Raw genomic sequence first — 115,343 nt, forward strand, 5'->3', positions numbered from 1 at the left:
TCTTTTCAAGCCCCAGGCTAAAAATCCCTGAATGTAAAGCTTTCAGCCCTCATTCTTAACTTTTGTCAGTCAACCAGATATTTTACTCAAGATCGGCTATGGTATTTCCCGCCTCCAGAAATGATGGCTTGTCTGGTAACTTATGCCAATCAGTATGGTAAACCGACAAACTGGCCCTATTTTTCAATCGATGGAAAGTCGCCGGTTACCGCCGCCCAATGGTCACGAATGCGGGCCAAGTGGAATCATAGTCATGGGGTGACCAATGTTTGGTCAGAACCCGCAGTTCGCGGGGCAGAACGGCTCAAAAATAAACAAGCTAGGTGCATTCATGCTAATCAAAAGCCACTGCGTTTAATTGAGAGAATTATCTTAGCTTCTAGTGATTCTAATGATGTAGTCTGGGAGCCGTTTGGTGGCTTATGTTCAGCAGCCGTTGCTGCGATGCGGAAAGGGCGTCGCTGTTACAGTGCTGAAATTAATTCCGATTATTATGAACTGGCAAAAAATAGACTAGAACAGGAATATGATATTCGGAGTTCGGCTTTATTTCCTGAGTTGGTTTAAGACTGAATCCATTCAAAGCTAGATTTTAGCTTTAGGAAAGCAGGGTTTTGCTGATTTGAACCTTTGTCTTGTTACGATTAAACCCCCGTAAACACAGATCAGCAAAACCGACAATGGCTGCTGCAAGACGCACTATATATCAGATAACTCCACGACTTCATCGGGGTAAGCTTCCATTAAAGCAGGCAAGACGGGACAGGGTGGGATGTTTTGTAAATTGGCGGGTTTACTCCAGGTAAAGGGGGCTTGTTTGGCTGAAGAAATCCATAACAATCGTTTAGCGCGAGTCATGGCAACATAGAGTAAGCGGTACTCTTCGGCGATTTTTAGGTCTTCGGCTTGTTTCCAGGAATCGGCGATGGAGGGGAACTGGAAGGGTTCGCTGTCCCATTGATTGGGTGCGCTTTGGTGGTGGAGATGGGCGCGAATTTGGGCGCGGGCGACTTCGGCTAGGGTGTATTCTCCGAGGAATTGGGCGGGTGGGGGAACCCAGAAACTGCCTGGAATCATGTTTTCATGGAGGAAGGGGATGAAGACATAATCCCAATCGAGTCCTTTGGCTTTGTGCATGGTGACAATGGTGAGTTGTCGCGGGCGAGTATATAGTTTCTCGGCGTTATCTTCTGTATCGACGGGTTCAAAGCGTTCTGAGGTGACGATTTCGTTGAGGACGGTGAGAATGCCGCTCATGGAGGGATTTCCGGCGGTTTGTTGGGCCAAGCGATCGCCTAATTTATCGGCGGTGGCGAGTTCGGAGGCGTCGTAATGTAAGGCTAAGGCGAGGAAGGAAATCAGTTGATACAAGGGGAGTTCTATGCGGGCGGTGAGCAAGCTGGCACAGAAGCGTCTGGCTTGCAATACTGCCGGGGGTTGAGGCGGTTCTAATGGACCGGGGTAGAGAAATTGTTCTGGTAAGCTGGTGAGGGCGTTTAAGTCTTGGGAGGGGATTAAGTTACGATCGACTAAGACGCGCAAAACGGTTTTTAAATAGTCGGGAGAATGGGGGCGATCAAGGAATTGCAGCAATGCCAGCATTTCTGCGGGCACTTGAGACCGGCGATCGCTGGCCGATACATCAAATACTTCTATCCCATGTTTGCCTAACTCACATTCAATCCCATACAGTTTGGGATTACTCATCACCTCTTGGATAAATCGCCCTTGGCGGTTTTCCCGGACCAAAATCGCTGCCGATCGCTCCTCAGTCGTCTCACTAAATAACTGCACCGCCCTCCGGGCAATCAGTTCAATCGTGTGATAAATATCCCGAGGTTGATACATCTCCAACCCTCCCCCGGTGTGAGGTGGGTTCGCATCGGGTTGGGGGTCGTCGCTTTCTACTGTGCGAATATTTTGCAGGCGAAAGGGTAATTTGGCCGAAGGGCGACTGTATTCTACCTCCGGGATGAGTTGATGCTGCTGTGCATAATGACGATTCACCCAACTGAGGACAAAGTTGGCCGCATTGATGATAATTCGGGTACTGCGTCCGGCACGATCCATTGTCGCTAGGAGATTCTCGCGATCGCAGGCTTCACAAAACCGCCGAAAATAAATCGGGTCTGCGGGGGTAAAGGTAGAATTAATCGCTTGATTGGGGTCGCCGACGCGAATTAAATTAGGCGGTGCATCGGGATTATCGCACTTTCGGGCCAAAATTTCTAACAATTGGGTTTGTAACGGGGACGAATCTTGGGCCTCGTCTTCAAAGACGGCAAAGACTTGTTTTTGCCAAAGATAACAGGCACTTTGATTTTCCAAAACGCGCAAGGCGGCGAGAATCATGTCATCGTAATCGATAAACAGCCGCGATCGCATCAAAGTCTCGTACTGTTCATATAATCCAGCGGCGATCGCCAAAATCCCATACGGATCATCGGGAATTTGTCCCTCGGATTCCGCCGAGATTTGCCATAAATCTTGGGGTAATAATCCAGAAGATTTGGCTTCGTGAATGGCAGTCTGTGCGAGTTGCGGCAGCACATCGGTTCTTAAGACAGATTGACGGCGCAAGCGTTCCGTTTCCTCTCCATCAAATTCAGAACCTTCTATTAAAATTTGATACCGTTTAGGATTTTCTGCAATCCAGCGTTCTACACTTTGGATGATCAGCCGATTACTTTGGTTTGGGGTGACCAAGGTCATCTGTTCCAGGTCCAAACCCGATAATTCAGGATGGCGGGAAGCGATCGCCAATGCTAATCCATGTAACGTATTGACCGTAAATCCAATTTGTGGCATCGCCAGTTGTCGCAATGCGCCGCGAATTTTTAATTTCAAATTAGCCGCCGCAGAACGAGTAAACGTAACTACCACCAAATTGTGCTGATAGTGCAGTTTAAAACGAGCGATCGCTAAGGCGGCAGCATCCGCCATTCCCTTAGATTTTCCGGCACCCGGGACCGCAGAGACTGCCAAAGGACCGCCTCGCCAATCCGCCATCTGCTGCTGTCCAGGTCGTAATCCATTGCGAATGCGTTGTTCTGCCTCCTGGCGCTTTTGCGCGAAGGGCGTTAAAGGTTTCGCAACTGCTACAGGCAAATTGTGATCGGAATCATTCGACATAGTGAGCTTCAACCGGGGACAAGTCAAGAAACGGGGGAGGTCTTTCTGAGTTTATCGTTTTCTGGGAGCGATCGCCTCCGTTTCAATTTTTGTAGCAGATTCTCCAGTTGCGGAACCGTAAGGTTAGTTTAGGACTAACCCAGTACCAGACCTTGATTTCCCAATTTAGCTATCCCAGGAGACATTCCGATGAAACTGAACTTGATCTCGTCCCGGACTCATGGCAAACTGGCTCAAACCCCGATTTTGCTGCCGATGTTGATTTTGATGGGTGCGATCGCCAGTTGTGGTGCCGTTCCCACTTCAAAAGACATGATGAACGAGTCCCTCGTCGCCCAGCAAGGCATGGTCCCCGCATCGGCACCGATGCCGCCATCGGATGCGGTTGCCAATGAAATGGGACGTGCTCAGGGGATGGTGGCGGACGTTGCACAAGGGTCAGGCGAGATTCCCCAAGCGGCACCGCAATTGATTAAAACTGCCTCCATGACGATGGAAGTGGAGGCGATCGAGGAGCAAATTGCAGCGGTTAATCAGATTATTAAGCAAAAACAAGGGGATTTGTTACAGTTTGAAGACAATAAACCGCGATCGCAAAATACCCGCCATGTGGTTTCGATGCAGTTGCGCGTCCCTCAGCAACAGTTAGAAAATACCATTAATGCGATCGCCCAACTCGGCACCGTCATCAATCGTTCCATTACTGCCGAAGATGTTTCCGCCCAACTAATTGATAACGATGCGCGGTTAAAGAATCTCCGCAAACAAGAAGAAATGGTCTTAAAAATCATGGAACGGTCCGGTTCCGTGGGAGATGTTCTCAATGCCGCCCGAGAACTCGGCACCATTCGTGAACAAATTGAACGGATCGATGCAGTCCAGGCCAATTTGCGGACCCAAGTCGCCTATTCCACCCTTTATTTAAACCTAGAGTCCCCAGTTTCAGCCGCAGAACTCCCCCAAAAATCTGTGGGGAAAGAACTCCAAAAAACCTGGGGGAATGCCACGGAAGCCCTAGGGGATGTCACCGTTGGACTGCTGAAAATTACCCTGTATTTGCTGGCATTTAGTCCATTTATGCTGTTAGTAGCTGGAGGAGCATTTTTAGGGTATAACAGAATAAAGCCATCTAAACCAGACGAGTCCAGCATTAATCATAATAGCTAGAGGTAGAGAGGCGAAAAGTCGGTGCGATCGCTGCACTGACCGCCTATCTTCCTATCCCAGTCGGGGAGAGGCATAAGCCCGATTTGCTATGGCTTTAAAACACAGCCGATAAGAAAGATAGGCCAAAACTCATGCACCAACCTGGAGATATCATCAAAGACCGCTATCGGATTCTTAACCTTCTAGGAGAAGGAGGAATTGCCACGACTTATGCTGCCGAGGACTTAACTCTCGCCCAACAAGTCGCGATTAAAGTCTTATCCCTGCGGCAGTTGAAAGATTGGAAAGCCCTAGAACTGTTTGAACGGGAAGGCAAGGTTTTAGCTCAACTGAACCATCCGGCAATTCCTGACTATTTGGATTATTTTCAATTGGATCAAGAGGCCGATCGCCGCTTTTACATCGTCCAAGAAATTGCCCCGGGTCAATCCTTGCAAGACTGGGTAGCAAGCGGATGGCGTCCCACTGAATTGGAGGTGAGAGAGATAGCCAAACAACTCTTAGATATTCTGGTGTATTTGCATCAACTGACCCCTCCCGTTGTCCATCGCGATATTAAACCGCAAAATATTATTCGTCAGTCCGATGGCAAGGTATTTTTAGTGGATTTTGGGGCCGTTCAAGATACCTATCGTCATACCATCACCAGCGGCAGTACCATTGTGGGAACTTATGGCTATATGGCCCCGGAACAGTTTCGCGGCCAAGCTAAACCGGCGACGGATTTATATGGATTGGGTGCAACCTTGTTGTTTTTATTAACCCATAAAGACCCGGCAGATTTCCCAGAAAAACGGATGAAAATCAATTTTCGTCCTTATGTCAACCTCACTCCAGAGTTTGCCGATTGGTTGGAAACGATGTTAGAACCTATCATTGAAGATAGATTCAAATCTGCTGCTGAAGCTTTAGGGGTTTTGGAGGCCAAACGAGAACGAATTGTGCCGCGATCGGCCCGTAATCTTCAACCTATAGGCAGTCGCATTGTTCTGGAAAAAACTCCCACGCAACTCAAGGTAAAAGTCCCCCCATACCCATTTAACATTAGTAATATATTTATCTTAATATTTACAATGCTTTGGATCAGTGCTTTAATGCCTCTAACTCTTGGAGCCCTTGCTGGGGGGGTCTGGATTGTCCTCTTTTTTCTTGTACCTTTTTGGGGCGCAGGTATATTATTACTAGGCAGTAGCCTGTGGAGGATGTTGGGGTCTATCACCCTAACTTTTTATCGACATAAATTTAAAATGTCTTGGTGCTTTTTGGATATCATAAAAACAATTGAGGGAGAAATAAATGATATTTGCCGGGTAGAAGTAAGACCCTCACGTCCCAGTGATAACGAAAGTAAAACTATAATTTGTGCCTTACAAGTGGGGGTAAAGAGTTACTATTTTGGATTGGGACTGACCTTGATAGAACAAGAGTGGCTCGTCACAGAAATCGCTGACTTTATCGGAAAACCTAAATTAATCGTCCGCTAAGACTTAAAATAGGTTGCAGAACTGGATTAATCTAAAACTGGCTTACAAATGTACAGGTATCGCCCTTATTTAAGTTTAGCGGGTATCCTGATTCTGGGTACTGTCCTGCGCTTTGCCCAATTAGAGGCCAAACCCGTCTGGTTAGATGAAATTCTCACCGGGTTATTTAGTTTGGGGCATAGTTATGAAAATATCCCCTTAGATGCAGTTTTTCCCTTAGCACAATTTGCCGATATTTTTACCTTAAATTCAACGGCCAGTTGTCAGAAAATTGCCGAAATGGTGGCAACAGAATCCACTCATCCCCCGCTATTTTTTTGCTTAACCCATGAGTGGTTGAGTACGGTTCAGGGGTCCTGGGTGTGGCAGGCCCGATCGCTCTGTGCCCTGTTTGGCGTGGGTGCGATCGCTGCGATGTATGGGTTAAATCGCATCGCCTTTTCTCGGCAAGCTGGGGTCATGGGTGCGGCAGTAATGGCAGTCTCTCCCTTTGCCGTTTATCTCTCCCAAGAGGCACGCCATTATACCCTGCCGATGCTGTTAGTTATTTTATCCCTGATGGGATTGATTCAAATTCAAAAAGATTTACATCATCGGGGAAAAATTCGCCCTTGGGTGGGAATCAGTTGGGTAATTTTTAATACATTAGGACTCTATACCCACTATTTTTTCCTGTTAGCTTGGGTCGCCGAATTATTGACGATTTTGGCGTTAAGTTTGGGGAAATACCTGCATCCTGTAAGCCTGGGACTACAGCAACAAAGCTCCCCTGCACCGGCTAAAGAGATGGTAACTTGGCTGAATTTGGGGGGGTATAGTTTGCTGCCCTTGTTATTGTATCTCCCTTGGTTACCCACTCTGCACAACCATTTCAGCCGTCCCGAAACCGATTGGTTTAAACCCTTTGAACCGTCATGGGTGGATAGTATAACGCCGATTTTTCAAACCTTAGCCGGTTGGTTAGTGATGGTTGTGGCATTCCCGGTGGAAAATCAACCCCTTTGGATAGTTATTCCTTCGGCGATTTTGATGCTGTTATGGTCCGGCTATTTTTTATTATCTATCACTCCTCGAATTAAAGCCCTTTTTACCAGCCCAAATACCCGGTTATCGGGTCTAACTTTATTATTTTTTACGGGGTTTGTTTTATTAGAATATTTGACAATTGTTTATGGGGTCGGCAAAGATATTACGTCCGCTGTGCGCTACCACTTTATCTATTATCCGGGGATTTGTGCATTATTAGGCGCGAGTTTGATGATGAATCCCGTGGGGAGAGAAGAAACCAACCCGTCTGCGCCGGTTCTCTCAAATCCGCTTGCCAAAAGTCGATTTCCTATCTTAGCTCGCGCAGGCGGGCTAAGTCCGGATAGCCCCACCCTGAAGGATGCGGCTTCGTATTTAATTCCTGGTTTTCTAATTGTGGGGCTGATCAGTAGTGTTTTTGTGGTGTCAAATTGGGTATTTCAAAAGTCTTATGATCCGGCAGGGGTGGCGCAGCAACTCAATTTAGAACCGACTGTCCCGTTGGTGGTGGTGGTGGGATATGAGAATATGCAAGAGGTGGCTTTGGGCTTGAGTTTTGCCCTAGAATTGGATAAAATACGGCCCGGGAATTTACCCGAGACGGGTTGGGCATTTATGACCCGATCGCCCAGTTATCAGTCCGTCTGGGAAAATCTCGGTTCTGTTTCGGGATTACCGCCTTCTGCTGTTAATTTATGGATCGTCGCCCCGGGTTTGCGTCAGCGAGAATATCCGCCTCAATTGGGGTTAGGCGATCGCCTCTGTAATCTCGACCCTAATCACTATTATCGATTAGGAATTCCCTATCAACTTTATCGGTGTGCGGGAGCGGAAAATGAGCCCGCGTAGGCGGGCTTTGTTGCTATAGCCCCACCCTTTAGAGTGCAGGCTTTTACTCATCCATTTGCCACATTTCCTTGGTGAAATCTTCATCAAAAAATTTCTTAGGACGTAGCACTAACAAGACTTGTCCGAGAATTTTAATCTCTGGTTCTTGTTCAAACCACTGCATTTTTAGTTTCCCATTTTCTTCCCATAAAAAATACCCATTCGGGTCCCATTGGCGGGCAGCGCGATCGACTAAGACGAGGACTTCTTCCGCTTTTCCGGGTAGGCTAATCGGTAAATCGTCGCTATGCCAGAGAATCGTCACCGGGTCTTCAGCGCGTAAGAGAACTTGCCAACTGGGGACGGGAACCCAGGCGGCATTTCCCGAGGATTTGACGATGCCAAAAGGTTCTTCGGGCTCAATTAGGGGAACTGCTTGTAAATCTTCCACGGTGAGGGGCATTCTGCCCACAACAGGGAGGATTTTAGGGAGTTCTTCAGCGGATTCTAAACGGTAAACTGATAAGGTGGGCGCAGATCGAGTCGAGGTAACGGTAAAATCTGTCAGCAGTTGTTCAACTTGTTTCCGGGCGCTAACTGTATGGGCGAAGGATAATCCTCGGGCAATTAAGCGCGATCGCTCTTGTAAATCGGATTTTTGACGGGCAAGTTTCCAACATTGATAGGCGACGGCATCCCCGGGATGGGTGGAAAAAGCTTCCGGTATTTTGGCGAGTCGGGATAAATCTTTCATCGCTTTGACAAGTTCATGAGTCTCGTCCACATCCAAGTTTTTACTGACAATGAAGTCAGCCGCTTTAGCCCGTTCTTCTTGACTGAGGATGCGGAGTTCATACAGAATATCACTCCCTTTGCGGTTAAAATGCGCCTGGGTATCTTCGGAGACTCCAACAGCGATGATGGAATTATAAACTTGATAACCGACCACAATTTGATTCTGTTGAATCTGCTCAAAGCCGGTCTCTTCAAAAATTTGCTGAGTATTATAACCCGCTTTTTGCAAGCGTTGGCAGGCCGTTCCCCAGCCGACCCAGTTTCCTTCTTTGCGACGCAGTAATCGGATTAAATCTTCGGATTCTTGGGGGGATAAAGCCGGTTCGGCATTGGGCTTGGACATTTCAGGCGAGCTATCTGTCATGAGTTCTCAATTAATAATTCAGATTCAAGGTGAGCAGTTTTGAGGAGCGTGAGGGTTAAAGATTGGAGGGGATTAGGGGGCTGAATTGTTCAGACTCTCTACCGCCAGTCGCAGTTGTCCGTTATGAGTTTCTAGCAACTGTTGAGCCTCCTCTTTGTTGAGATGAGTCCAATGCATGATTAAGGCCAGTTTGACTGATCGCCCGCTTTTTTCTAACAGAAACCCGGCCTCTTGGCGACTTAACCCGGTCAAATCTTCCAGAATTCTCAAGGCGCGGTCTTGGAGCTTTTTATTGGTGACCGAAACATCTACCATCCGGTTGCCATAGACTTTTCCCAGCTTGACCATCACTCCGGTTGAGAGGATATTTAAGGCCATTTTGGTCACTGTTCCCGCTTTTAACCGGGTAGAACCGGCTAAAATTTCCGGCCCCACGAGCAGGCGAATATCAATATCCACCGGCACTTCCACCTGTTCTGCTGGAACACAGGCGATAAAAACCGTGCTCGCCCCCCGACGACGGGCCGCTTGTAAGGCCCCTTGGACAAAGGGAGTGGTCCCGCCTGCGGTAATGCCGACGAGCACATCTAAGTCCGTGAGGTGACGTCGGACCACGGCATCTTCCCCATCTTCGGCGCGGTCCTCCAGGTCCTCAGAACTGCGGATTAAAGCCCCGGCACCCCCGGCAATGATCCCCTGAACCATTTCCGGGGGAGTACAGAAGGTGGGGGGACATTCGGCAGCATCCAGGACTCCGAGACGGCCACTGGTCCCGGCCCCAATATAAAAGAGGCGTCCCCCTTGCCGGAGTTTGTCTGCGGCGAGGTCGATCGCTTGGGCGAGTGGAGTCCGGGCACTGGCGATCGCCGCTAAGGTTTTGGCATCCTCCTGATTGAATAGATCCACCAATTCCAGGGAACTGAGTCGGTCGAGATTTGCGCTACTGGGGTTCACCTGCTCTGTGAGTAGATGTCCCCGTTCCTCCAAGTTTGTCATGATTGAGGGATGAATGAATAATTATGAATTTTTGATGAGCAATTCTGGCTTTGCTCAGGGGTTCCAGGGTACTGGTTAGTGGGTCGAGGGAACCTCAACGAAACCCTCCCCTCCGGTCCCCTCCCCTGTGACTTGGGGAGGGAACGGCTTAAGGTTTAACCTGAATGAGAAAAGTACCGATTTAGAGCAATCCTTCTAACTGCCGACGAATGCGATCGAGTTCTGATTGGGCCAAATTATCATCCTCCGGTTCTGGGGCCTCCGGTTGCCACTCCAGTTCTTCCAGATTCGTTTCTGGGGGAATGGCTAACTCTCCTTCATGAATCAGTTTGGAGTCATACCCTGCATCCCGGCAAAATTCCTCAATCTCTTCTAAATCCAGGGCTTCAGGAGTGGGACTCGCAAAATCCTGGGCCTCCAATAACAGGGCATAACGGGTGGCGTCATCTTCCGACTCAAACATCAGGATCGTGTTGCGATCGCCAATCCGTAGGGTGTGGATCCCTTCATTCTCCGTGCGGGGATTAAAGAGTAACACGAATACTCGCATAAGCTCAATCGATATTTCTAAACTTTAAGTAGTTTATCTTTAGCAGGGGGCAACCGCGATCGGCCTAGGGACTATCCCCTAGGTAGACGCCAGACGAAACCCGCTGGATTAAAGTAAAACACTGACCCTCCCACTCTTGGCCTGAATCAAACTGAGTCTTTACCCAGTCTAAAGCTACATCACATCAGTCTCAAGTCTCCTGGGTCTGACTCCTCTGAATAGAAATCACCATTTTCTACTAAAGTCTTCCGTTAAAATTGGGGGATTTGGATTTTACGCAGTTCATTCCGGCGAAACCATCAAGTCTCGCAGTGTATGTAGATTAACCGCTGTTGATATCACCAGATGACCCACTCCCCCAACTCTCCCCAACCTAAACCGGATCCTCAGACTCACTCCCGTCCCTGGGGGCCTTTGCTCAAAAAGGCCAGCCTAACTGTCGGTGCTCTCGTCCTCCTTGGGGGGGCCGCAGGTGCGGCCTATGGGTGGTATTTCCTGATGAATGAACTCTCCCCCTTGGTGAGTGAAGAACTCACGAAGCTAATCAAGCGTCCGGTTGCGGTGGGGCCAGTCAATGGGTTCAACCTCTCCAGCATTACCCTGGGGGAATCCAGTGTTCCCCCGACTACCACGGATCCCGATCGCGCCACGATTGAACGGGTGGAAGTGTCTTTTAATCTCTGGAAGTTCTTACAAAGTCGCACTCTGGCCTTAGATATTACCCTGGTTGCACCGGATATTTATCTCGAACAAACCCGGGAAGGTGTGTGGTTAGAAACCACCCTTCATCCCAGTGATGAGGAACCAGGTCCGATCAAGATTGAGGTACAGGCGATTCGCTTCGAGTCGGGATTTCTGGTGTTGGTGCCTTCTCCGCAACTGCGGGCAGAAATTGAAAATTTGGAAGTGGTTCCTCCACCTCGTCCCCTGGCGATCGAAAATGTCGAGGGTGATGCGACCTTTTTGGATGACCAAACTCGGGTATCGTATCAAGTTCGGGCCAATCCTCGGGTAGAAGAGATTCAAGGGGAACGGGGTCTTGATCCTACTTTGGTGGTGAGTGGAGAAACCTTACTAGAAAGCACCGAAACCCGGTTGCGAATTCAGGGAAATAATCTGAATGCCCCAGATGTTATTCCGTTAATTCCTAATTTACCCCTGGCTGCCTATCAAGGCAGACTCAATGCTAATTTGACGATTCATCTGAGTAATGAGGAACTGTTTGGATGGCAAGGGGTGGCCAGTTTTTGGGATATTAATGCCCAGTTAATTGGGTTACCCCAAAACATTACTCAAGGGCGGGGTTTATTGCGCTTTTCTGAGTTAAAGGTTGGCTTTGAAAATGCCAGTGCTTTTTATGGAAGCATTCCCGCTACGGCCCAAGGAGTCATCGATACCGCAGGAGAAGGAGAATACAATTTAGGAGTTCAAATTTTGCCCGTGAGTACGGAGGATTTTATTAAGTCCTTGGAACTGGATGTTCCCCTAGATATTGTGGGGGAATTGGCAGGGGAAATCCAACTCACGGGACGGTTGGAAGCGCCGATTGTGAATGCGGCGATCGCTAATACTCAACCGATCGCCGTGGACCAAGTTTTATTTGGGTTGCTGCAAGCGAATGTGACCATCGCCGTAGAACAAAGTACCCTCACGGTTAACCAATTTTTGGCCCAACCTGTAGCGGGAGGCCAAATTACCGGGAAGGGTATTGTCCCCCTAGAACCGATGCAGGCCCTCGCTTTGGAAATTGAAGCGCGGAATATCCCCGCCGATGCGATCGCCCAACCCTACCTAGACTCCCCCCTCCCCATTGTCCTCGGTTCGGCCAATGCCACGGCTAAAATTACTGGGTCTCCAGAAAGTCCCACCACGTTGATTCAGTGGGAACTCCCTCAAGCGACATATCCAGGTCAAGGGGAAATCATTGTCCTCTCCGATACCGTTGTCGTTCCCAATGCCCGCTTTCAAGTTGCCGGAGGCACTGTAACCGCCAATGGTAGTTTAACCGATGACCGATGGCGCGCTTTTGTCAACGCCCAAGGATTGGATCTCACTCAACTCGGGACACCGGGACCGACTGCCACCCCAGCAATCCCGGCGATTTTAACCGCCCGAATTCAAGCGTCCGGCAACCTCGACCTAGATGCCAATGAATTGGCAGTGATCGCCCGGTCCTCGGTGGAGACTCCTGGGGTGGAAACTCTCACGGCGGATGCCACGGTGAATGACGGCCAATGGCAGGCGAATGTCAACGCTTCCCAGGTGAATTTAGGAACATTTATCCCTAATTTGGCAGTTCCGACAACCCTACCTACGGCTAATCTCACCCTGGGTGGCACTTTGGCCGGAACTTTGGACCCGAACAATCTCCAGGCAACCGCCAATGCTGAGTTAGAGACTCCGGGAGGGACTCTAAATGCGGATGCGGGATTAAATAATGGGGAGTTTCAGGTGATTGCCACGACTGCGGGATTGTCGGTGGATTCCCTGGTCCCGGAACTTCTGCCGGTCCCGGTGGCGATCGCCCAAGGACGGGTGAATCTGTCCGGGAATTTGGAGAATGTGGCATTGAGTGCGATCGCTGCCACCAGTCAAGTGCAACTCACGGTTGCGGGAAATCCTCTCACTGCCAACAGTCAACTCCGCAATGGTCAACTCATCGCCACCCTCAATGCCTCGGAAATCCCCTTAGGGCCTTTCCTTCCCCAACCAGAAACCCTGCCGGTGGTTCTCACAACGGGACGGGTCAACCTGTCTGCCGACTTATCAGGAGTCGAACCTAGCTTAAATCCCGAGGATATTTTAGCCACAACGCAAATCCAGCTACGGGTTGGAAATGCGCCGGTTACCGTGGATGGGCGATTGGTGAATGGGGCATTTGATGCCACCTTTAATGCCTCCAATGTTCCCTTAGAACCCTTCCTCGGTCCCAACTTACCCGGTCCTGTCAATGTTGCCAATGGTCAAGGGACAGTGACGGGAACTTTGGATGCTTTGGAACTCAACGGCGTGAATGGGACAGGTCAATTCAACCTAAATATTGCCGGTGCTCCTATTAATGCCAATGCCACCGTCCGCAGAGGGAATCTCCAAGGCATTCTCACGGCCGATAACCTCCAACTCGATCGCCTCTTCCCCGATGTATTACCGCTTCCGGTCCAACTCGCCCAAGGTCGAGTTAATATTGCCGGAAATTTAGCAACCCTCACTCCCGCTACCCTCAACGCCACCACAGAACTCCGATTGAATGTAGCTAATGGCACTGCCGTGGCCGATGCTAGACTGCAAAACGGCAATTTCCGAGGGTCGGTGGTGACCAGTCCGTTATCTTTTGTTCAGGGTCCGGGGGCGACGGATGCCGGAGTTCCGATTACGCTGGGACGCGGAAGAATAACCGCTACGGGACGGTTTGGGAGTTTTGCCCCAGAAGATATCAATGCCAACTTGCAAGGTGAGGTCCAACTGTTGGGGGGGACAGTGACTGCCCGTTCTACGGTGACTCGCGGCCAATTTGAGGGGATGGTGAATGGGGCAGGATTAGCCTTAGCACAACTCGACCCCAACCTTGAGGGAATAGAACTCCAGCGAGGTCAAGTGATGGCACAAGGAAATTTAGCCAATGTTGGCCCCGAAACCGTGAATGCTACGGCCCAAGTGAGATTAGCAACCCCGGGGGGCAGTCTGCAAGGGGAGGGACGTTTAAATCAAGGACTGTTTCAGGGAAATGTCACAGGCGATCGCATTGCCATTAATCCCTTTGTCGAGTTGCCCGTCCCCGTTGTCGTCAATCAAGGCAATTTGGCCGTTTCCGGGAATCTTGCCACCTTAGACCCCCGGGCCTTAAATCTCACTCTGAATGCCAATCTGGATGTGGCCGATGCCCAAGGCGTGGCCACTGCTACGGTCCGCAATGGACAGTTTGATGCTTTAGTGACCACAAGCAACATTCAGGGCAGTCAATTGGCCCAAAATTTACCCCAAACCTTACAGATTGGCGACGGTCGATTGGCGGCATCGGGCCAGATTAATGCTTTTGAACTCCCGGGAATTGACGCCCAGGCGGAATTACAACTCGCCGTTGCCAATGGGAATCTCACGGGAACGGGTACCGTCCGCCAGGGTCAACTCACAACAGTGATTAATGCCACCGGCATCGATGGGAATCAGTTTGCGCCAGAGTTGGAGATTCCCGTGGCGATCGCCTCTGCCGAAACCACCATCCGCGCCAACCTCACCGACTTCAACCCCCTCAACCTAGACGCCACCACCCAATTCCAGTTACTCGTCTCCAATGCCGCAGTCACCGGAGAAGGATTCCTGCGAAATGGCCAATTCCAAGCGACCCTCCTCGCCGATGACTTCGGATTAAATCAATTCGCCCCCAATCTCAACCCCAACCTCCAAATCTCCGATAGTCGGGTCGGATTAGCGGGAAGTCTCACCTCCTTCACCCCTGCCGGAATCAACGCCACTGCCGAAGCACAACTCGCCCTTGCCAACGGTCGAATTCAGGCAGACGCCACCCTCACAAACGGCAATGTGAGCGCATTCGTCAACTCCACCGGCATACAAGTCAACCAACTCGCCCCAGACTTACCCGTTGGGGTCGAACTCGCCAATGCCGATGTCCGCATCGATGGCAATATCGCCCAATTACAACCCCAAAATCTGGACATCGCCGGAGATGCCCGATTACGGGTCGCTGGGGGAACCGTTACCAGTACCTTCGGATTGGATGGCGGAACCTGGAACGCCGTCTTACAGGCATCGGAACTGCCTCTGAATGCCTTTGCCCCGGACTTGCAAGAACCCTTAGCCCTCTCCACCGGAAATATCAGCCTCTCGGGAACCGCTGATTCCTTTGAATTGGCCGATATTCGCGCCACAGGACAGGCGGAACTCGTCTTAGACTCCGGGGCCCCGAACTCACCCTTATCCCCCTTTGCCGCCAGCATTTCCCCCCTAACCAGCGCCTTCCAATGGACGGGACAAAGTTTAGAAGTCTCCCAACTCTCGGCCCCGGGATTAACCGCCCAGGGAAGCGTATTCGTGGATGTCGCTGGCATCGAAGCGCCCCAAGTTACCGGATTTGACTTTAACCTGAATGTCACTGACTTTAATTTAGCGGGATTACCCCTACCCGTTGCCAATCTCCCCACAGAAACCGCTACCGGGGAACCTCTGCCACCCTTCATTGCCGGAACTGTGAATTTTGCCGGACAAATTACCGGGACGGTCCCGCAATCCCCTCAACCGTTGCCCTTTGATCTCAATGTTATGGGGGATGTGCGACTAGACCAATTTGCGATCGCCACCTTAGACTTTGAACCCGTCTTAACCGGACCGATTCGCGTCAATTCTGATGGGGTACAAATCGCGATTGAGGGAACTCAGGATGCCATTTCTGTTGCCCTGGATGAAAACTTTTTCCCCGAATCCTTTTTAGTGAGAGCAGGAGAAGCCGTAGCTGAAGGCACTATTGATAATGGCAATCTCCTCAATTTTGAAATCTCACAATTTCCCCTGGCTATTCTCAATGCCGTTGTTCCCCCGGAACAAGGACCCGTGGGCGGGTTACTCTTCACCGAGGGTCAATTTAATTTAGACACCCAGGCAGCGGTTGCACAAGTGGAAATCCGCCAACCCAGCATTGGACTCATTCAGCTGAACGAAATCGTCGGTGAGATTTCCTTTGCCGATGGAGTAGGGGTCTTAAATGCTGGGGCGTTACGGTTTGGACAAAGTGAGTATTTAATTCAAGCGAGGGCTGTCTTAGATGATGACCCCAATTTTGAAGGGCGAATCGAAGTTGCCCGGGGTCAAGTCGAGGATATCCTGCAAACCCTGCAAATCTTTACCGTCGCAGACTTACAACGGGGATTAGAACCACCCGACTATGCCACTCCTGAAACCGTAAACCCCGTAGATGTCGGACTCCCTGACAGTTCTTTGATTGCCCAACTGCGGCGGTTTTCTGAGATTAGTCAGTTAGTCCAACTCAACGCCCGCGCACAACAAGCCCCGGGCATCCCGGAACAGTTGGATATCCGAGGCACTCTCGGGGGTGAGATTACGTTTGCCGGTTCCGTCGAGACAGGAGTAAAGGGCGGTTTTGATATACAAGGAGAAAATTTAACCTGGTTTACCCAAACGCCCTATCCGGCAATCCTGGGGGGAGAAGTGGTGCGTTTAGAGGGTCGCACCCTGGATATTAATCGAGTCAGAATCCGGGGAAATGTTGCCGAAGGTGCGGTGACTTTCCTGCCCTTGCGAATCGAAGCCGAAGGTAGCACGATCGCCTTTACAGGTACTCTCGGAGGAGAAACCCAGTCAGGACAGTTGCGGGTTGAACAGTTACCCGCCTATCTAATCCAGGATTTTGTAGAACTTCCTCCTAACTTTGATATTGATGGATTAATTAGTGTCCGGGCAAACCTAGCCGGAACGGTCGAAAATCCCCAGGCGATCGGAGAAGTTTCCTTAATCGATGGTACAATTAATGGGGAAGATATTCCCTCAGTCCGGGGTGGGTTTAGCTTTAGTAATTCCCGGCTCAATTTCAGCAGCATCGCCCCGGAAACCTTCCAACTCAACGCCAGTGTCCCCATCCCCCCTGGGCCAGGAAATAACGAAATTAGTCTCGATGTGGATATCCAGAATGAAGGCTTAACCCTGGTGAATATTCTGTCCGAACAACAGGTAGAATGGGTAGATGGAATAGGCCGAGTCACCTTTGAAGCCCTCGGAAGTCTTAACGTAGAAACGGGTGAAATAGAAGATTTGGTTGCCCAGGGTGCAGCCATCCTTGAAAATGCCACTATTAACTCCGAAGCCTTGCCCGAACCCATTACCAATGTTACCGGAACCGCCCGATTTGAAACCGATCGCATCCTAGTCGAAGGCATTCAAGGCTTCTTCAGCAACGGCACCATCATCGCCGCTGGAATCCTGCCTATATCCGTTCCTCTGAGTGCCATTGATACCGAAGTGGCCAACAATCCCCTCACCGTTTCTCTGAATGAATTAGCTGTCAATTTCAAAGGATTATATGAAGGGGGAGTTCAGGGTCAAGTTCTGATTACAGGGACCGCCTTAGAACCCCAAATTGGCGGCGAAATTGTCCTCTCTAATGGACAAGTTCTACTGCCTAGCGAATCCGATGCAACCGCCACAAAAGCGACAACTACAACGGAAACCGAGGTAGAAGCCGGAGTGGAATTTAATAATTTGCAAGTTATCCTCGGGAATAATCTGCAAGTCGAAAGTCCACCTTTGTTGAGCTTTTCTGTCGCCGGGTATTTAACGGTAAATGGCTTTTTAGAAGACTTGCGCCCTCGGGGAAGGATTACCCTAGAACGGGGACAAATTAACTTATTTACCACCCAATTTAGGTTAATGCGGGGGTATAATAATGTCGCCATTTTTAACGGGACATTAGATCCGTATATTGATGTTCGACTAATGGCAACTGTCCCAGAAGTCCGGGGAAATTTAGTCAGCGTCGCCACATCCTCCGAAGTCAACGAGGCGATCGATACCAACGTGGGTAGAGTCAGAAGTGTGCGAGTTTTAGCCCGCGTTGATGGGTTAGCCTCGCAGTTAAACGACAACTTAGAACTCACCAGCGAACCGGCAAGAACCGAACAAGAAATTGTGGGATTAATCGGCGGTGGATTTATCAATACCTTTGGCCAAGGAAATACCACCTTAGCCCTCGCCAATATTGCTGGAACTACCCTCTTGGGGGACTTTCAAGATGCGATCGGCGACGCATTAGGACTCAGTGAATTCCGCGTCGGACCCGCCCTCGTCGATGAACGCGGTGGCGATCGCTTCGCCTTAGAAGTAGAAGCTGGAGTGGATATCACCCGCAGCTTATCCGCTTCCATCGAACGCATCTTAATCGATGACAGTCCCACCCAATTCAGCATTCGCTATCGCATCAACGACCAAATCATATTACGCGGTTCCACAGATTTTGACAACAACAACCGCGCCCTATTTGAGTTTGAAGGCCGCTTTTAAACGACTTGCTGTCGTTATCTTATCTTATGTTCAACGTCACGACTTGCTGTCGTTTCCGGATCTAAGTAAAAGTAGTTAAAAGTAGGCACTGCCCACCTTTCTGTGCAGGTGGGCAATGCCCACCCTACTCGTTTTTAAAGACCTATCACAACCGAATTTCGTATAAGCAATCCTACAAAATAAAAGACACATCCTGATTCGCCCCAAACCCCTAACGAGAGCATCACCAGGGTGGCAATTATTTTTAGCCCCAGGGGCGATGTACCAACAGCCTACACCAGAAGCAGAGTGAGACTACAGGAACAAAACCCGCCACCCAGTCTGAAAAAAAGACAGGTCTTTGACAACCGAATCGGGTAGCAGTCATTTCCGAACTCAACCTCCCGGTCTTAGTTATTCTTCCGGTTCTTAGTATATCCGGATGTTTGTAGAAACGAGAACAGTCCTTTCCAAAATGCAATATCCCCAGGCGATCGCTACCCCCCAGAATCGAGATAGAGTATGATTCCGAACGCTCCTTAAGTAGCAACTCTCCATTTCCCCCCTCCACCCCATTTCCCGAATCTCCCCCATTCCCCTATCCGCGATTACACTGAGGTCACTTTAAACCCAAAAAGGTTAATCCTTCTTTACAAAACCTTTACAGGGTTAGACTTGACATCAACCTGTCGGACAAGATAGGATAAATCTATCTCGGGGTAGAGGACAAAAAAATATTTTCTCTGTAAAAACCCGGACAAAAGTGAAAAATTGGGAAAAGAGGTTTGGGTGCTCTATAGAGATAGCCTCTGACCCACTGCGATCGCAGAATCTTCAGGTGCTTCTCCAATCCGGTGTTCATATTCTACCGCTGAAAAATTTGTGAGAAGAGGAGCATTGCCAACTCTTGGCCCAGGTATCCAGCTCACTGATATATCCTAACGCAAAAACTAGATTTCTGAAGAGAAATCTCCGTCCCGGACCTAATAATTTTCTCAAAAATCCGGGTTTTTAGCGAAAATCCTGCTTTATATCTCCAAAGTTCCTGAATTTGAGCAATGCTTTACTCCTTCCCGACGACGACTCCCATCGCCATTACGGACGGTTGTGCATCAACGACTAAAACCACCACAAGCAAACGTACCCAATTTAAACCATGAACTCAAACATTCCACAAGCGACTGTGTTTGGCGAGGAAAATAGTCCCGAACAAGTCAGTTCAGCATTTTGGCAACTCTGGTTGCAGTATCGAGACGAGCTTTATCGTTACTGCGTTAAATGGATGGGCAACCCCACACAAGCAGAAGATGCCCTTTCGCAAGCCATGCTTAAAGCGTGGCAGAAGGTCCAAACTGGGGCCGATGACATCCAGGACTTCAAAGCGTGGATTAAGCAACTCACAAAAAACCTCTGCATGGATCTCCATCGTCAGCGCCTGAAACGAGAGGTCAAAATTCTAGAAATCGAGGCGATCGCCTCAGAAGACGACTGGACCGATGAGGACCAAAACCCATTGCAGGCGGTTACCGAGAATGAACTGAACCAGTTTTTTGCCGATGCCATTAATCAGTTGCCCCCAAAACTGCGGGAGGCATTTATTTTATACGTCGAGCAAAAACAATCCTATCAGGCGATCGCCGAACAGCTTGATATTTCTTATGCCAATGCCCGCAAACGCATTTCCGATGCCCGGAAAATATTGCGTCAGCAGTGGCAACAGTATCAAGGAGAAGAAGCAACCCCACCCCCTTCCTCATCCAAACCGGGAAAAACCAAGCCTGAAACCTCCCCAACCCCCGTTGAACCGGAGACTCCCCAACCCACAGGTGAGAGTGACCTCCCCCCACCCCCCCCAGAATCCTTTGAGCAACATCAGCCTAATTTAGAAGAAGAGACTCTCCAGGAGGAGGACACAACTGCCAATCCACCCTCAATCACCACCGAGAACCCCCTAAACCCCGAGAGTTCTGCAAATTCCCTAGACTCAGCGAACACCGAACCCGCAATTTTCCCGGGAGAATTCATCAGTTCCAGTGACTCTAGCCTTGCAGAGAAATGGGTTATCCCCAAAATCTTCCCCATTTCCCCAGGGTTTGTGATGCTGGGCAAATGGGTTATCCCCAAAATCTCCCCCCTTCTGAACCCGGGATTTATCAAATTCCAGCACTTAATCAACAAGTTCCTGCAAACTATCCCACAACGGGTTGGACCATCCTGGCCAGTTTACATAGATAGTGGGGGCAGTAGGAGCCTTTCTCTGAAAAAATAGGAGATTAGACCGACAAAAACGCCCTAACATCTGCACCCAGAGCGAGAGTACATCGCATCAGGTTGAGAGCATGAGCTTGATGCCGATGCTTTGTACCCCACTGGATCGGGTGTAGCTACAGTGTGCGTAAGCAGTATTCCACTGTAGCAGTGGGTAGTTTTCTCCTGGAACAAATTTTTATCCGTGACGAGGGCCAGCATTTTGGTTGAATGTGCGAATCCCTCTAGGAGACGCTTGGCGCAACGTTGTGCTAAGTGGAATTTATGCTGCAAAAATTCCGTCCCTATTGTTTCATCCCCCTAGATTTTAGGCAAGAGATGGACTGGGGAGTGCGAATAGACTCTCACCCCCTATTGAACCCGGTCATCCCCCTGGAGTTAGAGAGTGAGTCTATACAGAAAATAAAATTTCACAAACCCCCTTCGAGAAACGTCTACTTAATAGAAGAGAAAAACCGACAGAGGAGGTGAAAGTGAAAAAACATGAATCGTCATCTTGCTTTAGTTAGGAGCGAGTTAAAGGACAAAAGGTGTGTGAATCTGCTGCATCCTGGTCCGTGGGGATTTCAACCCGAGGCGATCGAACCCATCGCTTTTCCGACAACTAACCGGAGGCCAGGACCCGATGGAACATTGCTCACCCATTACCCTTGAAGAATCTCAACCTCTCCCTCTCTAAAGCCGCTTTTACCCCTTCCTAGCCAATCCGGAAATAACAGATGAGTGACGGTGTAGCTCTCTTAGAACTCTCCTCCCCCCATCTGAATCCCGTGGCGATAACGGTTATCTAATCTAATCTAATCTAATCACTGAACAATCATGAACAAACTAATTCTTTCTAGTATCGCTCTCCTCGGTCTCTCTGTTGCCTTTGTGGCTCCTGCTCAAGCTGAAGACAATGTTAACCCTCGTGTTCTAGTCAATAGTACCAGCCCCGGCGCAAGTATCACTGGCGCAGCAGCAGTTAGCAATATTATGAACGGAATAACTTCTACTGTGGCAGTTCAAGTTACTTATCCTAATGGTGTCTACGCAACAAGGGCTATAGCCACCCCTGTATATAATCCAGCCGCGGGTACGACTATAACGAAAGACAGTATTGTAGTCCTGGCCTCGGTATCGGTGAGCCCAGTTGACATGGCTAATGATCTGAAGATTGACGCCCCACATGGAGCCTCTGTTGAAGGATCTGTGGCAAAATTAATCACAGGTGGTGACGGTACGACTCTAGGCGATCGCGTAAGCTATATCCGGGCATGGCGTAGTGGTTTAAATTAGGTTGACCTAGCTTGCTTGGTATGGACCTGAATTTTAAATAGTTGAGGGTCAAGGCAGTGCTAGTCTCTCGTTGGAACCAGCGATTGTCTAGCACTGTTTTCTTTTGATGATTAAAGACTGCTTTAATCCGTGCCCAAACCAATATACCCATCCTTGCAGCAATTGTCACCAAAACAGCGCACCTGGATGTAGGTGTAGCACGCACCGTCCGATGCTGTAAGATTTCGCCATGCCACATTGACCGACTACAAAATTTTCAACTGTGGAGCTATTGTCTAATCTATTTAGGACTGCGATGGACTCCCAACTTGAGAACTTAGAGATTCCTCCCAGCCCCAAGTGGATAGGGTCAGTCTAAATGAGTTAAACCCTTAGAACAATAGAGCGGGAGAGGAAAAGGCTTTCTACAGGCTGTTTAATAATTGTAGGGTGGGCTGTTTACCCACCTACAATTACGACAATTGCTCCAAAAAATGTACCTCCTAACGGTGGTAACTACTATATGCAACGGAAAGATTTTTTACCTGTTAGTTTTAATATTGCTTAACAAATATTTTTTATCTAAATTATTATTCTTTGGTTTGAAATCTGGTTTATCTAGGCTGGCGAGAACAATATTTAATGGCTATTTTTTAAACTTGATTCCCCTTAAAATACTTGCGAAAGTTTGGCAATTTATCCTGAAGCCCAAGTTTATATCTGGAACAATTACTAAGCAACCACTTTGTATAAATAGTGGAATTAGCCAACCTCTAAAGTATAGGTGAGTACCCACTTTCCAATGTTTAACTCTAATATAGACTTACCCCCAGTTGCCACTACAGAGATATTTTTCTGCCAAGCTCACCAAGCGAGTGAAGTTCGGTTAGAACCCAAAAAACCAACGGATATTTTTACTTATCTAGGCCAAAACATCGAGGGTGACTCTTTCAACTCCGTAGAAGATCTGTCTGAGCAGTCTTTGGGGGATGACACTGCCACCCCTGCGACAGTTTCTAAGTTGGATCCTTTAACCTCAAAAGAGAATTGCTTAGATTTTTCTAGGGGTTTTCCAATCAATATCCAGAGCCGTTTAGAAGAAGTCAATGGAAATTTATTGGATAGAGAGCAATTAGACTTAACTGTAACAGACCCTCCAGCATCGCTAATCGTAGAGGAGGAAACTTCTATCCATTTAGGGAACGGGGTAGAACTGGATAGAGTTGAAATTTTAAGCGGCTCAGATTCAAATTTAACGGGGTCAGAAAATTTCGCCATTGCCACAGAAACTGAGTCAACGGTTCCCGAGTCCCTTACCCAAACCCAGGAATTTGAAGAGATTATCTCCCCAGTTTCTCCGCTTCGGGTGGATTTTGTGCTTCCCGAGTCGGTGGAGGAGATAGAGTCTCAACCCACTCCCCTGCCGGAACCCCTTCCAGAAACCGACTTACCCACTCCCCTACCGGAACCCATTCCAGAAATAGACTTACCCACTCCCGTGCCGGAACCCCTTCCAGAAATAGACTTACCCACTCCCCTGCCGGAACCCCTTCCAGAAACAGACTTACCCACTCCCCTGCCGGAACCCCTTCCAGAAACAGATTTACCTACTCCCCTGCCGGAACCTTTTCCCGAAATGAATTGGCGGGAGAATAGCCTAGAATCTCTTGATTCTACGGCTCAAAGGTATCCATTTATTGTAAATCCCACCGATAGATTAACCTTTGACCTTCAGAGTTTTCGGCCCTTTAGGGATGAAAACTATTCCACCCTTGATCTGAGGTTTGCAGAAAATAACCCACTTTTCAATAAAGTGACTTTTGCCAATTTTCCCAAAGAGGATCAGCTTTATTGGGTATTAGAGGGTAATCGGGTGGTGCTTGAAACCCGAGGACTACAAGGGGGTGCAGTCTATCAAGGGCGGGAAACCATGACAGAACTCACCCAAAGCATATTACTCCAACAACAGTTTTGGGGCCTACAAGCGGTTTGGTCTCTCCCTCACGTTCTAGAAGATGTGATAGGAGCAGGGGAAAACAACAATGAATTTGCAGTTCTTGCTGTAGCTGCACAGTTGACTACTCCCCCAGGAATACCTGCCGGAGAAGTAATGATTAACAGCGGCCTGAATCGGGACAATAATACCACTACCCCATTAGTGCCTAATTTAGGAATTGCTTCTACCCATCACCCCGATGGGGGTGGAGCGCTCTTTGAAAATCTCGATCCAGCCGTTGCTCCTAGATTTCTTCAAGCTTTTCCCACAACCAATCTAAAACCCTTATTAAATAATGGGGTGTCTTTACGAGACGGTGCAATTATCCCGGCAGAAAATTTAGCAGAAGCCGGGATTGGCTTTATGAATTTAGACACCGGAGAAGGATTTGACTTTAGTGCGCCCTTCACCTCAGATCCCGGTCTTAAAATTGGACAGCCCGGAGGAGGAATGAATTTAGATTTATTGAATGTCATCGTCAATCCTGTTATGACCCCCAGAGAAAGAGAGGTCCGGTATCTCAATTCTTTAGCCTGGTTCTCCCTGGGCCAAACTATGGTGGGGGATAGTACAGAAATTGATAGTCAAGAAAGTAGCGATTGGTATCGTTTTTACTTTTCTGCTCCGCACAAGAGAACTTCAATAGAATATGATGCTCAAGAAATTCAGGCGACCTATCGCAGTATTTTTAGCAATCCTGGCGTATCCTTTAGCGTCTCTTTTGGAGCTGATGATAAGATAGATGAAATTCAATTTACTCATGCCACTCTCGGTTTAGGTCTGGGTTTTATTTTTGCAGGACTGGAAAACTCGCATATCGATGAATCCCTCAATGAAGCCCATATTGCCTTAGAAAATGGAGAAGGTTTTGCGGATTTAAACACCGTCGCTACCCCAGAACAAAGGAGGCAAATCAATCAACGACTTAACCAGAATCTCTTAAATACCGAGCGAGCAACCAAGCTAGACCAACTCTCAGGCAACTATACATTTCCTAGCACGATTACCCCAAGCACCTCGAATCTGGTCCAGGTGAGAACAGGACTATATAAGCGACGGGTTGATTTTTTATCGCAAGAAATCAGCCCCTTTCGAGAGGTTTCTAACTTTTTCTTGGATCTAGAACTCTCTAACCAAGATTTTGGAACCCTGGGCTTTATTGGAGTTTTAAACCCAACCGAGCAACCCAGAAACACCCCTATTAATCAATCTTCAGCCGTAGAAGTGACTTTAATTAACCCCGATGGTCAGCAGTTTGTTCAGCAGTTTAGTTCCCTTCAAAATTCTGTCGTTCCTCTCATGGCAGGAAAAGCGTTTGATGTTGCTTTTGACTGGCTTCGGATTGGACAATTAGTGGAACGGGATATAGAACAACAAGCCTTTGTGGGCGAACTCTATTTACCCAGCATCGAAGTCGTGACATCGGGAACCAATGGTAATTTGAATTATGGCGCAAGTTTGGGGACTTGGCTAAATTTAACCCCTGATTCTGCCGGTTCTGTCCAGAATGAGCTCGGACCGAAAGAACCCGGTTTAGGTGTTTATTTTAACGGCATGACGAATTGGACTTCTCAAGAGATTAAATTCGATGAAACTAATCAACCCACTGCGATTGAAACCCAGGGTCCATTTTTTAATCTGGATTGGAATAGCGCCACCAATCGTCTGAATGCGTTTCAAGTCAGTGCGGGTTATTTATTTTCTCATCAAGGTCTAAGTTCGGGTTATTCGGGGGTGGCGGCTTTGGCTTATATTCCCTATGCTATTAATGGGATAAATCCCCAAAATAATAACGGAGAAGTGTTGGGAATCATTAATTCGCAATTAGCCACCGGAGAGGGATTAACGGTGAATACTAATTTTGAAATTGGAGAAGACTTCTTTTTCGACCTCAAACTGACCCAGAAAGTTATTGATACTCTTTCCCTAGGGATTTATTATCAAAATTTTAATACGATTAATCTCGGTTTAGAGAGTCGAACCAATAATTCTTATTATGGTTTCCTCTTGAGATATTTAACGACCGATGAAAGGGTCATGTTTGATGCTCAATTGGGTCACTCCGCCAATGGGTTTGATGCTCGAATCAACTCCAACTTACGATTTAATTTTTAACCCAAATTCAGCACTTCAGGGTGTATTCTATTATGCTATACCAGGAACACAAGCTACGCCGCACAGACAGCGGAGGACAAGTGCAGGCTTTACGCACTCCAAAAATGTACCTCATAACTGTGGGAAACGCTATATCCATGAGGATGTGATGGCAGTGATTGCTGTTTTACCCCCCAGGGTTGGGATAACGACTGAAGTCGTTACTACGAACGGGGATTTAGTCCAGATTTCTATTTTGATTGGGGACGATGAAGCGTAAAATAGAGAGGATAAAGATAATTAAAAATAGGACTAGGCCAATGCTACAGGCATAGCCAATTTCTAATTCTGCAAATGCTTTTTCATATAAATAATAGACGATAGTTTTAGAACTATTTCTCGGTCCGCCTTGGGTCATGATGAAGACTTCTTCAAAGACTTTGGTGGCGGAAATGGAGGAAATGACGGCGACTAAGAGGAGATAAGGAGTCATTAAAGGGACGGTGATATCCCAGTGTTTTTTGACTCCATCGGACCCGTCTAAGGCGGCGGCTTCATATAATTCTGGGGAGATAGATTGTAGTCCGGCTAGGTAAATCATCATGTAATATCCCAATCCTTTCCAGATGGTAACTGCCATGACACTGAAGAGGGCAAGTTCGGGACTGGTGAGCCAGGGAATGCCGGAACCGCGTTGGACTAATCCTAGGGTTTGGAGGATTTGATTCAATAATCCGTTGTCTGCATACAGCCATTTCCAGGCGATTCCGGCGACGACGATGGAAATAACCACGGGGGTATAATAGGCGGTTCTAAACCAGTTCATTCCGGGGAGTTTTCCATTGACTAAAATGGCTATTCCTAGGGGTGCAATGACGAGGATGGGAACGACGCAAGCGAGGTAAAGTAGGGTGTTGCGGAGGGTTTGCCAAAAAATGGGGTCGGTCCAGAGGCGTTGCAGGTTGGCAAGTCCGACCCAGGTGGGGGCTTGGGTTATATCATATCCATAGCGGGTGAAGCTGAGATAAAAGGCTTGCAAGGCGGGCCAAAATACGGTTAATCCTAGGATAAAAAGGGCGGGAAACAGAAAGAAATAAGGAGTAAAAGAAAAGTTTGGTTTTAGGATTTGAGAGAGGGAATTTTTCAGCATTTAAGGGGAAATGAGATGAAAGGTTTGAGGGAGATAGTTTGTTTCGGCCAAGGAGGTAGAGCCTAGTTTTGGGAAATCTTGAGTTGGATATTATTAATTATTAAGTCTGCACCTTATAACAGTGTTAACCGCTATATTTCAGCTAACATCACATCGTAGGATGGGGTTTGGAGGGGAATTTTGACGATAAAGGTGCTGCCTCTGTCGATTTCACTTTCTATTTCGATATGACCTCCATGTAGTTCTACACATTTTTTGACGATCGCTAATCCTAATCCGGTCCCTCTAATTGTACCCACATTGGTAGCTCTTTGAAAGGACTCAAAAAGTTGTTGTAAGTCTTGTTGGGGAATGCCAATTCCTGGGTCTTTAATCCGAAAAACTACGAGGCTTTCGGGTTGCTGTAAATTGGGGGTGATGGGTCTGGATTCGGTGCTGAGTTCTAGGGTAATTTCGCCGCCTTGGGGGGAGTATTTGATGGCATTGGAGAATAAATTGTTGAGGATTTGGCGCAGAAGTTGGGAATCCATCAAGGCGGAAATTTTCTCGGTGTGGGCGATTAACCGAATGTGATGCCGATCGCCCGTCGTCACGTTCATCTGTTCCACGGACCTTGTGCAAAAATCCACTAACTCCATCGGATGCGGTTGAAACTCCAAATGTCCGCTTTCAGCTTGCCCCACTAAAGTAACATCTTCTATCATGCCGGTCATATATTCAATCGCCGTTTTAATTCGCTGATAATGTGTTTCTTTCCGGTCTTCCGGCCAGGTATCACTATAAACTTGCAGCAATTCAGCGGAGGATAAAATAACACTCATGGGCGTCCTAAACTCATGAGAAATTGTAGTAATTAATCGACTTTTAAACTCACTTAATTCTGTTTCTATTTCTAATAATCGCCTAATTTCTGCTTCGGCTAAGGCCCGTTCTTTAACTTCGGTTTCTAAACGAATTCTCTCTTTTTGTAAAACTTCCGTTGCTTTTTTAGAAGTAATATCTCTAAACACATAAACCGCCCCAATGATTTTATCATTTTCTCCGCCAATGGGGGCAACGGTATCATCAATGGGAATTTTGCTGCCATTCTTAGCAATTAAAACTCGTTCATTGGGAGTTTCCCCCAAGTTTTCTGTGGGTATTTCCGCAGTTCCCAACCGTTGGGCGATCGCCGCTGACATTTCATTAGTAATCCGAAACACTTGGCCAATTTCCTTCCCCAAAGCTTCCGCTTGTTTCCACCCCGTTAACGTTTCAGCCACGGGATTAATAAACCGAATCCGTCCCATCTCATCCGTAGCAATCACCGCATCCCCAATCGAGCGCAAAGTGGTGGCAAACCACTCCTTACTTTGTTTAAGTTCCTGTTCGATTTGATGACGGTAAATCGCCATATCAATCGTAGACTTTAAACTCCGGGCTTCCAGGGGCTTAATTAAATACCCAAAAGGAGTAGTGAGCTTGGCCCGTTGGAGAGTATCTTCATCACTATAAGCCGTCAGATAGACGACCGGAATATTAAAGCGATCGCGGATTTGTTCAGCAGCCGTCACCCCATCAATGCTGCCCTCCAAATGAATATCCATCAACACCAAATCCGGCTGTATTTCAGCCGCTGCGTCAATCGCCTCCTCACCGGAAGCAACCGCCACAGGAACCTGATAACCTAAATCTTCTAAAATCGTTTGGATATCTAAGGCAACAATCCCTTCATCTTCTACCACCAAAATTGTCTCGTTACTCATGTCTCTCCTCTCCCAACTGATGATGTTTGGCCGAAAAGACAATCTGAAAGGCAGTCCCGCTACTCCTGTCCAACTCAATCGTGCCTTTGAGTTGTTTGACTAAAGTATTAATCAACTGCATCCCCAAAGAGCGGGTTTTCCGAAAGTCTACCTCACTGGGAAAGCCAACCCCATTATCCCGAACCCTCATCATAAACTCTTGTTTGCTGTCATCACCCTGCTCTTGGAAAGTGCGATGGAGGGTAATCTCGATCGCCCCAGTCCCATTCGGGGGAAACCCATGTTTGAGAGTATTACACACCAGTTCATTCACAATCAACCCACAAGGAATCGCCGTATCTACACTCAGAAAGATATCATCAATTTGAAGATTCAGGCTAATCCGCTGGGGACTCGCACCATAAGACCGAAACAAATGGATGCATAAGGTTTGAATATATTGAGAAAAATCCACCTGAGCCAGATCCCGAGACTGATACAGTTTTTCATGGATGAAAGCGATGGATTGAATGCGGTTTTGGCTATCTTGAAATAAGGTCCGGGTTTCTCCATCCTGAATGCTTCGAGATTGCAGGTTAAGCAGACTCGAAATGACTTGCAAGTTATTTTTCACCCGATGGTGAATTTCCTTGAGGAGGACCTCTTTCTCTCGCAAAGACGCTTTAAGTTGTCCTAGGGCTTTTTTCTGCTCGGTAATATCATACATCGAACCGACAATCTCTAAAGGATTGCCCTCGGCATCGCAAACCAGACGCCGTTCATCCCGCACCCAACGGTAAGTGGAGTTTTGGTGTCTGACGCGATATTCATAAATCTCTTGAGTGCGTTCTTGCAGACGAAAGATGTGGGCAAAAAGCCGTTCAGCGTCGTCAGGATGGATACACTCAAACCACAAATTAGGATTATTTAATAATTGCTGCGCCTCATAACCGAACTGGCGTAGGATATTTTGACTGATGAAGGTCAAGGCATAGTCTCCGGTGGGCTTACAACTATAGATAATCGTAGGATTCGTACATAGCAAATATTCTAGCCGTTCTTGAATCTGGCGCAGAGCTTGTTCTGCTTGTTTGCGTTGGGTGATATCGAGGACAATAAACCCCACCCCTCGTGCCTGACCCTTGTTCAGGGGAACGGGAAAGTAGCAAGTTAGCCAATGATGGAGAACTCCCGGTTGACAGGGCTTTTCACTGGAGAGTTCCAAGTTAAGAATCGGGGTCCCGGACCGCAATAGTTCATCCACTAAAGATTGAACTTGGTGGGTGACATCGGGCATAATTTCATTCACGGTTTTCCCAATATGTTCCTGGGGGGATAAACCATGAATTTCAGCCAGGGCTTCGTTGACTTGGATAAACTGCATTTGATCATTGACAATTCCCAATCCGAGAGAAACACTAGAACTGGCTTTAAAAAATGAATTCAGCAGTTGTTCGCGCTCAAAAATTTCCGTTTCTAAGCGCTTGCGATCGCTAATGTCCCGACCCTCAGCAATTAACTGAATCACCCGATCGCTATCATCTCGCACCGGCTTAATCGAGACATCAATGGTCACCCGTTGGTTCTGGGGCCCAAAAATTTCCACCTCATCGCGCCATAACTCTCCCGCCGCTGCCTGGGCGATCGCCCCACGAAAACGATTGGCCCCTGGAATCAAACAGAACTGGCGTTCACCTTGAGACTCGGCGAGACTCTCTCCCAGTTCATCGGGCTCCGTAGGTTGCCAACAGGGACAGTCCCAAAATTCTCGCCCGATGGGATCCGTCCCCGCCAATCCCCAGACTTCCAATGCCCTCTGGTTGATCTCCAGAATCACCCCCTGGGGACTCAACAAGGCCATAAATTGGAACGTTTGGTTAAAAATCGCCTGAAAGCGTCTTTCCGAGAGAGCGATCGCCTCTTGTGCTTGCTTGCGTTCCGTAATATCCCGGGCCACTCCATCCATGCGGAACCCTTGGCGAGTGGCATCATAAAGTAAATGAGCGCGGTCCTCCAACCACCGGACCTCCCCATCGGGTCTGATAATCCGATACTCTAGATCCTGTGACCCATGCACCAGTAACGCCTCGGAAAACTGCCGAACGCGATCGCTATCCTCCGGATGGACCACCCCCCGCCACAACGCTGGATGTTCAAAAAACTCCTGGCGAGACCGTCCATAAATTCTCTCAAAAGCCGGATTCAAATACAACAATTCCCCACTCTGCGCTGAAGCGGACCAAACCACATCATTCAGAGACCCCAAAATACTCTCCAAACGCTCCTCACTCTGTCTGAGGGCCGACTCGACCTCCTGACGACGGGCAATCTCCCCTTGCAATTGTCCAATTAACTCGCGCAGTTCAGCAGTTTGCACTTGCACCCGCTGTTCCAACTCTTGATTAATCTGCTGTAGCGCCGCTTCCGCTTCCTTTCGCCCCGTGATATCCCGATCAATTCCCCGATACCCCACTAATTTCCCCATCTCATCAAAAATTGGTATCCCACTGCTTTCCAACACCACCACTGAGCCCTGTTTGTGCAAATTCACCCGTTCCTTGCAGCTAAACGGTGCCGGTTGAGTCGCCAGTTGCTCAACCCAGCGCCGTTCTTCCTGGGCCCATTCCGGCAGAATCCAGGCATCCAGCCGTTTCCCGATCGCCTCAGCCGGTTCATACCCTAAAATCTCTGCAATTCTAGGACTGCTATAGGTGTATCTCCCCGCTGCATCTATCTCCCACACCCAATCCGTCGTGGTTTCCACCAACTGCCGATACCGATCTTCACTCTCCCGTCTTGCCGCTTCTGCCGCTTTGTGACGGGTAATATCGGTGGTAATCCCGGCAATCCGGTACAGATCTCCGTGATCGTTATAAACTGGAAACCCTCGCGAATGCACCCAACGCAGAGTGCCATCGGGCTGCACAATCCGATTTTCCAGTTCCCCAGAAGCCAGCACCTGCTGGGGCCAATTCTCCCAAATCGGTTGCCCTTCTTCCCAATAAAAACTCTCTTGCAAGATCCTCAGATAATTCCCCGATTCCCCGGCTTCCTTGCTCTCTAATTGCTCTCGGGAAATCCCCCATACCGTCTCAAAGGCCGGACTCATATAAATCAACTGTTTCAAGTCACTGGAAACCAGCCAAAAGACTTGCTCAATGGTTTCTGCAATCTGACGGAATCGTTCCTCACTAAATTGCAGTAATTTTTGGGCCAGTTGCCGATGGAAAATTTCTGCTTGCTGCTGTGCCAATGCTTTTCGTAAGGCTACGCTAGAAAAGGCGATCGCCTCTTGAAATGCCGCTTTCTGTCGCTGTTGCTCCGGGCTTCTCCCCCGTTGGCTAATTTCTAGTCCAGAATTGAACGGGGGTACTCTCTCGGGCCCTAGCACCACCGGATTGGCATCAGTCTCAAAACCCCCACTCCACCCTTGGAGAATCTCAGTGGGAGTTACAATCCCAACCCATTCCCCGGTTGCGGCAACAATCACCCAATGTCTGACCCACGCCTCCTGCATTTGATCATGAATCTGTTGGAGGGAGTCCTTGGGCTGTCCAAATAACAAGGGTTGACTCATCACCTGGGATGCCGGAGTATTTGCCAAGTCTAATCCCAAGGCCAGGTATTGGACAATATCTCGCGGGGTAATAATGCCAATAGGAAATAAGGGATTTAATCGGTTCTCTGGGGTCAATTCCGGGCTGGATCTTTCTTCCCCACTTTGACAAATCACCACAGAACTACTGCGATGAGTTGCCATCTGTTCAATCACCTCTAAAATCGAGGCTGTGGGGGAGACCGTGGCGATCGCCGGACTCATTCCTTCCTCTGCCCGTCGGTCTTCCCTCCACTCCCTCGCGGGTAACCCTCGGTGCAGACTCTCATGGGTGACAACGCCGAGGAGTTTTCCTTGACTATCCTGGATGGGCAAATACCGAATTTGATGCGCTTCCATATAGGAAAAGAGCGAAAACGGATCGACCCAATCAGTCACTTTGAGCGGGATGATAGATTGGGTCAACACCTCGGAAATGGGCCGGGAGTCTTCCCAGAGTCCAGCCGCTGCCAAGGTGACTAAATCCTCCTCCGTAAAGAGACCATAGCCTATTTGCGGCTGATGGGCCAGGGAAGGGTCTAGGACTAAAACATAGCTCGATCGCGCTCGGTTCATCAGAGCGATCGCCCTTTTTAAGGAGAGATTGGGTGCAACTTTCAACGGGTGGCATTCAATCCCTTGATTCAATCGGAAGTTTTGGCGATCGCTCATCTTCAGGAAATTTTGCAAACAGGTTTGTTCTAGCGCACCAACGGTTTTTCAAGTCTTCTGATTCAGGACAGGTTGCCTCGGGCATTGGTCCCTTATTAAATCAGGCGGACGGTAACCCAGTTTTTTGCCCAGACCTTGGTGCTAAATAGCAGAAATTTTCTCAACAAACCGGGTAACAGTCTGGGGGATCTAAAACTGTACCTGCATCCTAAAGACAAAAGGGAGCAAGACGCTTCCTTGCTGTCCGAGGGAGCATCTCTTGCTCCTACTTTGTTGAGAAATTGGCCCAGGCATTTAGAGGCGCTATAGAGGGGAGATAAATCCGATCTGTACAGGAGGCAGTTCGTAAACTGCCTGTTCTACCGATCGAGTAGTGTAGATTCAGAAGTCTTGCTCATTCTTCTTCACTAGAGAAACTCAGGTCAATCGGCAGAACCACATAAACCGTCGTTTCTTGATTAGGGATGCTCTCAATGGTTAATTTTCCCCCATATAATTCGGCGAGTCGTTTGGCGATCGCAATTCCCAAACCCGATCCTTGTTGTTCATAAAGTTTGCGATCGAACTGAATATAGGCACCGTGATTGGCAATTTGCTCCCGAGTCATGCCTCGACCTCGGTCGGTTACTGATAGGGTATAGGATGCAGTCCCACTCACCTCTCCCTTAACGGAGATCGGCGTCCCCGGTTCAGAATACTTGCAAGCATTATCCACCAGTTCTTCAACAATTTTATAAAGGTGAGTTTCGGAAATTTTGACGAAGGCGTTTTCGATATCAATCTGAATATCAGCTTCTCGACCGGTCTGTTTGGCTTTTTCTCCAACACTCTTGGAAATAATACTGAGGGTCCCACTGATCGCCTGGTCGCGGAGATAGTCCAGGCGCTGAGGTTGGTGAATGGCAATTTCTAGTTCAGCATAGAGTAAATAATTTTGAACCAGCCGATACAATCGCTTGGCGGAAATTCGGATTCCTTCTAACATTTCCTGGATCTCGGCTTTATCGTAGCTATCTATATCCTGCAATAACAGTTCTGAATAGCCGAGAATGCCATTCATGGGCGTCCGCAATTCGTGAGGGAGGGCCTGGGCAATACTGTTGGTTAATGCTTGTAGTTTTTGTTCGGTGTTTTTTTGACTGATGTTCTGTTTTTCCAGACGGGTGGAAATGGCGCAGAGAATTTCCTGTCGGTTGAAGGGTTTGGTTAAATAATCATCGGCACCGAGTTCCATGCCTTTTCGGGTATCCCCTTTTGCCGCTTTGGCGGTGAGGAAGATAAAGGGAATCATGGCGGTTGCTGGGTCCTGACGCAATTCGGTGAGGACGCCGTATCCATCGATCTCAGGCATCATGACATCGCATAAAATCAAATCAGGCAATTTTTCTTTGGCTAATTCAATTCCTTGGCGACCATTTTCAGCGGCGATCGCCTCAAAATCTTCCGCGTCCAATAAATCCATGAGATTTTCGCGAACCCCGGTTTCATCTTCAATCACTAAAATTTTTGTCATGGGCTTTACCAAAAGTTAGGTTAATGGCATCTTCAGTCAGCAGACTTGACAACGGGAGCATCTAAATTTGAACAGTTGGCCCTCATCCCCCGGTGTCCCTTCTCCGAAAAAGGGGAGAAGGGGATGGGGGATGAGGGGGTGAGGGCGACCTGGTTAGGAGATGCTCCCGGGGAAATCGTCCCGAAGGTTGGGCGATCGCCCGCTCAATCTTGCCTGTTTACTCCGTGAGATGGGGTAGACTTTGAGGTTGCCCCTCCAATCGCTTGCCTTCTTTGAGCATTCGTTTAAATTCCTCCGCCTTCACCGGGCGACTAAATAAATAACCCTGAATGTTATCGCATTTATTTTCATACAAAACCGCCAATTCTTCAGGGGTTTCCACCCCTTCGGCAATAACTTTTAAATTTAAAGAGTGAGCCATTTGAATAATTGCATTAGTTAGGGCCGCGTTAGTGGAGTTCGTATTGATATCCTGAACAAAACATCGGTCTATTTTCAATAAATCAAACGGAAATTGTTGTAAATAACTTAAAGAAGAATAGCCCGTTCCAAAGTCATCTAAAGAAATTTGAACCCCCATGGATTTTAATTCCTTCAATTTAGCAATAGTCAGTTCAACATTTTGGACTAAGATACTTTCCGTAAGTTCTAATTCTAAATAACTAGGGTCAAGTCCACTTTGATCTAAGATCCGAACTAACCGTTCGCTCAGATCGACTTGATTAAACTGCCGAAAGGAGAGGTTGACCGCCACTCGTACCGGGGGCAATCCCTCAGATTGCCAGGATTTAGTTTGATTGCAAGCGGTTTGGAGGACCCATTCCCCGATGGGAGCAATTAAGCCCGTTTGCTCTGCCAAGGGGATAAATTTCACCGGAGAAATCATTCCTTGTTGAGGATGGTGCCATCGGACTAAGGCTTCCGCTCCCACGATTCGCCCATTTTGCAGCCCAACAATGGGCTGATAATACAGTTGCAATTCTTGTCTTTCTACGGCATAGCGCAGGCTGGTTTCCAGGGTGAGGTCATCTAGGGATTCGCCTTGCAAGGTGGGGGTATAAGATTGAGATTGATTCCCGCCCAATTGTTTGGCATAAGACATCGCCACCCCGGCATTTTTCATCAATTGGTCCAAGTCTTCCCCATCCTGAGGGTAAATACTCATGCCAATGCTGGCGGTGATAAAGATTTCGCGGTTCTCTAAGCAGAAGGGTTGGGTCAGTCGGTCCAGGAGGGGTGGGGCGATCGCCTCCGGTATCGGGTTAGAGGTAGAAAGGGAGGAAGAGTCCCGAGGGTCTGAGAGAGTGCGGCGATCGCCTTTGTCCGAACCCCATGCCAGAACGATCGCAAATTGGTCCGTATGCAGTCGCGCTAGAATATCCCCCGGGCGGACCGATTGGCTCAATCGCTGGGCGACTTCCTTCAGGAGGCGATCGCCAAAGTCATGACCCAGGGTCTGATTGATCCGCTTAAATCGGTCTAACCCAATGCATAAAATCAAAATACAGCGGCCTTCTTGAGCGGTGCGATCTCGCAAGGATTCAAACTGCTCTCGGACTAACAGTTGATTCGGCAAATTCGTCAGGTTGTCATAATAGATAGAATCCGAGCGCTCAGGCTGCACCGTCGGCACTGGAGCGACTGCGCGGCTCTGTTCCCGAGCGTAACCCTGATATAAGGCATCATGTTTGATCAACCTCGCCTCGATCGCCCCTAACAACTCTTTGCGTCGAAACGGTTTCGTCAAATAGTCGTCCGCCCCCAAATTCATCCCTTGGCGGATCTCCGTTTTATCCCCTTTTGCCGTTAAAAAAATAAACGGAATCGTCGCCGTCACCGGATTGTTCCGCAGGGCCGCAAGGACCCCATAGCCATCCAGTTCCGGCATCATCACATCGCATAAAATCAGGTCGGGCAGGTGTTCCTCTGCCAATTGGACGCCGATGCCCCCATTGCACGCTCCAATCACCCTGAAATCCACCGTATCCAGAATTTCGAGAATGTTGTTACGGACTAACTCTTCGTCCTCAATCACTAAAATTTTTTTCATAACCCGTTCAGTAGAGCTTTCACATCCTGTATTTTGGGAGAGTCTTGGTTTGCTATCCGGTGGTTAGAGTTGAGACAATACCGATCATTCTGGTGATTAGATTTTCCCAGATTTTGGCGCTTCATTCTCCCTTTGGGATAATTTAGTCCTGATGGCTCCCTCTGCATCGAAGTTAGTAGCGTTTATTCGGTGGGTTTTCCAAATTGCCTCCCAATAGGTTAAACTTCCGTAACAAGGTAAAATTATCTGCCGTCAACAAATCTTGCAACTCCGAGACTTGATTGATCAAGTGAATTTCTCGCTCGAATTCTTCTTGTAAAATCTCCAGATACCGTTCTGTAGAGGTCCCCGGGGGTGTATTCTTGAGCATATGAATCGCCAAATTAATCTTGGAAAGCGGATTTCGTAAATCTTCGACTAATTTCTTCAACAGGCCATCTTTGGTCTGACTGAGTTCTTCTAGCTCATACATTTTAGCCTGCAATCCTTCCGCTCGCTGACGCTCTGTTGCGTACTGCTGCATCACCGCCGCTTGTTTATTTAGCCTGGTATTAATCGCTTCTAACAAATCTTTCCGGCGGAACGGTTTAGTGATATAATCATCGGCTCCTAAATTCATGCCTTGGCGCAAATCTGCATGATCGGCTTTGGCAGTCAGAAAAATAAACGGAATCGTTGCCGTCACAGGAGACTCTCTCAATTGACTTAACACCCCATGTCCATCCAGTCCAGGCATCATCACATCGCACAGGATCAAGTCGGGGAGATATTTCTGAGCTTGGGCGATACCTGCGAGTCCATTTTCAGCACCAATAACTTTAAAGCCCCCTCCTTCAAGGATTTCCAAGATATTCGTCAAGACGGCTTGTTCATCTTCAATCACCAAAATTGTTTTCATCGGTTATGCTCCAGTTGCTTATCTGGCTTTAAATATAATTTAACTCGGTCGGTTTTATCCCTTAAAGTCAACTTAATAGTTTCTTTATTTATGGAATCACCCCGGGATTGGCAATTGCTTTTTGCCAACAAGTAACTGTTGAAAGTCATCAGGTTTTAAGGGCTTACTGAAAAAATAACCTTGCATTGCATGACAGTTAGATTGACACAAAAATGTCAATTCAGCACGAGTTTCCACCCCTTCAGCCACGGTCTTGAGCTTGAGAGAATCGGCCATTTGAATGATAGCCTGAGTCAGGGCCGCATTTTTAGGATTTTGGTCAATCCCATCAATGAAGCATCGGTCAATTTTTAACGTATCCAAGGGGAGTTTGTTCAAATAGCCCAAGGAAGAATATCCCGTGCCAAAATCATCAATAGAAATTTGAATCCCTAAGGATCTAATCTCCTGTAAGCGCCGGATCGTCTCTTCAACATTGTGGACTACCATGCTTTCGGTTAATTCTAATTCTAACCATTGTGGATCCAGTTCGGTTTGGTGGAGAATAGCCACTAAGCGCTCCATCAGGTCAATTTGATTCAATTGCCGAATGGAGAGGTTGACCCCCATTTTGAGCAAGGGGAATCCTAAATTAGCCCAGGCTTTTGCCTGTCGGCAAGCGGTAAGGAGGACCCATTCCCCTAAAGGGATGATCCCGCCGGTTTCTTCGGCTAAGGGAATAAAATCAGCGGGAGATACTAAACCCCATTCCGGATGTTGCCAGCGGACTAGGGCCTCAGCCCCGATAATCTGACCGCTGATTAGGTCCACCTGGGGTTGATAGTACACCTGGAATTCTGATCGTTCTAGGGCATAATACAGGCTGGTTTCGAGGTCTAAACGTCGGTGATCGGCCACCACGGGTTCAGGGCGATAGAATTGATATTGATTTCCCCCGTTGCGTTTGGCGTGCTCCTTGGCGGTTTTGGCGTTTTCGATGAGCGCATCAGAATCGGCACCATCTTTGGGATAAAAACAGATCCCGATGCTGGTGGCGATCGCAATTTCTTGACCCTCCACCACAAAGGGCCGAGATAACCCATCGCGCAACGTTTGAGTTTTCACCACCACGCTTTCCACGCTCTCGAGACCCCTAGGAATCAGGACAAAGGTATTCTTAGTAATATGTGCGAGTAAATCCCTGGGTTCGCTAGATTCCCTCAAGCGTTGTCCGATCGCCTTGAGCAACTGCTGGACTTTAAGGGATCCTAAATTTTGTTCAATCCGTTTCCATCGGTCTATTTCTATACTCACCACAACCACCAGTTCACTGGTTTCCATCTGGGGAGGATGATTGCTGATCAGTTGATGCAGGTGCGATCGCAATTGCCGCAGGTTCGGCAACCCGGTGGTTTCATCAAAGTTCAGCAAGCGATCGCACTGCTGTTGTAAAATCTCTAGTTCTTTCCCATACCGCTGTTGGATGGTTCTCGATTTTTTCAGCCTCGTGGCGATCGCTACCAGCAACTCTTCCCGAGTAAACGGCTTGATTAAATAATCATCCGCCCCTAACTCCATCCCCTGTCGCCAATCCTGACGGCTGGATTTCGCCGTTAGAAAAATAAACGGAATTGTCCCGGTACTTAGGTCTTCCCTTAACTCAGCCAGAACCGCATATCCATCCAATTGTGGCATCATTACGTCACATAAAATGAGGTCTGGAACCTCATTTTTTGCCCGGATCACCCCCACTTCGCCATTTTCTGCGGCGATCACGTCAAAATCTTCCTCTTCTAGTAGTTCAATAATATTGCAGCGAACTGATTCCTCATCTTCAATCACTAGAATTTTCGTCATAGTTATGGTGTAACGACCTCCAAGCGGTATCGATAGCGGTTACCTCCCCATTTTTACTGTTTTAAGAATGAATAACCTTAAGCATTGCCCCGTTTGTACTCCCTCTCCCCTTCTGTTTGAAATAATGCCCCAGAATCCTCTTCTCATCCGACTCAATCAAGACGACAATTTCTGTGCCCACCTTGAAGTTTAGTAGTGGTGGTCCAAAACTCTAGGCATTGGTCCGTCGTCAGTCCCCTCACCGTTCACCCTGGGCGATCGCCCCATTTCTCCGGGGGTCACCGGCGGCCTCTATCTCCCCATCTGCTCTCATTCTAACCCCATTCACCCCGCCAAAAAACATATTTTTTTCCGCCCATTTTATGACCTCTTGGGTCTGCTGCGGCATCAGATTCGATAAAGATTCCAGTTCCTCTCTCTCCATTCCCGGTTCCAGATGAAACACCCCATTTTCCCAATGAACCCGAGGAGATGCGATCGCCTCGGCCAAATCCATCTTAAAATCAATCACATTACAAATCACTTGTAAAATCGCCGTCCTAATCCGATTAGACCCCCCGGAACCCAACACAATTTCAGGGCGATTCTCTTTCAAAACCATCGTCGGGGCCATCATCGAAGAAAGCCGTCTATTTTCCGGCCATTGATGAAATCCATTCGGGTTTAAATCCGCTTCTCCCAGCATATTATTCACCATAATTCCCGTTCCGGGAATCATGTAGCCAGACCCTTCTCCATTGGAAGTTGTCACACTGGCCGCATTTCCTTCGCCATCCATAATACTAATATGAGTCGTACTCCCCAATCGATTACAATCCGACTGAAAAATGCTCAAATATTCATCGCAATGTTCCCCGGATAAAAACTCCTGGGCAAAATCAGGAATATAGAGATTTTCATCATAGCCATTGCTGCGCGCTAAATTGGTTAAGCGCATGACATCGGCTAAGTGCTGTAGATGGCGACAACTCCCAAAACGCAACTCTTGGAAATCCACTGATTCTAATAACTTTAAAGCAAAGGCAATCAGCACCCCTCCCGAACTCGGGGGAGGATTGGTCAGAAAGGTTTCATCGCGATATTGAGTGACTAACGGTTCTCGTTCGATGACCTGATACGCGCTTAAATCTTCCCGAGTTAAGTAACCGCCATTCCCTTGAGAATCTTTAACGAGTTGTTCAGCGATCGCCCCGTGATAAAACTCTTCAATTCCCGCTTCCGCTAAATACCCTAAAGTCGCCCCTAAATCTTTCAAATAAATTTTATCCCCCGCTTCCAAGGCAGTTCCCTGGGGAGCATAAATCTGTTTTCCTGCCGGGGATGCGGTTAAAATTGGATTAAGAATTTTTAATAAATAGGCTTGAAAAGAATTGAGAACCACCCCCTCGGTGGCATAATGAATAGCGGGTTCAACCACAACCTTAAAGGGTAACCTGCCTAACTTTTGATGAACCGCTAAGACCCCGGCGAGGTTGCCGGGTACTCCCATCGAAGCCAAGCCAATATGGAACTCCTGCACCGCACCGCCAAAATCAACGGGAACGGGATAGAAATCTAATTCCTGAGCATTGCGTTTAGAACGAGGAGTTTGGACAAAAAAATCAAACAGGAGATTGCGATCGCCCGTATGGGCCAGAAGAAACCCCCCACCGGCTGCCGAAGTCAAGCCCGGTTCAGCCACGAAAGATGCTAACATAGCGGCAACCGCGCCATCAAAAGCGTTGCCACCCAATCGCAACATTTCAATTCCGGCTTCGGCGGTACAGGGGTGGCCAGCAGCAATCATTCCTGGGGTAAATTGGCTCATTAAAATGGTTAAATTGCGATCGCAATGATGAGAGGTTAGACCCTAGCAATCATAGCAAAAATATTGATAAACTCAGGAAGTTAGTCAGATGATCTTCAACTCAACTCGGACTCGGCTGGAAACCCTAAAAAGATGCTAATCGCCGTCATCATCATTAACGTAATCTTATCTCTAGTTTTCTTCTTCGTGGCCTGGAGACTGTGGAAACTCAAACAGACGATGAACCAGGTTACCAAATCGATCTTGAATGCCGATCGCGTCACCTACGATGTCCTCCATGCCACCCCTGCGGCATTAGCCAAAGGAGAACTCGGGACTCGCAACTTACGAACCCAATATCAGCAAGTCGAGTTACAACTGTTGCGCTTGCGACAGATCGTGCAACTGCTGAGTTTGGGACAAACCGCCTGGGTGCGTCGGTCCATCCTCAATCGGCGACCCCGAAAGCAAAAGCTATCCAGGACCTTATAAACATACCTCAAAAGATAGAAATAATAGTAAACAGACCCGCAAGTTAAGACAAGGGCTGACTATTGCTGCAAAAGCCACCTAGAATGTCAATAAGGTTAGAAACTAACTAAAATGGGCAAGAATCGTTCGGTAATTTTTATGGGCGGAATGCTCCTCGGAGCCGCGATCGGGACCCTCAGCGGTTTGCTGGTGGCCCCCCAAACATCCCGCCAGACTAGGCGCATCTTGAAAAAATCGGCCCAAGCGCTGCCAGAAATTGCAGAAGATGTTTCCAGCAGTGTGCAGATTCAAGCCGATCGCCTTTCAGCATCTGCCTTGAAAAATTGGGATGAAACCCTCGATCGCCTCCGAGATGCGATCGCCGCAGGGATTGAAGCCACCCAACAAGAGCGGGAAATCCTGACTAAACCGGAAGTCGAGGTATCCTCCGAGGCGGGCGATCGTCAGCCGTAATGTTGGCCCAAATAAGCCCCATTCCCGATTCTAGCCACCCCTGAATCCTTCCTCCTAGAACCCGACTTGTGACAGACCCTTTGTTTTGGCTTGGACTTTCGTTTTTACTCGTTGCTGTCAGCCTGATCCTCGTGCTACTGGCGGCACTTCCGGCATTGCAGGCGATCGCCCGCGCCGCGCGCAGCGTCGAAAAATTAGCCGATACCCTCTCGCGGGAATTTCCCCCCACCCTCGAAGCGATTCGCCTCACCGGGATGGAAATTAGTGACCTCACCGATGATGTCACCGAAGGCGTTCAAAGTGCCAGCAACATGGTTAAAGAAGTTGATCGCAGTCTTGGCAGTGCCAAACAGCAAGCCAAAAAAGTCCAAATTACCACCCGCAGCGTGTTTACCGGCATGAAAACCGCCTGGAAAACCTTTACCCGGACCCCCGAACGACCCAGCAGTTCCCATCGCCGTTCCGTCGATCGCTTACCCCCCGGACAACGCAAACCCTTAGAATTTAACGAGCGCGCAACCCCCCAACCCTATTCTCTTTCTGAAGATCGAGAAGACTCCAACGAAGACTACTCAGATTAGAAATTAACAATCAAAAATTATTAAAAAACCTACAACCGGCGAGGGTTTCTCACCCCTGCCGGTTTCTTTCTCATTAAGTTTTTTACCCTTAACTGCCTCTTGTCCCCTCCCCTGTGTCTTGGTCCGGGTTAGGGTGGGGTCCTCCTGACCTGGCGATCGCCCCAACCCTCTCCCCCCAGTGGTCCTTGCCAGAACTCGCAAACTTCAGTTACCCTATTCCTGCATAAGGATAAAGTTTTAACCCCCCTGCCAAAATTTTGGCGGCTTTAAAACCGACTTCAAAAATTATTTCAAACCCACTCCATCCCCCCGGAAATTGCAATTATGCCCTCCAAAAAACGTAATCGTGAAAACCTCCCCCCTTGGCTGAGTTTATTAGAGAAATTAATCGCCATTATTGCCTTAGTTAACTTAGCCCTCGTCCTCTTTGACCTCAGCTACGTTCCAGGGCGAGACTTCTACCTCCGGGGGGATTTATTTTTAGAAAGATTTAGAACCACCAAACGGGAAAAATATTTAACCAAAGTCGATCGCCTGCAAGTCCTCTTACAGCAAAATGGATTAGACGACCCCCAGGTGGAACCCTTACTCGCCGAATTAAGGGAACAGAGTATTCAACTCGTCGATGAAGAACGATTTCGAGTCACGGGCAGTTATGGAGCCTTAGAAGAAATCAAAACTCGCATGGAAACCGCAATGGGGGCAGAAAATGCCACCCAAGCCTTCCTAGCCTTTTGGAATCGTGAATACTTAAATGCCGTCGGATGGCGGCAAGCGATGGATTTTTTTAATCGGGATATCCGATTTTTAATGACCTTTTATGAACCCCAACTGTTTTATGATGCCGTTAAAGGAATTGAACCTTATCGGGACACCCAAAACTATCTCCTCCTCGTTGATAGTCTGACCGTTGAGTTACAGCGGGATGGGTTGCAGTCGGACCGAGTAGAACCTTTACTGGGGCAATTGCGAGACCTCAGTACAGCGATGATTAACCAAAATTTCTTTGAGCGGGCTCATAAAAATGGCACCTTAGAAGAGATTAAAAATAATATGCGCCGACATATTTATTCCCGCACCGAAGCGCGTCCCCAAGGTCCGCGATTGATTCTGGATGTCATCGAACTGTTAGCACCGGAAGTCCTCTGGGCAGACAAATCTTCTAGCAATGCTTTCCGAACGTTCTGGAGTCAGGAAAACTTCCAGGCCAACGGATGGGAAAATGAATTAGTCTTTTTTAATGAAGAGATTCGCTTTTCCATGCAATCGAATTATTTTAGGCATTATGGGATTGCCAATGAATATATTGATCGGTTTTGGCTGATTGATATCTTTTTTATGGCTATCTTCTTTGTGGACTTGTTATTTAGAAGCTGGTTAATTGTGCGCCGCCATCCCAATATGACGTTAGAAGGGGCGATTTTATGGCGATGGTATGATTTGATTTTGCTGATCCCCTTTTGGCGATGGTTGCGGGTGATTCCCGTGGTGATTCGACTCAATGAAGCCAATATCCTGAACATCGAGTGGGTGCAGAAACAAGCCCGCTTGGGGTTTGTGGCTAACTTTGCCAAAGAACTGACGGAAGTGGTGGTGGTTCAAACCATTAATCAAATGAAAGGGAGTGTTGAAAGTGGACAACTAACTCGGAGTTTATTAGAACCAGCGGAGAAAGAGTATATCGATATTAATGATATTAATGAAGTGCAAGCGATTTCTAGTCGATTGTTAGAGATTACCGTTTGTCGAGTTTTGCCGGAAGTGCAGCCGGATTTACAGGCGCTGCTGTCTCATCAGATGGAAAATACCATGAAATCCTCGGAGTTATATCGGAGGATTCAGCAGTTACCGGGGTTTGGGGATTTATCTCATCAAATGGCGGAACAGTTAGTCAAACGGGTATCCAGGCTGGTGACTGAGGGGCCAGAAAATGCTTATGAGGCGATCGTTCATGCACCCCCGGATCCAGTGGGGGAAAAATTAACTCAGCAACTGGTGGAACATTTCGGTAGTGCGTTGCGAAAAGAATTGCGAAGAGAAGATACCATCGGGGAATTTGAGTATTTGATTTCGTCCTTACTGGAAGAAATTAAGGTTAACTACGTTCAACAAATGGAAGAATCAGACCCCGAGGACCTGTTTGACGAAACGGAAGCCATTCGCAAACGAGCGAGTAGCAATATCAAGCTACCTGGAAAGAAAAAGAGGGGGTAGAGGAGTGAATTTTGTCGGTTGTCATTTGTCAAGAGACTAACAACCCATGACCAATGACCAACCACCCATGACCAGTTGAGACGAGATTCGGTCAATCCCTGGGGAGATCGTGTAAAATGGAACAAGAAAGGTATTCAACCACTAGATAGTTGAGAATAGGGGGCCGAACGGCCTGACTATCGGAAAGCGTCTACTTCCTCCAGAGTGCGTTCAGTGCAGTTCTGAGAGGGGGGATGGCGATCGCCCCTGTCTAACCGGAAAATTCGCTCCTAAAAGACTGGCAGCTCCCAAACCGTAAGGATTTAATCCTATATTTCCCAGGCATCTGCGGATAATCGGATATAATATTCGACAAGAGTTGAAAATGGAGCAGCCACTCGCGCCCGAGCTATGATTTTTCCGCCCTACCTTTGAGACTTCCGCTTTTGGTTGCCGAGGTGACGTGGATTCTTGAGTCTAAGAGGGTCCGAGTCTAATCATCCTCATCGACCTTAAACCATCAACCGCTTTTGGAATCTGTCTAAAAGCTTTGCGGGATACCGCCTCTATCACCTTTGACGGTGATAGTGCTATCGTCACATTGTCCGGCGATTTCCGGACAAATGTCGCGTAAATGTATCAGTTATTTCGCTTTGAAGTGGGTCAACCCCCACTTTTTTTGTTCAAATCTGTCTCATGACTCATCCCCTGATCCCTGAAATTATCGAAATCGCTACCCCCATCGCCGAGTCTCTCGGATTAGAAGTGGTGGCAGCGGTCTTTCATACCAACCTGAATCCGCCCGTACTGCGAGTGGACATCCGCAACTACAGCACAGACACCAGTTTGGATGACTGCGAACGCATGAGCAAGGCGTTGGAAAGCAGCTTAGACGAAGGGGAGTTAATCCCGGACACCTACGTTTTAGAAATTTCCAGTCCTGGAATCTCGCGCCAGCTTACCACCGACCGAGAATTTATCTCATTCAAAGGGTTTCCCGCAGTCGTGGAAACCCTGGAACCCTATCAGGGGCATACAGAGTGGAAAGGTAGACTCGTGAAGCGGGACGAAACTGCTGTTTATCTCAACCGTAAAGGTCGAGTCACAGCAATTCCGCGACCCCTCATCAATAAAGTACAACTCGTAGATCGAGAAGAATAACCAAGGACGGATTCGCATCAGCAAAGGCAGGCAAGATCCCTAGGGGGTTGGTCCAGAAGCGGGAAGACAACCGGATTTCTTGACCTCATCTCTACTCATTAGCAACAAATGAGGGGCAGAAACCTGGTTTCTTGTCTGATGGGTCTAATACCCGATGCTCTAGGAGATTCTGAACAAAGCGCGTTTGGAATCCTCGTCCTGTTATCTCTAACTCTAAATAGAACAACGGAGGCAAGTATTATGGCAATGGTCAGCCTCCCCGGACTCCGGGAGATGATTGACAGTATCTCTCAAGAGCGAAACTTACCGAAGCAAGCCGTGCAAGCGGCACTGAGGGAAGCGCTTTTGAAAGGATACGAGCGCTACAGGCGCACGATTAGTATGGAAAAGATCCATTTCGATGAACACTTCTTCGATAATTTTGAAATCGAACTGGATATTGCAGAAGAAGGCTTTCGGGTCCTCTCTACAAAGACCATTGTGGAATTGGTCAGTAGTGGGGACCATGAGATTTCTTTAAAAGAGGTTCAGGAAGTCGCCGACGAAGCTCAACTGGGGGATACGGTGGTTTTGGATGTGACCCCAGACCAACGAGAATTTGGTCGAATGGCTGCGATTCAGACCAAGCAGGTGCTCCAGCAAAAGCTGCGGGATCAACAGCGCAAGATTGTGCAGGAAGAGTTTGAGGACTTAGAAAGCACGGTGTTGCAAGGGCGAGTCCTGCGATTCGATCGCCAGTCGGTGATTCTGGCCGTGAATAGTGGGTTTGGGCAACCGGAAGTGGAGGCGGAACTGCCAAAACGGGAACAGTTGCCGAACGATAATTATCGCGCGAACACGACTATCAAGGTGTACTTGAAGAAAGTGCGGGAAGGCCCCAGCCGAGGCCCTCAGTTGTTGGTGTCTCGGGCGGATGCTGGGTTGGTGGTTTATCTGTTTGCCAACGAAGTGCCGGAAATTGAGGATGAGGTCGTGAGGATTGTCGCCGTAGCGCGGGAAGCCAATCCTCCCTCCCGTCATGTGGGACCCCGGACGAAAATAGCCGTGGATACCCTAGAGCGGGATGTAGACCCGGTGGGAGCCTGTATTGGAGCGCGGGGATCGCGGATCCAAGTCGTGGTCAACGAATTACGGGGAGAAAAAATCGACGTGATTCGGTGGTCACCGGATCCAGCGACTTATATTGCGAATGCGCTGAGTCCGGCTAAAGTGGATGAAGTCCGATTGGTGAATCCCGAAGCGAGACAGGCTCATGTTTTGGTTCCCGAGGATCAGTTGAGTTTGGCGATCGGGAAAGAAGGCCAGAATGTCCGTTTGGCAGCACGGTTAACTGGATGGAAAATTGACATCAAGGATAGTGCGAAGTACGACTACGATTCTTCTTATGAGTCCTCTAGGGTTCAATCTTCCTACGAGGAAGAAGAGGACCTGGAGGAGGAAGTAGAGGAGTTAGATGAGCTAGAGGAAACTTCGACCGCCAGTTCAGTGCAAAGAACGGCTTGAGGTTGAGGGGAAATCGCCCACTGCGCTTTCAGTCTGAGGGAAGCCTTCGGGATAACTAGAAGGCATCCAGGGGAACTATGGGAGGGAGAACTCCCCAGGGAGCTTGGAGTAAAGCATTGGGGAAAGACGCTCATAGGGGGACTTGACCCGAAGAAGCGTCTCTTGCAAATCCGATTCAATTCGTCGGAAGGACAAACCGAAGCGCCGTCATCTCATGAAACCAAACTACCGACGTTGTATTAGTTGCCGTAAAGTTGCACCGAAAGAAGCCTTCTGGCGTATCGTCAAACTCTACCCATCGGATCAGGTACAATTAGATACAGGTATGGGGCGTTCGGCCTATCTTTGTCCAGAAGCCTCTTGCCTGAAAACGGCTCAAAAGAAAAATAGACTGGGGCGATCGCTTAAAGCAGCGGTTCCCCCGGAACTGTATTCCAACCTATGGCAACGGTTACCCCTGAGCGCTCAATCCGAGCACCGGGGAGCAACCCCAACCCAATAACAACCCCAACTCAATTAGACCTCCCGGAGTTATCCCCCTCCTTTGAACCCCAAAAAACAACCCCACCCTATAGACCCTAACATCCCCAGTTCTATAGAAATTCGTGCAAGACTAGAACAGAAGACGCGGTTTCGCCTGAACCGGCGAAGCACCGTGGCTGATGTGGGAGACGAGCGTGCGGCTCTCTCGATATGCGGTTGTCCGTTGGTATCCCAGCCGGTCAACAATAACGCCCAAAAAGCCGATGCCATTAACGGGTTCTGTCGGTCTCCCGGCGGCGATCGCACTAAAAGACCGGCTCGACCCTCTTCGATTCAAACATTAAGCTTGGGAAAAACCTGAAAACTCAGCGTTAAAAATCCCAAGATCCACAATCGAAGGGCGGGATCCGCCGTTCGGAGGTTTTATGAACAACGGAAAAGTGAGAATATACGAGTTATCACGGGAATTGAATTTGGAAAACAGAGACATTTTGGCAGTTTGCGAACAACTGAACATTCCAGTTAAAAGCCACAGTAGTACCATCTCAGAAGATGAGGCCCAGCGCATCGAAAAATTCGTCATGAATCATCCAGAAAAAGCGAATGGAGCCGCCAAAACCAAAGAAAAACAAGCGGCCTCAGAACTGGGAAACCCCTCAAACGCTAAGAAAAAACAGGAAATTTTGGAAATCCGAAAACAACCTTACCGCAATAATAACAATCAAGTTGGGGGACAAACCCTATTAGAAGACAGTGGCTTCCCCAATGCCCACAGCTCATCCGATGCCAATCAAAATAAGCAGATGATGTTGAATCGACCTGTGCGTAGTAACGACAGCGATCCCAGTCTACCGGACTCCCAAAACCTAGAAGAGGAATTCTCCGCTCAGGACGAGGCCAATACTCCGGCCCTCGCCCCAGAGCGCAACCCAGAGCGGGTCTCGGAACCCCAAGGGGATCACAGGGACGGCAATAATCCGATCTCTGAGGAAGAATTGCAAGAACTGCAAGCTCCCCCCGTCCGCCCCGTCCGTTCCTCTGAACGGAAAATTGACTCCGGTAAATTGGACCGACCTGTACTCAAACCCCCGTCCAAGAAAGACGACAGTCCCTCCCCAGCAGCGGCGAAAACTCCTAGCCCCAGTAGCCCAGGAGCGCCTCGCGCAGCCAAGCCCGGAGCGCCCACTCGCCCAGCGCCCTCTGCGCCCTCTGCGCCCTCTGCGCCGACCCCATCCGTCAGTAAGGAAGGGGATTCCCGTCGAGAAAGTCCCCAGGCTGGGATTGCACCTAAGCCGAAACCCGTGACGGAACTCGTGCGCCCCCGTCGCTCCGGGCCAGGGGATACTGTCATTGCCAAAGGCAAGGATTTACGCGATCGCGCCTCGTCGGATGAAGACGTCTCTAACACTGAGCCGGAATCCTTCTCTGAGGACGATAACGAAACTCCACGTCCTCAACTGAAAGCTCCCCCTCGTCCTCCCAAGCGTTTGAAAAAACGCAAGGAAGAAGAAGACGAAATGCAAGACTTAGATGAAAAAGCCGGTAAGGGCGTGGCCAAATCTAAGCGGCGACTCAAGCCTCTGGCTGATGAGGATGATGATGACTATGAAAGCGATTTAGATACGGATGAATCCTCAGATACCGCTCTGAGCCTGTCGATCGCCCGTCCGCCTAAACCCAAAACGGCCCCGGCTCCCCGGACTGGTGCCATCATTACCGCCCGTCAAACCAAAAAACCCAATACCAATCGCGACTCTTCCGGCAGTAGTAAATCTCGGGGCCGTCGTCAAGAAAAAACTGAGAAAAAAGAACGTCCAGACCATATTGTCATCACTCAAGCGATGACTGTCCGAGAACTGGCTAATGCCTTGGCTGTTCCTGAAACCGATATCGTCAAAACCCTCTTCTTCAAAGGGATTGCCGTTAACATCACTCAAACCCTGGATATTCCCTCGGCCAAAATGGTCGCCGAAGAACTAGAGGTCACCGTCGAGATCGCCGTCGCTGAATCCGAAGCGAAAAAGGTCAGCGAGATGATCGATATCAGCGACCTGGAAAGCCTCCAGATTCGTCCGCCTGTAGTGACGATTATGGGCCACGTGGACCACGGAAAAACGACCCTCCTCGACTCCATTCGGAAAACGAAGGTGGCTCAAGGAGAAGCCGGTGGGATTACCCAACATATCGGGGCCTATCATGTCGATGTGGAACATAAAGGCAATATGCATCAAGTCGTCTTCCTGGATACTCCGGGTCACGAAGCCTTTACGGCAATGCGTGCTCGCGGAACCCGGGTGACGGATATTGCGGTTCTTGTTGTAGCTGCGGATGATGGGGTCCAACCTCAAACGATTGAGGCGATTAGCCATGCCAAAGCGGCTAAAGTGCCGATTGTAGTTGCCATCAACAAAATCGATAAGCCGGATTCTGATTTAAACCGTGTTAAGCAGGAACTGATGAATTACGGTCTGGTCCCCGAAGAATTCGGCGGAGACACGATTATGGTTCCGGTGAGTGCGATTCAAGGGCAGAACTTGGATACCCTGCTAGAGATGATTATCTTGGTGGCAGAAATCGAAGAAATCTCGGCTAACCCCAATCGCGCCGCGAAAGGGACCGTGATTGAGGCCCATTTGGATAAAGCTCGCGGTCCGGTGGCTACCCTGCTGGTGCAAAATGGCACCCTGCATATTGGGGATATTTTGGTCGCAGGCTCCACAATGGGTAAAGTCCGGGCAATGGTGGGCGATCGCGGCGATCGCGTCGAAGTCGCTACCCCGTCCTTTGCTGTCGAAGTCTTGGGCTTAAACGAGGTCCCCTCTGCCGGGGATGAGTTCGATGTCTTCCCGAATGAAAAAGATGCTCGGGCCGTTGCTGACGATCGCGCCGATGTCAATCGCGAAACTCGTCTCAATCAAGCCCTCAACTCTCGTCGGGTCACCCTCAACAGCCTCAGCGCTCGCGCTCAAGAAGGTCAGCTCAAAGAACTCAACCTGATTCTGAAAGCCGACGTTCAAGGCTCCATCGAAGCCATCATTGGCTCCTTAAAACAACTCCCCCAAAATGAAGTCCAAGTCCGCGTCCTCTTGGCCGCGCCTGGAGAAGTCTCCGAAACAGACGTTGACCTCGCTGCCGCTTCTGATGCAGTGATTGTTGGGTTTAACACCACCTTCGCCAGCGGTGCACGTCAGGCTGCTGACCGCGCTGGGGTTGATGTTCGCGAATACAACATCATCTATAACCTCCTGGATGATATCCAAGGGGCAATGGAAGGTCTCCTGGATCCTGAATTGATTGAGGAACCCCTCGGTCAGGCCGAAGTCCGGGTGGTCTTCCAAATCGGTCGCGGTGCTGTCGCAGGCTGTTATGTGCTCTCCGGTAAAATGATCCGTAACTGTAAGGTGCGGGTTCATCGCAAGGGAGAGGTCATCTATGAAGGTGTTCTCGACTCTCTCAAACGGGTTAAGGATGATGCCAAGGAAGTCAATAGTGGCTTTGAATGCGGTATCGGTATTGATAAGTTCAGTACCTGGCTCGAAGGAGATACCATCGAAGCCTATCGGATGGTCACCAAGCGCCGCACTCTTTCCCCCGCTTAACGGTGGGCAGAAAGTGTCCCAACTTAAGGGTGAAGGGTAAAGGAGATTGCAACCGTCATTTGTCATTTGTCGGTTGTCATTTGTCGGTTGTTATCCTTCATCCTTCATCCTTCATCCTTCATCCTTCATCCTTCATCCTTCATCCCTAATTCTTGATCGTTTCATGGTTTCTTTTCGTTCTGATCCCTATTTTTGGATTCATCTAGCCGGTGCGGCGGCGGTTCCCCTGTTTCTGGAACTGACTTGGGTCGGTTTGTCCGTGGGTGACCCTCTGTTCTCCGGTGGTTTGGAATTGCTGTTGGTTGCGGCAGTCGGCCTGTTGCCCCTGTTATGGATGCAATGGACGCGCCCGTTCTATATTTTTAGTTTGCTGTTCGTGGCGATCGCGCCCCAATATTTAACAGAAGAACAACGACGGATCCTCAGCTTATTTTTAAGAGCGCGGAATCGTTGGTTGGCCCTATTGGTTCCGGTGGGATTAGTTGCTATTCTCTGGAATCTTTATCTGTGGTCCCCCGTCGCTGCGGGGATTGCTGCTTATTTACCCCAATCGCATCTTTTCGGACTGGCGATCGCCTCCCTTGGCTTTTTCGGCGCGAATCTCTTTCTACAGGTCCCCGTGAGCGTCCTCGCCGTCTTGCTCACCCCAGAACCTACCTTTGCCGCCACATCCCCGGTTCCGGTGGACCAACTTCCCCGAGTTTTTACCATCCCCGGTTGGAAAGTCCAGAAAATTTTACCCCTACCCCCCCTTGAGGTCGAATTGGCTTCTCCTCAACCCATTTCTGACCCCATTCCACCCCCGGTGGACCCTCCGGTTCCCCCTGAAAACTCGGAAGCCTAACCCCACAGGGCACTCACTCCTTCATCCTTCCCAATGATTTAGGCCACTCCAAAAAATAAAATACCCAAAACGTTCGTAGTGACTCCTTAGATTGAGTCAAAAAAATGCAACCCCTGAAGGGGGGACGTTGAACGGTTGGATGATTTATTTTTTGCAATCCCCTTATGCAACTCTATAAATACCCCGGAATAAAAAAGTAGAGACGCGAAATTTCGCGTCTCTACCAACTTTTAAAATATTGAAATGAGAGTCAGGTTTCTTCAAACCTAATCAATTTTATTACTCCCCTTTAAAACGGTAACTTTTCCAGAAAACTTAGCTTGTTATAAACTCGAATTAAACTCTGCACATCTACTTCTACCGTTTGTGCAGGGTAATTTTCAATCAATTCCACCACACTAATCTGCCCATCTTCCGCTGCTGAGAGAACCAAAGAAGCCCGCAGAGCCTGACCGCTCAACTGACCCGAAGGAGTCTGAATCATGTCCCCCATTTCATCTAACACACGCTTACCCAGACGATTATTCAGTGCTCGGTCTAAAAATCGCGGACTCAGGGAAATTGAGCGGTTTAAATGATTCCGAACCTCATCAGGATTTTGACTCGATAAGCGCATATACGATCGCAACGAGAAAGACAAATCTCCCGTCTCAGCAAACCTAGATAAGTCAGCCACGGACACAGGCGCTCGCATCGGTCCATATTTGAGAATAATTTCTTCAGCCGCATTAGCGCTGCTTGGGGAAAGCATTCCTTCTCCCACTCCCAACAGAGCAATCCCCAGAGTTCCAACCTGAATAATCCGACGCAAAACAGACAACATGGATAGGCGCATTTTTACCATTTTAATCAGTGAGTTTATAGGCTAAAGACGAAGAATTTACAGAAGAGGTTTCTGCCTTGGTAAAGCAGATTGACCTAGAGTTTTCATCCCCTAAACCGCTGGTCGAATTTCTACAAAACCCCCAGTAAAATTTCCCGGAAAACAAGAGGAATCAACGAGTTGATTGGATCATAATTAAGTCTCTTGCAGAACATTTGGACAGGAGGGGACAACCCGGAGAAAAAAGCGGGTTTTTGGCCCTTTCTTCGTGGCCCAGCCAGCCTGAATCTTGTCAAAAAACTGGCTTGGTCTGCCCTCTACTGGACCGACCTCCTAGGGATTTAATTTCATCCCAACTGCGTTAATGTAAGCGCCTGTGGGGTTAACCTAAGTCTAACAACTTTCATGTTTTACCAGAATAGGACCCATCAGCAGATGAGCAAGCAACTTTCTTTTTTGAGGTTACAACCGGCGAGTTTGGGTCAGGGTCCCGTGACCCTGAGATTTAGCCTGACCCTGGTAACCGCCCTGGTTTTAGGAGTAGGAGTAGTGACGGTTCCCGAATCCGGGGCCAACTCCGTCCCCCGGATGGCACAGTCCTCGGGAGTGCAGAGGGCCCAAATTCCGGCGAATGCTAGAGTCGTCTATGTTAATCCGGTTTTAGGAAGCGATCGCCCCGATGCAGGCAGCAGTGAAGGGTCCGCCTATCAGAGTATTACTTATGCCCTCTCCCAAGCCACCTCTGGCACTGTGATTCAGTTGGCCCCTGGGAGTTACACCAAGGATACCGAAACTTTTCCTCTGACCCTGCGCCCGGGGGTTATGCTGCGCGGGGATGAAGATAAGAAAGGGCAGAACGTGCGGATTATTGGGGGTGGTAGCTTTAGCAGTCCCACCTTTGCGGTTCAAAATGTGGCCATTGTCACGGCTACCGATAGCACGATCTCCGGGGTCGCGGTCACCAACCCCAACACCCGGGGAACGGGCATCTGGATCGAATCGGGAGCAGCAACGGTTCGTAATAGTACCTTTACCAATAATTTGCGCGAGGGTATTTTCGTCACCGGGACTTCCACGCCCCTGATTGAAAATAGCGTGTTTACGGAAAACGATGGAAATGGGATTTCTATTGCGCGATCGGCAAAAGGGGAAGTTCGGGGAAATGTTTTTCAGGACACGGGTTTTGGCTTGGCGATCGGGGATTCATCCGCCCCGATGATTGTGGATAACCGGATCCTGCAAAATATTGATGGGGTGGTGGTGTCGAATTCGGCGAAACCGATCTTTCGCAATAACGTGATTGAGAATAATGAACGGGATGGGATTGTGGTGATCGGGGATGCCTTGCCGGATTTAGGGACTGCCGAATCTGAGGGCAAAAATTACATCCGAAGTAACACCCGCTATGACCTTTATAATGCCACCCGCAACAATACGATTCTGGCGGTGGGGAATGATATTGATGGGAGTCGGATCTCCGGGGCGGTGGAGTTTGTAGCAGCAACGATCGCCGCAGGATTTCGGGATATTGGGGGTCACTGGGCACAACCTTATATCGAAGCGTTGGCAACTAAAGGGGTGATTGCGGGATTTAATGATGGGACATTTCGTCCGAATGAGCGGGTGACCCGTGCTCAGTTTGCGGCGATCGTCAATAAAGCGTTTACTGCCCGGTCAAATCAGGCTTGTTCAGCGTTTGCCGATGTTCGGAGTAATTTCTGGGGCTTTGAGGCGATTCAAACCGCTTGTCGGGGTGGGTTTTTAACGGGATATCCGGGAAATCAGTTCCGTCCGGAACAGCAGATTCCTCGGGTTCAGGTGCTGGTGGCCCTAGCCAGTGGGTTGGGATTGCGTTCTGAGAATACAGAGGTGTTATCGGTGTTTTCGGATATGAGTGGGATTCCCGACTGGGCGCAGACAGCGATCGCCGGGGCGACGGAACAGGGGTTGGTGGTGAATTATCCAATTCGCGATCGCCTCAATCCCAGCCAAGAGGCAACCCGCGCTGAGGTGGCGGCTTTTGTGTACCAGGCCCTCGTGAATGCGGGTCAAGCCGAAGCGATCGCCTCTCCTTATCTGGTGATGGCTCCTTAAGGGAACTCCAAAAAATAAAACCCGCAAAAAGTTCGTAGTAACCCCTTGACGGGGTTTCTTTAAAGATGACTCCATCAAGGAGTCACTACGAACGTTTATATGATTTATTTGTTGGAAATCCCTAATAGGGTCAGTAGGCTCAAAGGGAAAGCGCCGGTTTCTGCGATCGCAGCAACCGGCGCTTTCCTTATCTTTAAGGTTTTATGTTTAGGGTCTTTATATTGGCTGACCCCATTTGAACTTTATTGATTTTGATTATGACCGGAATTTTTGCAAACCTGGAATTTCGTAATCTTTTCTTTAGATTTATACTCATGGGGCCAATTTGTATTTTTAAAAAACTTTTAATTATAAGCTCCATTGCCCTTAAGGGATAGTCCTGTGGAGATTGTTTTACCTCACCGGCCACTCCTGGACAAATTAGATATTCTTATCAGGGGATCAGAAATATTGGAGGGAAACCCCCCGGGGGAGCATTAAGAGCGATAAGCCAGAAAAAGACTTGAGCCGCACAAATGGTCCCCAGCCCGGTAAATGAAAAGGGCGATCGTCCTCCCGACAGGAGCCGAACAATCGAGCGTTCTCGGTGGCTTCAGTCGGACTTTTCTAACCGAAAAAGCCACACCATTAGGGCTACAACCCCAAGTTGCAGAGCAAAATTAGGCAGTGCCGCACCCACTTCACGACCGGCTAATAGTTGCGCCAAAAACACAAAAGCACCAATGCCACCGGAAGCCCCACAGACTACATAAACAAATTTACGCAGTCCCTTATAGGGCGCAGCCGCCTCAGCCCTTAACCGCGCATATTTTTCCGGGGGGAGGGATTGTTTCCCCCGGGGTTTAGAGTTGCCAGAACGAGGACGGGTGGCATCAGCACTGCGGGAGGACCCAGTAGGGGAATCGGGAGTTTGATCGGCCATAAGACTCACAAAAACAGAGGGTTGAGGTTCGCCTTTCCATTATCCGAAACAATGGGGATCTCGGCACCCCAGGAGGCAAGAGTGGGTTTTTTAGGCTCCACCTTGAGGGCATCGGCATCTTTGTCAAACATTGGCTGATCCCCTAAAACTCCTTTCCTGGGAGAATTTGTGATTGAGGTTATCGGGGAGGGTAGATGACTCGGTAAGATGGAATCGATCCCCCGGCGTTTTTCACAGCGTACCTCTGCGACAAATAGCGGGTTCAACCGCCTGATTTGTCGGAGTGGGATGATCATGAGCGATCGCCCGGGCGGTGTCTGACCAGCATTTATATTGAGGACATGGATATCGCAACAGAGAATGCTGCAACAATTGCTATCGTGTTTGTCGCCCTAGGAATCTTGGGGTGGGGATATTATCGCGCTAGGGATTTCGGAAAACTCGGCATCTTAGCCTGGTTACAGTCTGCGGTACTGATGTTCCCTTGGCTGTTGTTCTTTGGTTTATTCTCCGCAGGAATCTACTTGAACTTAGTGGGGATTCTGCTGCTAGTTCTCGCCTCTGCGGGGTTGTACATCTATCTTGGCAAACAACTACGGGCGGCGGGTCAGGATGAGGTCTTGCGAGAACGGGCCGCCAAACGCTTGCAGTCCGATCAGACTTCGGTGGGGGCCAACTCAGAGAACCCGACGATTCCGGGTGTTGAAGACCAACTTAAGACGATCGCCCCGGAGTTTGTCAGAATTCCCGAAGAGGACCTCAAAAAGATCCAGGGGATTTTTGGCATCGATACCTTCTTTGCCACAGAAACCATTTCCTATCAAGAAGGGGCAATTTTTAAAGGGAATCTGCGCGGGGATCCAGAAGAGGCTTACGATCGCCTCGCCCAGACCCTCCAAGAACGCATGGGCGATCGCTATCGGCTATTTTTAGTCCCCAATCCTGACGAAAAACCCGTGGCGATCGTCTTACCCAGTACCTCGGACCCCAAACCCACCACCCGAGGACAAAAAATCCTAGCGGTGGTCTTATTGGTTGCTACGATTATCACCAGTTTAGAAACCGCTGGATTATTCCTCGGATTCGACTTCTTTACCAATCCCCAACGCCTTGGGGAAGTGCTCCCCCTCACCTTGGGAATCTGGGCCGTCTTGCTTTCTCATGAAATCGCCCACCGGATTATTGCCCAGAAAAATAACGTCCGCTTAAGCTGGCCCTTTTTTATTCCCACTTGGCAAATTGGGTCATTTGGGGCAATTAATCGCTTTGAAACCCTCTTGCCAAACCGAACGGTATTGTTTGATGTGGCCTTTGCGGGACCGGCTGCCGGTGGATTAGTCTCTCTGGCGATGTTAATTGTGGGTTTATTGCTGTCCCATGAAGGCAGCTTGTTCCAAATTCCCGCAGAGTTTTTCCAAGGGTCTGTGTTAGTGGGTACTTTAGCAAAAGTTGTCCTGGGTTCGGCATTGAATCAACCCTTGGTTCCCGTCCATCCGATGATGGTGATTGGTTGGCTGGGATTAGTGATTACCGCCATTAACCTCCTGCCTGCGGGTCAACTGGATGGGGGCCGGATTGTTCAGTCAGTCTATGGACGGACCATTGCCGGACGGGCGACAGTCGCCACCGCAATTGTCCTGGCGATCGCCGCCTTCTTCAATCCCTTGGCCTTATATTGGGCGATCGTGATTCTCTTCCTACAGCGGGGTTTAGAACGCCCCAGTTTGAACGAAATTAAAGAACCCGATGATGCCCGGGCAGCCTTGGCTTTGTTAGCCTTATTTTTGACGATCGCCACCTTACTCCCTCTGAGTACCTCCTTGGCCGGTCGTTTAGGAATTGGCGGATAATAATAGAAAGAGAAAGCCAGGGCACAGGACCGAAGAACAATACTGAGGTCCTCGATACAGCAGAAGTTAGAAACCGGGTTTCTTCAAAAAATCTTTACTTCATGAGCAAAAAGTTTGGGCGAGAAACCCGGTTTCTTGTTCTCTTTATTCAAAAAACCCGACCGCATCGCCTTCGCGCTTTCCTTTTCCTTTTTTACCCCCCTTTAACATCATGAGTGTTCGACCCCAGATATTACTTGTTTTTGATACAACTTCTCTGCTAGCCGGTGATACCAAGGTTTGGAAAGATTACAAACGGGTGGGGAGTTGTTTTCTCCCCAAGGTTGTCCTTGACGCCATGCAGAATTTCGCCGATCGCGCTGCCGAACCGGGACAGGAGAAGGCAGCAAAAGAGTTTATGAGATTTTGGCCCAAAAGTGGTTGGCAGCAAACCACCGCCACCGCTACCCATCGCAAGTTAACACCCCCTGAAGGGGCCTCCCTGAGTTTCAGTGCCAGGTTAAGTTTAGAAATGGCCCAAGCTGCTTATGGTGTGGCCCTAGAACGGGAAGATGCGCTCGTTGTCTTTGTTTGCAATGGACAACCCCTGCTCAAACGGATCAACGCCTTACGCCAACATAATCTCTGTGGAATTACCTCCGCCATGTTGCTACAGTGGTCTCGGGCGAATAAGGAACCGGAGGTGGTGACTCAGCAGATGGAGAGATGGGAACAAAGCGATGACTCCTCGGGAATGAGCACCGCCTCCAAAGCGCGATCGCCCTCCAAAGGCAACAAACAAGCCCCAGTCTCCCGCAAACCTGCTGCCAAGCGTCCCGCAGCAGCCAAGCGAGTCCAACCGATCCCCATCCAGGAAGAAATCATCGATGATTCGGCTTATGCACTCCAAAATCGCCGACGCGGATTTTACGTCAAACCCAAGAAAACGAATATTTTCGCTCAGTTAACTACCGCACTTGTTGCCCTAGTCATGGCAGTATTCATGATCACAGTCCTGGGCGTGACGTGGAAAATGGTCTTCCCCGAAACCTTTAACCCCTTGTGGCAGAAGCACATCCAGCCACAGTTAAAAAAATTACCCCCCATCCCAGGAATATAGCGAGTCTAAATCAGTTTCTACAAAAATAGGGAGCAAGATGCTCGCACTCCAAGGTGTTCGGAAAATTTCTCAAAGTTCAACGTCCCGACTTCAGTCGTTCTTATCCCTGTTCAGAGTAACAACTTCAGTCGTTCTCCCCTATCCTTTTACTGCAACCCCTTTGTACAAATACCCGACCGTCTTAGGAATCTTAGGCGCATAAAAGCGATCGAGTTGCAGAATCTGAAACTGATTTTCTACTAAACTTTGAATTGGACGATTCAGATGGCATCCATCCCCCACAATTTTTTGCAGAGGAGTGAGGAAATTTTGCCAACCTTGAATCTTTGGTTCCTCACTCAATCCATGCTCCAAAAAAAAGAATTTTCCGGTAGATTTGAGAACCCGGTGAATTTCTGCTAAAGCCCGTTCCACTTGGGCGATACTGCACAAGGTCCAAGTGCTAACCACACTATCAAAACTCTCATCGGGAAAGGGTAAATTCTCGCCACTAATGACCCGAACTTCTACATCGATATTCGAGGACTCAATCCGGTTTTGAGCCAACTTATTCATGCCCGGATTCGGGTCTGCGGTAGTTATTTTTTGGACTGTTTCTGGATAATGAGGCAAATTTAACCCAGTCCCAAATCCAATTTCTAAAACATTGCCAGAAACCTCAGATAAAACCTCTTCTCTATACTGAGAAATACGCGAATCGGACATGGTAATATCCAGCAGTTTGGGGAGAATAATTTGCGAATAAAATTTCATAAGGAATCTGAAAAAATTGCAGAGTCTTATTTCATTATAACAGAAAAAACCTGACCATAAAGCTCAGGAGTGATAGCATCTTGTTCCCTACATCTTATAGATAATACGGAATTCGGCTGTGATAGGTCTTTAAAAACGAGTAGGGTGGGCATTGCCTCCTGAGCTCTGAGCGCTGAGTTTGTCGAAGCCTGTCCTGAGCTTGTCGAAGGGCGTCGAAGAGTCGAAGGGCCTACTTTTAACTGATATAGCAATCCTAAATGATTTGTAACATTTCTTGCTCCCCTCTCCCCCTGAGCTAAGTCGAAGGGCTGGGCCGCCAACGGTTGGGGGCCGCCATCGTCTTCCACAACTGAGATAGGACTGCTATAGATAGCAAGATGCTTCCCCTCCTGATTTTTTCCACAAGTCTAATCATCAGTCCAGGTTCAGCCAAAAGGGAGAGTAGTTACTCCCCTTTGACTAAAGATAATGCTTTGATTAACTCTTCGAGACGAATCGGTTTAGTGATGTAATCGTCCATTCCAGCGGCGAGACAAATTTCCCGATCGCCTTGCATGGCATTGGCAGTCATCGCAATAATTCTCGGTCTATTTAAGTGTAAACGTTCTGCATATTTTTTACAAATTAGACGAGTTGCTTCTAACCCATCCATCTCGGGCATTTGCACATCCATGAGGATGACATCGTAGGATAGCCGATGCAAGGCTTGTAAAACTTCGAGTCCATTGGTGGCGAGATCCGCACGATATCCCATGCGGTCCAAGATCCGGAGGGCAACTTTCTGGTTGACGATATTATCCTCGGCTAATAAAATTCTTAAGGGCAGCCGGTTAGCCATGTCCGCATCAATCAGCGACTTCTGGGGACGGGGGATAGACTCATATTTTACAGGACTGGTGGAGGGGTTTTCATCAAAAACTTGAATTAAGGTATTATAGAGTTGAGATTGTTTAATGGGTTTATTAATAAACGCTGCAAATTTAACGGTAATTCCATCCACTTCTAGGGATTCGGGTTTACCCATTGAGGTGAACATGACCAAGGGGAGGGATTGCCATTGAGGTTGGCTTTGAATCCGTGCTGCGAGGGTTAGTCCATCCATTTCAGGCATTTGCATATCCAAAATGGCCAGGTCAAAAGGGTTGCTGACTTCTAAAAGGGCTAAGGCTTCGGAACCAGATGCAGCATGGTGGGGAAACATTCCCCAATTTTGAGTTTGTTTGAGCAAAATTTGTCGATTTGTGGCGTTATCATCGACGATTAGAACTTTTTTACCTTGGAGGAGAGGCCCATCAATATGCGGATATTCAGGGGAATCGATCGCCCTGGGGTTGGAGTGAGCAATTAAGGTAAAGTAAAAAGTAGAACCCACCCCTTCCTCACTTTCAATCCACATTCGACCCCCCATTAATTCGCTTAAGCGCTTGCAAATTGCTAGTCCCAGTCCAGTCCCGCCAAATTGACGAGTGGTAGAGGCATCGACTTGAGAAAAGGGCAGAAAGAGGCGATCGCGACGATGGGAAGGAATCCCAATTCCCGTATCTCGAATGGAAAACTGAAACTCGTAAGCAACCGGGGTGGACTCATCCAGCGATCGCGGCTGTAAACCCTCGGGAATTTCCCCATGAGCGGTATCTAAAAAGGTGGCAAGTTTGGCTTGAGAAGTCGGAGAGGTTAACCGGGTGGCACTCACGGATACAACTATTTCGCCGGTTTGGGTAAATTTGACGGAGTTTCCAATTAAATTAACTAAAATTTGCCGTAACCGGGTGACATCGGAAATAATTTGTTTGGGGGTGGGGACTTCGATTTGGTATAATAATTCCAGCCCTTTTTCTGCGGCTTTTGGAGCGAACAAATCTAAGGCTTCTTCGATGCAAGTTTGCAGATTAAAGGGATGATTTTCCAGTTCAAGTTTGCCGGACTCAATTTTAGAAAAGTCCAGGATATCATTAATAATCGTCAGTAAAGCATCGCCACTGGTGCGAATAGTCTCGATATAATCCCGCTGTTCCTCGGTTAAATTCATATCGAGTAATAACCCCGTCATGCCAATCACGGCATTCATGGGAGTCCGGATTTCGTGACTCATGGTGGCGAGGAATTCGCTTTTGGCACGGTTGGCGACTTCAGCGGATTCTCGGGCTTGTTTTAAGGCTTCATTTTGCTCCGCCAGTTGCGATCGCGCTGCTCGTTCCCGAACCAGTAATTCCGATTGAGCTAAGGCAATGCCGAGTTGAACCGCAACCGCTTCGAGGAGTTCAATTTCCTGGGGTTCCCAATGGCGGAAGCGATCGCATTGATGAAAGCCAATGGTCCCATTCGGTTCCCCTTGATAGGAGGTGCGAACTGCTAACATCGACTGGATTTGAGCTTGATGGCACAGGGGGAGTGCCTCCCTCAGTAAGGGGTCGGTATTCACATCATCCGATGCCACGGCGTGATCGCCCGCAAACACCTTTTGAATGTAGGGATTCCCTTGCACCGGAATTTGAAAGCCCATCATGGAGGGATACCCAGGCTCTACATATTCTGCCACGGTATCTACTGTACTCGCTTCAGGGCTATAAGAAAGAATCACACAACGGTTGAGGTGAAAACCGCGCCCCATTAAATCCGTCGCCGTTTGTAAAATTTGTTGAGAATCTAAACTTTGGCGAATTTCTCGGGTAATTTGCCCCAGTAACAACGTGCGCTGGTATTCAGCCCGGAATGCATTTTCAGCCATATCTCGTTCGATTTCCCCGCCGATCCATTGTGCCATCAAGGTCACCAGTTGGCGATCGCTGTCTTTAAATGCGGTATCCCGGGGGGTGTGGCTGGCAAAGCTTAGAGTCCCGTACACCTCTGAGGCAACGACGATCGGCGTGCCAATATAGGCGTGGAGTTTACGGACTTGATAGGCGGGATGGGTTTGCCAAACCTGAGATTGTCCAGCGGATTCGATACAAAGTGTAGCTTGTTCGGCGAGGGTAGCAGCGTCATAAGTTTGACTTAAATTGAAAGCATCCCCGGGAAAGAGTTTAAACCGACTGGTAGGAGGATAGCAAGTGGCGAGGATCTCCATGCGATCGCCCTCCAGCCGACCTAACATCCCAATTTCTAACTTAAATCGCTCCGAACCCATTACTAACATCCGCTCAAGACGCTCTTGCAGGCTTAAATCCACCGCTGCTTGCACCTCAATGAGCGATCGCAATGCCATCTCGGTTTCGCTCTGTTGCGCTTCGATCCGCTTGCGATCGCGGATGTCGCTGCCAATCCCCAAAAATCCGGTAATTTCCCCGGTGCGATCGCGCAGGACCGAGATAGACAACAACACCGGGAACCGACTGCCATCTTTGCGGATATACGACCATTCGTATTCGTCCGGTTTCCCCTCCTGGGCTTTAGCCGTAAACACCTCAAACCCAGGGGCGATCTCCACCCCCAGTTCTTCCGACAGTTCCTCTGCCCTCTGGACCACTTCCATCGGGTCATGGAAAATCGCCGGAGTTATTTTCCCGACTATTTCCTCGGCTGTATAACCCAACCAGCGTTCAGCGGTGGCATTAAATGTATAAATAATCCCATCCATCCCCGTGGAGATAATCGAGTAGTTGGCACTATCTAAAATCGCCTGTTGCAGGGTGATGGTTGCTTCCCGACTATCCTCACCGGACTGTTGTGTACCCGGGTCGGGAAAACCCGTTGCCGGAAGATTCACCACCTCGGTGGGATGGGCGGATTGTGGGCGATCGCCGGACGGATCCGGGCAATCATTCTCCTGAACTAGGGCAATAGTTCTGCCCGTGAGGGGGTCAATAATCTGACGGACGACAACTGCCTGGGGTCCTACCTCGGTTTTCTCCGGTAACGCCTTCCCCGGCATGAGGGGGTTGACAACCCCTCGGTGACGGAGAATCTCGGGACTCACTCCCTCTACCAACAGGGCCAAACGTCCTTCGTCAATCTCCATTCCAGAACAGAGGCAGGGAATCTGCACCGCTTCTCCCTGGTGATAAAACGTCCACTGTTCGATCGCCGTTTCCCCAGACTTCAACCGTTTGCAATAGCCCGTTAATCGGGGGCGGGTTGCCCCTAAAATCTCCCGGAAATCTCGCTGTCTGAGTTCTTCTAAACTCGCTGCACCCCAGAGTTGCAAAGCGGCAGGATTCGCCCACCACAGTTGCAACTGTTCGAGATCGAACAGCCAAATGGGCGATCGTAAGAGGGACAAGCAAGAGGGCAGTTTAAATGGAGTCACGACAGTTTTGTTGATTTCAATAGAGTATTAATTTAGGGGCTCATCCCGCTCAGAATGCTGTTTGCAATGGTTTAATAGACCTCTTGCAAAATAACGGATTGATCCCCCCAACCCCCCGGGAGATCCCTGACCAGAGTAGGTTTTTTACGTTCAGGGGGATTTTCCTCACATTTAAGATTACTTCCGGTCCCCTTGCTAAGGTCCGGGGACCGGAGAGGACCCCACCCTTAAGTATCCCCCTACCCCGTCTAGGTTTTTTACAACAAGGTTGTAAACCTGACTCAGTATGCTTGAACCCTGACTTGATCGCCCAATTTGTAAAACACAGAGCCCTTAAGGAGAGTTAACTTATCGCGGGGGGAGAGATTGAGTGCAAGTTCCCAGGCGATCAATTTGAGATTCTAAACTCAACAACAAGGGGATGATCCCTTCAAACACCTGGCCCCGCACTTGGTCCTCAATTTGGGTGGAAATGGCCCCGATCGCCCTTGCACCCATATTCAGGCTGGCTCCTTTTATCCGGTGAGCTTTTAACTCAACGGTACTCCAATCCTGGCGATCGCAGGCGGAACGAATCACCTCGATATCCCCCCGCAGGCTATCCACAAAGGCTCGCAGCAGACGTTCTTGTAATTCCAGTTTACCTCGGGAAATCTCCTGGAGACGCTTCCAATCAATCGGTGAATCTTCCAGGGTTTCCTGCGGTAAATTTCTAGGAGACAAGGACCCGGATGGTTCCAAGGCGTTAGAACTGCTGACCCCGTGATTGAGAGTGGGTTTTAGTTGGGGGTTTTCGGGCAAATTGGACCCCGGGGGCTGAAGGGGGATGATCTGGGGAATCCAGCGATCGAGTGCTGCCTGTAATTGTTCGAGGAGGACGGGTTTGCTGATATAGTCATCCATTCCCGCCTCCAGACACTTTTGGCGATCGCTATTGAGCGCATGAGCAGTCAGGGCGATGACGATGGTATGATGGCGGTTTCCTTCGGACTGCCGGAGTTCGCGGGTCACCTCATAGCCATCTTTCAGGGGCATCTGACAATCCATAAACACCAGATCATAATCTTCACAGGCAAGGCGATCGAGGGCTTCGAGTCCATTATTGACACAATCGGCATGGTAGCCCAAGGTATTGAGTTGAAAGACAATCACTTGTTGATTAATCTCGTGATCTTCGGCGATTAAGATTTTAATGGGGGAGAGGGGAGGAGGGGCCAAGGAGAAGGCGGAGCCAGAGAAGGGTTCTCCGTGAGACCCTCGGGGGCGATCGCGCCCAGCCCCCTGCGGATTTAAAACCTGCTGCAAGCTTTCCACAAACTGAGACCCCCGTAAGGGTTTGATGATATAAGCACTGATCCAATGGGGTGCTAAGGCTTCGGCGATCGCCCGTTGATTAAACTGAGCTAAGGCGATCGTCCGGGTTGTCGCCAAATTTGGCTCCTGCTTCAGGGCTTGTAACAGAGTTGAGCGATCGCCCTCCAGGAGGTTCACACTTGCCAGAAGTGCATGGTATGGGGTTCCCTCCGCTGCCGCTGCGCGCAAGGCACTCAGGGCACTCTGGGGGTCCGTGACTTGATCCACGGTAATTCCCCAGCGATCGGCAAAATGCTGTACCGACTGACGATGCATGGCACTCTCATCGGCAACCAGCAGTTTTAGAGACTCCATCTCCAAGGTTGTACCCCGGGAATTTTCCCCTTCTGGGCGATTTTGCTGTACCGGCAAGGTAACGGTAAACCAAAAGGTAGAACCCTGATTCAATTCGCTTTCAACGCCAATCGTCCCCTGCATCAGTTCCACCAATTGCTTAGAGATAGCCAATCCTAACCCGGTCCCACCATACTTGCGGGTGGAGGAACTATCCACTTGGGAAAAGGATTGAAACAACTTGGTTTGATCCTGGGGTAAAATGCCAATCCCCGTATCGGTGACGGCAAATCGCAAGGTGACGGGATTGCGCTGCGCCGGGGGTAGGGAATCTGCCTTTGAGGTGGAATCGCAGACGGCACTCACGGCGATCGCCACTTCCCCAATTTCGGTAAATTTAATCGCATTATTGACTAAATTCAGCAAAATCTGACGCAAGCGCGCCGGATCTCCAAACAGATGCCGAGGAACGTTGCGATCGATGCAAATGCCCAAATCCAGTCCCTTTTCTTGGGCTGGAGCCACCATCAAATCCACCACGGATTCTATACATTCATCCAAATCGAAATCAATTGGGTTGAGATGCATTTCTCGCGCTTCTAATTTAGAAAAGTCGAGAATATCGTTAATCACCGTTAACAGATGTTCAGCACTGGAAAAAATTGTTTGAGCATAGTGTTTTTGTTGGGGATTTAATTCCGTTGCCAGGAGCAATCCCGTCATTCCGAGTACGCCATTCATGGGGGTGCGGATTTCATGGCTCATACTGGCTAAAAACTCACTCTTGGCCCGATTAGCGGCCACTGCCGCCTGTTTCATCTGGGCTAAAACAATGTTTTGTTTGGCCAGTTTTTGGGAGATGCGGGTTTGCTCTGCCAGCAGTTGGGCTTGAGAGAGGGCAATGCTGACTTGATTGGCAAGTTGTTGTAGCAATTCGGTTTCAAATTGTGTCCAGTGGCGGGGGGTGGAACATTGATGGGCAATTAGTAATCCCCACAATCGTTCCCGCAGGGGTTCCTCTGGGGCATCCCTTTGGAGTAATGGCACGACGAGGTTGGCTTTAACGCCGATTCGTCTAAGCAAGTCCTGATAGCAAGCGTGAATCTCTGCGGACTCGACATCGCAGATGGCATTGACTCTGCCTTGTTTGTATTGTTCTAAATAGGTTTTGGGAAAGCAGGTATCGGTAATCTGATTTCCTAATAGGGGCTGACAGGTTTCAACGACAGATTCTTTGACCACAATTCCGGTTCCATCAGCCATCAGTTGAAAGACGATCGCCCGATCCGCGTGGAGAACTTGTCGGACTTCTTCAACGGTGGTTTGGAGAATTTCTCCAATATCTAAGGATTGACGAATTTTGATGGTCAATTCCGCAAAGAGTTGAGCACGTTGATTTTGTTTGATAATTTCCTCCTGGGCTTCTACCCAATCGGTAATGTCTTCAGAAATTCCCATGAGATATTTAGGGCTGTTAGTTTCATCGATAATCGGGACTTTACGAGTATGAAGCAATCTCATCCCTTGATGTGGAGTTTGAACAATTTCTAAGGGAATATCTGCCATTTGTTGGGTTAAGAGGGCTTGGCGATCGCTTTGAGTGAAAAAATCCGCTTCTTCTGAATTAAATAAATCATAGTCAGTTTTGCCTAAAACTTGCTCTTGGGAATAGCCAAATTGTTGTTCGCTGGCTTTATTCCACCGAATAAATTGCAAGGTTTTGGCATCTTTGATAAATAAGCCGAGGGGCATATTTTCAATAACTGAGTTGAGAAAGGTTTTGGTTTGTGCTAATTCGGATTCAATGTCTGGAGGGTGGAGGATCTCGAACCGGGATCCGTCGGGGGGATGTTGGCGATCGCAACTTTCCTCGGGAGTGGGGGGTTGTGGCGGTTCACGGCTCTCCGGCTTGATCAAGGTAAAACGAGGGATTATCCTGACTAGGAGTAAGTTGGCGATCGCCGTCGCCATTGCCAGGGAGTCCTGAGGGAGTCCGAAAAATGGGGGGGCGATTCCAGTCCAATCTAAAATGCTGAGGAGGATTAGACTAACCCCTGGGGCTACAGCAAGGATCCAGAGGACCTGGGTTGCCCTCGTCCCTTCCCTGATTTGACACTCAACTGTGAATATGTCCCGTTTCATGACTTCACCCTTAATAACCGCAACTCCGATCCCAGCAGCGATCGCCATCACCAACAGGGACAGCATTATCCTAACCTCCCCGCCAAACGGCTGGTCCCTGGTCCCTAGGGTGGGTCCGGTTAAATACATTCCAGCAAACCAAGCTGATGCGATCGCGGCACCCCTTGTCAACCCACCTCGGGGGGATCTTGGTTCTGTTTTAAGGGGTCCATCCAGGGCGATCGTCAGATAAGACACTGCGATCGCCATCCCCATTGACAGCCCCACTATGTGAGGATCGTAGCTGCCGGTTAACATAGTCTCGCTATAGCGATTGATTCCCATTCCCTGGAGCATACGAATCACTTTGATAGTTAGTACATTTCACGGATCACAGGCAACGAACTTCCTTCTCGCCTTCCTGTCCTTTTCTCTACCTTTTCCTCAACTTTTGATCCCAGTCGGCTTCGGGTTTTCAGTCCTCACCCCGCAAGGTGCAATATATTTCTCCCCGGGAAGCATTTTAATCTCCTGTTAGGAAGATGACGCTGATTGTTGATTGTCTTACCAGTAATTGAGGTTTTGACTAATGGTATCACTCATTTTAAACCCTCGCTCTAAGATTTAAAGCTTAATTAAATCTTAAATTTTATCGAACAACCTCACTTTGGTGATTATAATAAGGCATCTTAAAACTGATAAACCTTTCACTCAAAGAGTAATTTAGATTACAGTTTTTTTGTAAAAAATCTGTTGCCTATTATTCCGACATTGAGAGATTTACTCACCTCAACTCCGATTCCAGAAAAATAGTTTTCTGCCCTGCACGGATTGCGGTCCATTCAAATTGCCATTGGGCGATCGCGATGAAAACCGCACTCTCACGCGGATACCTGATACCAATAGGTTTTACAAAACAAATCGACTCAGGTTACCCACTCCCTTACTCACCGAGTTGGAAACCGGAGTAAACCCTGGATTCAGGGATTTGGCTGACCCTCCCTAGCTCCTATTTAAAAGCTGAAGTCTACCCGGTTATTAAGCCAGGACCCTCTCGCCGATTAACAATGTTCCTGACCTTTTTCCTCGCGTTTAGCATAGTCTGCCCTCCGCATCCTCAGTTGAATATCTTCCAGCAACTTGCGATTCACCGCCAATAAATCAGCCACCAAACCTAGGATAATCAGTTGCACCCCGATTAGAATTAAAATAGCGGCTAAAATCAAGCTCGGAATTCGAGTCCGGTCAGTTCCCATTAAAAAGAAACCTAACCAGCGCAACCCCAAAGCCACCCCTAACCCCAGGGGAAAACTTCCTAAAAGCAGGAAGAAACGCAGGGGTTTATAGGTCATAAAAATTCTAAAAATAGTTAAAATAGACCGATGAATATAGCTGGGAATACTCTTGACTAATCGAGAAGGTCGTAACTCTCCATTGGTGCGGATGGGGACCGAAGTAATTGCCATCCCTTTCTGTCCCGCTTGGATAATCGTTTCTAAGGTATAGGTATATTGATTAAAAACATTTAACTGCATCGCCGCTTCCCGACTAAAAGCCCGAAAGCCACTCGGTGCGTCGGGGATTCTCGTATTACTAGCCAGACGCACCACCCAACTCCCTAGGCGTTGCAAGAATTTTTTAGTCGGGGAAAAATGTTCAATATCTTGAATCGGTCGTGCACCAATGACAATTTCCGCAGTTCCTAATAAAATAGGGTGAATCAAAGCCGGGATATCTTCAGCACAATATTGATTATCCGCATCGGTATTTACAATAATATCAGCACCGGCTTTTAGAGAGGCTTCTAATCCCGCCATAAATGCCTTAGCCAAACCTTGATTATTGGCAAGACGAACAATATGATCCACCCCACAAGCTTTAGCCACTTCCACCGTGCGATCGCGACTACCATCATCAATCACCAACCACTCAATTTTATCAATCCCCGGTAACTCACGGGGTAGTTCACTCAGGGTAAGTCCCAGAGTCTGTTCTTCGTTATAACAGGGAATTTGAATAATTAGTTTCGTCATAGCATCCTTGCGTATTGAGCGCTTAAATTTTAGCGCTTGCAGGGGAAGTTGGGGAAGATGGGGAGGATGGGGGAGATGGGGAGGATGGGGGAGATGGGGAAGTTTGTAGTAACGACTTCAGTCGTTATCCCTCCGATGTTCGTAGTAACGACTTCAGTCGTTTCCGCGTTACTGGGGTTGAAGCTAAGTAACGCCCCAATCTCAGCCTTTGTCTCCAGTTCCCCAGCAGGCAAGGCGATAGACCCTCAGATTGCTCGTGTTATGGCGGATGCCATAACACGAGAGCAACGACTGAAGTCGTTATTACAAACATCTTCCCCATCTCCCCCATCCTCCCCATCTTCCCAATCCCCCCATCTGCTATGATTAAAGCAATCTAACACTCAAGTGCCAAACCATACACCCGCTAACTACAACAGACAGATTATGCCGCTCTATACTTATTTCTGTCCTAGTACCAATCAAAAACTGGACGTAACTCACTCCATTAAAGATAAAGCGCAAACTTGGGGAGAATTGTGCCAGTTGGCAAACCTCGAACCGGGACAGACGCCTCTATCTGCACCCGTGCGACGTCTAATCAGCGCCCCTGCGGTGATGTTTCCCACCGGCAACAGCGAGCTCAAAAGTCACGGGTTTAGCAAATTGGTGAAACGGGACGATGGGGTTTATGAAAATGTCACCGCCACTGATGGAGAAAGTCGGATTGTCCGACCCGGCGATCGCAACACCTATCCTGATTTGAAAAAGAAAATCGGCGACTAAATCCATACCATCAGATATTTCTATCCCAGAGTTGAGTGGTGAATACTCAGCTCTTTTTTAATTGAGCGTCGGTTTCTTCACCCTTCTATCCCCTCCTCTACCCATGCTCTAGCATCACCTAGAAAAGACCATTTACCCACGATTTGCAGCCTCGCCCCTCTGTTTTAAGATAGACTTTTTCTAAAAACCCGGCCATTTTCTAAAATTTCGCCTATATTGAAGGGCAAGAACCAATTCATCGAGTCTTTGCATTCCGGGTCATTATTGTATATCGGAAATAACTCATGCGTGTCTTACTTTTATATCCACTTTTTCCCAAAAGTTTCTGGTCCTTTGAAAAAGCTTTAGCTTTAGTCGATCGCAAAGCCCTACTACCGCCCCTCTGTTTAGTCACCGTTGCCGCCTTGTTACCCCAGGAATGGGAATATAAACTCGCCGATCGCAACATTCGTGACATCACCGAGGAAGAATGGGAATGGGCAGATTTAGTCATTTTATCGGCCATGATTGTTCAACAAGAAGATTTTCTGGCCCTGATTCGAGAAGCTAAACAGCGTTCTAAACCCGTAGCTGTCGGTGGACCTTACGTTACATCCCTCCCCAAGGAAGCCGCAGCCGCCGGTGCCGATTACCTGATTTTAGATGAAGGAGAAATCACTCTTCCCCTATTTGTGGAAGCTCTAAAACGAGGGGAAAAAACTGGCACTTTCAGCGCTAACGGAGAAAAAGCCGACGTTACGCAAACTCCCATACCCCGCTTTGATTTATTAGATCGTCATGCCTATGATACGATGGCGATCCAATTTTCTCGGGGCTGTCCTTTTCAATGCGAATTCTGCGATATTATTGTCCTCTACGGACGCAAATCTCGCACTAAACATCCCTCCCAAATTTTAGCCGAACTCGATCGCCTCTTAGAATTGGGATTTACTCAAGCGGTTTTTCTGGTAGATGACAACTTTATTGGCAATAAGCGCAACGTTAAACTTTTGCTCAAAGAGTTGAAAATTTGGCAAGAAAGAAATCGCTATCCCTTCCGGTTAATTACGGAAGCCTCCGTTGATTTAGGCCAAGATCCAGAATTGCTAGAAATGATGGTGGACTGCAATTTTTATGTAGTCTTTTTGGGAATTGAAACCCCCGATGAAGAAAGCCTAACCCTGACCAAAAAGTTCCAAAATACCCGAGATTCTCTCAGTGATTCAGTCCAAGCAATTACCCAGGCGGGAATGCGGGTGATGGCAGGATTTATTATTGGCTTTGATGGAGAAAAACCGGGGGCAGGCGATCGCATTGTCCAGTTTGTCGAAAATACCTCCATTCCAATGGCAATGTTCAGTATGTTGCAAGCCCTTCCCCATACCGCACTCTGGGAGAGATTACAGAAAGAAGGGCGCTTAAATACTGGAATTGCCAATGGCAACCAAACCACCTTAATGAACTTCATTCCCACCCGACCTCTGGAAGAAATTGCCCGGGAATACATTGATGGATTTTGGCAACTCTACGATCCCCAACGCTATTTAGACCGCACCTACCGCCACTTTATGATCATGGGTAAACCCCGGAATCCGGTACCGAGGCGTCGAATGAACTGGCCTACCATTCGCGCATTTTTAACCATTTGCTGGCGGCAAGGAATAGTTCGTCCCACCCGGTGGAAATTCTGGCTTTATTTGCTTAATATTCTCCGCCATAATCCCCGGGTCGTGGATCATTATTTGGCGCTGTGCGGACTCTTTGAACATTTCAGCGAATATCGGACCATCGTTCGAGACCAAATTGAAAGTCAACTGGCTGAATATTTAGCAGAACAAAAGCGGATTGAAGCTTATGAAGCTGAACGAGAAGAGTCGGCTGTAGCTTAACTTCAATTACCAAACTGGGTGCGTGACTCCTGCTTACGCACCTGAGACTTGTCTATTTTTTCCTTAGCGGTCCTCTGGATTTAGCTGAACCATTGCCCAAGTGGTATAAGTACGAATCGGACTCCAAAGCATACCTGAAAGAGGGGAAAGCCGGGGAGATATTGCGGGAGAATCACTGGAATGTGATCAAAAAACAGGTAAGAAAAATGCACGACTGAATAGCACCAAATGGTTCAGGACGTAACGTAATGACCCCAACCTTTACAACAAGTAAATATTACAAAATAACAGCTAAAAAAAACTCTGCTAGGAAACACTTTATTAATGGGGGTTGAGGTAGACTAAGCCGGACAGTCGCCCGTCCAACTTAATCTACATCAACCCCTTATACTCATGATGTGCGTGGATGTCTCAACCCGCCAAGGGCTACAGGGTTGCCTAAAATCAGCCACTGGCCCGAGGGGCACAATGCGAGTCGGATTGAGTTCGGGTAATCCCACATAATAGAGGCGTTTTACATGGTCAATATTACAAACCGATGACACCCTGGGATATTGGTACAAAGCTCGACAATAATCCCAGAGGTGAGGAAAATCAACCAGCCGCTTTAGATTGCACTTGAACAGCCCATAATAGGCGGAATCAAATCGAAATAGGGTGGTAAATAAACACCAATCGGCTAGGGTAACTTCGTCGCCGCAAAGGTACCGTTGCTTAGATAGCAATTGCTCCCAGGTCTCTAAGGCTTGAAACAACTGTGTTACAGCTTCTTCGTAGGCTGATTGGGAAGCAGCAAAGCCCGATCGATAGACACCGTTGTTAATCGGTTGATAGATTTGGTCTATGACGCGATCAATGGTTTCCTGAAGCTCCAATGGATAAAAGTCAACAGAATTTGCACCCAAGTCATCAAATGCAGAATTAAACATCTGAATAATTTGGCGAGATTCATTATTGACGATTTGATTCGTCTGTTTGTCCCACAATACAGGTACAGTCACTCTGCCGGTATAATTGGGTGCAGACTTGACATAAACCTGCCACAGGTATTCAGCCTGATTCACCGTATCACGAATGCATCCTGAATAATCAGAAAACTGCCAGCCCTGGTCACTAATTACCGGATCGACGATCGATAGCCCAATAATATTTTCCAGTCCTTTGAGTTTCCATAACAATGCGGTACGATGTGCCCAAGGACAACCTAATGAAATGTACAGGTGATAACGTCCAGCGACAGCGGGAAAATCGCTCGATCCATCAACCGTCACCCAATTATGAAACTGGGTAGACATCCGCTTAAAGTTCCCATTCTCATCTTGTTCCGTCCAATCGGTGGACCATTTTCCGTTAACTAATTGACCTAATGACATAGTTCCTCTCAGTGAAAATTTAGTGATGTGAAGGCATAGGCGGCCATGCTGAAAGCGCCATAGGTGTAACTCTGGTGGAGTTGAATCCCTTTCGCTTGCGATCCTGCTGCCCCCAATGCGACAAATAGGGGCAAAAGATGTTCTTCAGTGGGGTGATTCTCGTGGGCGTAGGGTGCGAGTTGACGATACTGCATCAAGCGTTGCCAGTCCTGTTGGGCGATCGCTTCCCTTAGCCATACATCAAACTGCTGAACCCAGGAGGGTGGTGCCGCATCATACTGGGCGCTAAAAGCATGAAGATTATGGGTGGCACTCCCACTGCCAATGATCAGCACACCTTCCTGCCGTAAGGGTTCTAATGCTTGTCCTAGTTGCCAATGGTAGGTGGCATCCCGATAATACTGAATTGATAGTTGCACTACGGGAATATCTGCGGCTGGGTAGGCTACCATCAGTGGGGTCCAAGTCCCGTGGTCAAACCCACGGGCTGAATCGGTTTGGCAGGGAATACCAGCCTGCTTGAGCAAGGTGACAACGCGATCGCCTAGTTCCGGTGACCCTGGTGCTGGATAGTTGAGTTTGTACAGGGCCGCTGGAAATCCTGAAAAATCATGAATTGTCCGAGGGGCAACTGCTGTACTCACCGTGGGCATTGCCGAATACCAATGAGCCGAAATGACCAAGATTGCTTTGGGTTTTGGAAAATGTTGATGGAGCGATTTCAGAAATGCTGTTACAGCGCCATCTTGAAGGGGTAAATCCGGTGCCCCGTGGGAAATAAAGAGCGTTGGCAAGCTGTCCATGACAATCATGATTATGTAGGAGAACTATGGAGACTGTTGGCGTTTTAACTATTTTTGGGTAGGCCGTTGCAGTTAACCGATCTGCTCCAATGGGTTTTATTTGGCTTACTTTTAGGATTCTCTAGGTCCGTTTGCGTGGCAAAATTTCACCCATTGCCCAAGCTCCATTTCCTAGCAAAAATTGCACTAAACAAGCGATCGCAAAAAATGCCGGAAATTCCCAGCCCCCACCCTGATTGGTAAACAACCAGCCATTACCACCATGCACTTTGAACGTTGCTACTAGCAGAATCGGGAACAAACCTAACGCAATCCAGCGGCTGTAAATCCCCGCTATCAGAAATAGTCCCCCTACAATCTCAGCTAAAGCCACAGGTGCAGCCATAAAACCTGGAAGTCCCATTGTGGTAAAAAATTGCGCCGTTCCGGGTAGCGTAAAGACCACCACTTTCAAGAATCCATGCGCTAGGAACAATAGCCCCAAACTCACCCGTAAGAGCGTAATGCCATACAATGCTGTCTCTATTTCAAGGGCGGGTTTCGTCAAACGTTGCGATCGCGATTGAGTAACGACTGGGACAGGATCAAGAACCGTAATCTTCATCATTTCCTCCTGAGTAGAATAGTTCTAATTAGAAACATTGGGCAGACGACGATTGATTTAGAGCGTAATCTCGACATTCTTAGGGCTATTCAGTTCTAAGGCGACAGGTTGAAATGATGTACCCTTATGCCCCCCATCGCAATAGGGCAAGTTTTTAGACAACCCACAACTACAAAGCCAATGGGTTCCAGCATCTAGGCGCACTGCAACTGGTTTCTGGGAATTAGAGTGGGTCATTGTGATTTTCTCCTTAGTTTGAAATCAGACAGTTCTAGTTAGAACTATCTTAGCTAGTCGAAGTGGATCTGTCAACCTCAAGCGGCAAAGTTATTTCTGAAAGGCTTGCCTGAGTTGCACGAGGAGGTTGGTGAGAACCTCTACCTCTGTGGGTTGGAGGAGATCGAAGCGTTCTTTAAGATGAGCTATGTGGCTAGGGAAAGACTGCTCAAAGAGCTCCTGTCCCTGATCTGTTAATTGCACAATAACGTTACGACGATTGTCTTGTGGGACTTCACGGATGACGAGTTGTTTTTTGATGAGGCGATCGATGACACCCGTTAAAGTACCTTTGGTAATCAACGTTTTCTCCCCAATTTCACCCATGCTGAGTCCGTTGGTATTACCCAAGGTAGCAATCACATCAAACTGAGCAGGGGTTAAATCAAATTGTCGAACGTGCGCCTCAGAGTAAGAGGAAAACGCCTGATAGGTCCGAACGAGTTCCCGCATCGCGGGCAAAAAAGACGCTTTCGCAGCTTGAATCGTTGATTTTTCGGGCATGGATATGGATACCTGGATGCAGAATAGAACTATTCTAGTTAGTAATATATTGTAACCCAATCATTTGCTACTCAGTCAATTCTTGGCGATTCCCTTACTTCACCTTGAAGATCGGTACAACTATTAATAGACTGAAAATTTCCGCCTAGACCCAAACTTACTACTTATGCAGATGATTTCCGCATAATACGCTACTTAGACTGCATAGCCAGATGCTTTCCGCCTCTGAAACCCTTACCCTGTGACCTTTCTAAAATCTGTCATGATGCTGACAAAGCATCTATACTGGGCAGCAATCCTAGCCTCAATATTAGTCAGAGCAAGCAATTTTTAGCCCACATCCCTGCTGGTGAATCAAGTCAACAAACCCTAAATACGCAAATTGCCAAAGTGAATCAAACCACCTTAATGAACTTCATTCCCACCCGACCTCTGGAAGAAATTGCCCGGGAATACATTGAGGGATTTTGGCAACTCTACGATCCCCAACGCTATTTAGACCGCACCTACCGCCATTTTATGATCATGGGTAAACCCCGGAATCCGGTAATGCGTCGAATGAACTGGCCGACCATTCGCGCATTTTTAACCATTTGCTGGCGGCAAGGAATAGTTCGTCCCACCCGGTGGAAATTCTGGCTTTATTTGGTTAATATTCTCCGCCATAATCCCCGGGTCGTGGATCATTATTTGGCGCTGTGCGGACTCTTTGAACATTTCAGCGAATATCGAACCATTGTTCGAGACCCAATTGAAAGTCAACTGGGTGAATATTTAGCAGAACAAAAGCGGATTGAAGCTTATGAATCTGAACGAGAAGAGTCGGCTGTAGCTTAATTTCAATTACCAAACTGGGTGCGTGACTCCTGCTTACGCACCTGAGACTTGTCTATTTTTTCCTTAGCGGTCCTCTGGATTTAGCTGAACCATTGCCCAAGTGGTATAAGTACCAATCGGACTCCAAATCATATAAGGAATTAATAAAACCACCGCCCAAGTTGAAATCGACCAAACACTTAAGGCTAACAAATAGCTGAGTAATCCTCCAGTCGCGCCAATAATTGTCCCCACGGTGAGACTTCGCAATTTACACATCACTGCGGTATAAGAAATGGTGACCATTTCTAAGATTAAATAAAACCCCATTAAAACCCAAGTCAGTTGACTTCCCGGGTCGGCTTCCCAAACCAAATAAGCGGACCAACCGCCACAGATAAAAATGACCGTCCAAATGATGGGAATAGCCTTTTCAAAGGTCAACCATCGGGGACGCTGCAACCGATTAAACCAGCGAATATCTGACCCAGTTAAGGCACTACCCAGACCCGCCACCAAAGTGCCGATCGCCGCAATCACCATCCAAGACTTAATCATAAATCCCCATCTCCATATCATCCCATATTTTCCCCTCCAGTATATCCTGAATTTTCAGTTCGTCATGACTACTCCCCCCATCCTCCCCATTTCGTAGTAACGACTTCAGTCGTTATTTTCCTTTATTAGTAAAAAACCCCCCCATCCTCCCTAGTTCGTAGTAACGACTTCAGTCGTTAGTTCCCCTTATTAGTAAAAAACCCATAATCCTCCCCAGTTCGTAGTAACGACTTCAGTCGTTATCCCATTTCCCCAAGTTATCCTTTACATTAAAAATTTTATCCCAGAGAATACAGCCAACCATCCCGGGCGCAAATTCTAACAATTCCATCCCAAACAATGGGGGTAGCTTCAAAAGAGATCCCCGGTAAAAAATGTTCCAATTGTTCTACCTTTAACCGATAAAACTCTCCCCGTTGATTCCGGACCGCATTCATGCGATCACCCTGAGTCTCTTCAAACTGTAAATCAAACAAATACACCCCATTATATCCGGCGGCAATCAGTTTATTCCCTTCCGTAAAAATTGGCGTAGAAATCGAACCCCCAATATTCATTTTAAATAAAATCAAAGGCGTTTCATAGTCTTTATTCAACCAAGGTCCTTTAACCTTTTGACCTGTGACTTCAGTTTGCGACCCAATATAAAGATAACCATCAATCGCACTGGTAGCAAATAAAGCCGGAAATTCTCCACTCGGATTATATTCATCATTGAGGGCAACCGACCCAATAATTCCCCCCTCCCATCCACTAAAATTGCGATTCCCTGTGGGAAAAAACCACTGAACTGCATTCTCTTCGGGTTGGGTTGGGTCAAGTTTAAACACTCCCCCTTTGCCGGGAATATATTGCCGTTCTATGGCACAAAAAAGTTTGTTTTCCTTAGAAATAACCACGCTACCATCAATATCAGACCCGGTGAAGAAATCCCAGACAATTTTTTGGGTTTCTAGGTTAATGCCATAGATATGACCAGAACCTGAAGCTATAAAAATTTGATTTCCGAGTCGGGCGGGGGAAGATTCGGTGACGAGATTACCTCCTTGTCGGCGACTATCCTCGGCTTCATAGAGTTGAACTTCGCCTAAAATTTCAGGTTGAAGAATGCCGGATTTGAGGGTAGCAGCATCGGTGGCACTATTCAGAAAATACCCGATGCTATTTTCTCCGACATTGAATAAGACTCCATTGCCTAAATCTAAGGCACTGCTATCATTATCCCGGCTATAACTGGCGGTTTTTCTAATATCGAGTTTCCAGAGTTCTTTGCCCGTTCTAAAGGAAATGGCGCGAAAGCTGGGGAGAGGACCTGAAGAGGCAAGGGAATTTTGAATGCCTAACCGACTGCCTTGTAAGATGACGATGCGATTTTCTTCGGAGGCTTTTTCATCGATATAAAGACTGGAACTCCCTTTAATGACATCATCAAACTGATAGCGCCATAAGACTTCGTTGGTGGCAATATCAATTTTTCTTAAGCTGTGATCATAAGCGCCAATGGTGAGATAAACTTTGCCTTGGTCTCGGGTGAGGGTGGGTTGTCCGGTCCATCCGGCACCACTCCAGGTGCGCCAGGAGGTGCCGACTCGGGTTCTGCCGGTTCCGAGGGCAAATTTATCGAGGAGATTTAATTTTTGGGGAGTTCCTCTGCCATAAAATCTCCGGTAGTCGTTACCGAGAAAGGTGGGGATTAATAATTCAGTGTCGAGGGAGAGTCCGGCGATCGCCTCGTTGACGGTTTTAGTAACAGTGGGTAACAGATTCCTCGGAGGTACAGTCGGGGTGGGGGTGCGACATCCTTGTAAAATGGGCGGCAGTGAAGAACCCATTAAAAAGAGAAGCGCGTTTTTGTTGAAGGTTCGCCGGTTCAAAGTCATGGGTAAAACAGTTACAATTTACAAGGGTTGGACCGATCGCCAGGGAACGAAACCATCAGCCAAAAGTGGGACTGTGACATTGACTCATCCCAGGACGATCGCAATGTCTAGGTGACTCCGTTGCGATGAAAATTGACCCAGGCAATATCATCGTACCTGAAATTCCGAGGCGAGCGCCCCAGGAAATGGAACTGCTAGGGTCTAGCAACGTCTACAAATTCTATATTTTGAGTGAATATTGTGAGTCCATACCGCGAGAGTTAAAGGCATGAAACCACAGAGGTTATTATTGAGTATTGTCACTGCTGGGGCGATCGCCACCTCGGGTCTGGTGACTCCTCCTTTCTCCACCGTTGCCACCGCCTTTAGTGCCGATGAACAAACCAGCATCAATGTCTACCAACAGGCGAGTCCTTCGGTGGTGACAATCCGCGTAGGCAGAGGTGCAGGGTCTGGAAGTATTATCAGTGCTGATGGCCTCGTTTTAACTAATGATCATGTGGTGAGTTCGGCGCGTAATGGCAGAGTGGAGGTGCTCACCAGTACGGGACAGACTTACACCGGGGATGTGATTGCCACCGATCGCCGCAATGATTTAGCCTTAGTTCGACTCAGAACCAGCGATCGCCTGCCTGCGTTACGGATAGCGAGTCGAGAGGGGATCCAAGTCGGTCAACGGGTTTATGCGATCGGCAGTCCCTTTGGACTCTCCGGAACCTTTACCACCGGAATTCTCAGCCGAATTGCTGATAATGGGGACTTACAAACCGATGCCGCCATCAATCCCGGGAATTCCGGCGGTCCTTTGCTCAATTCCAATGGAGAACTCATTGGGGTCAATAAAGCGATTTTAAGCCCCAATCGTGGGGGTAATATAGGGATTGGATTTGCAACGAGTGCGACAGTTGCCCAGGACTTTATCGCCGCTAATCGGTCGCGGACCGTGGCCCAAGGGCCTGATAGGACGCCAGCGCCTGAGTCAGGGCGATCGCGGTCCACTTCTCCCCCGCCTCGCTTAGGGGTGGAGGTGAATGCGGGTTTAGTGATTCAGTCTGTAGAACGGGGGTCTCCTGCCGCGCAAATTGGGTTACGGGCCGGCGATCGCCTGTTAGGAGTGAATGGCACTCGGTTACAGCGGATCGAGCAACTGCTGGCGTTTTTAAATACCCGTCCGAATTCCGCAGTGTTCACCATCAGTCGAGGACGGCGAGTGGCCAATGTGCGCGTCAATTTTTAAGGGGCCACTGCCCGGACAATTTCGCTTCAACGAATAAAACCCCAGCATTTTGCTGAGGTTTGGTTGTGATGTTTTAAGGTGAGGAGAGGGGCCGAGGAATTTTCCCCTGCCGAGAACAGTATTTTAGAAGTAGCGGATCATCAGGGGCACTAAAGCTTCCATCGTTTGTCCCGTAACGCGATCGCGGACCCGGGCTTGACGGAAGGCGGTGCGTCCAGTATAGGAGAAAATACTCCGGGAACTCATATCGCCAATTAATTCAACTAATTCATAACGGCCATCGGAACTGCTGTCGGGGGTGATAATATTCCCCCGAGAGGCGACACCCCCAGTGCGATCGAGAATTACTGGCAAAGAGCGAATCACCGGATAGGTCACACCTTCGTAGGTAATCATTCGTTCGGTCAGGGCTGCAAGGGGTCTTTGAGCCGATGCCGCTTGCGGGAAGCTGAAACCCGAGGCTAGGACCAGTCCCATACCCAATAAAAGGGCTTGAAGTTTGGCGGAATTTTTCATGGATTTTAAGGGGAAAAGATAGACGAATAATTACAAAATAATCCCGCTTCGGCATTTAGCCAAATTGGGATGTTTCTTTTCTCGGGGATTGACCCCCAGGGGGTCGAAAAGGTTCCGAGGGATTGAGGAGACTCCATCCCATTGTGATAGGTCTGTCAAAATCCGTACTTTTCAAGATTCGGTTGGCTAATCATACGGGGTGTGCTACCCCCAAGCAACCTAGGACTAAAATCAGAAAGTCTGGAGACAGGATATCGCGGTTCCCACAGTTATACCAAATCCGGTTGTCTCAAGCTGGTTTGCTCTATAAGTGAAGCGTTGGCGGGCTAATTTAGCAAACGCTTGAGCCATTGAGTCGCGCTTCACATCCCTACCTCATGATTCTGGGAAACGCTCCAACTAGAATAATCATAATTCCCCTGACTCTGACAACCCCGAGTCACAGTGTTACAGTAAACAGAGATTAACATCACAGGAGGTAACGTGGAAGTCAAAGCCAAACTGACCCTAGAAGAATTTTTCGCTTTACCGGAAGGGGATATTACTTATGAATTGGTTGATGGAGAAGCTAAACCCAAAATGTCACCGAAACGATTTCATTCCAGATTAACGGGCATCCTGTTTCTACTGCTGACGCAATGGCATCAAAACCGGGGTGAGGTGGGAATTGAGTGGGCCATAAGGCTCAAACGCAAGGGCAAAGACTGGGCACCCATCCCGGATTTGCTGTATATTTCAGAGGCTCGCCTCTCTTGCGATCGCATCCTGGATGAACCCTGTCCCGTTCCTCCCGAATTAGCCATTGAAATTATTTCCCCAGACCAAAGTTTTGGCGAAATCAGTGGCAAGGCGATCGATTACTTAAATGCCGGAGTTTCTCGCATCTGGATTGTCGATGCTCAAGTCAAAACCATAACCATTTTCTATCCCGATTCTCCTCCTGAAACCAAACGCGGGGATGAAGTTATTACCGATGAATTATTGCCCGGATTAGAATTCACTCCCACCCAGATTTTTGATGATGCTAAAATTCCTTAATCCCCGGAAAAATTGGTAGAAATTTAGCAATTTAGGGGTTATCCACGCCATCCCCCTCGCCCAATTCACCTCATCCACTGCCAACCCTTGATCCAGGGTAATCCCTCGGACTCAGAGGCCCTATTCTGAAATTTTTACTCCGGACCTACCATAAACCGTTTAAAATAAAATTAAATAGTGTGTAGATTTGTATCAAGTTCGGATTAAGAAACTCATGGCCCCTGCTGTTTTAATCGAAAACCTGCAAAAGCGCTACGGAAGCGTTGAAGCGGTTAAAGACGTCTCGTTCCAAATTGATCCCGGTGAAATCTTCGGGCTGTTGGGTCCCAATGGTGCAGGCAAAACCACCACCATTCGCTGTTTATGCAGTCTCGTCACTCCCGATGCCGGTCGTCTGGAGGTTTCTGGCATTGATGTAGTGGCAAACCCTAAATTGGCCCGCACTAAGCTGGGTTATGTGGCCCAGGAAGTGGCTTTAGATAAGGTACTGACAGGTCGCGAACTGTTGGAATTGCAAGCGGCATTATATCATATTCCCAAATCTTTGGCAAGAGATAGAATTAAGACGGTCCTGGATTTATTGGGATTGGACGAATGGGCCGATCGCCAAACAGGGAAATATTCTGGGGGTCTCAAGAAGCGGCTGGATTTGGCCGCAGGATTATTGCACCAACCGGATGTTTTAGTCTTGGATGAACCCACGGTGGGATTGGATATTGAGACTCGGATGGCCGTGTGGGGATTCCTGCGACAGTTGCGCGAAAATGGGACAACAGTTTTGATTACCAGTCATTATCTGGAAGAAATTGATGCCTTGGCCGATCGCGTGGCAATTATCGATCGCGGTCAAGTGATTGATAGTGACACTCCCTCTGCTTTAAAGGATAAAGTCGGAGGCGATCGCATTACCCTCCGGATCCGGGAATTCTCGCCAATGGAAGAGGCGCAACAAGCCAAATCTTTACTCGAACCTCTGCCCTTTGTAGAAGAAATTATCATCAACAATGCCCAAGGAAATTCCCTGAATTTGGTGGTGAAATCTCAAAGTGATGCCCTATTAACCATTCAGCAAGCCTTACGAGATGCCGGTTTACCCACCTTCGGAATTGCCCAATCTCGACCCAGTTTAGATGATGTTTATCTCACCGCCACGGGTCGCACCCTGTTAGATGCAGAAATCGCCGCAGCAGGAACGCGGGACCCGAAAAAGGAACGCAAACAGAATATGCGATAACATTCAGTCCCGCTACATCAGTCCCGCTACATCAGTCCCACTTGGGTTTTTACCCTTCTAATTCAACTGCAAAAAATACCATAAACAATCAGATTATGAGTCAAACCGTTACACCAAATCCAACTACAGCCTTAAGTAAACCCGGGATTGAGATTCCTGCCAGTAACCCCATCGGGGAATTTACTCAGGAAACCTTGGCCCTGACCAAACGGCTGTTTATTCAATTAAAACGCCGTCCCTCTAGCTTAATTGCTGGGGTGATTCAGCCGTTGATGTGGTTGATTCTCTTCGGCGCTTTGTTTCAAAATGCTCCTCAAGGAATGTTTGGCGAGAGTGTGAATTATGCCCAATTTTTAGGGGCAGGGGTAATAGTGTTTACCGCCTTTTCTGGGGCGTTAAATGCGGGATTGCCGATTATGTTTGATCGCGAATTTGGGTTTCTGAATCGTCTCCTGGTTGCCCCTCTCTCAACTCGGTTTTCGATTGTGGTAGCTTCAGCAATTTATATTTTGCTGTTGAGCTTAATTCAAACGGCGGTGATTGTGATTGCCGGGGCTTTTATGGGGGCTGGATTACCGGGGGGATTAGGATTAGGGGCGATCGCCTTTATTACCTTGCTGCTGGTTTTAGGCGTCACCGGATTGAGTCTGGGATTAGCCTTTGCCTTACCGGGACATATCGAACTGTTGGCGGTGATTTTCGTGATTAACTTGCCACTATTGTTTGCCAGTACCGCATTAGCGCCGCTTTCCTTTATGCCGAAATGGTTGCAAGTGGTGGCAACCTTGAATCCCCTGAGTTATGCGATCGAACCGATTCGCTATCTGTATCTACATTCTGACTGGACCCTTGGCAGTATCGTCATGCAGGCCCCTTGGGGAGAAGTCAGCTTTGGCGGTGCATTGGGAATCCTTGCCGGATTTGCAGCAGTGGCATTATTGAGCATTCAACCCCTACTCCGGAGAACTTTTGCTTAGTAGAATGGTCGGTATAATCAATGGTTCACCTGACAACCCTATGAAATCGAAGTTCACTTTGAAGGCAACTGCTCGAATTTCACTCGGAACCCTGGCGGCGATCGCCATGACTGCCGTAATGTTACCTGAGTCTGCGACAGCAGAAGAAACCAACCGCGCCAGTGATTTACTAGAACCCCAAATTCAGCTTCAAAAAAATCCCTTTGAATCAACCTCTGGAGATGGGCAGCAGATGAATGTATTGGATCTCATTCATCGTGCTCAATTCGGAACCACCCGCAGTATGCAGGAATTTAATCTCCAGCAACAGCAAAGTATCAATGATGCAGCAGCGGATTTCCGTTCCCGACAATTGGAAATGCTGCATAATTCTGAAGCGGGAATCTCTGAAGAAGCCATCCCCAACTCAGATTTAACTCCTGGGGGTACTCCTTAACTAAGTTTAGTTTAGGAATCCGTAATAAACGCTGATGGATTCAGTTCCATCGGCGTTTATTTTTGTCCGAAGTTAGGCAGAACTCTTATCCCTCATTCAGGCAATTTATGCGGGGGAATTAAGCGCCAATTCTAAACGGTTTGCTAAATCAATAATGTCATCTTTTCTAGGAATTTCATCGAGCCAGTGGCTAGGAATAGCAGCAAATCCATATTCAATTCCAGCCAAGCCGCCTGTAACCGCTGCGGTTGTATCGGTATCATCTCCTAAATTAACGGCGGTTAATACGGCTTCGGCATAAGAAGAGGTATTTAACCAGGACCATAATGCAGCCTCTAGGGTATGAACAACATAGCCACTGGATTTAATTTCCTCCATCGGATAATTGGCAATTTTCCCGCTCAATACCCGGTTAAAATGAGACATTTCCCTGGAATAGGCGGGGGTTTGATAAATCCCTGTAACTTTTTCGATTCCTTGTAAATACGCAGATTTGCGATCGCATCCGGCCAACAATTGGGTTGCAATACTCACATAAATTCCACAAGCCATTTGGGCGCGGGGATGGCCGTGAGTGATGCAAGATACTTCATGTACCCGCTGAATTAAATCTGCAAACTCTACCGTTTGATGATAAAATACTAGAGGCAAAATTCGCATTAACGAGCCATTACCATTATTCCGTTCCGAGGAACCTCCAGCCTGAACCGGGGGAATGCCTCTTTTGAGCCGATCAATGGCGTTAATCGTCGTCATTCCCATGTCAAATGCATGACCATGCGGTGTCCAAAACCCCTCCTCTGACCACTTGATAAAAGAATCGGCGATCGCCTCTAGGGAAAATCCGCCACACATTGACTCCGCCAAGCAAAATGTCAGCGAACTATCATCGGACCACAGAGAATAACGGCTCATTCCGGTTACTGGATCCTTGACTCGTTCCTCTCGACTAATAAATTGTACTGGAAAGCCAAGTGCATCACCAATGCAGACACCCATTAACCCGGATAATACCTGGGAACTCGACTCTAACATCAGATTAACCCTTCAACAGTGATACTCCCCAAATGTACATCAATAGCTGTGAGAACTGCTATATTACCAGTAAGGACAAGGCACTGCCCTGTCCCTATGGTTAAATGCAAAACTTTTTTCGGGAAATCTCTTACAGAAGTGAGGAGTAATTAAGCCGATCGCACTTGCGCCAAGACTAACCCAAACCAATTGTTTGGATCGGTCCAAGTTTTCACCGTACTCAACCCTTGTGCTTGCAAATACTGCCGCATTTCGTCTAAATCAAATTTCCGAGAAATTTCCGTGAGGATGGTTTCTTCCGGTTCAAATTCAACGGTTAAATCCAAAGCGCGCAGTTGCACGGTTTGGGTTCGCCGACTTCTCAAGTGCATTTCAATTTGATGTTGTTCTTGGTTATAAAATGCCCAATGCTCAAACTGATCTGGTTTAAAATTACCATCAAAGCGCCAATTCAAATGATGCAACACATTTTGATTAAATTCGGCAGTTACCCCTTGAGCATCGTTATAAGCCGGTTCTAAAATGGTAGGAGATTTATGCAGGTCAATTCCTAACAAAAAATATTCCCCAACTTTGAGGGCCTGAACAATATCTGCAAAAAAGCGATCGCATTCTTCGGGGTTCAAATTTCCCAAGGTACTGCCTAAAAAGCAAAGGGTGCGGGTAGGCAGAATCGCCGGAGTCAAATTAGCTAGGGCTAATTCATAAGTGCTGACTAACCCATGCACCTGCAATGAGGGATAATCTAATAATAACTGGTTGGCGCTACTTTCCAAAATTCCCCCACTGACATCAATCGGCAAATAGCGCAGGGGATATCCGAGATTTTCGTAAGCATCTAACAGAATTCGGGTTTTGGTGGAACTGCCACTGCCGAGTTCTACAATTTCGCTTGAACCTGTAATTTGGGCAATTTCTGCGGAACAATCCTGCAAAATTGCCGCTTCAGTCCGAGTAGGATAATATTCAGGTAATTCGCAGATTTGCTCAAATAAATGAGACCCGCGATCGTCATAAAAATAGCGAGGAGAAAGGGTTTTTTGCGTCTGGGTTAACCCCTCAATGACATCAGAACCGTTATCGATTTCTGTGGAAGAAAGGGTGGGGCTGACTAATCGTTCTAGCCGCAAGCGTTCCGATAGAATAGCGGGTTCAAAGTCCAGCCGGGTGGCTAACTCTGGGGGATCAGACGGTTTGGCAAATTTCATCCGTATTTTTTAGGTGTGAGGCATAAACAAATCCGGGTCGCGGTTCTATCAGCTATCTCATTGCTTATGAGACTGAATAGAATCGCGATCGCCGTTCTTATATTGTCTCATTGTCTGCGAAAACCGGGCGGAAAAGTTCCTGCTTTAGGAATAAATTTCCTCACTAATCGCGAACTCTAATTAATCGGATAGATTTGCATAATTCCTATTAATCACTTCCCCCAGCACAGCGAAATCCTGCTAAAATCTGCCGCATCCAAGGATGATACCAGTTACGGAAACTGGCGCGCATCGCCCAAGGACGAGTCGCCCAACTGCTGCCGCGTAAGACGCGATGCTGTTGGTCAAAATAGGTTTGGGAGTATCCGGGATAGGGATAGGGTTTAAATCCGGGATAGGGGGCAAACCAACTAGAGGTCCATTCCCAGACATTTCCCATCATGTCATAACATCCGTAGGCGCTAACACCTTGGGGATAGCAATTAACGGGGGTTGTTTGAGCGTGTTGATTATCATGATTGCAGCGATCGCCCGTCGGAAATTCATCCCCCCAAGGATAGATGCGCTGGGTCTGGGTCACTGGGTCCCAACAGGCCGCTTTTTCCCATTCCGCTTCCGAGGGGAGTCGTTTCCCCACAAATCTTGCATACGCTTCCGCTTCATAGTAACTAACGCCACAGACGGGATGATGATTAAACGCCGGTTCCTCCCGCCAATACAGCGGTTGAGTCACTTGTGCGCCTTGTAACCACTCCCAACCCGCCTTAGACCACCAATCCCGAGTTTGATATCCTCCGCATTGTATAAATTGCCGATATTGTTCACAGGTGACGGGATAGGGGTCAATAGTGTAATCCGGCAGGTACAATTGTTGGGGGGATTGCTCGTTATCTAGGGCATCAGGTCCATCGTTTCCGAACCAAAACTCTCCGGCAGGAATAGGGACAGCGTGAGTGGGCAATTTTGAAGCATCGCCGATCGCCTCCTCTCCTTTTCCCATCGCCCATTTCTGCAATTGCAAAATAAAGGCAATGGTTTCTGTATGCTGACTTTCATGTTGCAGGATAAACCGCCAAATTCGCTCTTGTTTTTCCAAGTCAGCGGTTTTTAAATACGCGAAAACCTGCGATCGCACCGCCGAAATATAATCCAAAATCTCCGGCAATGGCGGCAACTCAACTCGTTGATGTTTCGGCAATCCATCCTGTGCCATCAGTTGCCGATACTGGGGAAATAAAGGCGGCATTCCTGCACCGCGTTCCAGCAACCATAATCCTTCCGTAAATCCAATATGTCCTAAGTGCCAACCCACCGGACTAAAATCGGGATGGACTTGACAGCGAAAGGTTGCGTCATCCATCGATTCAAAAAGCTTGAGGGTACCCAGGCGACATTGAACCATCGATTCGCGGAGTTCCTCTCTCACTGCCGCAGGGTCACGGAGTACCCCAGAGGCGATCGCCTTAGATTTGATGGATATTGATGTCAAGGTTCTCCCCCACCGTAATAATACTTTCTTCAGGACATTTATGCCAATCTCCCTCGAACAAAGGTTCCGAGGCAATCATCACTGAGTCGGGAAAGTTCGGATCATCCCGTAACCAGTACAAAGTCGGTGCACCTGTCTGATGAGCAAAGCGTGAGGCAACCAATTGATGTCCGTCGGTAATGATAAAATTCGCCGAAAATTTCACCCCTTCGGGTCTAGCAAGTTCCGTTAAAATGGTTAAGGTACTGTGCAATGCTGAAGTGAGGGGGGGATGCGCTTGCCGGTGATGATCTGCCGTGACATCTAAAAGGGAGAGAAATAGGGCAAAAATATGTTCCGTGTCCGTCGTCCCGCCAATTTGCTGGTAAATATCATCCTCTAGCTTGTTGCGAATTGGACGATACAGGGTTTTGCGGAAGTTGTCGATAAACCCGTTATGCACCGCCATAATCCGGCGATCGCCAAAAGGCGGACAATTGCTCAACGTTACATCCTGTCCGGCAGTCGCACTACGGACACATCCGAGGAAGGTTCCGGTTTCAATATACCGACTCAAATGCGGCAGGTTCGTATCATTCCAAATCGGCAGCAGATTTTTGTAGGTAAAGGGGTCAACGTCCCGGTCGGGATCATACCATCCGATGCCAAACCCATCCGCGTTGACGACTCCAGAAGTCATCTCTCGGGGTTCATAGCTTTGCGCCACTAGGGAATGCTCAGGTTTTAGGAGTAGGCGATCGAGTTGAATCGGTCGGCCTAAATAGGCAAGTAAACGACACATAGTAAATTTTGTATTTGACTCTGTAAAATTATAGAGCAAATCAGTCCCGGGTGAAGCGAAAACTTTCCTCGGGTGACTCAAAACGCTTGTAAAGAAGACAGGCAACCTACACAGTTCCATGAAGTATATTGTTTTGTTTGTCATTTTGGGGACCGGACTGCTCACCCTGGGAGAGCAATTAGGCGGATTCGGATGGGTGTTCGCCTGGTTAGGTCTTGATTTTTTAATTGTGGCTGCCGCTTATCTAAAACTGGGGTATAAAATTTTTGGCAAGCGCTCAACCGATGGACAATTGGCAACCCCTTCCGTTGTCTTATTATTCCCTTACCTGTTATTTTGTTGGGGGTTTTGGCATCTACAGCGCCGATTTTTGAGAGAAGACTGTTATAATTATATTGCCCCGGGTTTGTGGATGGGCAGACGGGCTTTTGTGGATGAGTTACCCGCAGATATTAGTTTATTAGTGGATTTAACCGCTGAATTTCCTGAACCCAAAGGGGCGCTAGAGGGGAAAGACTATCTTTGTTTACCCACGTTAGATGCTCATGTTCCCGATGAGGGAGAATTTCGCGCCTTAGTCCAAAAAATTGCCGATTGGCCGGGAAATGTTTACATCCACTGTGCGATTGGACATGGGCGATCGGCCACCGTCGCGGCTGCGGTTTTGATGGCCCGAGGATTGGCAACCAATGCTCAGGAAGCGGAAGCGATGTTAAAGAAAGCGCGACCCTGGATTAAGTTAAATCAAGCCCAGCGTCAGTTATTAGAAACCGTTGTGTTTTAATTCTGGAATACAGAATTTACGCAAGCTTTAACATTAAACCCTAAATGTAGAGGCGATTCGCTTTCTCGCCTCTACATAGTCTGAGAATATACTGATCAGGGGAAAGGTCTTGAAGTGCGTCAGGCTTAAAAATTAAGATTTTTCTCCCCCAGATTACCCCGTGATGACCCAACTCGGGGAAGTTTAATGGACTAATGAAGTAAATACTTAATTCTCCTAATTCATGAATCCCCCAATGGAGATTTAATTGTTTCTAAATCGGTTATTTTATGGCGGTCTAAAAATATGTCAACATTTAATGGTAATCCGGCGTCTATGCTATTTATTAGAACAGAAACAGGAGTCAATGCTTTATGAAATCTGAAAGAATTCTTTTTTCATTGGTGTTAATGGGGTTGATTGGATTAATCGCCCCTTTAGGGGGACTGAATGCTGCCGAAGTGACGCGGCAAGGGTTAGGCGTAGAGTCGGCCACCTTGATGGCTAAGGGCGATCGCGAGTTGGATCTGGATAATGTCCCCAGATCGGTGCAAAGTGCGGTGATTAGTGACCTGTCGCGCCGCCAAAATATCCCCGAACGACAAATCCGGATTACGGAAGCAACCCGCCAAACTTGGCCGGATTCCTGCCTCGGTTTGTCGGGACCGAACGAATTCTGCTCTCAAGTGCGAACCGATGGTTGGCGGATGGTGCTCACGGAAAATAACAATCGGTGGGTGTATCGCACCGATGAAAACGGTCGAACGGTTCGGTTAGAATCGGGACAGAATGCAGCAAGTACAGAGTTACCGAGATCGGTCTCCGATGCTGTCTTACAAGCAGTTTCCAGTCGGGCGCGGATGTCTATCAATAACTTTCGGATTGTCAAAGCGGTGCGCCAGACTTGGCCCGATGGCTGTCTGGGGGTTCCCCAATCCGGGTTTATGTGTACACAAGCCCTGGTTGAGGGGTGGGAAGTGACCGTGATCAGCGATCGCGCTGCGGGTCAACGGTGGATTTATCGCACCGATAACTCGGGTCGTACTGTTATTTTATCCGAAGCTTACGATGGTCGATCCAGCCTACCGCGATTGGGTCCTAATACTGTCTTACAAACGGGTACAAACCGACCTCTCACGAATTCCGCCCAAATTCCAACTCACGAAATGCCCGGTCCGTTAACCCAGGGAATCATCTTCCGGGCCATTTCCACTGGGGGAATCACCGGACAGACTTATGAAACGGTCCTGATGAATAATGGTACATTAATGCAGGTCTTACAAGGACCGGGCAATGCCAATGATTCCGGGCGGCGAGTGGGTCGGATTTCGCCCCGAGAAGTGCAGGAGTTTCGCCGGTTGCTTTCCCAGCAGCAATTCGATCGCTATAACGGATTGAATGTATCTCAGTCTGGGGGGAGTGCGGACTATATCACAGTTACCCTTTCTAGCCGTTCGAGTACGATTCGCTATGCTGATATTAGCCAACAACAGCTACCCTCCAATTTACAGCCGGTGATTCAATCATGGAATCGAATTGTGAGTCAAATTGGACGGTAAAGGGTCCGATAGGATAGAAAATTAAGTCCGATGAATTGAGATGAAAATGAGGCGGTTCAGGAGGAGTCGGAGTGACTGAGGACGAGGGTGAAGGATAAGTTATAAACCGGGTTTCTATTCTGATTATGTGATTAATTTCACCTAAATGGTTTCAAGAAATCCGGTATTTTTTCCGCCTTATTTCAGAGTGAATCAAGGGTTTAGAGTACCGAGATGGAAGAGGGTCCCTGGGATCTAAAACTGGGGCAAATTGAGTTCAGGTAGCCGGGGATACAAACGGGCAGAACGATTTGCGTATTAGCGCGATCGCGCTGCCCGTCTTGATTTATGGGACATATCCTGTTACAGTTGAAAATATACCCGTAGTGGGTTTTACATAAACGCCCGATCAATATTGGGGCGGGTTCGGATAAAACAGCGATCGCCAATTCCCTTCAATTACTCGGATCCCTGTAGCGAAAAGGATGGGTTGCAAGTGAGTTCTTGTGATTGGAAGTCACATTAAATGACAGGGGAAAGTCTTGGATTTAGGTCTGTGTGGTGGGATTATCCCGGAACTCGCCACCTCGCGATTGAAGTAGCGTTTGCGGAACTTACAGCCGGGGTGTTGTTGTCTAAATTGACATCTGAGGTTGAACTTGATCGCAGAAACTCCATTGTGATCTTGCCCCCAGGATGCCATGTGCAATCCGGGTTAATTCCAACAGGCATTTAGGCATCGCCAATAACGGAGCAGTGCTATGAACCACGACGAACAACGCCGTAAAAAACAGCCTAACCCGCTGGTACTCGCCGTCATGCTGACAGGTGTCTTACTCCTAGAAGTGCATCCCAAAGCCGCTTCTAGTGCGAGTGCAGTGAGCGATCCCATGGCGATCGCGGGTCAACTGGTGCGTAACACGCGCAATCTACTGCGTCAGACGATTGACCCGTACCGTCTCCCCGAGGCGGTGAGCCAAGCAGTGGAACAAGACATTTCCTACAAGCTGGGAATTCCCGCCTCTGAACTCTCCATTACTGACTACAGTCTGGAATCCCAGCCTCGTCAGTGTCAGGACAAGGCGGAACCCCCCGAGGATTGTACCGATACCAGCCTACAGCCGTGGCGAATTGTCGTCGCCGATCGCTGGGTGTATCGTAGCGATCCCCAGGGACAGACCCTGCAACTGGAAACCCCCGATGTGCCGGTTAGCTATCTCCCTGCTGAGGTTGCCAATGCAGTCCTAGAAGCCTCCGCCCGTCGTTCGGGGTTGGATCTTGCCGAGCTCAGCATTACCCAAATTCAGGTCCGGGATTGGCCGAATCTCTGCCTAGAGGTAGATGCTTCCGGTCAAAACTGTCATACAGGCACTGTCCCCGGTTGGCAGATTGCGATCGCCGCTGGTCCGAAACGTTTGGTTTATCACGTCGATCGCTCAGGGAAGGTCCTCTTATTCAATTCCGCCTTATCTTCAACCCTTGATCCTTTGGAGCAGCCCCATTTGCCCTCGGGTTTAGCAACCCTAGTCAAAGCTGACCTCACCGAAAAAGTCGGGATTTCACCGGATCAATTGGACATCGCAGAATATAGCCCCCAAACTTGGAGCGACAGTTGTCTAGGACTGCTCCATTCCCAAGCCGTCTGCGATCGCAACACTGTCAACGGCTGGCGAATCGTCCTCTCCAATGGTGGCACGCGCTGGGTTTATCGCACCGATGCCACCGGCAAAACCCTGGGATTAGAAACCTCAATTTCTGAACCTCTAAACCCTAAAAACTAACCCTTTAAAACCTAATTCAGACTGAATCTCTAACCTTAAACTTTCACTTCTTCCCCTGATCCCGTCTGCTAAACCCTGCAAAGGGAACCCTCCCCCAAAATAGTCCCGCTCGGAATTTACTCCGGAAGCGGGCCTATTTTTCTGAAATTTAAACCCATCCCAAGCCGAGGAGATTTTTCCGGCTCATCCCTTATGAACCCCTACAAAAAAGGGTTTCCGGACTCGGAAAACCTCCTCAAATAGTGCTAATCTAACGATCACAACAGGGGTATTTCATTTTTCGGAGTTCCCGGATTAATCTGCCTTTGCTCTGAGCCGCTTTACCTTTTAAACTAGGATATTCTATCCAGAAAGAAGCGCTTTCCTTCCCATCGACTCTTGGTGGTTAAATCCGTGAGGAAGGGCTTTCTGTGTCAAGGGAATCGAACTTCAGGAGGATTTTGCCATGTTACTGCCCCACAACCTGTCGATCGCCACCAGCTATTTGCTCTTGGGCCTCACGGGTTTGAGTCTTGCGGGATGTCAAAACTTAGGGTTGGGTTCATCCGGGGATCTCAGGGTTGATCAGCCGGTGCGGTTGATCGCAGAAGTCGATCGCCAAGCCGTCTTCGTCAGTCTGCCCTCACCTCGAAGCAACCCGAACCCGAACTTTTCTGCCGAAGTTCTGGAAATCGACCTGAACGGGAAGAAGCGCCCCATTGAGGCAACCCGGAAGCAAATTACATATCTGGATTCGGTGACGGGGGAATCCAACCTGTTACATCTGTTGGGCTTCAATTGGGCTGGAACCCAACGCTGGATTTTTGATCCCCAGCATCCCTCCCCGCAATTCTGGCGCAATCCCCAAGACTCTTCATTGCTCTTGTTTCAACCTCAATCCAATCTGGGGGGCTTATATCTACTGGATACCAACACCCTGGAAGTGAAGGCGATCGGCAACCATCAGGCGCTACGGGAGATGATTGCCAAAACCAGAGCATTGCCCCCAACGCCCCCACCCCCCAATTGCAAGGAATCCGAGTGCGAGGCGGGGGCGAAAATTCTCTACTGGGCTTCTGCTCCCAATTGGTCCCCGGATGGCAGGATGATTGCCTTTACCTCGAATCGGGAAACTTTAGGCTCAGCTTCCGATATAAGTGTTTGGGTTTTGGATGTGGCAACGGGTAAGGCAACAAAAATCCTGGGCCGCCCTGGGGATAAATATCAGATTTTCGGATGGACCGCCCAAGGTCAAATTTTGGCTTGGGAGTATAGCCAATTGCCCAATTCATTGGTCGCCATCTCTCCCACCACGGGAGATCAGGAAGTTTTATTACAGGGTGAATATCTGGAATTTCTGGCCCTGAGCGATGACTACAAGACGTTGCTCTATGCCAGCCGCCCCTCGGGAGAAAGCTCTACAAGCAGCTTTGCTAAACTCTACGCCTTTTCAGTGGATACCCGAGAAAGTCAACTCCTGTTTGAAGAAACGCCCATCGAACGGTTATCTAGCATCCGCCCGGATTTCTCAGAACAAAGCGATCGCGTGGTGGCGGTCCTCAGCGATGTTGAAGGCGGTCACACCCTCTGGGTTTATGACTTACCTCGACAAATCAGCCAGCGGGTTTCCCTCCCCCCAGGTAAACGACTCTTTGCCACGGAACGCAAGCTAGAGTGGGCCGGAGACCGCTTGGTTGTTCCCCTGGAAGATGTCCAAACTCAGACATTTAGCACCCTGCTGATGGCGGTTGACTTGTAGGGTCCACCCTCTAAGTTCGGGGACAATTTTAAAGATTTCTTGAATCTACGGTTTTCCGGTCGGGATAAGCTTGTTTTTTCTCCAACCCTTTGATAGAATTCCTTCATACCTAGCAACTGGTTAGCTAAAAAATGAGCGTTCAGCCTCGACATTTACAGGGTTTGCAGACCCAACCTTCCCTGAGCAAAAGGTCAGCCCAATTAGAATCTCCTAGGGAAACCTTTTACTATTTCGCCTATGGTTCCTGTATGTGTCCGGTGGATTTAAAACGATCGCTGGGGGAACCCACCCATCCATACACGATCGGTCCGGCTACCCTCAAAGGCTATCGACTGCAATTTTCTGGATATTCAACCTTACGAAATTGCGGCGTTCTCGATGTCGTCAAAGACCCAACAGCCTCTGTCGAAGGCGTTCTCTATCAACTCCCTTGGCGGCTGTCCGATCGCCTGGATGAACGGGAAAAAGGCTATCATCGCGAGGCGATCGAAATCTTATCCGGTCACACCGTTTACCAGAATGTTCGCACTTATACCGTAGCCCATAAGCTCTCGCAAGAACTCCCCCCCAACGACTGGTATTTTCAAGTTGTCTTACGCGGGGCCGTCACCTGCGGACTCCCGGAATCCTACTGTTGGCATCTATTCAACTATATGCATCAGTTGCAAACCCGCCCCATTCAGAATACGCCGCTCAAAACTGCCGCAATTTCTACCCAGTTACTCGGATGAAAACAGCGCTTTTTTGGCGGGAAAATTGCCGAACTTTCTCATCTAAATCGCTCAATATATTTATTGCCCCATTCCACCCCTCAAAAAACCCGTTTTCTGTCACGAAAACGGGTGAGAAGTCGGGGTATTTTCAATCTCTACCACACCGGCCAAATACCCAAGTGATCACCTCACCTGGGCAGTGCGCTGTTCTAACGGAATCTCTATGCGATCGCCTGGTTTGGGGTCGAGCGCCCGCGTGGGAATCTGGTGCTTTGCCAACAACGAGCGAAAATCTTCAATCGTTCCTTGAGCGCGAATCACAGACATTAACAGTCCCTCAAATATCACATCCCCTCCCGCTGCTGTGGGTAGCATCACTTGGGGTTGCAGCATTCTAGCCAGTTCTAAAGCACTTTCTTTCCCCTTAATAATTGAACCCACCAGGGGTAGGGATAAATCCACAATTGGGGCGATCACCACATCAATGGGACCTTCATTTTTCAGGGTCGGAGAATGAGACCCGTGGGGTTCGTAATACAGACTCGTCCCCGTTGCTAAATCCCGGAGAATATAGGCATTTTCCACCACAAAAGGTCCGATGGGTGAACCGGGAATCGCCTTAATTTCCAGTTGATTTCCCAAGCAAAAACTTTCCCCATGCGCCAGGGGGGTGATTTGAGTATAATTTAACTCCTGGACTATCTTAGCTGCATTGACCGAAGCCACAACGGGAATCTGGCGATCGAGTTGTTTTAAGGTGGGCGGATGAGCATGATCTTCCAAACCCTGGGACAGTAAAATCAAGTCGATATTGTCCGGGATGGAGCGTTCCCTGCGGCGAGCGCTTTTGAACAACCAAGGCTGGTTTCCAAATACTAATGGACCCACGAGCCACGGGTCGAGTAGAATCCGCTTAGAGGCTAATTCAATGAGCCACGAATTACTGTCTAACCAAGTCAAATACATAATCCGAACAATCTTATCTTATTGATAACGCCTGTCAATATTTTACGTCTTTGTTACAATTGCGGCTCAGATTTTTAGGAATTGCCTCGGGATAGGGACTTTCATCACATTGAGGCGACTGCAATAAAAGCACCCCTTTTTAAATCCTCGCCAATAGCGCCGAGGGAGGAGTTGGGTTGGGGTAGTCAGTGGTGTTCTTTGTCTGTTGGCGATCGCCACCCATCACCCTCTAATCGGGCTATCAGAGAAAGGGGCGCTTCAGACCCAAATATTGATAAATGGAAACCCAGCTAGTCAATTATACGTTCTACCCTGTCCCGAGTGACCCAAAGGGGAGGACTGAACCAACCACCTCTGCTCCCCCGAATCCATAGCCCTTTTCTTCTGCGTGATCCCTGCTCAAAAAGATGGGATCCCTGATGGGTTTTCCCCTAATTTTTTTCGGGCGATCGCCTAGGTGCAAGAACGCTCATAGAGCAATGGTTTTCGGGCGGGGGTCCTGAAAAATTCTCTGAATTTAGGACTCAAATCACAGAGGGAGGGAGCTTTAAATCACAAATTAACTTGATAAAATACCCGATACTTGGGATAATAAAGTTAAAGAAATCATTACGTTTTCACGAGGGGAGAAAATGGTAATTCAGGGAAATTTCTACAAATTGACAATTTCAGAAATTTTTTGTCAAATCTGGCGCTCCGGAAAAATCACTTACCTAGAACGCTGGGGGTTGATGAGCGCGCTACTCAAGGATTCACTCACGGAAGATGAAATGGACGCCATCAACCGCCTGCTTCATGCAGTCCGGCGTGGATGGTTACGAGTTGAAGAGTAAACCCCCGTGGGCCAGGGTCAGTTGTCATTCATGCCGCGATCGTCCAGATGAAGCTTGGTTAAACAGTAATCTGGGATCCCTCTAAAAACACATCAATTTTGGGCTTGAAACGATTCGTTAGAAGGAGAGCCAGATCGGGTTTCTCCAGTTTCTGAGGTATATTTTGGATTTTTTTACAACCTAAACCCCCCCATGATGCGCCGGTAGAGAGAAAGCGCTCCTGACTTCATCGCCGACACAGCCTGGAGCGCCCAAAGCATACCCACTGCCGTATCCCGATCAGCTCCGATACTCCAGGAACCGAGAAACGCCGATTGTTCAAAGAACTGGATTTCTGTACAAAATTTTGGATAATTCGCAATAAATTATACTCCATACTCTATCCCACCCCTCGTCCTGGGGTACAGTATGGGGAAGACAAACAAACCGGATTTCTTTACAGAAACTTCCCTCACAGAATTAAGTTAAGCGCACAAGAAGCCAGGCTTCTGGCCCTAGGTTGTGGCAAACCCCCCAAATTTTGTCAAGAAACCGGGTTGCTAACCGCTACTGAACGGGCATTTTAGCTGCGGGCTTTTCCATTGGGTTGAATGACCCCTTTCAAATTGGCTCCGCGAAGGTTGACATTGACCACATTCGCTTGAGAGAGGTTTGCGCCCGAAAGATTAGCTTTGGTCAAATCTGCATCCATCAAATGAGAACCCATCAGATTAGCCTCACTCAAATTCGCTTCACTCAGATTGGTTTGAATCAGATAAGCGCCACTCAAGTTGGCAAGACTGAGTTCGGCACCACTGAGGTTCGCGCCAGTGAGCAGTTTATTACTTAAATCAACCCCGGTTAAATTGGCCCCACTAAAGTTAATCCCACTTAATTGGGCATCCTTGAGGCAAACTTCGGTTAAATCCGTTTGGCTGAGGTTGGCTTTGCTGAGATTCGCGCCGCACAGATTAGCTTCCCGAATATCTGCTCGGTTGAGGTTAGCCCAATTGAGATGAGCTTGACTGAGGTTAGCTTGCTTGAGATTTGCACCACTGAGGTTGGCATGAGTGAGATCCGCAAGGTTCAAGTTGCTTTGCTTGAGTTTGGCACCGGTGAGGTCAACTTGACGCAAGTTGGCTTTGGTTAAATCGGCTTTGTTGAGGCTCGCCAGACTGAGATCGGCTTCGCGCAGGTCCGCAGAGGTCAGATTCGTGCCGATTAAGTAGGTTTGATTTAATTTGGCTCCACTGAGGTTGGCTCCACTGAGGTTGGCTCCGCTCACATCGGCATTGTTGAGGTTGGCTCCGGTGAGGTTGGCTCCCCTGAGGTCGGCCCAATTGAGGTGAGCTCCAGCTAAGTTGGCTCCGGTGAGGTTGGCTCCGGTGAGGTTGGCTCCACTGAGGCTGGCTCCGCTTAAATTGGCTCGACTCAGATTAGCTCCACTCAAGTCGGCTTTGGTGAGGCTGGCTCCCCCTAAGTAGACACCGCTGAGATTGGCTCCGCTTAAGTCCGCTTTGGCGAGGCTCAGACGATTAAAATCTCTCATTCCTCCTGCGTATTGCTGCAAGAGTTCTTCTTTGGAGAAGCTAAGTTTAGGTGCGCTCAGGAGGTCCGCCGTCATAGCTAAAATACTTTCTTATAATTATTTAATCTTTCTATTAGAATTTTACTCAAATTTACGGAGTCGGGGAAACCGAGTATTCTCTGAACTCTCATTACGTTTTGTAACGAAGTCTATCGGGCTGATGTCGGTGCGTTCAATTCTGCTGAATTTCGATGAGATTGGGTGAAGAATTTGGGGAGAGTAAAAGGCCAAAATTCTTATATATCAAGGGTTTTAGCTCGGATTTTCTCTGAACACAGAATTTTAGAGACTCAGGAAAACAGAGGGTCACTCTGGGGATAGGTTGGGTTGAGAAAATAGAATCTAGGTGACCGGAGAATATCGATCGCCCTCCAAAAACCAGCGATCGCCCACGGTTACGGCCTTTTTCTTACAGTCTACAACAGTTCGTTTCATCGGCTACATTTTCCACCTACGGAGAAATCTCCGAGAATTTTCGGTTGACAAATTTGATAGCTTGTAGTACAGCGTCGAACAAAGGGACGGGAAGTTAAGGGGGAAATGCCCTAGAGGGGGATTTGAACGGAGGACCATTCCTGACCGATAATAAACCCCTGAAGCCCACCCCTTAAAAAACCCGGAGAAAACATGACGTTAACCCCTTCAACCATGCTGGCACTAGGAACCCCAGCACCGGATTTTCAACTCCCGGATGTGGTGACCACAAAGACAATCTCCCTGGAAACCTTTGGGGATAAAACCGCACTGGTTGTGATGTTTATCTGTCAACATTGCCCCTTTGTCAAGCACATTCAAGAAGAACTTGCCAATATTGGCTCATATTACCAGGATCGCTCCGTGGGAATTGTAGCCATTAGCTCTAATTCTGTGGAGACTCATCCCCAGGATGCTCCGGAACATCTCAAAGCAATGGCGTTAACGTTAGGATTTTCCTTCCCCTATTGTTACGATCAAACCCAACAGGTGGCGATCGCCTATACTGCTGCTTGCACCCCAGATTTTTTTGTCTTTGATGGCCGTCGTCGCTTGGTGTATCGCGGTCAACTCGATGACAGTCGTCCCGGGAATAATCAACCCGTGACGGGAAAAGACTTGCGTTCGGCGATCGATGCGGTATTGGCGGGAGACCCCATTTCGCAAGACCAAAAACCTAGCATTGGCTGCAATATCAAATGGAAACCGGGCCATGAACCGGCCTATTATGGAGCATGGTAGGAACCGATCGCCCCAGAACCCGGAAAACCCATATCCTGGGGCGATCGGCTATTTTTTCCTCCTTTTGATATATAGCGCTTCCTGGACTGATGAGGTAAAGGGAATCAGCCCTTGTGCTTGACCCACCCGCCAAAGTGAGATATAATGTAAGGCCGATTATTGAGCCACCCTGACCCGGACTTGTCGAGGGCTAGGATTGTGGTGCAGACCGGCTAGTTAGCGTAACATAACCTCTAACACTTCGCATCAATCCTAGGGTAGAAGCCACAGAACAGCCCAGCCCGTAAATTTAAAGAGAGAACAATCGAATGCGATCGCCAACAGACCCCGGAAGTTTCCGGCATTAACTCGCGATCGCAATTTTTGATTCTCTTTAAAAATTCGTGGTGAGTGAACCTATCAATATGCATTTAGAAGTATGGCCCGGTAAAGTCTATCCCTTGGGTTCCTACTGGGATGGTAAAGGAACAAATTTTGCTTTATTTAGTGAAAACGCCACAGGCGTAGAACTCTGTTTATTTGACAAAGACGGCAAAGAGCAACGGGTTTCGATCACCGAAGTCGATAACCATGTCTGGCATGGCTACATCCCTGGAATCTCCCCGGGACAGCGCTATGGATATCGAGTGCATGGGCCTTATGACCCCGCTGCCGGTCATCGATTTAACCCCAACAAACTCCTGATCGACCCCTACGCTAAAGCCATTGAAGGGGATGTGCTCAACGGACCCGAACTCTCTGGCTATAACTGGGAAGACCCCGAAGAAGACCTCTCCTTCAGCGATACCGATAGCGCTCATTTAATCCCTAAATCCATCGTCATTGATGAATCCTTTGATTGGGAAGGAGACCAACTCTTACAAACCCCCTTCCATGAAACCATCATTTACGAAACCCACGTTAAAGGATTTACCAAACTTCAACCGAATATCCCCGAAGAAATACGAGGCACCTATAGTGGACTAGCGCATCCTGCGGTCATTTCTCACCTGCAAACCTTGGGGATTACGGCAGTCGAACTCATGCCGGTTCATCACTTCCTAGCCTATCCCGGACATTTGGCGGATAAAGGGCTCAAAAATTATTGGGGTTACGACTCCATCAATTTCTTCGCCCCTTATTCTGGTTATAGTTCCGCCACTGTACCCGGAGAACAAGTGCAGGAATTTAAAGAAATGGTCAAGGCCCTGCATAAAGCGGGTATCGAAGTCATTTTAGATGTGGTGTACAACCACACGGGAGAAGGCAATCACCTCGGTCCCACGGTATCCATGCGGGGGGTAGATAATGCCTGCTACTATCGCCTTGTCGATGACAATCTCCGATATAACATGGATTTCACGGGATGCGGCAATTCCCTAAACGTGCGCCATCCGCAAATCCTGAAATTAATTATGGATAGTCTGCGCTACTGGGTGCTAGAAATGCACGTCGATGGGTTCCGGTTTGATTTAGCATCGGCCCTGGCGCGAGAATTGTATGACGTTAATAACCTGGGGTCTTTCTTTAATATCATCCATCAGGATCCGGTCCTTTCCGATGTGAAACTGATCGCTGAACCCTGGGATGTGGGTCCCGGAGGCTACCAGGTGGGGAATTTTCCTCTGTTATGGTCGGAATGGAATGGGCGATATCGCGATACCGTGCGTGACTTTTGGCGAGGAGAGGACCGGACCCTAGGCGAATTTGCCTATCGGTTTACCGGGAGTTCGGATTTATATGAAACCACAGGCCGGAGTCCTTATGCCAGTATTAACTTTATCACGGCTCATGATGGGTTCCCCCTCTACGATTTAGTGAGCTACAACGAAAAGCATAATGAAGCCAATGGGGAAAATAACTGTGATGGGGAGAGTCACAATCGGTCCTGGAATTGTGGCGCAGAAGGAGATACCGATGATCCCCAGGTGTTGGCCTTGCGAGAACGCCAAAAGCGGAATTTTCTGGTGACGCTGATGCTGTCCCAGGGTATCCCGATGCTATTGGCGGGGGATGAAATGGAACGGAGTCAAGGGGGGAATAATAATGCCTACTGTCAGGATAGTGAAATTTCCTGGCTAAATTGGGAGTTTCCCGAGGAAAAAGCCCAGTTGTTAGATTTCACTCGGCAATTGATTTATTTCCGTCGCAAGCATCCGGTGTTTCAGCGGCGCAAGTGGTTTCAGGGCCGCCCGATTTATGGGAAGACGGTGAATGATATTGCCTGGTTCAATCCCGATGGCAGCGAGATGGCGGATGAAGAGTGGAGTGTGGGGTTTGCCAAGGCGATCGCCGTCTTGTTGAATGGCCAGGAAATTCCTCGGCGCAATCGGTATGGTCAGCGAGTCATTGACGAAACTTTCCTCCTGTTCTTTAATGCCCATTGGGAATCAATCGAATTTAAGTTACCCGAGGGCTTAAATGAACAGCAGTGGGTGGCGGTGATTGATACCAAGGAACCCAGTTTTTTGGAAGATGGACCCACCTATACTGGGAATAAGACGGTCCCCGTTTTCGGGCAATCGGTGGTGGTGTTAAGACGTTCCGAGTAGAGACGCCCAGATAAAGCGTCGGGGCAGTCCCTGGATTGTCCCGATATCCTCTAGGCATTGATCTCAGAAATGCCGGATTTTTGCGTATTCAGTTTTGGGGAAAAGAGTGCGTCACGGAAGCCACCGCAACGCACCACAACACCTGCCAAATTCATGGCAAGACGATGTAACAGGATAGTAAGGAATAGTAGATTAACATATCGTCTGCATCAAAAATCACAATTTTTTTAAATTGATTCCAATTTAAGGCCACCTTTGGGGAAAGGAAGAGGTTTAAAGGCCCGGGTTTGCCGGTTTCCTACTCCAGGGGGACCCCATTGGTTAGAAACCGGGTTTCTTGAGAAAATCTTTGGCGATCGCCAATAAATTTGGGTGAGAAACCCGGTTTCTTGTCCCTGGGCTCTCATCCTGTACCCCAGGACTCGGTTAGAGTAGGCCCAAGTCGTAGTTTCTTTGTAAATTTATGTAAAATTGCGTCATGAAGTCATTTAGATAGAACCGATGGATACGACGACTCTCTCATCAACATTTTTTTTAACCCTACTGATGACGATCGGGTTATTGTTCTTTATTCGGGCCTCGGTGAAGGACCGAACGGAGGAACTGCAATGGGTAACCGAACAGCCGGAAGAGGCGATTCTGCCTGAGTTACAAGGGTATTTCGATCGCCGCGCTTATCGGGTGAAGGCAGTAGATGGGGAACGCAATCAAGTCACCTTTGAAGGATATGTCCGTCCCAGTTGGTTTCTGGCGATTTTCTTGACCCTGTTGGCGGCAGTGGGGATGCTCTGTTTGGGCCTCATTCTCTCAATGGTCATCCCACAAGGGGGGAATTTATTTCTGGGGTTGATTCTGTTGTCCCCAGTCGCTGGATGGTTTTATTGGCAAAATTCGGGTCGCATGGAACAGGTTTCTCTCCAAGTCAAGTCTATGGAGAGTTCTGGGGATAATCCGACCCAAAATAGAATTACAGTCACGGGTCATCGGGATGAGTTGGCGGTGCTTAAGCAAACCCTGGGACCTCGGTACAGTCAAGGGAAGACCACCGGGTTGCTGGAGTTGAACTCTACAAATACAGCAACAAAGTAGGACAAGAAACCCGGACGGTTACCGGGTTATCTCATCCTGTACTGACCCTTGAGGGCGATACCATAGCAGAAATTAGCCCGATGCAAACCCGTGAGCTTGTCATGGAGCTAATTTCTAAAAAGCGTCGTATTTTAATCGGTTTGTTTCCTTATTGACCCCATTCGGTCAAGTCCGACATAAAGTTGAGTTTGATCAGCCAAACGCTTTTGACTCGGTTCCTGGTGAGGATGACGAGTCATTTCGGCAGGGTGATAGCCCAGATTGGGACCCGAACTTTACCTTGGCCGTCGTGGAACCGATCGCCCTGGAAAAGTTCAGGTTTTAGAACTCGCGGCGATCGCGACTGGACGCGGGTTTCCCTAAATCGCCAAGGAAACTGGATGCGCTATTAAGATCGCGACTCCTGATGCGGGACTAAAACCGTTCTTTTCCCATGACAAATCAACCGATTGACGGCACATTTGCCCTTACGGGACTCTCTATGACCCCAGATTTGGCAAAAACCTGGTGAATGCCCTTGTAAATTTGCTAAATTTACGCGCCACTCTGTTCGAGTCCGCTAGGAATCCCACCCTCGCACCGCAGGGTCATCCGAGGCGATCGCCCGCCCAGTATAATCCCTCGCCGCAGCCGTCTGGTCCCGTGAACCTTCAGTTCTCATGACTGACAGAAAAACCCTTTTACCTGACTGATAAAGCCACAGGGGGTATTTCTGCTTTGCTCTCAAAAAACTTTAAGCTTGGGAATAAGAAATGATTTTCTTCTACATATTGAGCACCGAACAATCCTTTCTCTGCCCAGAAGTATCGATCCGTGGTATGCTCGTTTCTCTTGACTAACAACAAAGCTGGAGGCACGATGCCTTCTGCCTTGATGAATTTACGGGCGGCTGTGACTGGCTTATCTTCACCGCTTTCGATACTATACTGAGGCACGTGCTCTAAAATCCTGCGCCCTTCTTGGCGGCGACGGCTCTTACGCTTACGTCTCCTTGCCAAAATCCTTACCTCCTATTTCAGCCGACAGGTGTAGTGATGGTTACAAAAGTCGTGCTGATTATATCCGCTGTAATAAAAAAAATCAATCCCTCTTGCTAAGTTTGTTACCAAACGCCGCATCTCTTATCTCATCAGCCTTTTCAGACTTTTTTTGCTCCCCTTTCGAGAGAGGAACGGCAAAAATTCACAAAACTATAAAATTTGTTACAAAAATCAATAGAGGGGAACCGACGTAGGAGTGCAGAATTCTCCGGCCCTGTTTACCCGAGGAAGCGGCGCTTTATTCCTGCGGTGATGGCTCGTCCTCACTCCCTGACGTCCCGGTATTGCCATAAAATTGCCACAAAATTGCCACAAAATTGCCCGAAAATACAAAGAAGGTTCAACGGGTTTTATCAATGGGGCTAAAGTATCTTACCCCAGAAGTAAGCAACCGGACCCAATTTCTGCCAACATGAACACAGAGGGTCCGGTCCTCGGGTTAAGCGAGTCAGCATAAACAGGGTGCGGGGAAAGAGGCGGGCATCAGTGAGCGTTACTTTGTTAAATCGAATAAGGGAAGATGGGAATGGGAGCCAGTTCAGAATTTGTTGCCCTGTGTAAATCACAGGTGGGTTTGCTCTCGAAAGGGCTAGGATCCTCCGTGAGCGTGGTCTATTTGACAGAAGAACTGGCAGAAGACCGGGAAGCCAAGCTGATTCCGATTGTGACTTATCCGGAAACCGCTGTGGTGTGGGAAGAAAATCCCGCCCGGGCGATCGCCGGTACAGAGATTCCCACAGAGATTCCCGGGCGTCCCACTCCCGACTTTCCACCCACGGCAATTTCCGGGGAACCCCCGATAACGGGAACGGATGCCTCCCTGACCCCAGGTCCTCCCTTGGTCTCCGCTTCCTCCCAAAGACCCGTGACGGTTCATTTAGTCGAACCCATCCGCTATTTAAACCCAGAAGATGAACCGATCGCCGAGGGGGAAGATTTGGCGCAACCGAGGCAAATTGTCTTACCCCTGCTGCATGAAGAAATCGTCATGGGACTGTTGGTGACGCGCCGCGAGGACCGACCCTGGACCGATCGCGAACGAATTCAGATTGAATATATCGCCCAAACCATTGCGATCGCCTGCATTTTGGATCGACGCCAGCGATGGTTAAGTCAGCAACTGCGCCAACATCAACGCCTGCAAGCGGAACAACATGATTTACTCGATAACCTCCTGCACCAGGTCCGCAGTCCCCTCACCGCCTTACGCACCTTTGGAAAATTATTGTTAAAACGCCTCCGGGAACCGGACCCGAACCGCGATATTGCCGGAAGTATCCTGCGGGAGAGCGATCGCGTTCAAGAGTTACTGCAACAGATGAATCTGGCGATCGAACCGGAAGAAATCGCAGCGGTCCCGGATGTGCAAACCGAGGTCCCGTCGGAAACCCCGATGTTGGAGAAGCGATCGCCACAATTGTTACTCCCGGCTTTTGATGTAGAACCCTGCGATATCCGGACTGTACTGGAACCCTTGCTGATTTCAGCCCAGGCGATCGCCAGCGAACGGCATCTGCAACTCAATACCGAGATCCCGTCGGAATTGCCTCCGGTTCTCGCTTCTTCCAAGGCCCTGCGGGAAGTCTTGAGTAATTTGATTGACAATGCCTTGAAATATACCCCCTCCGGAGGCGAAATTTATGTGAAAGTGGGGGATAAGTGCCAAATTGAGGGGGTAACCTTGATGGCGATCGCCATTAGTGACACGGGTATCGGCATTCCCCCCCAAGACTTAGAACAGTTATTTCAACGGTATTATCGCGGTGTCAAAGCCCAGAGTGATATTCCCGGTACGGGATTGGGATTGGCGATCGCCCGCGAACTGATCACCCAAATGCAAGGGGAAATCGAAGTCTTTAGTCCCACTCCCCCCCAATGGCGAGATCCCAATTGGAAAAACCGCCCCAGTTCCAATCATCCGGGGACAACCTTTATTGTTTGGCTGCAACTCTCAGGGTGATTCTCCCCTCAATAGTCTCAATGTTTTCATCTGCGCTATGAATTTAACTTTACTCTTGGCGATCGCCTTAGCGATCGTTCATATTGGGGCCAAAAATCTGCTCTTTCTTGATTCGGTTCCGCGTAACTGCTGGCTTTCAATGGCGGGTGGCGTATCGGTCGCTTACACTTTTATGCACATTTTTCCCGAACTGAGTGAAGGACAAGCTCGGGTTGAGGCGTCAGCGCTCAACGGCTTGGAGTTTTTAGAGCATCATGTTTACCTGATGTCACTGTTAGGATTCTCTATATTTTACGGGTTGGAAAAACTAGCGAAGACATCGCGGCAGCACCAAGTTAAAATGGGGCGAGGAGATGCCACAAGCGATCAGGTGTTTTGGCTACATATTATTTCTTTTTCTCTTTATAACGCCCTGATTGGCTATCTGCTGTCCGATCCAGAAGAAGAAGCGAGTGTTTTGAGTTTGTGCTTCTTTTTCATCGCAATGGCATTGCATTTTCTCGTCAATAACTTTGGCTTGCGCGAACATCACAAACGGGTTTACGATCACACTGGGCGCTGGGTACTCGCGGCAGCGGTGATTGTGGGATGGGCGATTGGTCGTGCAACGATCATTTCCCATGAGGCGATCGCCCTACTCTTTGCCTTTTTAGCCGGAGGCATTATTCTCAACATCCTCAAGGAAGAACTACCGGAAGAACGGGAAACCCAATTTTGGGCCTTTGCGGCGGGTGCGGGTGTTTATTCGGTACTATTACTCATCATCTGACTCTTAGGAAGGTAAGGGATTGATTTGGATACTCCCTTCAATTATTAAGGGGCTATAAAAACCCACACCTATAAGGGTTCAATGTTTATTTAAGTATTTAGACTTATTAAAATCTGGAGGCTCAGGGACCCGAGAATCCTGCCCGGAAGTTATCAATAAAACTCTGTCCACAGACGGATGCGCCAGAGGAATTAGGGGGATTTTTTCAGGAGTTTTCAGGGATTAATTTCAGGAGGGAAAACCCTAAAACTCTTGCCCGGTGGGAAATGAGAAATTATTTTAACGAATCTATTGCGGAAACTAAATCTAGGCGTTATCATTTCCAAAGAACTACCTCTAAGGGTAGAGGTGGGTCGGACTCTTCCTCTAGGCTTAGAAAATTTCTGACTCCCGGGGTTGGAATTCCCCAGAGGCTAACCCTAATAAATGTCGAAAATTCGGCCATTTGAGGGCAGTCTGCTGCTATTTTAATCGGGAAAACCTGTCAGGGAATTTAGATAAATGAACGGGTCCGGATTTGGTATTCGGTGCTACATTAGATTGAGTAGCAATTTTGTAGCCTTAGTTACTTTTACGAGCTTTCAATAGGAGCCAACCCAAGATGCATCCGGTATGTATAATTCCTCTCAGCATTTCAGTCTGTGCCTTTCTGATTAATCGACGCACTTCTGAGGAAACCGTAGGCGTGATGACCATGACCCTAGCTGGACTGTTAGCGGTTGTGGCGTTAATCTTGGCCCCGTGGCAGATTCAGATGGTGGGTGCTTTAGCTTTACTGTTAGATCGCTGTCAGTTGTTGAAGGTTCGGGGGTAGGTTAGGGGTCATTTGTCATTTGTCATTTGTCCTGGGTTGATTGGGGAGATGGGGAAGGGTAGAGGGTTTTTATCAACAGTGCGATCGCTACACAGGTGCTGTCGATAGATTTTTCCATCACGGGGATGATTCTTCCCCTGGATTGGGGACAATGTAGAGCGGCTTCTCACCCACTTTAGGCTGATTCGCTTCAGGGGATGGGGAGAATGGGGAAGATGACTCTAAAATTACGGGGTTGAGATAACGGAAACTCGATTAAATTTTCCCATCCTTGATTGCCAAGGATGGGAAAATTTCTATAATTGTAAATATTTGTAAAATTAAGCGGTCAAAAGGTAGAATCCGGTAGAAATCTGGCTCAAAATAGAAAGTTGAATTGGTCGTCAATGCCACAAATGCCAGAAAAAACCTGGACCATTGGGGAGGAAAGGCGATCGCTTCTGTAGATTCAACTGGCTTTCCCAGCCTTCGATAATCCCTCTCCCTTCACCCGTTCTGAACCCCTGGGGCGACTGCCCTTTTATGAGTAAGCCTGATTAATATGATTCCCTTAGAACTGAGTTTAAAAAACTTTCTGAGCTATCGCGAAGCTACCCTAGACTTTCATGGGTTGCATACCGCCTGTATTTGTGGACCAAATGGTGCCGGAAAATCCTCCCTTTTGGAAGCCCTCGCCTGGTCCCTCTGGGGAAATAGTCGCGCTGGAACTGAGGATGATATTATTCATACTGGGGAAATGGAAGCGCGGGTGGATTTTACCTTCCAAACCAATCAGCAAATCTATCGGGTCATTCGTTCTCGCCAACGGGGTCAATCCAGTGCTCTGGAATTTCAAGTGGCAACGACTGCGGAGGATTTGACTGCCAATCAACTAGAGCATCTTGAGTTTCGCTCTCTGACGGAGAAGGGTTTACGAGCGACTCAGGATAAGATTATCCAACATATCAAACTCGACTACGAAACCTTTACCAATTCATCTTACCTGCGCCAAGGTCGAGCGGATGAGTTTATGTTGAAACGACCCTCGGAACGGAAGCAGGTTTTGGCAACTCTGCTGAGGTTGGACCATTATGATGAGTTGGCAGAACAGGCAAAAGACCGATCGCGGGAAGCAAAGGGTCAAGTCCAGTTGCTAGAACAAAGTTTAGCTTCGCTACAGCAACGATTACAAGAAACCATCGCGATCGCCCAAAATCTGGACCAGGTGGAAGCGCAAATTCTCCAGGGTCAAGAGCAAGTGAACCACCAGCGATCGCAATTGCAACAATTCCAACAACTCCAACTCCAACGCCAAAACTGGCAACAGCAAATCGCTCATCATCAGGACCGCGATCGCCACTTAAAGGACGACTGCGATCGCACCCACCAAGAACTCAATCTCAACCATCGTCGCCGCCAAGAATTAGAGGCACTGCTCAAACAAGAGGGCGAAATTTTGGCGGGATATCATCAATATCAGCAATTACAAGCACAGGAAGAAGTTCAAGCCTCTAAATTCCAATCTTATCAACAAGCGACTCAACAGCGTCAGCAATTACAGGACCAGGAACGCAAAACTTTGGCTTCCCTGGAATCCCAAATTTCTTCCACCCAAGGGGAATTGGAGTATATTCGCCGCCAGGAAGGGGAACTACAGGATATTCTGAATAAAGCGCCGGAAGTTGAAGCAGCGATCGCGAAATTACAACAAGCGCGCGATCGCCTCACTTATCTGGATGAGCTACATACGCGAGTCAAACCCCTGATGACCCGACAACAAACCCTACAAGTCGAACTCGATCGCATTCGCACTCGGTTATCCGCACGTTTGGAAGAAATTGCCGGTCAAATTCATCGCCTGGAAGTGGAACAAGATAACAGCTATGTTTTAGAGGAAAGCTTAGGAGAAGTGGCGATCGCCATTAATGCCTTAGAGAAAAAACGAGTCTATCAACAACGGGTGCGAGAAAAAGGTTTAGAACGTCGCAGCTTTATGGAACGGTTGATGGCACAAACCTCGGATTATGAAACCCAACTGGCAGCGGTTACCCAAAAAATCCAGATGTTACAGGTCCCGGATGCACTTTGTCCCCTCTGTGACAGACCCTTGGATGAACATCACTGGGATTTAGTGATTGAAAAGCAGAAAGCGCAGGAACAGGGGATTATCAATCAGTTGTGGGTGTTGAAGGAACAACTCGCAACGAGCGATCGGGAAATTCAGATTCTGCGGCAGGAGTATCGGGAACTGGAGGAAGAGTTAAAACACTACAATGCCTTGCGGGAACGTCGGGGACAATTACAGGCTCAAATTGATGCAACTTTAGCCTCCCGGGACCGTTTACAACATCTCACTATAGAAAAACAACAGTTAGAACAATCACTACATACGGGAAGTTATGCCGGGGAATTATACCAAGAACTGCAACAGGTGGAGCAGTCGCTGCAACAGTTAAATTACAATGACCAAGACCGCAGTTTGGCCCTGAATGAGGAAAAACGCTGGCGTTGGGGGGAAATTAAGCAAGGGCAAATTCAGCAATCCCAACGGCAAATGGCACAATTACAAGGGCGGAAGCCTGAGTTAGAACAACGCCTGACGCAATTACAAGCCGCATTACAAGAGCAACAAACAAACTCTCCCTTGCAACAGCAGATTGCGTTGCTCGATCGCCACTTACAAACCATTGGCTATGACCCCCAGGAACATAACCGCCTCCGAGGTGCGTTAAGAACCGGCCAAATCTGGCTGGGACGACTGGAGGAGTTAAAGCAAGCACAGCAACAATATCCCCAGATTGAACAGCGAATTGGGGAGTTAACTCGTCAGTTGGAGGCACGAGTAGGCGATCGCACGGCGCTCCGTCAGCAGATGCAAGCGCTGCATCAACAACTTCAGGATATCCCCGACCCCGGCGATCGCATCAAAGCCACCGAAAAACAAATCCAGCTTTTGCGATCCTCCTTGGATAGTTTACTGGCAACGAAAGGACGTCTGCAACAACAACAACAGCATCTCGCGGCACTCCAAAGTCAGTCTGAAGAACAACGTAAACAACTGGAAACCTCTCGTCGTCAAGAACGGGTGTATCGGGAACTGGCAACAGCATTTGGCAAAAATGGCATCCAAGCCTTGATGATTGAAAATGTGTTGCCGCAGTTGGAGGGAGAAACCAATCAGATTTTATCTCGCCTGAGTGGCAATCAACTCCATGTTCAATTTGTGACTCAGCGCGCTACTCGGGGACGCAGCAAAAAAAATACCAAATTAATTGATACCTTGGATATTTTAATTGCCGATGCGCGAGGGACAAGGGCTTATGAAACTTATTCGGGAGGGGAGGCATTTAGGATTAATTTTGCGATTCGGTTAGCATTAGCGCGATTACTGGCTCATCGGGCGGGTACTTCGTTACAAATGTTAATTGTGGATGAAGGATTTGGAACTCAGGACCGGGAAGGATGCGATCGCTTGATTGCTGCAATTAATGCGATCGCCTCGGAATTTGCCTGCATTCTCACCGTGACCCATATGCCGCAATTTCGCGAAGCCTTTCAAGCCCGCATTGAAGTCAGCAAAAATCAAAATGGTTCTCAACTGAGTTTATCAGTTTAATCAGGATCTCCTGACAAATCCCGGGAATCAATCTCATCCCCAAACCATTGGGGGCCTGCTTCTGTGGGACCTTTCCGGGGCGGCGACAAAGCAACCCACTCCCCCGCATCGATTGATCCGTTGTCAGGGGGATTCACGAATCGCCTCTCTATTCTGCGGAAGCCCTGTTCAACTCACCCCACGGCGCAGGATCTTCTATCGCGATCGCCGCCCCCTCCCAGGCTGTCGGATTTTTTCTCCTCAGCACTTCAGGATATGGTATCATTTTTTCTAAGGAAAGGAGGCTTTGTTTTAATTTATCTTATTAATTCAAACCAACGAATTGCTCAGTCTAATCAGCTTCGTCAACCCCTAACCCCAGTCCTCCAGAATCGGTTAGTAACTTCAGTTAAATATCTGGGGTTTTCCCTCGAATTTCTGACGCTTACATGAGATTACTTCGGGAGAAAGCCTGATTGACGGAAACCGGACGCCTCCCTCGATAAATTAATGTACTCGACGTAATCCTTAGCATCTTGTGAATTTTAAATGGCAGTAAACTTGGATCGCTTACAAGAAATTTCCGGTGGGGATCGTGAATTTGAACGAGAAATTTTACAGGCATTTGTCGAAGATGCTTGGGTCAGCCTCAATCTTCTAAAGAATTTCTTAGCCCTAAATGATTATTCCGCTTTTAGTAATCAAGCCCATCAACTCAAAGGGTCTAGCGCCAATATGGGCCTTACCGTTATCCAAAATATTGCCTTGGAACTCGATACAAAGGGACAGCAGCAAAATCTCTACGGAACTGAACAGGACCTAGAAAATATAGAAAAAATTCTAAATGAGCTAGAAGATTATCTCTCTAAAATTTGAGCGATTTATGCGGGGTCACAATCAGTCAGAATTGTTACCCCATTTTCATCCGAATTAGGGGTTGAGCAGGTAGGTCAAAAATCTCCCTATTCATCAGGTTTCGGCGGGATGTCCCGATTATTCCCAGGGTTTCTAGGATGTGGGTACAGTTGGAGAGGCAAAAGACCCGAAACTGGCAGGACTTAAGCTTCCTTTTGAGATATTTACCCTGAATGGAGAGGCGATTCGCTCCTGATGCCTCTAAATTTAAAGGTTGATGTTAAATATTGCGTAAGTTTTGAGCAGCAATTTGAACCTCTGCTAGTCTTGCCTTGGGGGAATCATGCCGGTGGCAGTAGCACCCCAAAGTTTACTGATCCCCCGATGCTCAAGGGTCACAAGTCTTGACGGAATTAAGTGTTTATGGTATTGTTTAAAGCTTTTCTAAGTTAATTACAAAATTTTTATAAAGTAAGTCATCACCAAGACAAACCTATGCTGGCTGGTAAACTGTAGCATAGGCTACAATTTCAGGAGAAAAATCCGCCTAAATTTAAAGCCGTACCCCCTCCCAAATTTGAGGAATTGATGATAATTTTTACAAAATTTAAAAGATCAGGGGATAAAAATAAATAATAATAGAATCATCAGAAAACCCCGAGTTCTGTGCGGGGTACAGTCCCTCGTCAATTTAAGAAATTACAATCTAAGCGGCCCACCATGAGTATCGGTGAGGTGTTCTCCATGTTAAATAGTTTTTTTTTGCTTCCCCGCGTTATCCCTACTGTCTCTCTGAGTAATCCGTTGGAACACAATAAGATAGAAGACCCCCAAAAGCGCAGCGCCTTGTTGCGAAAAGTCATCGACCAAATCTGGCAATCTCTGGAACTCAAAACGATCCTCCAGACAGCGGTGGATGAGATTGCCACAATGCTCAACTTAGATGCCTGTAGTTTCTTGTGGTATTTTGAGCGCACGGAACGGGTGCAAGTGGTCTGCAAACGGACCCGGAATCACGAATTTGCAGCATTAGAGGGAACGAAACCCCTCGCGGAGGTGGGATATCATCCCTTAGAGATTTTAGGCACCTCCGCCAGTGCGATCGCCCAAGGACAGATGGTGATCAGTTGTGGTCCCCTGAACGAGTCCCGGACCTTTGGTGCGATGACGCGCCTGATCTCTAATTGTCCCGTAGCGCGTCCCCCCCAGAACTTGAGCCAGGGTGACAAAAATCATCCGCCAGTTTCTGCACCGGGGACACTGGATGCCCTGGCCAATTTATTGGTTCCCGTGAAAGGACAGGAGGGATGGATCGGCTTTATCGCCTGTCTCTCACAGAATTCTCGCACTTGGTCCACTGCCGAGGTGGAATTTGTCCAACTGCTCGCCCAACAACTGGAAATTGCCATTCGGCAAGCACAATTGTACGATCGCGTTCAAAAACAAGCACAAAGAGAGAGATTGGTCAATCAAATTGTTAACCAAACCCGTCAGAGTTTCGACCTGGAAACGATTTTAACCCAGGCGATCGCCCAACTGTTAGAAGCCTTAGAAGTCGATCGCTGCTTGATCCACCTCGTCGAAGATCGGGAAGAAGGGGTCACCGGCGATCGGCATCGTGAGGACTGTTTCTGGAATGCGGCTAACGATGTAGCTTTCCGCAGAGAGCATCTCTTTGAAGTCTGTCGCCCCCCCTTCCCCTCCTCCATCGATGACTTTGATACCCACGGACCCATCACCCAATGGACGATCGCCCATCGCGAAGAAGTGATCATCTCCGATGTCAGCGAAGACCCCCGGATCGGCAAGCAAAATGAAGAATATGACAAAGCCGAGATCAAATCCTCGATGGTTATGCCAGTACAAGCCAATGGCAGACTCCATGCGATTCTTTATATTAATCAATGTTCCCGAGTCCGCCAGTGGTCCAAACATGACCGGGAACTCGCCCGCGCCGTCGCGGATCAACTGGCGATTTCCATCCAACAAGCCTGCTTATATGCCCAAAAAAGTGCCACTATGGAGCGAGAATCGCTCTTGCGCTTGATTGGGGAACATATCCGTCGCACGTTAGATATCAATACCATCTTGCAAACCAGTGCGCGGGAAGTGCGGCA

78 protein-coding genes and 1 pseudogene (1 of these 79 running past the window's edge) are annotated in these 115,343 nt (G+C 48.4%); 45 read left to right on the forward strand and 34 right to left on the reverse strand.

Annotated elements, in window-relative coordinates; all coding sequences use genetic code 11:
• The first annotated feature begins 120 nt into the window (after positions 1–120).
• Complete coding sequence (locus tag NG795_RS10920) at positions 121–567, forward strand: DNA methyltransferase (RefSeq protein WP_367288702.1); 447 nt, start codon at positions 121–123, stop codon at positions 565–567.
• A gap of 132 nt (positions 568–699) precedes the next feature.
• Here the strand turns inward: NG795_RS10920 and NG795_RS10925 are convergent, their stop codons facing one another.
• Complete coding sequence (locus NG795_RS10925; RefSeq protein ID WP_367288703.1) at positions 700–3,132, reverse strand: ATP-dependent helicase; 2,433 nt, start codon at positions 3,130–3,132, stop codon at positions 700–702.
• Between the two features lie 189 nt (positions 3,133–3,321).
• Between NG795_RS10925 and NG795_RS10930 the strand changes: the two genes are divergently transcribed.
• The 3 genes from NG795_RS10930 (at position 3,322) to NG795_RS10940 (ending at position 7,658) form a co-directional block, all read left to right on the forward strand.
• Positions 3,322–4,299 carry a DUF4349 domain-containing protein gene (locus tag NG795_RS10930; protein ID WP_367288704.1) on the forward strand — a complete coding sequence of 326 codons (978 nt, stop codon included), beginning with the start codon at positions 3,322–3,324 and terminating at the stop codon, positions 4,297–4,299.
• Between the two features lie 131 nt (positions 4,300–4,430).
• Positions 4,431–5,783, forward strand: coding sequence for a serine/threonine protein kinase (locus NG795_RS10935; protein ID WP_367288705.1), 1,353 nt, complete (start codon positions 4,431–4,433; stop codon positions 5,781–5,783).
• Between the two features lie 48 nt (positions 5,784–5,831).
• Positions 5,832–7,658, forward strand: coding sequence for a glycosyltransferase family 39 protein (locus NG795_RS10940; protein ID WP_367288706.1), 1,827 nt, complete (start codon positions 5,832–5,834; stop codon positions 7,656–7,658).
• Between the two features lie 43 nt (positions 7,659–7,701).
• On the opposite strand, the gene NG795_RS10945 is transcribed toward NG795_RS10940, so the two are convergent.
• The 3 genes from NG795_RS10945 to NG795_RS10955 all read right to left on the reverse strand — a co-directional run bounded on the left by NG795_RS10945 (position 7,702) and on the right by NG795_RS10955 (position 10,342).
• Positions 7,702–8,796 carry a RuBisCO accumulation factor 1 gene (locus NG795_RS10945; protein WP_367288707.1) on the reverse strand — a complete coding sequence of 365 codons (1,095 nt, stop codon included), beginning with the start codon at positions 8,794–8,796 and terminating at the stop codon, positions 7,702–7,704.
• Positions 8,797–8,868: 72 nt separating this feature from the next.
• Positions 8,869–9,792: an N-acetylmuramic acid 6-phosphate etherase gene (murQ, locus tag NG795_RS10950; RefSeq protein WP_367288708.1), complete on the reverse strand. Its 924-nt coding sequence runs from the start codon at positions 9,790–9,792 to the stop codon at positions 8,869–8,871.
• A gap of 181 nt (positions 9,793–9,973) precedes the next feature.
• Positions 9,974–10,342, reverse strand: a complete 369-nt coding sequence (locus tag NG795_RS10955; RefSeq protein WP_367288709.1) for a DUF3110 domain-containing protein — start codon at positions 10,340–10,342, stop codon at positions 9,974–9,976.
• Between the two features lie 345 nt (positions 10,343–10,687).
• Here NG795_RS10955 and NG795_RS10960 point away from each other — a divergent pair, with 345 nt between their 5' ends.
• From NG795_RS10960 to NG795_RS10975, 4 genes are all read left to right on the forward strand, one after another.
• A complete protein-coding gene (locus NG795_RS10960) occupies positions 10,688–18,367 on the forward strand; it encodes a translocation/assembly module TamB domain-containing protein (RefSeq protein WP_367288710.1) in 7,680 nt (2,559 codons plus the stop codon).
• Between the two features lie 1,135 nt (positions 18,368–19,502).
• A complete protein-coding gene (locus NG795_RS10965) occupies positions 19,503–20,615 on the forward strand; it encodes a sigma-70 family RNA polymerase sigma factor (protein WP_367288711.1) in 1,113 nt (370 codons plus the stop codon).
• An 818-nt stretch (positions 20,616–21,433) separates the two neighbouring features.
• On the forward strand, positions 21,434–21,892 hold the full coding sequence (locus NG795_RS10970) for a hypothetical protein (RefSeq protein WP_367288712.1): 459 nt from the start codon (positions 21,434–21,436) through the stop codon (positions 21,890–21,892).
• Positions 21,893–22,673: 781 nt separating this feature from the next.
• Positions 22,674–25,982, forward strand: coding sequence for a hypothetical protein (locus tag NG795_RS10975; protein ID WP_367288713.1), 3,309 nt, complete (start codon positions 22,674–22,676; stop codon positions 25,980–25,982).
• A gap of 217 nt (positions 25,983–26,199) precedes the next feature.
• Here NG795_RS10975 and NG795_RS10980 read toward each other — a convergent pair whose 3' ends face one another.
• From NG795_RS10980 to ggt, 8 genes are all read right to left on the reverse strand, one after another.
• On the reverse strand, positions 26,200–27,111 hold the full coding sequence (locus NG795_RS10980) for a carbohydrate ABC transporter permease (protein ID WP_367288714.1): 912 nt from the start codon (positions 27,109–27,111) through the stop codon (positions 26,200–26,202).
• 131 nt (positions 27,112–27,242) lie between these two features.
• Positions 27,243–28,856, reverse strand: a complete 1,614-nt coding sequence (locus tag NG795_RS10985) for a hybrid sensor histidine kinase/response regulator (protein ID WP_367288715.1) — start codon at positions 28,854–28,856, stop codon at positions 27,243–27,245.
• A complete protein-coding gene (locus tag NG795_RS10990) occupies positions 28,849–33,120 on the reverse strand; it encodes a PAS domain S-box protein (protein WP_367288716.1) in 4,272 nt (1,423 codons plus the stop codon). The genes NG795_RS10985 and NG795_RS10990 overlap by 8 nt, the downstream gene beginning before the upstream one ends.
• Positions 33,121–33,496: 376 nt before the next feature.
• Complete coding sequence (locus NG795_RS10995; protein WP_367288717.1) at positions 33,497–34,615, reverse strand: hybrid sensor histidine kinase/response regulator; 1,119 nt, start codon at positions 34,613–34,615, stop codon at positions 33,497–33,499.
• A 217-nt stretch (positions 34,616–34,832) separates the two neighbouring features.
• Entirely contained in the window at positions 34,833–36,665 is a 1,833-nt protein-coding gene (locus NG795_RS11000; protein ID WP_367288718.1) for an EAL domain-containing response regulator, read from the reverse strand.
• Between the two features lie 172 nt (positions 36,666–36,837).
• Positions 36,838–37,563 carry a response regulator transcription factor gene (locus NG795_RS11005; RefSeq protein ID WP_367288719.1) on the reverse strand — a complete coding sequence of 242 codons (726 nt, stop codon included), beginning with the start codon at positions 37,561–37,563 and terminating at the stop codon, positions 36,838–36,840.
• Positions 37,564–37,659: 96 nt separating this feature from the next.
• Entirely contained in the window at positions 37,660–39,399 is a 1,740-nt protein-coding gene (locus tag NG795_RS11010; protein WP_367288720.1) for a putative bifunctional diguanylate cyclase/phosphodiesterase, read from the reverse strand.
• A 238-nt stretch (positions 39,400–39,637) separates the two neighbouring features.
• Positions 39,638–41,206 (reverse strand): gamma-glutamyltransferase, encoded by a 1,569-nt coding sequence (gene ggt / locus NG795_RS11015; RefSeq protein ID WP_367288721.1) that lies wholly within the window; start codon positions 41,204–41,206, stop codon positions 39,638–39,640.
• A 219-nt stretch (positions 41,207–41,425) separates the two neighbouring features.
• Between ggt and NG795_RS11020 the strand changes: the two genes are divergently transcribed.
• The 11 genes and pseudogenes from NG795_RS11020 to NG795_RS11070 all read left to right on the forward strand — a co-directional run bounded on the left by NG795_RS11020 (position 41,426) and on the right by NG795_RS11070 (position 52,494).
• The gene (locus NG795_RS11020; protein ID WP_367288722.1) at positions 41,426–41,677 is read left to right on the forward strand and encodes a hypothetical protein; all 252 of its coding nucleotides are present in this window, start codon (positions 41,426–41,428) and stop codon (positions 41,675–41,677) included.
• A gap of 111 nt (positions 41,678–41,788) precedes the next feature.
• Positions 41,789–42,130 (forward strand): YtxH domain-containing protein, encoded by a 342-nt coding sequence (locus NG795_RS11025; RefSeq protein ID WP_367288723.1) that lies wholly within the window; start codon positions 41,789–41,791, stop codon positions 42,128–42,130.
• A gap of 68 nt (positions 42,131–42,198) precedes the next feature.
• Positions 42,199–42,711, forward strand: a complete 513-nt coding sequence (locus NG795_RS11030; RefSeq protein ID WP_367288724.1) for a DUF948 domain-containing protein — start codon at positions 42,199–42,201, stop codon at positions 42,709–42,711.
• Between the two features lie 324 nt (positions 42,712–43,035).
• A complete protein-coding gene (locus NG795_RS11035) occupies positions 43,036–44,925 on the forward strand; it encodes a hypothetical protein (RefSeq protein ID WP_367288725.1) in 1,890 nt (629 codons plus the stop codon).
• A gap of 505 nt (positions 44,926–45,430) precedes the next feature.
• Positions 45,431–45,538 (forward strand): annotated as a pseudogene (locus NG795_RS11040) (RNA-guided endonuclease TnpB family protein); the annotation flags it as partial.
• 62 nt (positions 45,539–45,600) lie between these two features.
• On the forward strand, positions 45,601–46,065 hold the full coding sequence (rimP, locus tag NG795_RS11045; protein WP_367288726.1) for a ribosome maturation factor RimP: 465 nt from the start codon (positions 45,601–45,603) through the stop codon (positions 46,063–46,065).
• Between the two features lie 240 nt (positions 46,066–46,305).
• Positions 46,306–47,568, forward strand: a complete 1,263-nt coding sequence (nusA, locus tag NG795_RS11050) for a transcription termination factor NusA (protein ID WP_367288727.1) — start codon at positions 46,306–46,308, stop codon at positions 47,566–47,568.
• Between the two features lie 214 nt (positions 47,569–47,782).
• The gene (locus NG795_RS11055; protein ID WP_367288728.1) at positions 47,783–48,070 is read left to right on the forward strand and encodes a YlxR family protein; all 288 of its coding nucleotides are present in this window, start codon (positions 47,783–47,785) and stop codon (positions 48,068–48,070) included.
• Positions 48,071–48,112: 42 nt separating this feature from the next.
• A complete protein-coding gene (locus tag NG795_RS11060; RefSeq protein ID WP_367288729.1) occupies positions 48,113–48,412 on the forward strand; it encodes a hypothetical protein in 300 nt (99 codons plus the stop codon).
• 64 nt (positions 48,413–48,476) lie between these two features.
• The gene (gene infB / locus NG795_RS11065; protein ID WP_367288730.1) at positions 48,477–51,650 is read left to right on the forward strand and encodes a translation initiation factor IF-2; all 3,174 of its coding nucleotides are present in this window, start codon (positions 48,477–48,479) and stop codon (positions 51,648–51,650) included.
• 163 nt (positions 51,651–51,813) lie between these two features.
• Positions 51,814–52,494, forward strand: coding sequence for a low-complexity tail membrane protein (locus tag NG795_RS11070; RefSeq protein ID WP_367288731.1), 681 nt, complete (start codon positions 51,814–51,816; stop codon positions 52,492–52,494).
• Positions 52,495–52,783: 289 nt separating this feature from the next.
• Here NG795_RS11070 and NG795_RS11075 read toward each other — a convergent pair whose 3' ends face one another.
• On the reverse strand, positions 52,784–53,338 hold the full coding sequence (locus tag NG795_RS11075) for an alpha/beta hydrolase (protein WP_367288732.1): 555 nt from the start codon (positions 53,336–53,338) through the stop codon (positions 52,784–52,786).
• Positions 53,339–53,752: 414 nt separating this feature from the next.
• Between NG795_RS11075 and NG795_RS11080 the strand changes: the two genes are divergently transcribed.
• Positions 53,753–55,411 (forward strand): DUF1565 domain-containing protein, encoded by a 1,659-nt coding sequence (locus NG795_RS11080; RefSeq protein WP_367288733.1) that lies wholly within the window; start codon positions 53,753–53,755, stop codon positions 55,409–55,411.
• A gap of 592 nt (positions 55,412–56,003) precedes the next feature.
• On the opposite strand, the gene NG795_RS11085 is transcribed toward NG795_RS11080, so the two are convergent.
• Both NG795_RS11085 and NG795_RS11090 read right to left on the reverse strand, forming a co-directional pair.
• Positions 56,004–56,333, reverse strand: a complete 330-nt coding sequence (locus NG795_RS11085; RefSeq protein ID WP_367288734.1) for a DUF3493 domain-containing protein — start codon at positions 56,331–56,333, stop codon at positions 56,004–56,006.
• Positions 56,334–56,338: 5 nt separating this feature from the next.
• Positions 56,339–56,464: a hypothetical protein gene (locus NG795_RS11090; RefSeq protein ID WP_367288735.1), complete on the reverse strand. Its 126-nt coding sequence runs from the start codon at positions 56,462–56,464 to the stop codon at positions 56,339–56,341.
• Between the two features lie 210 nt (positions 56,465–56,674).
• Between NG795_RS11090 and NG795_RS11095 the strand changes: the two genes are divergently transcribed.
• Complete coding sequence (locus tag NG795_RS11095) at positions 56,675–58,183, forward strand: site-2 protease family protein (RefSeq protein ID WP_367288736.1); 1,509 nt, start codon at positions 56,675–56,677, stop codon at positions 58,181–58,183.
• A 211-nt stretch (positions 58,184–58,394) separates the two neighbouring features.
• Positions 58,395–59,282: a PIN domain-containing protein gene (locus NG795_RS11100; protein ID WP_367288737.1), complete on the forward strand. Its 888-nt coding sequence runs from the start codon at positions 58,395–58,397 to the stop codon at positions 59,280–59,282.
• A gap of 138 nt (positions 59,283–59,420) precedes the next feature.
• Here the strand turns inward: NG795_RS11100 and NG795_RS11105 are convergent, their stop codons facing one another.
• The 4 genes from NG795_RS11105 to NG795_RS11120 form a co-directional block, all read right to left on the reverse strand.
• Entirely contained in the window at positions 59,421–60,035 is a 615-nt protein-coding gene (locus tag NG795_RS11105; RefSeq protein WP_367288738.1) for a class I SAM-dependent methyltransferase, read from the reverse strand.
• 445 nt (positions 60,036–60,480) lie between these two features.
• A complete protein-coding gene (locus NG795_RS11110; protein WP_367288739.1) occupies positions 60,481–64,281 on the reverse strand; it encodes a response regulator in 3,801 nt (1,266 codons plus the stop codon).
• 348 nt (positions 64,282–64,629) lie between these two features.
• The gene (locus NG795_RS11115) at positions 64,630–68,406 is read right to left on the reverse strand and encodes a response regulator (protein WP_367288866.1); all 3,777 of its coding nucleotides are present in this window, start codon (positions 68,404–68,406) and stop codon (positions 64,630–64,632) included.
• Positions 68,407–69,110: 704 nt separating this feature from the next.
• Entirely contained in the window at positions 69,111–70,082 is a 972-nt protein-coding gene (locus tag NG795_RS11120; RefSeq protein ID WP_367288740.1) for a glycosyltransferase family 2 protein, read from the reverse strand.
• Positions 70,083–70,508: 426 nt separating this feature from the next.
• Here NG795_RS11120 and NG795_RS11125 point away from each other — a divergent pair, with 426 nt between their 5' ends.
• Together NG795_RS11125 and NG795_RS11130 are read left to right on the forward strand one after the other, a co-directional pair.
• Complete coding sequence (locus tag NG795_RS11125) at positions 70,509–70,847, forward strand: FmdB family zinc ribbon protein (RefSeq protein ID WP_367288741.1); 339 nt, start codon at positions 70,509–70,511, stop codon at positions 70,845–70,847.
• A 284-nt stretch (positions 70,848–71,131) separates the two neighbouring features.
• Complete coding sequence (locus tag NG795_RS11130; protein WP_367288742.1) at positions 71,132–72,715, forward strand: B12-binding domain-containing radical SAM protein; 1,584 nt, start codon at positions 71,132–71,134, stop codon at positions 72,713–72,715.
• Positions 72,716–73,092: 377 nt separating this feature from the next.
• Here the strand turns inward: NG795_RS11130 and NG795_RS11135 are convergent, their stop codons facing one another.
• From NG795_RS11135 to NG795_RS11155, 5 genes are all read right to left on the reverse strand, one after another.
• On the reverse strand, positions 73,093–74,088 hold the full coding sequence (locus NG795_RS11135) for a glutathione S-transferase family protein (protein WP_367288743.1): 996 nt from the start codon (positions 74,086–74,088) through the stop codon (positions 73,093–73,095).
• 8 nt (positions 74,089–74,096) lie between these two features.
• A complete protein-coding gene (locus NG795_RS11140; RefSeq protein WP_367288744.1) occupies positions 74,097–74,891 on the reverse strand; it encodes a DODA-type extradiol aromatic ring-opening family dioxygenase in 795 nt (264 codons plus the stop codon).
• Between the two features lie 121 nt (positions 74,892–75,012).
• Positions 75,013–75,498 carry a DoxX family protein gene (locus NG795_RS11145; protein ID WP_367288745.1) on the reverse strand — a complete coding sequence of 162 codons (486 nt, stop codon included), beginning with the start codon at positions 75,496–75,498 and terminating at the stop codon, positions 75,013–75,015.
• Positions 75,499–75,552: 54 nt separating this feature from the next.
• Positions 75,553–75,732, reverse strand: a complete 180-nt coding sequence (locus NG795_RS11150; protein ID WP_367288746.1) for a CDGSH iron-sulfur domain-containing protein — start codon at positions 75,730–75,732, stop codon at positions 75,553–75,555.
• A gap of 90 nt (positions 75,733–75,822) precedes the next feature.
• Positions 75,823–76,275 carry a MarR family winged helix-turn-helix transcriptional regulator gene (locus NG795_RS11155; protein WP_367288747.1) on the reverse strand — a complete coding sequence of 151 codons (453 nt, stop codon included), beginning with the start codon at positions 76,273–76,275 and terminating at the stop codon, positions 75,823–75,825.
• A 390-nt stretch (positions 76,276–76,665) separates the two neighbouring features.
• Between NG795_RS11155 and NG795_RS11160 the strand changes: the two genes are divergently transcribed.
• On the forward strand, positions 76,666–77,112 hold the full coding sequence (locus tag NG795_RS11160; RefSeq protein WP_367288748.1) for a DUF4070 domain-containing protein: 447 nt from the start codon (positions 76,666–76,668) through the stop codon (positions 77,110–77,112).
• 63 nt (positions 77,113–77,175) lie between these two features.
• Here the strand turns inward: NG795_RS11160 and NG795_RS11165 are convergent, their stop codons facing one another.
• Positions 77,176–77,649 carry a TspO/MBR family protein gene (locus NG795_RS11165; protein ID WP_367288749.1) on the reverse strand — a complete coding sequence of 158 codons (474 nt, stop codon included), beginning with the start codon at positions 77,647–77,649 and terminating at the stop codon, positions 77,176–77,178.
• 278 nt (positions 77,650–77,927) lie between these two features.
• Complete coding sequence (locus NG795_RS11170) at positions 77,928–79,529, reverse strand: outer membrane protein assembly factor BamB family protein (RefSeq protein ID WP_367288750.1); 1,602 nt, start codon at positions 79,527–79,529, stop codon at positions 77,928–77,930.
• 268 nt (positions 79,530–79,797) lie between these two features.
• On the opposite strand from NG795_RS11170, the gene NG795_RS11175 reads away from it, so the two are divergent.
• Complete coding sequence (locus NG795_RS11175) at positions 79,798–80,766, forward strand: S1C family serine protease (protein WP_367288751.1); 969 nt, start codon at positions 79,798–79,800, stop codon at positions 80,764–80,766.
• A gap of 123 nt (positions 80,767–80,889) precedes the next feature.
• Here NG795_RS11175 and NG795_RS11180 read toward each other — a convergent pair whose 3' ends face one another.
• On the reverse strand, positions 80,890–81,282 hold the full coding sequence (locus tag NG795_RS11180; RefSeq protein ID WP_367288752.1) for a hypothetical protein: 393 nt from the start codon (positions 81,280–81,282) through the stop codon (positions 80,890–80,892).
• Between the two features lie 483 nt (positions 81,283–81,765).
• Between NG795_RS11180 and NG795_RS11185 the strand changes: the two genes are divergently transcribed.
• From NG795_RS11185 to NG795_RS11200, 4 genes are all read left to right on the forward strand, one after another.
• Positions 81,766–82,320, forward strand: a complete 555-nt coding sequence (locus tag NG795_RS11185) for a Uma2 family endonuclease (protein ID WP_367288753.1) — start codon at positions 81,766–81,768, stop codon at positions 82,318–82,320.
• 214 nt (positions 82,321–82,534) lie between these two features.
• Entirely contained in the window at positions 82,535–83,554 is a 1,020-nt protein-coding gene (locus NG795_RS11190) for an ABC transporter ATP-binding protein (RefSeq protein WP_367288754.1), read from the forward strand.
• Positions 83,555–83,649: 95 nt separating this feature from the next.
• Entirely contained in the window at positions 83,650–84,531 is an 882-nt protein-coding gene (locus tag NG795_RS11195; protein WP_367288755.1) for an ABC transporter permease, read from the forward strand.
• Between the two features lie 40 nt (positions 84,532–84,571).
• Positions 84,572–84,967, forward strand: a complete 396-nt coding sequence (locus NG795_RS11200) for a hypothetical protein (RefSeq protein ID WP_367288756.1) — start codon at positions 84,572–84,574, stop codon at positions 84,965–84,967.
• 105 nt (positions 84,968–85,072) lie between these two features.
• Here NG795_RS11200 and NG795_RS11205 read toward each other — a convergent pair whose 3' ends face one another.
• The 4 genes from NG795_RS11205 to egtC all read right to left on the reverse strand — a co-directional run bounded on the left by NG795_RS11205 (position 85,073) and on the right by egtC (position 89,480).
• Positions 85,073–86,002 (reverse strand): ADP-ribosylglycohydrolase family protein, encoded by a 930-nt coding sequence (locus NG795_RS11205; protein WP_367288757.1) that lies wholly within the window; start codon positions 86,000–86,002, stop codon positions 85,073–85,075.
• A gap of 149 nt (positions 86,003–86,151) precedes the next feature.
• Complete coding sequence (gene egtD, locus NG795_RS11210; RefSeq protein WP_367288758.1) at positions 86,152–87,210, reverse strand: L-histidine N(alpha)-methyltransferase; 1,059 nt, start codon at positions 87,208–87,210, stop codon at positions 86,152–86,154.
• A 208-nt stretch (positions 87,211–87,418) separates the two neighbouring features.
• The gene (locus NG795_RS11215; RefSeq protein WP_367288759.1) at positions 87,419–88,699 is read right to left on the reverse strand and encodes an SUMF1/EgtB/PvdO family nonheme iron enzyme; all 1,281 of its coding nucleotides are present in this window, start codon (positions 88,697–88,699) and stop codon (positions 87,419–87,421) included.
• Positions 88,674–89,480 (reverse strand): ergothioneine biosynthesis protein EgtC, encoded by an 807-nt coding sequence (gene egtC, locus NG795_RS11220; RefSeq protein WP_367288760.1) that lies wholly within the window; start codon positions 89,478–89,480, stop codon positions 88,674–88,676. The genes NG795_RS11215 and egtC overlap by 26 nt, the downstream gene beginning before the upstream one ends.
• A gap of 118 nt (positions 89,481–89,598) precedes the next feature.
• On the opposite strand from egtC, the gene NG795_RS11225 reads away from it, so the two are divergent.
• From NG795_RS11225 to NG795_RS11245, 5 genes are all read left to right on the forward strand, one after another.
• On the forward strand, positions 89,599–90,264 hold the full coding sequence (locus NG795_RS11225) for a dual specificity protein phosphatase family protein (RefSeq protein WP_367288761.1): 666 nt from the start codon (positions 89,599–89,601) through the stop codon (positions 90,262–90,264).
• 353 nt (positions 90,265–90,617) lie between these two features.
• Positions 90,618–91,802, forward strand: a complete 1,185-nt coding sequence (locus NG795_RS11230) for a DUF8738 domain-containing protein (RefSeq protein WP_367288762.1) — start codon at positions 90,618–90,620, stop codon at positions 91,800–91,802.
• 740 nt (positions 91,803–92,542) lie between these two features.
• A complete protein-coding gene (locus tag NG795_RS11235) occupies positions 92,543–93,562 on the forward strand; it encodes a DUF8738 domain-containing protein (protein WP_367288763.1) in 1,020 nt (339 codons plus the stop codon).
• A gap of 445 nt (positions 93,563–94,007) precedes the next feature.
• Positions 94,008–95,300 (forward strand): TolB family protein, encoded by a 1,293-nt coding sequence (locus NG795_RS11240; RefSeq protein ID WP_367288764.1) that lies wholly within the window; start codon positions 94,008–94,010, stop codon positions 95,298–95,300.
• Positions 95,301–95,431: 131 nt separating this feature from the next.
• Positions 95,432–96,031, forward strand: coding sequence for a gamma-glutamylcyclotransferase (locus NG795_RS11245; protein WP_367288765.1), 600 nt, complete (start codon positions 95,432–95,434; stop codon positions 96,029–96,031).
• A 165-nt stretch (positions 96,032–96,196) separates the two neighbouring features.
• Here NG795_RS11245 and NG795_RS11250 read toward each other — a convergent pair whose 3' ends face one another.
• Complete coding sequence (locus tag NG795_RS11250) at positions 96,197–96,979, reverse strand: MBL fold metallo-hydrolase (RefSeq protein WP_367288766.1); 783 nt, start codon at positions 96,977–96,979, stop codon at positions 96,197–96,199.
• 632 nt (positions 96,980–97,611) lie between these two features.
• On the opposite strand from NG795_RS11250, the gene NG795_RS11255 reads away from it, so the two are divergent.
• Positions 97,612–97,812, forward strand: coding sequence for a hypothetical protein (locus NG795_RS11255; protein ID WP_207088410.1), 201 nt, complete (start codon positions 97,612–97,614; stop codon positions 97,810–97,812).
• Positions 97,813–98,374: 562 nt separating this feature from the next.
• Here the strand turns inward: NG795_RS11255 and NG795_RS11260 are convergent.
• The gene (locus tag NG795_RS11260) at positions 98,375–99,415 is read right to left on the reverse strand and encodes a pentapeptide repeat-containing protein (RefSeq protein WP_367288767.1); all 1,041 of its coding nucleotides are present in this window, start codon (positions 99,413–99,415) and stop codon (positions 98,375–98,377) included.
• A 591-nt stretch (positions 99,416–100,006) separates the two neighbouring features.
• Between NG795_RS11260 and NG795_RS11265 the strand changes: the two genes are divergently transcribed.
• The 3 genes from NG795_RS11265 to NG795_RS11275 all read left to right on the forward strand — a co-directional run bounded on the left by NG795_RS11265 (position 100,007) and on the right by NG795_RS11275 (position 104,214).
• A complete protein-coding gene (locus NG795_RS11265) occupies positions 100,007–100,594 on the forward strand; it encodes a thioredoxin family protein (RefSeq protein WP_367288768.1) in 588 nt (195 codons plus the stop codon).
• Between the two features lie 386 nt (positions 100,595–100,980).
• Complete coding sequence (gene glgX / locus NG795_RS11270) at positions 100,981–103,125, forward strand: glycogen debranching protein GlgX (RefSeq protein WP_436836046.1); 2,145 nt, start codon at positions 100,981–100,983, stop codon at positions 103,123–103,125.
• A gap of 501 nt (positions 103,126–103,626) precedes the next feature.
• Complete coding sequence (locus NG795_RS11275; protein ID WP_367288769.1) at positions 103,627–104,214, forward strand: cofactor assembly of complex C subunit B; 588 nt, start codon at positions 103,627–103,629, stop codon at positions 104,212–104,214.
• 680 nt (positions 104,215–104,894) lie between these two features.
• On the opposite strand, the gene NG795_RS11280 is transcribed toward NG795_RS11275, so the two are convergent.
• Positions 104,895–105,212: a DUF3155 domain-containing protein gene (locus NG795_RS11280; protein ID WP_015150024.1), complete on the reverse strand. Its 318-nt coding sequence runs from the start codon at positions 105,210–105,212 to the stop codon at positions 104,895–104,897.
• Between the two features lie 568 nt (positions 105,213–105,780).
• On the opposite strand from NG795_RS11280, the gene NG795_RS11285 reads away from it, so the two are divergent.
• The 6 genes from NG795_RS11285 to NG795_RS11310 all read left to right on the forward strand — a co-directional run.
• Positions 105,781–107,214, forward strand: coding sequence for a sensor histidine kinase (locus tag NG795_RS11285; protein WP_367288770.1), 1,434 nt, complete (start codon positions 105,781–105,783; stop codon positions 107,212–107,214).
• Between the two features lie 37 nt (positions 107,215–107,251).
• Positions 107,252–107,983, forward strand: coding sequence for a hypothetical protein (locus NG795_RS11290; RefSeq protein ID WP_367288771.1), 732 nt, complete (start codon positions 107,252–107,254; stop codon positions 107,981–107,983).
• Between the two features lie 601 nt (positions 107,984–108,584).
• Positions 108,585–108,797: a hypothetical protein gene (locus NG795_RS11295; RefSeq protein WP_367288772.1), complete on the forward strand. Its 213-nt coding sequence runs from the start codon at positions 108,585–108,587 to the stop codon at positions 108,795–108,797.
• 541 nt (positions 108,798–109,338) lie between these two features.
• Positions 109,339–112,392: an exonuclease subunit SbcC gene (sbcC, locus tag NG795_RS11300; RefSeq protein WP_367288773.1), complete on the forward strand. Its 3,054-nt coding sequence runs from the start codon at positions 109,339–109,341 to the stop codon at positions 112,390–112,392.
• A 528-nt stretch (positions 112,393–112,920) separates the two neighbouring features.
• Positions 112,921–113,247, forward strand: coding sequence for an Hpt domain-containing protein (locus tag NG795_RS11305; protein ID WP_367288774.1), 327 nt, complete (start codon positions 112,921–112,923; stop codon positions 113,245–113,247).
• 723 nt (positions 113,248–113,970) lie between these two features.
• Positions 113,971–115,343 carry the start of a GAF domain-containing sensor histidine kinase gene (locus tag NG795_RS11310; RefSeq protein WP_367288775.1) on the forward strand. It continues 1,378 nt past the right edge of the window, so only the first 1,373 of its 2,751 coding nucleotides appear in the window; it begins with the start codon at positions 113,971–113,973; its stop codon lies off the right edge, out of view.

This window comes from Laspinema palackyanum D2c (assembly GCF_025370875.1).
GTDB classification, from domain to species: Bacteria; Cyanobacteriota; Cyanobacteriia; order Cyanobacteriales; family Laspinemataceae; genus Laspinema; species Laspinema palackyanum.

Excerpts from the sequence above, each read along its gene's own strand:
- infB (WP_367288730.1), top strand. The coding sequence starts at position 48,477 with ATGAACAACGGAAAAGTGAGAATATACGAGTTATCACGGGAATTGAAT.
- NG795_RS11305 (WP_367288774.1), top strand. The coding sequence starts at position 112,921 with ATGGCAGTAAACTTGGATCGCTTACAAGAAATTTCCGGTGGGGATCGT.
- NG795_RS11130 (WP_367288742.1), top strand. The coding sequence starts at position 71,132 with ATGCGTGTCTTACTTTTATATCCACTTTTTCCCAAAAGTTTCTGGTCC.
- NG795_RS11225 (WP_367288761.1), top strand. The coding sequence starts at position 89,599 with ATGAAGTATATTGTTTTGTTTGTCATTTTGGGGACCGGACTGCTCACC.
- NG795_RS11240 (WP_367288764.1), top strand. The coding sequence starts at position 94,008 with ATGTTACTGCCCCACAACCTGTCGATCGCCACCAGCTATTTGCTCTTG.
- NG795_RS11145 (WP_367288745.1), bottom strand. The coding sequence starts at position 75,498 with ATGATGAAGATTACGGTTCTTGATCCTGTCCCAGTCGTTACTCAATCG.
- egtD (WP_367288758.1), bottom strand. The coding sequence starts at position 87,210 with ATGAAATTTGCCAAACCGTCTGATCCCCCAGAGTTAGCCACCCGGCTG.
- NG795_RS10920 (WP_367288702.1), top strand. The coding sequence starts at position 121 with ATGATGGCTTGTCTGGTAACTTATGCCAATCAGTATGGTAAACCGACA.
- NG795_RS11105 (WP_367288738.1), bottom strand. The coding sequence starts at position 60,035 with ATGAAATTTTATTCGCAAATTATTCTCCCCAAACTGCTGGATATTACC.
- NG795_RS10970 (WP_367288712.1), top strand. The coding sequence starts at position 21,434 with ATGAACAAACTAATTCTTTCTAGTATCGCTCTCCTCGGTCTCTCTGTT.
- NG795_RS11010 (WP_367288720.1), bottom strand. The coding sequence starts at position 39,399 with ATGACGAAAATTCTAGTGATTGAAGATGAGGAATCAGTTCGCTGCAAT.
- NG795_RS11135 (WP_367288743.1), bottom strand. The coding sequence starts at position 74,088 with ATGTCATTAGGTCAATTAGTTAACGGAAAATGGTCCACCGATTGGACG.
- NG795_RS10955 (WP_367288709.1), bottom strand. The coding sequence starts at position 10,342 with ATGCGAGTATTCGTGTTACTCTTTAATCCCCGCACGGAGAATGAAGGG.
- NG795_RS11180 (WP_367288752.1), bottom strand. The coding sequence starts at position 81,282 with ATGAAAAATTCCGCCAAACTTCAAGCCCTTTTATTGGGTATGGGACTG.
- NG795_RS11165 (WP_367288749.1), bottom strand. The coding sequence starts at position 77,649 with ATGATTAAGTCTTGGATGGTGATTGCGGCGATCGGCACTTTGGTGGCG.
- sbcC (WP_367288773.1), top strand. The coding sequence starts at position 109,339 with ATGATTCCCTTAGAACTGAGTTTAAAAAACTTTCTGAGCTATCGCGAA.
- NG795_RS10930 (WP_367288704.1), top strand. The coding sequence starts at position 3,322 with ATGAAACTGAACTTGATCTCGTCCCGGACTCATGGCAAACTGGCTCAA.
- NG795_RS11170 (WP_367288750.1), bottom strand. The coding sequence starts at position 79,529 with ATGACTTTGAACCGGCGAACCTTCAACAAAAACGCGCTTCTCTTTTTA.
- NG795_RS11005 (WP_367288719.1), bottom strand. The coding sequence starts at position 37,563 with ATGAAAACAATTTTGGTGATTGAAGATGAACAAGCCGTCTTGACGAAT.
- NG795_RS11230 (WP_367288762.1), top strand. The coding sequence starts at position 90,618 with ATGAAATCTGAAAGAATTCTTTTTTCATTGGTGTTAATGGGGTTGATT.
- NG795_RS11115 (WP_367288866.1), bottom strand. The coding sequence starts at position 68,406 with ATGCTCCAGGGAATGGGAATCAATCGCTATAGCGAGACTATGTTAACC.
- NG795_RS11175 (WP_367288751.1), top strand. The coding sequence starts at position 79,798 with ATGAAACCACAGAGGTTATTATTGAGTATTGTCACTGCTGGGGCGATC.
- NG795_RS11205 (WP_367288757.1), bottom strand. The coding sequence starts at position 86,002 with ATGTTAGAGTCGAGTTCCCAGGTATTATCCGGGTTAATGGGTGTCTGC.
- NG795_RS11120 (WP_367288740.1), bottom strand. The coding sequence starts at position 70,082 with ATGACGAAACTAATTATTCAAATTCCCTGTTATAACGAAGAACAGACT.
- NG795_RS10985 (WP_367288715.1), bottom strand. The coding sequence starts at position 28,856 with ATGAGTAACGAGACAATTTTGGTGGTAGAAGATGAAGGGATTGTTGCC.
- NG795_RS11260 (WP_367288767.1), bottom strand. The coding sequence starts at position 99,415 with ATGACGGCGGACCTCCTGAGCGCACCTAAACTTAGCTTCTCCAAAGAA.
- nusA (WP_367288727.1), top strand. The coding sequence starts at position 46,306 with ATGGCAATGGTCAGCCTCCCCGGACTCCGGGAGATGATTGACAGTATC.
- NG795_RS10935 (WP_367288705.1), top strand. The coding sequence starts at position 4,431 with ATGCACCAACCTGGAGATATCATCAAAGACCGCTATCGGATTCTTAAC.
- NG795_RS10980 (WP_367288714.1), bottom strand. The coding sequence starts at position 27,111 with ATGCTGAAAAATTCCCTCTCTCAAATCCTAAAACCAAACTTTTCTTTT.
- NG795_RS11285 (WP_367288770.1), top strand. The coding sequence starts at position 105,781 with ATGGGAGCCAGTTCAGAATTTGTTGCCCTGTGTAAATCACAGGTGGGT.
- NG795_RS11150 (WP_367288746.1), bottom strand. The coding sequence starts at position 75,732 with ATGACCCACTCTAATTCCCAGAAACCAGTTGCAGTGCGCCTAGATGCT.
- NG795_RS10995 (WP_367288717.1), bottom strand. The coding sequence starts at position 34,615 with ATGACAAAAATTTTAGTGATTGAAGATGAAACCGGGGTTCGCGAAAAT.
- rimP (WP_367288726.1), top strand. The coding sequence starts at position 45,601 with ATGACTCATCCCCTGATCCCTGAAATTATCGAAATCGCTACCCCCATC.
- NG795_RS11190 (WP_367288754.1), top strand. The coding sequence starts at position 82,535 with ATGGCCCCTGCTGTTTTAATCGAAAACCTGCAAAAGCGCTACGGAAGC.
- NG795_RS11295 (WP_367288772.1), top strand. The coding sequence starts at position 108,585 with ATGCATCCGGTATGTATAATTCCTCTCAGCATTTCAGTCTGTGCCTTT.
- ggt (WP_367288721.1), bottom strand. The coding sequence starts at position 41,206 with ATGAGCCAATTTACCCCAGGAATGATTGCTGCTGGCCACCCCTGTACC.
- NG795_RS11195 (WP_367288755.1), top strand. The coding sequence starts at position 83,650 with ATGAGTCAAACCGTTACACCAAATCCAACTACAGCCTTAAGTAAACCC.
- egtC (WP_367288760.1), bottom strand. The coding sequence starts at position 89,480 with ATGTGTCGTTTACTTGCCTATTTAGGCCGACCGATTCAACTCGATCGC.
- NG795_RS11025 (WP_367288723.1), top strand. The coding sequence starts at position 41,789 with ATGGGCAAGAATCGTTCGGTAATTTTTATGGGCGGAATGCTCCTCGGA.
- NG795_RS11250 (WP_367288766.1), bottom strand. The coding sequence starts at position 96,979 with ATGTATTTGACTTGGTTAGACAGTAATTCGTGGCTCATTGAATTAGCC.
- NG795_RS11080 (WP_367288733.1), top strand. The coding sequence starts at position 53,753 with ATGAGCAAGCAACTTTCTTTTTTGAGGTTACAACCGGCGAGTTTGGGT.
- murQ (WP_367288708.1), bottom strand. The coding sequence starts at position 9,792 with ATGACAAACTTGGAGGAACGGGGACATCTACTCACAGAGCAGGTGAAC.
- NG795_RS11275 (WP_367288769.1), top strand. The coding sequence starts at position 103,627 with ATGGATACGACGACTCTCTCATCAACATTTTTTTTAACCCTACTGATG.
- NG795_RS11000 (WP_367288718.1), bottom strand. The coding sequence starts at position 36,665 with ATGAAAAAAATTTTAGTGATTGAGGACGAAGAGTTAGTCCGTAACAAC.
- NG795_RS10940 (WP_367288706.1), top strand. The coding sequence starts at position 5,832 with ATGTACAGGTATCGCCCTTATTTAAGTTTAGCGGGTATCCTGATTCTG.
- NG795_RS11200 (WP_367288756.1), top strand. The coding sequence starts at position 84,572 with ATGAAATCGAAGTTCACTTTGAAGGCAACTGCTCGAATTTCACTCGGA.
- NG795_RS11095 (WP_367288736.1), top strand. The coding sequence starts at position 56,675 with ATGGATATCGCAACAGAGAATGCTGCAACAATTGCTATCGTGTTTGTC.
- NG795_RS11125 (WP_367288741.1), top strand. The coding sequence starts at position 70,509 with ATGCCGCTCTATACTTATTTCTGTCCTAGTACCAATCAAAAACTGGAC.
- NG795_RS11265 (WP_367288768.1), top strand. The coding sequence starts at position 100,007 with ATGACGTTAACCCCTTCAACCATGCTGGCACTAGGAACCCCAGCACCG.
- NG795_RS11140 (WP_367288744.1), bottom strand. The coding sequence starts at position 74,891 with ATGGACAGCTTGCCAACGCTCTTTATTTCCCACGGGGCACCGGATTTA.
- NG795_RS10965 (WP_367288711.1), top strand. The coding sequence starts at position 19,503 with ATGAACTCAAACATTCCACAAGCGACTGTGTTTGGCGAGGAAAATAGT.
- NG795_RS11055 (WP_367288728.1), top strand. The coding sequence starts at position 47,783 with ATGAAACCAAACTACCGACGTTGTATTAGTTGCCGTAAAGTTGCACCG.
- NG795_RS10975 (WP_367288713.1), top strand. The coding sequence starts at position 22,674 with ATGTTTAACTCTAATATAGACTTACCCCCAGTTGCCACTACAGAGATA.
- NG795_RS11245 (WP_367288765.1), top strand. The coding sequence starts at position 95,432 with ATGAGCGTTCAGCCTCGACATTTACAGGGTTTGCAGACCCAACCTTCC.
- NG795_RS10945 (WP_367288707.1), bottom strand. The coding sequence starts at position 8,796 with ATGACAGATAGCTCGCCTGAAATGTCCAAGCCCAATGCCGAACCGGCT.
- NG795_RS10925 (WP_367288703.1), bottom strand. The coding sequence starts at position 3,132 with ATGTCGAATGATTCCGATCACAATTTGCCTGTAGCAGTTGCGAAACCT.
- NG795_RS11020 (WP_367288722.1), top strand. The coding sequence starts at position 41,426 with ATGAACCAGGTTACCAAATCGATCTTGAATGCCGATCGCGTCACCTAC.
- NG795_RS11070 (WP_367288731.1), top strand. The coding sequence starts at position 51,814 with ATGGTTTCTTTTCGTTCTGATCCCTATTTTTGGATTCATCTAGCCGGT.
- NG795_RS11100 (WP_367288737.1), top strand. The coding sequence starts at position 58,395 with ATGAGTGTTCGACCCCAGATATTACTTGTTTTTGATACAACTTCTCTG.
- NG795_RS11075 (WP_367288732.1), bottom strand. The coding sequence starts at position 53,338 with ATGGTAAAAATGCGCCTATCCATGTTGTCTGTTTTGCGTCGGATTATT.
- NG795_RS11235 (WP_367288763.1), top strand. The coding sequence starts at position 92,543 with ATGAACCACGACGAACAACGCCGTAAAAAACAGCCTAACCCGCTGGTA.
- NG795_RS11035 (WP_367288725.1), top strand. The coding sequence starts at position 43,036 with ATGCCCTCCAAAAAACGTAATCGTGAAAACCTCCCCCCTTGGCTGAGT.
- NG795_RS11155 (WP_367288747.1), bottom strand. The coding sequence starts at position 76,275 with ATGCCCGAAAAATCAACGATTCAAGCTGCGAAAGCGTCTTTTTTGCCC.
- NG795_RS11255 (WP_207088410.1), top strand. The coding sequence starts at position 97,612 with ATGGTAATTCAGGGAAATTTCTACAAATTGACAATTTCAGAAATTTTT.
- NG795_RS11290 (WP_367288771.1), top strand. The coding sequence starts at position 107,252 with ATGAATTTAACTTTACTCTTGGCGATCGCCTTAGCGATCGTTCATATT.
- NG795_RS11090 (WP_367288735.1), bottom strand. The coding sequence starts at position 56,464 with ATGTTTGACAAAGATGCCGATGCCCTCAAGGTGGAGCCTAAAAAACCC.
- NG795_RS11085 (WP_367288734.1), bottom strand. The coding sequence starts at position 56,333 with ATGGCCGATCAAACTCCCGATTCCCCTACTGGGTCCTCCCGCAGTGCT.
- NG795_RS10960 (WP_367288710.1), top strand. The coding sequence starts at position 10,688 with ATGACCCACTCCCCCAACTCTCCCCAACCTAAACCGGATCCTCAGACT.